This is a genomic window from Collinsella aerofaciens, from assembly GCF_028209885.1.
Lineage (GTDB): Bacteria > Actinomycetota > Coriobacteriia > Coriobacteriales > Coriobacteriaceae > Collinsella > Collinsella aerofaciens_BA.
The window spans coordinates 1-86,241 of record NZ_JAQLEM010000007.1 but is presented as its reverse complement, the minus strand read 5'-3'; the positions used below and the strand labels follow the sequence as shown (position 1 = coordinate 86,241).

At 60.0% G+C, this 86,241-nt stretch carries 68 protein-coding genes and 1 tRNA gene; 18 read left to right on the top strand and 51 right to left on the bottom strand.

Going from position 1 to position 86,241, the window contains the following annotated elements; translation table 11 throughout:
- Positions 1-483: 483 nt before the first annotated feature.
- From PMX21_RS03095 to trhA, 8 genes are all read right to left on the bottom strand, one after another.
- Positions 484-1,680, bottom strand: a complete 1,197-nt coding sequence (locus PMX21_RS03095; RefSeq protein WP_099432833.1) for an Nramp family divalent metal transporter — start codon at positions 1,678-1,680, stop codon at positions 484-486.
- Between the two features lie 74 nt (positions 1,681-1,754).
- Positions 1,755-3,581, bottom strand: a complete 1,827-nt coding sequence (locus PMX21_RS03090) for a magnesium transporter (RefSeq protein ID WP_465038253.1) — start codon at positions 3,579-3,581, stop codon at positions 1,755-1,757.
- Between the two features lie 346 nt (positions 3,582-3,927).
- Positions 3,928-5,334, bottom strand: coding sequence for a polysaccharide deacetylase family protein (locus tag PMX21_RS03085; protein ID WP_271757987.1), 1,407 nt, complete (start codon positions 5,332-5,334; stop codon positions 3,928-3,930).
- A 72-nt stretch (positions 5,335-5,406) separates the two neighbouring features.
- The gene (locus tag PMX21_RS03080; RefSeq protein WP_006235736.1) at positions 5,407-6,162 is read right to left on the bottom strand and encodes a PRC-barrel domain-containing protein; all 756 of its coding nucleotides are present in this window, start codon (positions 6,160-6,162) and stop codon (positions 5,407-5,409) included.
- Positions 6,162-6,551 (bottom strand): YtxH domain-containing protein, encoded by a 390-nt coding sequence (locus PMX21_RS03075; RefSeq protein WP_035136593.1) that lies wholly within the window; start codon positions 6,549-6,551, stop codon positions 6,162-6,164. The genes PMX21_RS03080 and PMX21_RS03075 overlap by 1 nt, the downstream gene beginning before the upstream one ends.
- Before the next feature lie 136 nt (positions 6,552-6,687).
- A complete protein-coding gene (locus PMX21_RS03070) occupies positions 6,688-7,521 on the bottom strand; it encodes a cyanophycin synthetase family protein (protein ID WP_233504106.1) in 834 nt (277 codons plus the stop codon).
- Between the two features lie 24 nt (positions 7,522-7,545).
- The gene (locus PMX21_RS03065) at positions 7,546-8,919 is read right to left on the bottom strand and encodes a hemolysin family protein (RefSeq protein WP_271757985.1); all 1,374 of its coding nucleotides are present in this window, start codon (positions 8,917-8,919) and stop codon (positions 7,546-7,548) included.
- A gap of 107 nt (positions 8,920-9,026) precedes the next feature.
- A complete protein-coding gene (gene trhA / locus PMX21_RS03060; protein WP_271757983.1) occupies positions 9,027-9,710 on the bottom strand; it encodes a PAQR family membrane homeostasis protein TrhA in 684 nt (227 codons plus the stop codon).
- Between the two features lie 186 nt (positions 9,711-9,896).
- Between trhA and PMX21_RS03055 the strand changes: the two genes are divergently transcribed.
- Positions 9,897-10,862: an alpha/beta hydrolase gene (locus PMX21_RS03055; protein ID WP_271757982.1), complete on the top strand. Its 966-nt coding sequence runs from the start codon at positions 9,897-9,899 to the stop codon at positions 10,860-10,862.
- 251 nt (positions 10,863-11,113) lie between these two features.
- Here the strand turns inward: PMX21_RS03055 and PMX21_RS03050 are convergent, their stop codons facing one another.
- From PMX21_RS03050 to PMX21_RS03025, 6 genes are all read right to left on the bottom strand, one after another.
- Complete coding sequence (locus tag PMX21_RS03050) at positions 11,114-12,319, bottom strand: DUF362 domain-containing protein (RefSeq protein ID WP_271757980.1); 1,206 nt, start codon at positions 12,317-12,319, stop codon at positions 11,114-11,116.
- Positions 12,320-12,428: 109 nt separating this feature from the next.
- Positions 12,429-15,095: an ABC transporter permease gene (locus PMX21_RS03045; RefSeq protein ID WP_271757979.1), complete on the bottom strand. Its 2,667-nt coding sequence runs from the start codon at positions 15,093-15,095 to the stop codon at positions 12,429-12,431.
- Between the two features lie 8 nt (positions 15,096-15,103).
- Positions 15,104-15,817 carry an ABC transporter ATP-binding protein gene (locus PMX21_RS03040; protein ID WP_271757977.1) on the bottom strand — a complete coding sequence of 238 codons (714 nt, stop codon included), beginning with the start codon at positions 15,815-15,817 and terminating at the stop codon, positions 15,104-15,106.
- A 337-nt stretch (positions 15,818-16,154) separates the two neighbouring features.
- A complete protein-coding gene (locus PMX21_RS03035; protein WP_271757975.1) occupies positions 16,155-17,360 on the bottom strand; it encodes an ABC transporter permease in 1,206 nt (401 codons plus the stop codon).
- Complete coding sequence (locus PMX21_RS03030; RefSeq protein ID WP_271757974.1) at positions 17,347-18,534, bottom strand: ABC transporter permease; 1,188 nt, start codon at positions 18,532-18,534, stop codon at positions 17,347-17,349. The genes PMX21_RS03035 and PMX21_RS03030 overlap by 14 nt, the downstream gene beginning before the upstream one ends.
- A 9-nt stretch (positions 18,535-18,543) precedes the next feature.
- Complete coding sequence (locus tag PMX21_RS03025; protein ID WP_271757973.1) at positions 18,544-19,482, bottom strand: ABC transporter ATP-binding protein; 939 nt, start codon at positions 19,480-19,482, stop codon at positions 18,544-18,546.
- 264 nt (positions 19,483-19,746) lie between these two features.
- Between PMX21_RS03025 and PMX21_RS03020 the strand changes: the two genes are divergently transcribed.
- Together PMX21_RS03020 and PMX21_RS03015 are read left to right on the top strand one after the other, a co-directional pair.
- Complete coding sequence (locus PMX21_RS03020; RefSeq protein WP_271757972.1) at positions 19,747-20,826, top strand: sensor histidine kinase; 1,080 nt, start codon at positions 19,747-19,749, stop codon at positions 20,824-20,826.
- Positions 20,823-21,452 carry a response regulator gene (locus PMX21_RS03015; RefSeq protein WP_271757971.1) on the top strand — a complete coding sequence of 210 codons (630 nt, stop codon included), beginning with the start codon at positions 20,823-20,825 and terminating at the stop codon, positions 21,450-21,452. The genes PMX21_RS03020 and PMX21_RS03015 overlap by 4 nt, the downstream gene beginning before the upstream one ends.
- 837 nt (positions 21,453-22,289) lie before the next feature.
- On the opposite strand, the gene PMX21_RS03010 is transcribed toward PMX21_RS03015, so the two are convergent.
- From PMX21_RS03010 to bilR, 8 genes are all read right to left on the bottom strand, one after another.
- The gene (locus tag PMX21_RS03010) at positions 22,290-28,565 is read right to left on the bottom strand and encodes a Spy0128 family protein (protein WP_271757970.1); all 6,276 of its coding nucleotides are present in this window, start codon (positions 28,563-28,565) and stop codon (positions 22,290-22,292) included.
- Between the two features lie 708 nt (positions 28,566-29,273).
- The gene (locus PMX21_RS03005; protein WP_195246425.1) at positions 29,274-29,615 is read right to left on the bottom strand and encodes a 4Fe-4S dicluster domain-containing protein; all 342 of its coding nucleotides are present in this window, start codon (positions 29,613-29,615) and stop codon (positions 29,274-29,276) included.
- Between the two features lie 7 nt (positions 29,616-29,622).
- Positions 29,623-30,711 carry a hydrogenase large subunit gene (locus tag PMX21_RS03000; protein ID WP_271757967.1) on the bottom strand — a complete coding sequence of 363 codons (1,089 nt, stop codon included), beginning with the start codon at positions 30,709-30,711 and terminating at the stop codon, positions 29,623-29,625.
- Positions 30,712-30,716: 5 nt separating this feature from the next.
- Positions 30,717-31,436: an NADH-quinone oxidoreductase subunit C gene (locus tag PMX21_RS02995; protein WP_271757966.1), complete on the bottom strand. Its 720-nt coding sequence runs from the start codon at positions 31,434-31,436 to the stop codon at positions 30,717-30,719.
- Positions 31,436-32,056, bottom strand: a complete 621-nt coding sequence (locus PMX21_RS02990) for an NADH-quinone oxidoreductase subunit B family protein (protein ID WP_138113714.1) — start codon at positions 32,054-32,056, stop codon at positions 31,436-31,438. Before PMX21_RS02990 ends, PMX21_RS02995 begins: the two co-directional genes overlap by 1 nt.
- 12 nt (positions 32,057-32,068) lie before the next feature.
- Complete coding sequence (locus PMX21_RS02985; protein WP_271757964.1) at positions 32,069-34,951, bottom strand: proton-conducting transporter transmembrane domain-containing protein; 2,883 nt, start codon at positions 34,949-34,951, stop codon at positions 32,069-32,071.
- Between the two features lie 286 nt (positions 34,952-35,237).
- On the bottom strand, positions 35,238-35,633 hold the full coding sequence (locus tag PMX21_RS02980; RefSeq protein ID WP_006235758.1) for a helix-turn-helix domain-containing protein: 396 nt from the start codon (positions 35,631-35,633) through the stop codon (positions 35,238-35,240).
- Between the two features lie 449 nt (positions 35,634-36,082).
- Positions 36,083-38,113, bottom strand: coding sequence for a bilirubin reductase, long form (bilR, locus tag PMX21_RS02975; RefSeq protein ID WP_271757963.1), 2,031 nt, complete (start codon positions 38,111-38,113; stop codon positions 36,083-36,085).
- Between the two features lie 668 nt (positions 38,114-38,781).
- Between bilR and PMX21_RS02970 the strand changes: the two genes are divergently transcribed.
- Positions 38,782-40,449 carry an RNA-binding domain-containing protein gene (locus tag PMX21_RS02970; protein WP_055285361.1) on the top strand — a complete coding sequence of 556 codons (1,668 nt, stop codon included), beginning with the start codon at positions 38,782-38,784 and terminating at the stop codon, positions 40,447-40,449.
- Positions 40,450-41,089: 640 nt separating this feature from the next.
- Here PMX21_RS02970 and PMX21_RS02965 read toward each other — a convergent pair.
- Positions 41,090-41,425, bottom strand: coding sequence for a hypothetical protein (locus PMX21_RS02965; RefSeq protein WP_055285362.1), 336 nt, complete (start codon positions 41,423-41,425; stop codon positions 41,090-41,092).
- 124 nt (positions 41,426-41,549) lie between these two features.
- Here PMX21_RS02965 and PMX21_RS02960 point away from each other — a divergent pair, with 124 nt between their 5' ends.
- Positions 41,550-42,428, top strand: a complete 879-nt coding sequence (locus tag PMX21_RS02960) for a hypothetical protein (RefSeq protein WP_055285363.1) — start codon at positions 41,550-41,552, stop codon at positions 42,426-42,428.
- Here the strand turns inward: PMX21_RS02960 and PMX21_RS02955 are convergent.
- Positions 42,409-42,921, bottom strand: a complete 513-nt coding sequence (locus tag PMX21_RS02955; RefSeq protein WP_055285364.1) for a hypothetical protein — start codon at positions 42,919-42,921, stop codon at positions 42,409-42,411. The two genes, PMX21_RS02960 and PMX21_RS02955, sit on opposite strands and share 20 nt — an antisense overlap.
- Positions 42,922-43,815: 894 nt before the next feature.
- Between PMX21_RS02955 and PMX21_RS02950 the strand changes: the two genes are divergently transcribed.
- From PMX21_RS02950 to PMX21_RS02940, 3 genes are read left to right on the top strand one after another with little or no spacing between them, the layout of a single operon-like run.
- On the top strand, positions 43,816-45,378 hold the full coding sequence (locus tag PMX21_RS02950) for a PTS transporter subunit EIIC (protein WP_271757961.1): 1,563 nt from the start codon (positions 43,816-43,818) through the stop codon (positions 45,376-45,378).
- A 45-nt stretch (positions 45,379-45,423) separates the two neighbouring features.
- Positions 45,424-45,693 (top strand): hypothetical protein, encoded by a 270-nt coding sequence (locus PMX21_RS02945; protein ID WP_055285366.1) that lies wholly within the window; start codon positions 45,424-45,426, stop codon positions 45,691-45,693.
- A 19-nt stretch (positions 45,694-45,712) separates the two neighbouring features.
- Positions 45,713-47,041 carry a 6-phospho-alpha-glucosidase gene (locus PMX21_RS02940; RefSeq protein ID WP_271757959.1) on the top strand — a complete coding sequence of 443 codons (1,329 nt, stop codon included), beginning with the start codon at positions 45,713-45,715 and terminating at the stop codon, positions 47,039-47,041.
- A gap of 73 nt (positions 47,042-47,114) precedes the next feature.
- On the opposite strand, the gene PMX21_RS02935 is transcribed toward PMX21_RS02940, so the two are convergent.
- Complete coding sequence (locus PMX21_RS02935; RefSeq protein WP_006235773.1) at positions 47,115-47,972, bottom strand: MurR/RpiR family transcriptional regulator; 858 nt, start codon at positions 47,970-47,972, stop codon at positions 47,115-47,117.
- A gap of 588 nt (positions 47,973-48,560) precedes the next feature.
- Positions 48,561-48,637, bottom strand: a tRNA-Met gene (locus PMX21_RS02930).
- 197 nt (positions 48,638-48,834) lie between these two features.
- On the opposite strand from PMX21_RS02930, the gene PMX21_RS02925 reads away from it, so the two are divergent.
- A complete protein-coding gene (locus PMX21_RS02925) occupies positions 48,835-49,608 on the top strand; it encodes a type III pantothenate kinase (protein WP_271757957.1) in 774 nt (257 codons plus the stop codon).
- A gap of 105 nt (positions 49,609-49,713) precedes the next feature.
- Here the strand turns inward: PMX21_RS02925 and PMX21_RS02920 are convergent, their stop codons facing one another.
- The 4 genes from PMX21_RS02920 to PMX21_RS02905 all read right to left on the bottom strand — a co-directional run bounded on the left by PMX21_RS02920 (position 49,714) and on the right by PMX21_RS02905 (position 54,455).
- Complete coding sequence (locus PMX21_RS02920; RefSeq protein ID WP_271757955.1) at positions 49,714-50,910, bottom strand: ATP-binding protein; 1,197 nt, start codon at positions 50,908-50,910, stop codon at positions 49,714-49,716.
- Positions 50,911-51,162: 252 nt separating this feature from the next.
- Positions 51,163-51,864, bottom strand: a complete 702-nt coding sequence (locus PMX21_RS02915) for a hypothetical protein (protein ID WP_271757953.1) — start codon at positions 51,862-51,864, stop codon at positions 51,163-51,165.
- A complete protein-coding gene (folP, locus tag PMX21_RS02910; RefSeq protein ID WP_271757951.1) occupies positions 51,865-53,607 on the bottom strand; it encodes a dihydropteroate synthase in 1,743 nt (580 codons plus the stop codon). It abuts the gene before it with no gap.
- 95 nt (positions 53,608-53,702) lie between these two features.
- The gene (locus PMX21_RS02905; protein WP_271757949.1) at positions 53,703-54,455 is read right to left on the bottom strand and encodes an NAD-dependent protein deacylase; all 753 of its coding nucleotides are present in this window, start codon (positions 54,453-54,455) and stop codon (positions 53,703-53,705) included.
- Between the two features lie 113 nt (positions 54,456-54,568).
- On the opposite strand from PMX21_RS02905, the gene PMX21_RS02900 reads away from it, so the two are divergent.
- Entirely contained in the window at positions 54,569-55,387 is an 819-nt protein-coding gene (locus PMX21_RS02900; protein WP_271757947.1) for an exodeoxyribonuclease III, read from the top strand.
- 148 nt (positions 55,388-55,535) lie between these two features.
- Here the strand turns inward: PMX21_RS02900 and PMX21_RS02895 are convergent, their stop codons facing one another.
- The 3 genes from PMX21_RS02895 to PMX21_RS02885 are packed head-to-tail and all read right to left on the bottom strand — an operon-like array spanning position 55,536 to position 58,775.
- Positions 55,536-56,249 (bottom strand): DUF6580 family putative transport protein, encoded by a 714-nt coding sequence (locus tag PMX21_RS02895; RefSeq protein ID WP_271757944.1) that lies wholly within the window; start codon positions 56,247-56,249, stop codon positions 55,536-55,538.
- 4 nt (positions 56,250-56,253) lie between these two features.
- Positions 56,254-57,897 (bottom strand): ABC transporter ATP-binding protein, encoded by a 1,644-nt coding sequence (locus PMX21_RS02890; protein ID WP_271757943.1) that lies wholly within the window; start codon positions 57,895-57,897, stop codon positions 56,254-56,256.
- On the bottom strand, positions 57,897-58,775 hold the full coding sequence (locus PMX21_RS02885; protein WP_271757991.1) for an energy-coupling factor transporter transmembrane component T: 879 nt from the start codon (positions 58,773-58,775) through the stop codon (positions 57,897-57,899). Before PMX21_RS02885 ends, PMX21_RS02890 begins: the two co-directional genes overlap by 1 nt.
- Positions 58,776-58,981: 206 nt before the next feature.
- Here PMX21_RS02885 and glmU point away from each other — a divergent pair, with 206 nt between their 5' ends.
- From glmU to gltA, 6 genes are all read left to right on the top strand, one after another.
- The gene (glmU, locus tag PMX21_RS02880) at positions 58,982-60,394 is read left to right on the top strand and encodes a bifunctional UDP-N-acetylglucosamine diphosphorylase/glucosamine-1-phosphate N-acetyltransferase GlmU (protein ID WP_271757941.1); all 1,413 of its coding nucleotides are present in this window, start codon (positions 58,982-58,984) and stop codon (positions 60,392-60,394) included.
- A gap of 193 nt (positions 60,395-60,587) precedes the next feature.
- Positions 60,588-61,574 carry a ribose-phosphate diphosphokinase gene (locus PMX21_RS02875; RefSeq protein WP_022094252.1) on the top strand — a complete coding sequence of 329 codons (987 nt, stop codon included), beginning with the start codon at positions 60,588-60,590 and terminating at the stop codon, positions 61,572-61,574.
- Positions 61,575-62,122: 548 nt separating this feature from the next.
- Positions 62,123-63,139, top strand: coding sequence for a PDDEXK family nuclease (locus PMX21_RS02870; RefSeq protein WP_271757939.1), 1,017 nt, complete (start codon positions 62,123-62,125; stop codon positions 63,137-63,139).
- 351 nt (positions 63,140-63,490) lie between these two features.
- A complete protein-coding gene (gene pth / locus PMX21_RS02865) occupies positions 63,491-64,120 on the top strand; it encodes an aminoacyl-tRNA hydrolase (RefSeq protein WP_271757937.1) in 630 nt (209 codons plus the stop codon).
- 372 nt (positions 64,121-64,492) lie between these two features.
- Entirely contained in the window at positions 64,493-65,332 is an 840-nt protein-coding gene (locus PMX21_RS02860) for a sulfide/dihydroorotate dehydrogenase-like FAD/NAD-binding protein (protein WP_006235793.1), read from the top strand.
- Positions 65,323-66,732 (top strand): NADPH-dependent glutamate synthase, encoded by a 1,410-nt coding sequence (gene gltA / locus PMX21_RS02855; RefSeq protein WP_006235794.1) that lies wholly within the window; start codon positions 65,323-65,325, stop codon positions 66,730-66,732. The genes PMX21_RS02860 and gltA overlap by 10 nt, the downstream gene beginning before the upstream one ends.
- Positions 66,733-67,124: 392 nt before the next feature.
- Here gltA and PMX21_RS02850 read toward each other — a convergent pair whose 3' ends face one another.
- Entirely contained in the window at positions 67,125-68,321 is a 1,197-nt protein-coding gene (locus tag PMX21_RS02850) for an LPXTG cell wall anchor domain-containing protein (RefSeq protein WP_271757935.1), read from the bottom strand.
- 205 nt (positions 68,322-68,526) lie between these two features.
- Entirely contained in the window at positions 68,527-70,074 is a 1,548-nt protein-coding gene (locus tag PMX21_RS02845; RefSeq protein ID WP_271757933.1) for an LPXTG cell wall anchor domain-containing protein, read from the bottom strand.
- A 216-nt stretch (positions 70,075-70,290) separates the two neighbouring features.
- Here PMX21_RS02845 and PMX21_RS02840 point away from each other — a divergent pair, with 216 nt between their 5' ends.
- Entirely contained in the window at positions 70,291-71,373 is a 1,083-nt protein-coding gene (locus tag PMX21_RS02840) for a helix-turn-helix transcriptional regulator (protein ID WP_271757931.1), read from the top strand.
- Between the two features lie 52 nt (positions 71,374-71,425).
- Here the strand turns inward: PMX21_RS02840 and PMX21_RS02835 are convergent, their stop codons facing one another.
- The 13 genes from PMX21_RS02835 to PMX21_RS02775 form a co-directional block, all read right to left on the bottom strand.
- Positions 71,426-72,049, bottom strand: coding sequence for a cytidylate kinase-like family protein (locus tag PMX21_RS02835; RefSeq protein ID WP_055285378.1), 624 nt, complete (start codon positions 72,047-72,049; stop codon positions 71,426-71,428).
- Positions 72,050-72,097: 48 nt separating this feature from the next.
- Positions 72,098-72,736 (bottom strand): amino acid ABC transporter permease, encoded by a 639-nt coding sequence (locus PMX21_RS02830; RefSeq protein ID WP_271757929.1) that lies wholly within the window; start codon positions 72,734-72,736, stop codon positions 72,098-72,100.
- A 3-nt stretch (positions 72,737-72,739) separates the two neighbouring features.
- Entirely contained in the window at positions 72,740-73,486 is a 747-nt protein-coding gene (locus PMX21_RS02825; protein ID WP_035136546.1) for an amino acid ABC transporter permease, read from the bottom strand.
- A 25-nt stretch (positions 73,487-73,511) separates the two neighbouring features.
- Positions 73,512-74,387 (bottom strand): transporter substrate-binding domain-containing protein, encoded by an 876-nt coding sequence (locus PMX21_RS02820; protein ID WP_117848438.1) that lies wholly within the window; start codon positions 74,385-74,387, stop codon positions 73,512-73,514.
- A gap of 8 nt (positions 74,388-74,395) precedes the next feature.
- Entirely contained in the window at positions 74,396-75,127 is a 732-nt protein-coding gene (locus PMX21_RS02815) for an amino acid ABC transporter ATP-binding protein (protein WP_022094215.1), read from the bottom strand.
- 245 nt (positions 75,128-75,372) lie between these two features.
- A complete protein-coding gene (locus PMX21_RS02810; protein WP_117862823.1) occupies positions 75,373-75,816 on the bottom strand; it encodes a GatB/YqeY domain-containing protein in 444 nt (147 codons plus the stop codon).
- A 54-nt stretch (positions 75,817-75,870) separates the two neighbouring features.
- The gene (locus PMX21_RS02805; RefSeq protein WP_271757927.1) at positions 75,871-77,091 is read right to left on the bottom strand and encodes a peptidylprolyl isomerase; all 1,221 of its coding nucleotides are present in this window, start codon (positions 77,089-77,091) and stop codon (positions 75,871-75,873) included.
- A gap of 187 nt (positions 77,092-77,278) precedes the next feature.
- A complete protein-coding gene (locus PMX21_RS02800) occupies positions 77,279-77,746 on the bottom strand; it encodes a PTS sugar transporter subunit IIA (protein ID WP_271757925.1) in 468 nt (155 codons plus the stop codon).
- Positions 77,747-77,811: 65 nt separating this feature from the next.
- Positions 77,812-78,279, bottom strand: a complete 468-nt coding sequence (locus tag PMX21_RS02795) for a PIN domain-containing protein (RefSeq protein ID WP_271757923.1) — start codon at positions 78,277-78,279, stop codon at positions 77,812-77,814.
- The gene (locus tag PMX21_RS02790; RefSeq protein ID WP_271757921.1) at positions 78,276-78,620 is read right to left on the bottom strand and encodes a type II toxin-antitoxin system RelB/DinJ family antitoxin; all 345 of its coding nucleotides are present in this window, start codon (positions 78,618-78,620) and stop codon (positions 78,276-78,278) included. Before PMX21_RS02790 ends, PMX21_RS02795 begins: the two co-directional genes overlap by 4 nt.
- Positions 78,621-78,855: 235 nt before the next feature.
- On the bottom strand, positions 78,856-79,563 hold the full coding sequence (gene purN, locus PMX21_RS02785) for a phosphoribosylglycinamide formyltransferase (protein ID WP_271757919.1): 708 nt from the start codon (positions 79,561-79,563) through the stop codon (positions 78,856-78,858).
- Complete coding sequence (gene purM / locus PMX21_RS02780; RefSeq protein WP_271757917.1) at positions 79,553-80,656, bottom strand: phosphoribosylformylglycinamidine cyclo-ligase; 1,104 nt, start codon at positions 80,654-80,656, stop codon at positions 79,553-79,555. Before purM ends, purN begins: the two co-directional genes overlap by 11 nt.
- Before the next feature lie 156 nt (positions 80,657-80,812).
- A complete protein-coding gene (locus PMX21_RS02775) occupies positions 80,813-82,429 on the bottom strand; it encodes an amidophosphoribosyltransferase (RefSeq protein WP_416378166.1) in 1,617 nt (538 codons plus the stop codon).
- A gap of 337 nt (positions 82,430-82,766) precedes the next feature.
- Between PMX21_RS02775 and PMX21_RS02770 the strand changes: the two genes are divergently transcribed.
- The gene (locus PMX21_RS02770) at positions 82,767-83,996 is read left to right on the top strand and encodes a putative ABC transporter permease (protein WP_117634672.1); all 1,230 of its coding nucleotides are present in this window, start codon (positions 82,767-82,769) and stop codon (positions 83,994-83,996) included.
- 89 nt (positions 83,997-84,085) lie between these two features.
- Here the strand turns inward: PMX21_RS02770 and PMX21_RS02765 are convergent, their stop codons facing one another.
- The 3 genes from PMX21_RS02765 to purE all read right to left on the bottom strand — a co-directional run bounded on the left by PMX21_RS02765 (position 84,086) and on the right by purE (position 86,070).
- Positions 84,086-84,502, bottom strand: coding sequence for a molybdenum cofactor biosynthesis protein MoaE (locus PMX21_RS02765; RefSeq protein WP_271757912.1), 417 nt, complete (start codon positions 84,500-84,502; stop codon positions 84,086-84,088).
- A gap of 66 nt (positions 84,503-84,568) precedes the next feature.
- Positions 84,569-85,570 (bottom strand): class B sortase, encoded by a 1,002-nt coding sequence (locus PMX21_RS02760; RefSeq protein WP_271757911.1) that lies wholly within the window; start codon positions 85,568-85,570, stop codon positions 84,569-84,571.
- A 35-nt stretch (positions 85,571-85,605) separates the two neighbouring features.
- Positions 85,606-86,070 carry a 5-(carboxyamino)imidazole ribonucleotide mutase gene (gene purE, locus PMX21_RS02755; RefSeq protein WP_006235810.1) on the bottom strand — a complete coding sequence of 155 codons (465 nt, stop codon included), beginning with the start codon at positions 86,068-86,070 and terminating at the stop codon, positions 85,606-85,608.
- Between the last annotated feature and the right edge of the window lie 171 nt (positions 86,071-86,241).

The window sequence follows — 86,241 nt, the reverse complement described above, 5'->3', positions numbered from 1 at the left end:
TGTCTGCCACGGCAGACACCCCCTCCGGCAGTTAGGGACACTCCTGGCGCAGCCAATGAAGACCTCTACGGATGAATTCCAGGCCGCTCCGTCGCTCCAGACATCGTTTCCGCGCCTCGCGCCTGCCCCAAACAATCAAAACAAGCCCTTTTCGCCGCACCCTCAAAGGTCTGTGGGCAAAAAAGGGCAAATATGAGTACTGCTACCATTTTAGTAGCAGGCAAAACCACCCAAAATGACGTCCGAGCGAACCCTACAACCCCCTAAAGCAGCCAACCTGACTGGTTTAAGGCGTATTGGAGCCAATTTTAATGAACATACTATAGGTTATGTTTATTATCTTCTTGAATGTAAATGCTATTCACTTAGCAACAGTACTCATATTTGGCATTTTTTGCCCACTGCCATATAACTAACACCCTATAGCAGACAAAAACAGGCCGCAGCCCATCGCTGCGGCCTGTTCGGAAGCAAAAGTGGGCGTTAAGCGCTGTAGCCCATCGCTTGCAGCACAAACATGACGACTGTCAGCACCGTAATCACGGCGATAGTCGCCCAAGTGAGCACGTTCCACACGCGACCATTGCGGTTGGCACCCATGATGTGACGGTCGGCGGCGATAACCACCTGGAACACCAGAACCACGGGCAGTAGCACGCCATTGATGACCTGCGAGGTCATCATAATCTGGAACAGATCGACGCCGGGCATAAGCACCAGCACGGCAGAGATACCGATGATGGCCGTAATGATGCCGCGGTAAACCGGGGCCTCGTCCCAGCTGCGGTCGGCACCGCGCTCCCAGCCAAATGCCTCGCAGATAGCGCTCGACGTAACGCCCGGCAGCACGCAGGCGGCCAAGAAGCTCGCCGCGACCAGGCCCGAGGCAAACAGTACCGTGGACCACTGGCCCGCGATGGGCTCCAGTGCGCGGGCGGCATCGGCGGCATCGCTAATCTGAATGCCCGCCGGGAACAACACCGTACCGGTCGTGATGATAATAAAGCCGGCAATGACATCGGCGGCAAGCGAGCCGCTCACGGTATCAATACGCTGCAACACGATGTCGTCCTCGCCCGCATTCTTATCGACCACGTTGTTCTGAGCCAAGAAGATCATCCACGGTGCGATGGTGGTACCGATCGTTGCGACCACGAGCGACACGTAGCTGGGGTCATTTTGAATGTTGGGCACGACCAGGTCGACCGCGACCTCGCCCCAGTTGGGGCCGGCCATAAACGCGGCGACGATGTAGGTCACGAACACGCAGCTTACCAGCAGCAGAATCTTCTCGATGCGCTGGAAACTGCCCGACATGGTAAGCATCCACACCAGCAGCGCCACGAGCGGCACCGAGATGCTCGCCGGCACGCCAAAGAGAGCAAGGCCGCTGGCGATGCCCGCAAACTCCGAAATGGTCACAGCCGTGTTGGCGATCAACAGCGCCGCCATAGCAAGTACACTCTTGCGCACGCCAAAGCGCTCGCGGATGAGCGATGCCAGGCCCTTGCCCGTGACGCAGCCGCAGCGCGCCGCGGTCTCCTGCGTCACGATGAGCAGCACGGTCATGACGGGAAGCATCCAGAGCATCTTGTAGCCATAGCTGGCGCCCGCACTGGAATACGTTGCAATGCCGCCGGCGTCATTGCCCGAAAGCGCCGCCAGCAGACCGGGACCCATAGCGCCAAAGATGGCCGCGATGGTCAACTTTTGCTTGATGCCCGACTTTTGCTTGGTATTTTGCACGCGACCACCTAACCCATGACCGACATGGTGAGCAGCACCGCAGCGGCGCAGTACGCTACGCACGAGATCATGACGGCAATAACGTTCATGGCGGTGCCCGACGTGTTGAGGTCATGCTCGTCACGCCAGAACAGCACCATCAGGTAAATCACGGCACTCATGTTGCCAACCAGGCAAATGATAGCAGCGATATTAAAACACCCGGTAAAGAGTTGCTCCTCAAACATGGACGCATCGGGGAATGCGGCGGTGCGCACCAGCTGCGCGCACAGGTAGGTCACGAGCGAAAGGATCAGGCCCATACCCGTGCTCTGGAAGAAGAATCCCAGGTACGGTTTGGGCTCGTCGTCGTGGCCGTCGTACTCGAGGAAGTAGTTCTTGACGAACGACACCATGCGCGAGGCAGCAAGCAGCACGAGCGGCATGGCGCACATGGGGAACACCACCAGATGCGCGGAGCCGAGCGCCGTTCCCAGCACGGTCGCCATGATGCACGACGCGATGCCCCATACAACAACCCAGTACTGGCGATGCACGAACCAGCTGAGCACGTTCGTCGAGTCGTCCGACGCGCTATCGCCCGAGCCGACACCGGCGATCTGCAGGTCCTCCTGATGCTCCTCGGCGATAACGTCCATGGCGTCGTCGAAGGTCACGATACCCAGGATATGACGGTTCTCGTCGCAGACAGGGATGGCAACCAGGTCGTACTTGGTCATCTCGTCCGTCACGTCTTCCTGGTCCTCGTCGGGCGACACATAGACCAGGTCGCGATAGGCCAGCTGACCCAGCGTGGCGTCGCGGTCGGCTACGATCAGCGTGCGCAGCGAAAGCACGCCGGTCAGCATGCCGCTCGGATCCTCGGTATAGACGTAGTAAACGCTCTCGAAGTCCTCGTCGAGCTCGCGAATCGCCTCGATGGCATCGCCGACCGTTGCCGTGGCGGGCAGGGAAACAAACTCCGAGGTCATGATGCGGCCGGCGGTGTTGTCCTCATACCCCAGCAGGTTACGAATCGCCTTCTCCTCCTTGACGCCCATCAGGCGCAGGAGCTTCTCGGCCTTCTCGTAATCGAGCTCGTCGATCAGGTCAGCTGCATCGTCCGGGTCCATCATGGCCAGCATCGACGATGCGTCCGTGTCGGACAGGCCCTCGAGCATCTCGGTCATAAGCTCGTCGTCATCGAACTCCGAGATGGCCTCGGCGGCCTGGGCAGTATCGAGCTGCGCAAACACCTGCGCACGTAGGCGCGGGTCGAGCTGCTCGATAATGTCGGCGATGTCGGCAGGGTGCAGCTCACCGAGCGTCTTGTGCGACACCGAGAGTTGAATGTTCTTGGTCGAGCGGTCGAGCAGGTCCATGTAGGACCAAGCGATGATGTCCTCACTGAGCGGCTTGCCCAGGTGCTTCATAAAGCCTTCGACGATATGCTCGAGCGCGGGGCTGATGGCGCGTAGCAGACCGCGAGCACCGACCTCGGCGCCCAGCAGGCGCAGCTGGTTTTCGCCCGACATGGAAAACTTGATGTCGTTGACGCGCACGACCTTCATGCCCTGCGTGTCGACAATCTGCTTGTTGAGCACGTCACGGGCAAGCAAGAGTTCGGTCGGTTGCAGGTACGAAAAGCGAATTTCGGTAGCCGACGTCTTAAGGTGTACGCCCGTCTCGTCGATACGGTCGACCCATTTGCGCCAGCTGATCATAAACGGCGTCTTGCCGGGTCCGCGGAACGCGAGCGACGTCACGTGCGGAAAAACTTCGCCGGTAGCAATACCAAAATCGTTGACCACGCCGAGCTTTTCGCCGTCGACGTCCAAGACCGGCAATTTGAGCATCTCACTCAGATAATTCAATGGTGCTCCCCATCATTATTCCTCCGAACGCGGCCGCGCGTGCGACGTCCGGGGGCTTCTGGATATGTATACGCATGCGCGGGCGGCACGCCGCTCGACGCTTACACCCCGTGCATGCGCAAAAAGCACCTGCATGGGGTCATCGACTGTATGGTCGAGGTTTGGATTTCACCTGTAACCTTTCTCTTGACCCTCATTAACCGCAGTAACTATAGCATCAGCATCGCCCTGCGGCATCGAATTTATGCGCTGCACATTGCAGGCATACCAAACGCTGACGCATCCGTGACATAGCCATTGGGGACGTTCTTAAACGACCACCCAATGACTACTCTGTGGTGTCGTCGTCCTCGGCAAGTTGGGGGAACACGGCATCCTTGGGCATGGTGACCTTCGTCAGCGAGGTGAGCTTTTTGCTCAGCGACGTGTCCGTCTTGACCAGGTCGCTGAGCGTCACGATCTTGTAGCCGTCGGCAATGAGACCGTCGATAATCTGCGGCAGCGCCTCGAGCGTCTGCTCGGCGCATTCATCTCTGTCGGTGAGCAGCACGATATTGCCCGGCGTCACCGAATCGAGCACCATCGAGACCTGCTCGTCGGCACCGTTGAGCAGCCAGTCGCCCGAGTCAATATTCCACGAGACCACGGCGGAGACCAGGTCCATCGCATCAATCCAGTTCTGCTCGTCAAAGGCAGCGTAGGGAGCACGCAGCAGCATCGTCTTCACGCCGGTCGCCGACTTAATCGCATCGGTGCCTTTCGTAATCTGTTCGCGTACCGCCTCACGGTCCCGACCCTTGAGCGAATCGTCGCTGTAGCTGTTGGATCCGATCTCGCACCCGGCATCGACAATCGCCTTGGCCGTGGCAGGCGAGGCCTCGACCGCATCGCCCGAAAGGAAGAACGTCGCGGTGACGCCCTTTTCCTTGAGCACCTGCAAGATCTGTTTGGTGGCGCCACTCGGACCCTCGTCAAACGTCAGCGCCACGTACTTTTTGTTGCCCTTGGGCGCCACGCTGGCGCACGCAACGACGCAATCGGTGGCGGGCACAACCTCGCCGCGGTCTTGCGTCTTGCCCGACTGCTCACCAACCCACACCTCGGAGCGGCCCTGGACACCCCACGTCTGCACATACTCGATAGCGCCCGTACCCTCGACCTTGAGCTTGGGCTCGATAACCGTAGCCTGAACCTCGTGCTTCTCGTAGGTGTTACGGCCATCCTTGACCGTCACCTTCTCGCCGCCCTCAAGCTCGCGGCTGTCCCATTTGCCCTGCTTCACGCGCTTGCCGTCGACCTTCACCGACAGCTTTTCGCCCCCATGGCGCTTGAGCACGCTGTCATCGACGGCCAGCAGGTCGCCTGCGTCGAAAGCGTCAGTCAACTCCTGGTCGTCGATGAGATTCTGCAGCGTAGAGCCCACACGCACCGCGGTCTTCTGGCCGTTGAGCTCCACGTCCACACTGCGGTTGACGTAGCCCACGACGGCAGCGATAAACAGCACGAGCGCGCAACCCACGGCGATGAGCGCATAGGGCAGGCGAGACGAACGACGGGGTGTGCGGCTGTTGCCGATGCGCGCGCTGCGATCGCTAAAGCCGCGGCTATGGTTGAGATACATCGCGCCGGGCTTACGGTGACGCTTGCGCTGACCGCTGGGCAGCTGCCCCAGGTCGCGGCGCGCCGTCGGACGCGCGCCCGAACGCCCGTTTAAGTTGGATCCGTTTTGGCGCATGTGCCCTCCCCCATAAACACAGCAAGCCGGAGCAACAGGTCTCCGGCTTGCCTCCCATCATTTGGTACGTCGCTATTTTGTAGCTTTTGACGAGCCTCCGCTCGCCTTTTGGTATTCGTCCTTAAAGGCCTTGAACATGCCGCGCGTCTTGCCGAGCTGCTTGCCCAGTGCGCGACTGCCCTTGTCCACGGCAACCGATCCCTTGTCGTCGAGCACCTTGGCGCCCTTTTTGACCTTGTCGCCCACCACGACGCTGGCCTCGGCGGCCTTGGCAGCCGCACCGCCCGAATACCCGAGCGACTTGACCTCGTCCGAAACAATCATCGCGCCGTCCGCATAGCCGCGCAGCATCGTCGGCGGCACCTGCGTGTCACCAACCAAAACACTCGAAGCAGCACCGGCGGTCACATAGAATGCCTGCACGATGCCCGAGCGTGGCTTGAACTCAACGTCCGAGCAATAGCCCACGACGTCGCCCGATTCCGTGCGCACGTCCATACCGACCCAGATGATGCAATCGTCCAGGTTGATGTCGAGGCGCTTGGCAGCGGCGGCATCGTACGTGTCCTTGACGTCATCGACCGCAATGGCGCCCTCGTAGACACCAATGGCGTCGAGCGCTACAAATCGGTCGGGACGCTCGATCATGCCCGCGATATCGGACTGGCGGACCATAAAGCCGACCACGCGCGTACCACCCGGGGTAAAGACCGGAAAGTGAATCTTTCCGAGCTTTTTAGGGCTGCGCGGCGTGCCGTCCTTTTTGGTGCGCTTGTCCTCGGTAGGCTTGCGATAGATCTTGGCGCCGACAAAATCCCCGGCGCGCATTATGCCTCGGTCGAGGGCTCCGCAGCCTCGGTATCAGCCTCGACGGCGTTCTCGACCACGACGTCGGCGGCAGGCGTCACGTTGCCGCCCGAAATGGCGTCGTTGAGCTGCTCGCGCAGCTGGTCCATGCGCTCGCGGGCCAGATCGACCTTGGCGCGCAGGTCATCGGTCTTGGCGTCGACCATCGGGCCAAAGTCATTCACCGCAGCACGGGCCTCCTCGGCGCTGTGCTCGTAGGTGTCGCGCATATTGTCCCAGGCGTCGTTGGCGATATCGGCAGCCATGGCGCGGGTCTCGGCGCCCGAGCGCGGGGCCAGAGCAACGCCGACAATAGCGCCGGCAGCGGCACCAAAAAGTGCGCCGGAGACAAAGCTGAAAGTCTTACCCATGATCATTCCTCTCCTGCGGGCACGTCGGTGCCCACCGTTTGAATGCTGTCCATTATACCCGCAGCGCATCACTTGCCGCTCCGCTCATCTGCGTACGGCAAAGGCGCAGGTACGTGATGGTGATAAACGCGTAGGCCTACTCCTGGGGCATAGCCGGCATGGCCACCGTGGCACCCGGGTCCTCGCCGGCGCCGTCCACGAGCGGCAGGCCGCCCTCATGCGCAGGTCCTGCCGGAACCGTCGCCGCACCGCCAAAGACGGCAGCGGAGGCCTCGTGGTTCTCGGCAACCGCACCCTCGGTATCAATCGCCACCTGGGGCTCGTCGTCAAAGTTGGGGACGCCCTGGGGCTCGGTGGGAACGGGCTCGGCGGTCGCATCGGCAACGGGCTCGGCGTCGACCGGCACATCGCCCTCGTCAGCGCCCTCGTCCTCGGCAGCATCTTCGCCGTTCGCAGCGGCGACGGCCTCGTGAGGATCCTTGCCCTCGGCCTCGGCGCGCATGCCCAGCACCAGGTTGCGCAGGCCCGCGACCGTGCCCTCCACGTCGGGGGCAGGCTGGTCGGCGTGCAGGTACGCCCAGTCCATCATAAAGGTGGCCGAAGACAGCGCACCGATGGCCAGCGCGTCGTCGGGACACGAAAGCTCAACCTCAAAAACGCGCTCGTCGTGCTCGCTTACGCGCGTGCGGCCGCACGAGATGCTACCGGCAAGACCGGTCTCGTTCATGAGCTCGACCGTCACATGCTCAAGCAGATGGCAAAGCTCGGTCTGGCCCATGCAGTCCTGGAACTCGCGGCCGGAATCACCCAGGCACAGGTGCTTGGCAATCGCCGGCACCAGGTAATACACGCGCGCCGTAGCCTCGATATCCTCCGAGGTCATGAGCGGCATGCCGGGGTTCACCAGCACGTGCGCGCAGATCTTGTCCTCGCTGACGGTGACCTTAAGGATGTTGAACAGGCCTGCCATAACTCTCCCCTACTCTTCCTTGTCCTACTCGTCGCCGTCGTGCGGATTCGCGGAACCCGCACCCGACGTCGTCGGCTCGTCTACCGAAGACTCGGAATCCTTCTTATCGGTTTCGGCCGGAGCGATCACGCGAATGAGCGAGATGCGCTGGCCACGCATCGACTGCACTTTAAACTTGTACCCCGCAACCTCAAACACCTCTCCGATGTCGGGCACCGAGTCGCAAAGCTCCAAAATCCAGCCGGCGATGGTCTCATAATCATCGCTTTCCTCAAGCGGCCAACCAAGCTCAATCGCGTCATCGCACGAAAAACGCCCATCAACGAGCCACTCGCGGCGCGAAAGGCGCGTGAGATACTTGTTGTCGGGGTCGAACTCGTCCTCGATCTCGCCGACGATCTCCTCGACGATGTCCTCGATGGTGATGATGCCGGCCGTGCCGCCGTACTCGTCCACGACGACCACGATCTGGTCGTGCGAGGTCTGCATCTCGGACAGCAGCGGCAGGATGTCCTTGGTATCGGGCACAAAGGTGGCGTCGCGCAAAAAGTCGGCGATGGGCTGGTCGCCCTTGCCGTCGAGCGCGGGCTGGATCAGGTCCTTGATGTGCGCAATGCCCGCGACATTGTCGGGGTCCTCGTGATAGACGGGGATGCGGCTGAAGCCGGTCTGGCGCATGGTGGACAGCACGTCGGCGACCGTCTCGTCGTCCTCGCACATGGTGGTGTCCACGCGCGGCACCATGACCTCGCGAGCCACGGTGTCACCCAGGTCGAAGATCTCGTGGATCATGCGCTTTTCCTCGTCGAGCAGGTCATCCTGCTCCGAGACCATGTACTTGATTTCTTCCTCCGAGACATTCTGGCGGTCATCGGCGCTCTTGATGCGCAGGATGCGGGCCAGGCCGTCGGAGCAGGCACCGGTCAGCCACACGAGCGGGCGGGCGATCTTTTGGAACACGGAAAGCGGTCCCACGACCTGCTTGGATACGCCCTCGGCGTTAGCGAGGCCGATGCGCTTGGGTACGAGCTCGCCGATCACGATGGACACAAAGGCGACGGCGACGGTGATGATGACCGGCGCCAGGCCGCGCGCGATGGCGGAAAGCGGCGCGATGCCAAAGCTCATGAGCCACGTGGCAAGCGGGTCGGACAGGCTTGTCGAGGCGACGGCGGACGAGGCGAAGCCCACGAGCGTGATGGCGACCTGGATGGTGGCCAACAGCTGATCGGAGTCGGCGGCGAGCTGGACGGCGCGCTCGGCGCGCTTATCGCCCTCCTCGGCATCGTGCTCCAACACGGCGCGCTTAGCCGTGGTGAGGGCCATCTCGGACATGGAGAAGTAGCCGTTGATAAGCGTCAGGACGAGCGTGGTAATAAGGGAGATGGTTATATCCATCGGGAGTTTCTCGAACCTCCAAGATTCGGGACGTTAAGGTAAAACGTTGATGGCGGATACGGCAATTGCGCCGGTCGCCCGCGCGAGCGGGGCCGTGGGCGCGGTCGCTAGATTACGAAGAGGATCACCGCCATGAACTGGAAGATGCTGCCGGCGAGCACCCACAAGTGGAAAACACTGTGCAGATAGCGCACGTTTTTGGCGATATAGAACGGCACGCCCACGGTATAGCACACGCCGCCGACGGCGAGCAGGGCAAGCGCGACGGGGTTCAGCAGCGCCACGAGCTCGGGCAGCTTAAAGACGACAAGCCAGCCCATCAGCAGGTAGACCAAGCCGCTTACCCAGTGCGGCTGACGCTCGCGCAAAAAGCACTCGAGCGCGATGCCGATGATGGCGATGGCCCACACGGCAAAGAACAGCATAGGGCCGCCGTCGTTTGCGAGCGTGATGAGGCAAAACGGCGTATAGCTGCCGGCTATGAGCAAGTAGATGCAGCTGTGGTCGATAATGCGGAACACGCGCTTGGCGCCCGCGGGCTGAATCGCGTGGTAGAGCGTGGAGGCCAGATATTCAAGAATAATGCTGACACCATAGACAATCGCCGCGGCCATGTGGGCCGGGCCTCCTCCGCGCAGGGCAGCGAATACGATCAGGAGCACCAAGCCCGCGATACCCAGCAGGCAGCCGACACCATGGGTGACGGAGTTCATGATCTCCTCGCCCACCGTGTAGTGTGGAACGGCCGCGGTCTTGGGTCGCAGCTTAGAACTGTCGCTCGAATCGGACATGCCGGTTACATCCTCCAACGTAAAGAGTTCTCAACACTATATCAAAGCGTCTGGGTGCGTGCGAAATTTGCACCTTACGTGACCCTTTGTTTACCCATTCTTTGTTTGTTGACGCATCAACGGTGAACGTCCATAATGCGCTTGCATTAAATGTTGATGTATTAACATCTTTAAGGAGAACCATAAATGCCCCAAAGCGCACACCCCCATCGAAAGCTCAAGATAGCCGGCATCGTTGCACTGGTGGTTGTCGTTGCGTTGCTCGGATTTGCCGGCAACTTTTTGTTTGACTTTGCCCTGAACCCCCAAGCGCCGTACACCATGAAGATGATGCAGGATAGCAAGAACGACAAAGAAGGTGAGCAGCCGGATGCCGAGGACACCGAGGCGCGGGCGTGGTTTAAGGAGAACCGCAAGAGCAGCAGCCTCACCGCAGATGACGGAACCGAGCTTGCCGCTTGGTATTTTGCTGCGTCGGAGAGCACGCACGACTACGCCGTCTGCCTGCATGGATATACCAACGAGCCCATCGGTATGGCCCGATACGTCAAGCGATTCCACGACCGCGGCATGAACGTACTCGCACCCGCCGCCCGCGCCCACGAGCGCTCCGGCGGCGACTATATCGGCATGGGCTGGCCCGAGCGCCTCGACATCGTCGCATGGATCGAGCGAATCGTTCAGGCTGACCCCGAGGCGTGCATCCTGGTCTTTGGCGAGTCGATGGGTGCGGCAACCGCCATGAACGTCGCGGGGGAATCTCTGCCCGCAAACGTGAAATGCATTATCGAGGACTGCGGCTATACGAGTGTTTGGGACGAGTTTTCTCTGCAGCTCAAGGACGTGTTCGGCCTGCCCAGCTTTCCCTTGCTCGATGTAGCAAACTTGGTGTGCAACGTGCGCGCGGGCTATGACTTTCATAAGGCGAGCAGTGTGGAGCAACTCAAACACGCGACGGTTCCCATGTTGTTTATCCACGGCGACCAGGACACCTTTGTGCCGTACGACATGCTCGACCAAAACTACGAGGCGTGCGCCAGCAAGGTCAAGCAAAAGCTCACCATCCATGGCGCCACCCACGCCAAGAGCGCGCAAATTGACCCCGAGCTCTACTGGAGCACAGTCAACAACTTCCTCGACGAGTATTTTTAGGCAAATAGTACGGTTTACTGGTCTATCTGACCCCCTGTTTTCGGAAGTGCGGGGAAAATCGCGGGAAGCCCAACCAGACCACAGTTTTACCAACAATTTATCAGGGGTTTTGTTGCCAAAAAACGGTTTGTGGTCGGCGGTATTCGATTTTTCACCGCACTTCCGAAAAGCCGCCCGTGGGCGCTGTACTCACGGGCGGCATTTGCTAACGTTGCGCTACAAAAGCGCTTGATATGTCCAATAGCTAGGCGCTATTTAACCTCGATGAGCTCGTACTCGCTCGTGCCCAGGCCGATTTTTTCGGCGTGCGCGATGCACGCGCGCCAGTCGGTGTCGGGATGCGTGATGCAGAAGGGATCGCGCGCCTGCTCGCCCTCCAGATGCTCGTGATTGTGCTCCATCTTGGCCGCGCTATCGGTGAGCTCGGTGTTGGGCAGCGGCTCGGATGCCATGACGGCATCGGCGCAGGCCTGGTCGATGGCGACCGGGTCGAAGCTCGCGAACATGCCGATGTCGTTGACGATAGGCGTGTCGTTTTCGGGATGGCAATCGCAGTTGGGGCTGATATCCATGGCAAGCGAGATATGGAAGTTCGGGCGGCCGTCGACGACGGCCTTGGTGTACTCGGCGATCTTGCAGTTGAGCACGTCGGCCGCGGCTTCATAGCCGGGCTTGATGGCGTCCTGGTTGCACACGCCGATGCAGCGGCCGCAGCCCACGCAGCGATCGTGGTCGATGGCAGCCACGTGCACCGTGCGAGTAGCGCCGTTGGCAAGCTCGCGCTCGCGGGTGTCGTCGAACGAGATAGCGTTGTGCGCGCAGATTTTCTCGCAGGCATGGCAGCCAACGCAGTGCTCGGTCGCGACGTTCGGCTTGCCGGCGGCATGCTGCTCCATCTTGCCGGCACGGCTGCCGCCGCCCATGCCCAGGTTCTTCATGGCGCCGCCAAAGCCGGCCTGCTCATGGCCTTTAAAGTGGGTGAGGCTGATCACAATATCGGCGTCCATGAGTGCCTGGCCGACCTTGGCCTCGTGCACGTACTCGCCGCCCTCGACCGGGACGAGCGCCTCGTCGGTGCCCTTGAGGCCGTCGGCGATGATGATCTGGCAACCCGTGGCATATGGGGTAAAACCGTTCTGGTAGGCGGTGTCGATGTGCTCGAGCGCGTTTTTGCGGCTACCCACATAGAGCGTGTTGCAGTCGGTGAGGAAGGGCTTGCCGCCCAGCTCCTTGACGACATCCGCGACGGCGCGGGCGTAGTTGGGGCGCAAAAAGCTCAGATTGCCCAGCTCGCCAAAGTGAATCTTGATAGCGACGAACTTGTTCTCAAAGTCGATCTGCTCAATTCCGGCGTGACGGATGAGGCGCTTGAGTTTGTCGAGCTGGCTCTCGCGAGCATGCGTGCGCAGGTTGGTGAAGTACACCTTAGCGGGTGCTGCGGGTGCAGTTGCGGTCATAGATCTATCCCCTCGGTCTATATGGCGTTACAGACATAAGAGGATGGTACCAGTTAAAGCAGAGTTAAAGTCAAGCGCGACACCTTGTCATTGGGGACGTTCTTAACGACTACTCTTGGACTTTGAGGGCTTCGGCCAGACTGACGCGCTTGATAGAGCGCGTGTGTAGCAGCGCCACGACCAGGTAGGTCGCAAAGCCAATGCCCACGCACGCCGCCATGGACCAAGCGGGCACGTAGATCTCGATATTGCCGTTATAGGCGAGCAGCATCGAACGGAAGATGGCCGTGAGCGAGCCAATAATGACCGGCAGGCTCAGCACGAGTGACGCCGCCACGCACAGCGTGATCGAGCGGATGTACAGATGCGAAATCTCGCCATCGCGATAGCCAAAGACTTTCATGTAGCTGATCGAACGGGCGCTGTGGTCGATCACGGCCTTGGTCAGCAGGTACATAAACAGCAAGAAGATGAACACCGCAAGCCCAACCATCATGCCGATCATTTTGCTCATCATGCCAATGAACTGGTCGCCCACGGCGCGCATGTCGTCGGGCGTGGTATCGCCGGCAAAGTAGCGCGCGTCGAGGTCGAGCTTCTCGTCGCTCACATAGCCGTTAAAGTAGGCAGCGTCGTTGTCGAACAGCTCGTTAAAGTCGTCGATGCTCATATAGACATTCATATCCGACTTAGAACCCCAGGCACAGTCCTTGCCCGCGTACTCAAGGGAATAATGCTTGCCCTCGTACTTGTCGCTGAGCGTGACCTTCTGGCCCTCGCTCCAGCCAAACTTATCGAGCAGACCGCCGCCAAAGACGACACGCCCATCGCCGACGTTGAGGTCTTTCCAATAGCGCGAATCGGATGAAATGCCGTAGACGGAAATCGTCTCCTCGCCATTTCCGTCGCCACGATCGTATTGCAGCTGGTAAACGGCATATTTCTCGGCCTGTGCGATTGCGCCCGTGCCGTTGTCGGTCGTATTGACCGGGTGGATATCGTCGTTGTCAGTGTCAATCTTGGAGGCCTGGTCGATCAGGTCGATGGCCTCGTCGCGGTTGCAGCCGAGGGCATCGGCAAGGTCATCGAGGCGCGCATAAAGCGCATCCTTCTTGTCCTGGACCTTGGCGAGCGCGTCCTGCGCTGCAGTCAGGCTTGCGGCTGACGGGGCGTCGGTCGCGGCATCGGTCGCCGCCTGCGCCGCATCGGCCGCGTCGTCGAGCTCATCATCGGCATCCTGGGCGACGGAAAGCAGCGCGCCGTCAACCGACTGCAAGCGCTCGAGTGCTGACCACTGCTCACGCTCCTCGGCAGTGCCTTCGAGCTCAAGCGGCGCCTTGAGCGTGTACTGGTGCTCGGCGACCAAGCTTGTCTCGAGGTTGTCCGCATAGTGCGTCATCGTGGGCAAAATCGCCAGGCCAAAGAGCAGCAGCAGCGAGGCGAACGCAATGCCCACGAAGAGCGTGGCAAAGTTGCCCAGGTTGCGCAGGAAGATACGCAGGCGGAAGCGAGAAACAAAACCCATGCGCTCCGGCAGTTGCACACCACGCTTGGTACCCGACTTGCCGCTCGCCTCGTGACGAAGAAACTGCAACGGTGTCTTGCCCATTTTGCGAAGCAGACCCACCAGCGTGATGAGGATGAGCGCGACGGCCGGAACCACGGCGCACTTCACAAAGATCTCCCAGCTCCAGTACACCTGGAAGGGCGGCAAGCTATAGGAGCCGTAATACAGGCTGCGCATGGGCTCGGTAAAGAACACAACGCCGAGTACTGTGCCCAGAAGCGCCGCAACCACGCCCACGATGGCGGGAAGTGCCAGGTAGTGCAGCACGATCTCGCGTCGACGATAGCCGCTAGCGAGCAGCGTGCCGATGATGGCGCTCTCCTCCTCGATGGTGGCGTCGGTAAGGACCACAAAGACGAACGCCATGATCACGATGATGATATCGAGCAGCGTCATCCACATCATGGAGTCGCCGTCTACGTCGTCGCGCGCATAGCCAATGCCCTGGTTGGAATCGGCATCGATGAGGTCATCCACGCGTGCATCGGCATCGGTCAGTGCCTCGACCATATCCTGCTCGGCGTCGATGCGGTCCGCGGGGGAGAGGTCGCGATCGGCAAAGGTGAAGGAATAGGTGTAGGCGGGTGCGCCGCCAGCGTCCTCGAGCGCGGCAAAGCCGGCGCCGGTCACTTCAGCCACGCCATAGGTGATGGTATTCACCGTAAAGTCCGAATTGTTGAGGAAAAGCGCCTGGCTGTCGGGCTGGGTCATGATGCCGCAGATGGTGTAGGTGCGGCCCTCGAGCTCGACCTTATCGCCCACGGCGAGGTCGTTGTTGGTGGCAAAGACACGGTCGATGGCCACCTCGTCATCCGTCTCGGGCTGCCTGCCCTCACAGTAGGACGCAATGTCCACCTTGGTGCGGTGCGCATAGGTGCGCAGCGTGCGCTTGGTGCCGTCGTCGCCGGACGCCTTTTTGATGATGGCGTCGATGGAGAAATTCTTGTAGAGCGTGACGCCGCCGACGTCGTCGGCCGCGTCCTCGGCGGCCTTGAGTTGATCGTCGGTAGCCTCGAAGGAAGTGGTCACGCGGCCGTCCTCAATCGTGTACGCATCGCGCATGTCGTCGATAAGGCAACCGATGGAATGCGCCGCGAGCAAAAAGCCCGAGGTGAGAGCGATGCTTCCGCACATAAGCAAAAAGATGCCCAGGTACTTACCGATATTGCGGCGCAGCTCGCGCGGGAGACGTTTTGCGAGAGGTGTCATGGCGCCGCCTACCAATCGAGCTCGGCGGCGGACACGGGCGACTCGTTGAGCTCGTCAGCGACGATGCGCCCGTCGCGCAGGCGCAGCACGCGGTTGGCCATGCGAGCGATGGCGGCGTTGTGCGTGACAATAATGATGGTGCAGCCGTAGGTGCGGTTGACATCCTCCATGAGCTGCAGGATTTCCTTGGACGTCTTATAGTCGAGCGCGCCCGTGGGCTCGTCGCACAGCAGCAGGCCCGGGTTTTTGACGAGCGCGCGGCCGATGGCACAGCGCTGCTGCTGGCCGCCCGAGACCTGGCGCGGGAACTTGTTGCGGTGCTCGTAGAGACCCAGCGAACGCAACAGGTCGTCGACATTGAGCGGGTTTTTGGACAGGTGCGCCGTGACCTCGATGTTCTCCTTGACGGTGAGATCGGGCACCAGGTTGTAGAACTGGAAGACAAAGCCCAGCTCACGACGGCGATACTCGCCCAGGTCGGCAGGCTTGAGCACCGTGAGGTCGCAGCCGTCCACCAGAATAGAGCCGGCGTCGGCATCCTCCAGGCCGCCGATCAGGTTGAGAAAGGTCGACTTACCCGAGCCCGAGGGCCCCAGCATGACGCAGATCTCTCCGCGGTTGATGGACGTGTCGATGCCGTCGAGCACCGTCAGGCGCGCGTCACCGTCGCCGTAATGCTTTTTGAGATCCTTAACCTGGACGTAGGCTTGCTTTGTCGCCATGCTATCCCCCATTGTTAGCCTGTTGCTACTTTTATAGGGTAATAGTAAACCCAGGTGAACTATTTTTGGGCGAGAGTAGGGGTTTGTTTCAAGACTAGTCGTTGGGGACGTTCTTAAACGACTAGCTGTTGGGGACACTCTTTCGCCGCCCGGCAGTTAGGGACGTTCCTTTCCTGCCGGCAGTTGGGGACAGTCCTTGGCAACCCGGCCGGCAAGCCGGCGGTTCGGCAAAGACTGTCCCCAATGACTAGCCGTTTAAGTCTGTCCCCAATGACCACTCTTGGTCGTTTAAGTCTGTCCCCAATGAATACCCAATGAGTGCCCAATGACTAGGTGGCTAGGCACGGGATTTGGTGCGCGATAGGGCTAGGCCTGCGGCGGCGCTGGCCACGGCGAAGAGTGCCGTGACGCCCAGGTCGCAGGCGATGTCCCCCAGCACGGCGGACGTCAAATCCGAGGCAAGCGCCTTGCCGATCGCATCGTTCACCCAATATGTCGGCACAAAGTGCGCCACCGTCTGCACGGCCGAACCCATCAGCGACAGCGGCATCCAGGCGCCGCCCAAAAACGTCATGAGCATGCCGAGCAGGTTGCCTACACCGTTGAGCAGCTCCTCGCGCGCGCCCAGGCTCGAAAGGGCAAAGCCAACGGCCAGCGGCGTACACGCCAGGGCAAACGTCGCCGCCAGCGCCAGGCTTACACGGCCCACGCCGACCTCGGCGACCGCGCCGGCAAAGCCCACGGCACCCATCATGCTCGACACAAACCAGATGCAGACGGTGATCACGGCGGCGGCCGCAAACACGGCAAACGAACGCCGGCGCTCGGAGATTGGGCCGGCATCCATACGACGCACGCGCTCGGGCTCGTTCATGCCCGAGAACACCAACCCCACCGATACGATGACCGACGAGATAATCGCGTAAGCGCCAAAGTTGAAGTACGACTCGAGCGTGGCAGCGGCCGTCGAGTCGACCTTGACCTGCTCGATCTGGACCTCCGCGCGCTTGGCGGCGGCATGCTCGGCGGCCTTGGCGACGCTGCCATTAGAGGCGGCGGGCTCAAGTGCGGCCGCAGCACCCGCGAGCGAGATCCAGCGCGAGGCCTCGGCAGACGAAAGCGCCGCCGCCATGGTGCCGGCGCCGTAGGTCACATCGAACTTGGGCAGGGACTTCCCCGCACGGGCGGCTGCAACGAGGTCGCCCTCAAACCCCTCCGGGATAAAGAACACGCAGTCGGCGCTGCCCTTGGCGCTGGTGCTCTTGGAGAGCGCGTCCGCAAGGTCGTAGGTGTCGTCGCCGACGCCCGTAACCAGCTCAAAGCGCGAACCCAGATGCTTGGTAAGCGCACGCGAAAGGTCGCTGTCGTCGCGGTCGACCACGATCACGTTGGCATCGTAGGGCTTGTACTCGGTGAGCTGCGACGAGTTCCAGCTCACCGATGCCGCGATAAACACGCCCATGAGCGAGATAAACACCGTATAGATGAGCAGGTAGAACGGGTGCGCAAGCGCCATGCGAAGCGCGGTCTTAAAGGTGCTCATAGCGGCTCCTTCCAAAGATCAGCGTGGCGGCGGCAACGAACACCAGTGTCATGAGGACAAGCGCGCCGGCGCGGACGGCAAAGGGGCCCAGGTCCTCAAAGAAATACAGGCGGTTGAACATGTCGCAGATGAGCTTGACGGGGTTGAACCAGCACTCGGCCGGGCACGCGCGGGCAACGTCGTCGGCAAGCGCCATCGCCGGCTCGCCGTAGAGGCCGGCGAACAGGGCGCACGTGGTGGCAAAGCCCGTGAGGATTCCGGACTTGAACGCCTTGCCGCCCTTAACGGGAAGCGTGCCCACAAAGAGCCCCAAGCCCGTGGCGGCAAGCGCGGAAGCGGCGCCGCCTACCAGACACAGTCCCTCGCGCCCGCCAAAGTCGACGCCCACGACCAGGCGCACGTAGCCGATCGCAATCGTCATCGAGGCAAAAGAAACCAGCCACGAGCCCACAAAGATGCCGGCCAGCGACGCCGTCTTGGAAAGACCGCCCACGCAGCGACGCGCGCCAAGGCCGGACAGATTGGGCTGCAAATCGACGACGCTCAAAGCGGCAAACTCGGCAGACATCATCGCGACCAGGCCAAAGAGCGCGTAATAGTAGATGACCGTGTCATCGGGCGTGGTGCGCGTCAGGCTCACGCGGCGGGTTCCGCCCTCGAGCGACAGGGCGCGCGCAACCGCCTCCGGGTCGGCGAGCGCCGCCGGGTTGTCCTGGGCAATCTGGGACATGAGCTCGGCATTTTGTGTATACGAGCTTGCCACCGTCTCCAGGATGCTGCGGTCGGTGAGCACCGACGACGCACGTGAGCTGTCGTAGCTCGATAGCAGCGTGAGTTTGGGCGCGCCCGCGTCGTCGACCGTATAGATGCCCGCGACCTCGCCGGCCTTGAGTGCACGGTTCGCATCGGCTGCGTCGTCACACTCGTGGATCTCGAGCAGCCGGTCGTCGCCTTCCTTGGCAAGCGACGTCGCCACGTCCTTAAAGGTCGAGGCGTCCCAGGCCTCGTCCGACACGACGGCCACCGGCACCGGGTCGACCGTGCCGTCGGAGCTCAGATTCGCAAACATAAACATGAACATCGTGGAAAGCGCGATGGGGAAGACCGCGCCCCAGACCCACGTACTCGGCCGGCGCAGCAGCGTCTTGAGCGTGGTGATGATGGTGTTGAACATGGCTGCCCCCTAGTCGCGCAGCTCGCGGCCGGTGATCTCGAGGAACACGTCGTTGAGGGTCGGTGGCTCGCTCCACACGCGGCCGAGTGCCACGTCAGCAGCGCGCAGCGTGTCGAGGATGTCGACCAGGTTGTGCGGACTCGCCTCGCAGGTGCAGACGAGCTCGCCGCCGGAAAGCTCAACCGAAAGCACGTGCTCGAGGGCGCGCAGTCGCTCGACCGTGGCGGGCTCGACGGCGCCCACCTCGACGGTCACGCGCTCGCCCATCTGAATCATGCGTTTGAGCTCGTCGTTGGTGCCCTGCGCCAGCACGTGGCCGCCGTCCATGATCATGATGCGGCTGCAGATCTGCTCGACTTCCTCCATGTAATGGCTGGTATACACCACCGTGGCGCCCTCGTCGCGCAGGCGGCAGATGCCCTCCAGGATGGCGTTGCGGCTCTGCGGGTCGACCGCCACCGTGGGCTCGTCAAAGAAGATGAGCTCGGGCTTGTGCGCGATGCCGCAGGCAATGTTGAGCCGGCGCGCCAGGCCGCCCGAGAGCTTGCCGGGGCGGAACTTGGCAAAGTCGCCCAGCCCGACAAAGTCGATTGCCTCGTCTACCAGCGCACGGCGGCGCTTGCGGTCGCTGACGTAAAGGCTGCAGAAATAGTCGATGTTCTCGCGCACCGTGAGCTCGTCGAACACCGCAACTTGCTGCGGGACCACGCCGATGCGGCGCTTGAGGTCGTAGCGAGCGGGCGTCATGGGTTCGCCGAACAGCTCAATGGCGCCTTTGTCGTAGGCGAGCAGCTGCAGAATGCAGTTGATGGACGTGGTCTTGCCCGAGCCGTTGGGGCCCAGCAGGCCGAAGATCTCGCCGGGGGCGATACTCAGATTAAAGTGGTCGAGCGCGATAAGATCGTCGTAGCGCTTGACGAGGTTTTCGACGTGGACGATGTCTGTCATGAGGCGGCCCTTCTGTTGCTTGCGGCCCGGTACGATTGCATCATCGCAGGAGCCGCCGGCGCGCACCAGTGAGCTTTGTCACGAGTGCAGGGTCCTGGTCGTGCGGCCTGCCGACGCCCCCGCTTTGCCGCGCGGGAGGAATGTCACGGTTGCGCGGGCGGCCCCTCCACCATGCGCGGCTTCGCGTACAATACCCGTATGAACAGGCTTTTCGACAAATCGATTGTTTTGGCGTGCTGCGTTGCGGCCGCCATGGGTCTTACTGTGGACGTTCGCTTGGTCGCGGCGTTTTGCCTTGGCGTTATTGCCACCTCGCTGGCCGAAGTCGCACAGGGAAACCGCGCCCGCCGTGCGAGCGAGGCCGTGAGCCACGCTTACATCATCGCAGCCGTCTTCGTACCGCCGTTTGTGCCGTTTGCGCCCCTCGCCTTCTATGACATCGCGCGGCGCGTGCGCCGTGAGCACGCCTGGGTCGCGCTGGGCATTGGCTCCGTTTTTGCCTTTGCGCTCGTCGCGAACCTTCGCGCCGATGCGCTCGCCGCCCGAACGCTTCTGCTAACCGTCATCCTTTCGGTTGCCGCCGCCTTGTTATCGCTACGTACCGCCCAGTTAGAGCGCGAGCAGAAGCGCATGCGCCGTACCCGTGACGAGCTGCAGGAGCGAGCCCTCGCGCTCGAGGCGCGCAACCGCGATCTTGCTGACCGTCAGGACTACGAAGTCGAGCTCGCGACACTCGCCGAGCGCGCCCGTATCGCGCGCGAGATCCACGATAACGTCGGTCACCAGCTCACGCGCGCCTCGCTGCAAGCCGAAGCCCTGCGCGTGGTCCACGCCGACGAGCCCGGCGTCGCCGCCGATTTCGCCGACGTCAAACACACGGTTGACGAGGCGCTCCAGCTTGTACGCACCAGCGTCCATGCGCTCAACGACAACGCCGTTGACCTTTCCGTGCAGCTCGAACGCATTGTTGAAGGCGCGCGCTCGGACGGCGGCCCGCAGATTGAGCTTGAAGTTATGGCCGAACATGCGCCCGCAAATGTCGCCAACTGCTTTGCGGCGGTCCTGCGCGAGGCGCTCTCCAACACCATGCGCCATGCTTGCGCCCGCGCTGTCACTGTACGATGCATGGAGCATCCGTCGTTTTACCAGCTCATTGTTACCGACGATGGCGCGGTCGGGGTTCAAGTAAACGGCCGCGGCGCCGCAGAAGGCATGGGGCTCAGCTCCATGCGCGAGCGCATCGAGGCGCTTGGCGGCACCTTCACCGCCGGCCCGCGTGCCGGCGCCGGTGGCTGGCGCGTGTTTGCCACCGTTCCCAAACAGCAAGGAGATGAGGGCCGATGAGGCTCATCGTTGTCGACGACGACCGCTTGGTGGTCGATTCGCTCAAGATTATCCTGGGTGCCCAGCCGCAGATCGAGGTGGTGGGTACCGGCGCCAACGGCAACGACGCGGTCGCGCTCTACGCCCAGCACGCGCCCGACATCGCGCTGCTCGACATTCAGATGCCGGGACGTGACGGCCTATCGGCGGCACGCGAAATCCTTGAGCGCAACCCTGCAGCGCGCGTGGTGTTTCTGACGACATTTTCGGATGACGAGTACATTGTGTCGGCGCTTAAACTGGGCGCCCGCGGCTATCTAATCAAAACCGATGTCGCCGCCATTCCGCCGGCGTTGACGCAGGTCATGGACGGCAAACGCGTGCTCGAGGGTAAGGCGATCGAGGATATCAACTTTGATGGGGCGGGAGCCGAGGCCGGCACGACCCGCCGGCCCGCGGCCTTTGTCAGCCTGACCGACCGCGAGTTCGAAGTCGCCGAGCTCATCGCCCGCGGCCTCGACAACAAGGAGATTGCCGCCACCGCCTATATGGGCGAAGGCACCGTGCGCAACCACATCAGCTCAATCCTTGCCAAAATGGGCCTGCGCAACCGCACGCAGATCGCCATCGCCTACCTGCGAGGGTAGTTGCCCAAAGACCGAGCCCCCCGGCATAGCAAAATGGCTGCTACCGATTTAACGCCATTTCAAAACTATGCCGAATTACGGGGCTAAAGTCGGGGCCCTCATCCATACCCACGTTTTCTGCAAAATGACGGCTCGTCTACCTGCGGTTTTATTCTTGCAACTATCGACATGGTTGGGGGTTCGCGATTCAGCCCCGTAAACCGACATATTTTTGGAACAGTGGGGTCACATACCGATGCCCCGCAAGCCGTACAGAGCCAAAAATGATCCGTTTTCCTCCGTCCCCAACGGATCAACTCAAAGCTATGCCGGTTTACTACGATGAATCGCCCACCTTCGACCACGGTAAATTGCGCGCTTGCAAAACCGCAGGTAGAACGCTAGCAATATTTGGAAAAATGCAGTCATGGTCGGGAATGTCGAATTCGTCGTAGTAAACCGGCATGGTTTTGTTCGGGCGACCCCGCACGAGTGCCTCTGCAAGCCTCGCGGGACCAAAATGATCCGTTTTCCTCCGTCCCCAAGGAATCAGCCGGAACCGCTCGCCACGAAATCGGCCCATCTACTACGTTTGACTCGATACCCTTGACCATACCTTCGTTTTGAACAAAACCGCAGGCGTTCTACCTGCGGTTTTGTTTTCGCGTTTTTTGACATGGTTAGGAGTAAGGGGCTAAACGTAGTAGATGGGCCGGTTTCGTGGCGCCCCCGGCGCACAAAAGCGCCGCCACGGAGGAGGGAGATGCCTCCGTGGCGGCTGGGGGTGGGGTGGGGGCTACATTTCTGGCTCCCCGCCGGCCGCCCGGGGCCTTTTGGCCCCGGGCGCTACCAGCGTGCCTAACGCTTACGGATACCCCAGACCAGGGCACCGACACCGGCCATGGCGATGACAAATGCCATAAGCAGAGCGGCAGCCTGCTGGTCGCCTGTGGTGGGCAGGAAACCCTTGACCGTCTTGACGATGTTCGTCACGGTCTTGGGCGTGCCGGGATCGGGCGTCGGCACGGGCGTCTCGGGCTTCTTGTACGTGTTGTTGAACACGATACCCTCGACGCTCTTATCGCCCTTGGCAAAGGCGACATTCGCCTTGAGGTTACCCTCGCCGTCATCGGCCACGTTGACGGTCGCGGTAAAGACGGACTTGTCGTAGGTCATACCGGCCTCGTCGCCCTTGACCTCGCTGATGGTGTAGACGTACGTACCAGGCTCGTCGTACTCGAACTTGTCGAAGTTGATCTTGCCGTCGGCATCGTTGGTGACGGTGGACTCGATGTCCTCGCCAACGAGCTTAAAGCTAAACTCGTCCTTCTTGAGCTCGCGTCCCTCGAGCACCTTGACCGCGCCGATGGAAACCTGCGTAGGCATGGCGTGATACTTGTTGGTAAAGCCAGCCGACTCGGTGGTTCCCTCGAGCTTGTGCGTCGCGGTCAGCGTGCCGTCACCATTGTCGGAGACGGTGGTCACGACGGTGTAGGTCGCGCTGTCATAGGTGACGCCCTTGTACAGGCCGAGCGCGTTGGGGCAAGCCTCGCGCAGCGTGTACGTGTGCGTGCCGGGTGCCTCGTAGCGGATCGGGCTCAGCGTAACGGTGCCGTTGGCGTCGTTGGTGCCGCTAGCGACAACCACGCCGTCCTCGAGCAGATCAAACGTGAACTCGCCAGCCGCAAGGTCGCGGCCGGTCAGACGCTTGACCGTCTTGACCTGATCGGTCACGGACGAATCGGTAGGCGCCACGCCGTAGGTGTTGGTAAACGTGAAGGCCGCACCGTCGTCGCCTTCGTGCACGACGCTCAGATGTCCGGCGCCGTCGTCAGTCACGGTATAGGAAACCTTGCGCGTGGCGTTGGCATCGTTGGTCACGCCAGGGGCGCTGCCGGTCTCGGTCACCGTATAGGCAAAGGTGTGCGAGCGCGGAGCGGTGGGGGCCGCAGGCTCGGACTCGTCGACATTGGCGTCAGCGGCGGGGTCGGCCTCTTCAGCCTCTGCCTCGTCGGCCTCGGCCTCGTCAGCTTCGTCCGCCTCGGCCTTATCGGTCGCATCGTCCGTCACGCCCAGAGCGCGGTTGAGGTCCTCGAGCGTAAAGTGGATCTTGCCAAAGTCCACGTTACCGGCTGCGTCGTTGGTTACGGTCGTGCGCTCGGGCATCGGGGCACCTGCCTCGTCGGCGGTCACGGTAAAGGTGAACTTACCCGTGATGTCGGCCGGGGTCAGGCCCTCGGCAACCTGGAGCTTCTTAGTACCGGTGAGCGCGGCATCCACGGCGTCGGCGCCGTAGACGTTCTCGAACAAGGGCTCGACGCCGCCGTAGTCGACCGTCGCCGTCAGGGTACCGTCACCGTTGTCGACGACGATAACCTTAAAGCCAAAGCTCCACGTTGTAGCGGAAACGCCATTCGGCAGCCCGAATAAATCTTCGTAGGCCGTGTAGTTAATGGTCCAAGCGAGCTTACCGTCCTTGTCGGTACGATGGGCAAGCCCAGCAGCCTCAAGATTAGCAAGCATCTTAGTGTCGTAGTGCAGCGTATCAAAGCTCACGTGCCCGCCGATATTGGGCTTGAGGTTTTCGTATGCCACAAGCTCACCCTGATAGGCGATGCCGAACCAGAACTCGCCGTCGGCCATCGGGCGGCCGGTCAGAGTCTTGGTGGCAACGACCTGAGCGGCGGTGCCGCCAGGCGTGTTGGTCGTAGCGCTGTAACTGTTGTGGAACGGCACCAGGGCCTTCTCGACCTTGTTCTCGCCACTCTTGTGGACCGTCTCATGCGTGCCCTCGGGACCGCCGGAAACGGTCGTCGTAGCAGTGAGCGTGCCGGCGGTGTCGTCGGCGATGGCGATCGTCACCGTGCGCACGGCGTCGTCGTAGGTGTAACCGGGCTGGCCGTCGTTCTTCTCGGCCACGGTGTACGTAAAGGTCTTGCCGGCGTCAGCCTGCGTAAATATAACCTCATGACCAGCCAGAATGTCAATCAGTCCGACCGTTGCCTCTGCCGCTGCGGGGGACTTGAAGCTATTAGCCCCGGGCAGCAGACCGAGCGCGCGAGCCGAAGCGTCGTCAGCAGGTGTCACGGTAAAGGTGAACTGACCCTCGGTCATGGGGCGGCCGTCCAGATACTTGCTGAGCCACAGACCGCCGGCAGCGGTGTAGTTAAGCCCAGTGCGGTACGCGTTGGTAAAGCGTCCGTTTTCCTTCTTGGTGACGTTGGCGGTCAGGCTGCCATCGCCGTTCTCGGTCACGGTCACTTCGGCGGTTGCGACATGCGCGTCATACGTCATGCCGACCGTGCTGCCCGCGTTCTCGCGGATCTCGTACTTGTAGGTTCCGGTGGCCGTGTAGCGAATCTTGCCGAACTTGATGGCGGCAATGCCATCCTTCACATCGTGCTTGTTCACGGTCACGGTTGCAGGATCGGGCAGCGGGGTGCCCTCGGCGGCGGTGATGGTAAAGCTGAACTTGTCGGAGTCCGTCCAGTCGCGACCGTCGATAGCCTTGCTCAGATCAAAGTCGAGCTCTGCGTCGAGCGGGGTCACGCTGTAGGTGTTCTTGAAGGTCGCAGCCGTGGCGTCCTTCAGGACATGCTCAGCCTTGAGCGTGCCATCGCCCTTGTCGGTAATGGTGGTCTCGATGGTGTACTTGGCGTCGCCGTACGTGATGCCCTTGCTGATGGTTCCGCCGTTGACCTCGCGCAGCGTGTAGGTGTGCTCGCCGGCCTCGGTGTACTTCACGGCGCTCATCGTGATGTTGCCCTCGGCGTCGTTGATGCCGGTGGCAACGACCTTGTTGCCCTCGACGAGCTCGAAGGAGAACTCGCCTTCCTTGAGGTCGCGGCCGATCAGAACCTTGTTCGCGGTAATCTGGTCGGTGACGCTCGTCTCGACAGGCGTCACGTTATAGGTATTGGTGAACGTAAATGCCACATCGCCGTCCGGCTTGTGGGATACGCTCAGATTGCCCTTGCCGTCATCAATCACGGTGAAGGAAACCTCGCGCGACAGCTTGGCGTCGTTGGTCACGCCAGCGACCTCGCCGGACTCGGTCACGGTGTAGGTGAAGGTGTGCTCGCGCTTCTCGGGCTTCTCGCCCACAGCCTTGTTAAGGTCGTCGAGCGTAAAGGTAATCTTGCCAAAGTCGACCTTGCCCTTGGCATCATTGGTCACGCTCGAGTTCGCGGGCATGGGTGCACCCTCTTCACCGGTCACGGTAAAGGTGAACTTGCCGGCAATGTCAGCCGGGGTCAAGCCGTCGGCGACCTGCAGGTTCTTCTTGCCCACAAGTGATACCTCGGCAGCATTCGTGGTGTAGGCGTTCTTGAACTCGATGCTCTTGACGTCCCTGGCGTCCTTCAGCTCGTGCGTGGCAACCAGCTGGCCCTTGCCGTTATCGGCGATAGTCGTCACGATGATGTAGACCGCGTCATCGTAGGTGATGCCGCCGGCGTCGCCCTTGACCTCGCGCAGCATGTAGGTGTGCTGGCCGATCTCGGTGTACTTGATGGCACTGAACGTCACCTTGCCGTTGGCGGCGTTCTCAACGGTCTCGACAGGCTTAACTTCCTTGTCAATGATTTCGAGCAGCTCAAAGCTGAACTCGTCGGCCGTAAGGTCACGCCCGGTCAGAGACTTGGTCACGGTAATCTGGTCGGTGACGCTGGACTCAACAGGATTCGTGGCGTAAACGTTCTTGAACTCGGTCTCGCCCGAGGTCACCTTCACGCCAGCGCTCAGCTCGCCCTTCTTGTCGGGCGTTACCGTCACGGTGATCTCCGCGACGTTCTTGCTGTAGGCGATGCCGTCAATCGTGGTCCCGGCATGCTTTTCACTGACCTTGTAGACGTACGTGCCAGGTTCGGTGTATTCGATCGTGCCGAAGTCGATGGCAGCCTTGCCCTGGTCCAGGTCAGCCTTGCGCACGGTCGCAGTCCTAGCCGCAGGCATCGGGGCGCCGCTCTCGGATGTCAGGCCAAACTCAAACGCGTCAGCATTCGTCCAGTCGCGACCCTCGAGCACCTTGGTCAGGCCAAAGCTAGCCTTGGTGTCCACCGTTGCCGGCGTCACGTTAAAGCCGATCTTGCCGTTGTTGCCCAGGTAGGAATTGACATGCGTCGCGGTCGCCTTGGCGGACACGTTGTTCCACTTGGGGTTGAGAACGTCGGTCGCGGTACCAGTGTTGTTGCCGCCCACGCTCTTCTTGGTGGTATGGAGTTCGTCGATAAAGGCCAGACGCGCGGTTCCCACGCTAAACGAAAGGTTGCCGTCCTCGTCGGCAACAATAGCGCCGTCAAACTTCGCAGCGTCGCCGCCGATAAACTCGATGACGGCAGAGGCGGGCTTGGCCTCGCCGTTTTCGCCCTGCTCCTCAAACTCATCCTTGTAGTAATAGGTGCCGGTTTCTGCCAGTGAATTCTTTGCAGGCTGTGTGCAGTCCTTGTCCGTGTAAATGGGAGTCTGCTTCTGGAAGTAGTAGTAGCGGTTGGTGTCGGCCGGCTCAAAGGTCGCAACCGTATTGCCCAGATCGCCGGCAGCCCACTTGTTCGCGTAGAAACTCACGGTCTTGGCGCCGTTGGCAACGGTCGTATTGTTCTCGATGTAATCCTTGAGCCCCGTTACCTTCTCGGGCGTAAACAGGTTGTCGAGCGCAGTGCTCTTCACGCTCGAGGTGTACTTCACTCGGATAGGCTGAGCGCTGTCGACCGAAAGCTTGCCGTCTACGGTCTTAAAGTGGCTCAGCGGAATCAACGACGCAGGAATGCTGACCGTTACGACATCGCCCTTCTGGGGATTGTCATCACCAGCACGCTGCACGGTAATGAGCAGGTCTTTTGCCTTGCCGGTGAACTCGTAGGTGTCGGTATTGGTTTCTTTATTGACCGTTTTGTCCGTCTTGGTAAACGACGTGCCGTTGATGACGACCTCGGTGAAGCTGTCGACCTGCATAAAGTCGCCCAGCTCATCGGTAAACGTGATGTAACCGGACTTGGTCGCGTCGTAGCCCTTATCAATTTCGGTCGGATAAGGCGCCTCCGACGTAATGGCCTGTGAGATGTCGTCGAAGACCTTCTTGAGCTCTTCGGCATTGGTCGCCGACTTGTAGTAGTCGAAGTTTTCCGCGCGTGCACCATGAGCATCCCATGCCGTGGCATTGGGGTAGTTGCTCGAAACGGCCTGCATGAACTTGTTCTCTTGGCTTGTCTTCGAATCCTGGATACCAGCACTGGGGTTCGCGCCATCAAAGATGCCGATGGTATAAACGGTGGCCTTGCCGTCCTTCATATTCTTAGCAGCTGTCACGGCAGCGTTGGCGACACCCTCATCGAATTTATTTTGCTTTGTTGGCGTACCGTCGGTAAAGAACACAATAATCTTCTTGGCGTCTTTGCGACCATAAGTGGTAGTGATTTTCTCGGCCAGCTCTAGGCCATAGTCGGCGCGCGTGGCGCCGGCAGGCTGAATTTTATTAATTGTATTCTTCTTGAGATCATCCGCATTGCTGCCGGAACAGTAGGTCAATTCTTTCATAACCTGGGTGTAATTGTAGGAGTACCCTCCGTCGCGATACATATTGTTGCCGATATCGTTGGACTTCTTGCCCGCAAACTTAACAATGGCAACCCTATGCTGCCTATCGACGCCCTCGATGCTCTCATTTTGTTTTGCGATGGTATCGATAAAGCTGTTCGCAGCGTTCTTCAGTGCATCGATACGCTTGGTGCGATCTCCGCCACCCATAGGATCATCCATCGAGCCAGATGCATCCAGCACCATCACGATGTCGAGCGGCGTAGTAACCGTCACGGTTGAATTAGACGTCGAGGACATGGCCGAAAGCGTGGTCAGAAAATCCGACTCTTCGTTTTCCTCAGTTGCCTCGACCGTCTTGTCGGTCCAGATTCGGCCGACGTTTTGAGTCGTTACTTTATTACCGTTGTGACCGGCCGCCCAGATTTCCCAGCGTCCGCTGGTGTCGGGATCGACGACGACCTTTCCGCTCATTGTCGGTCCGTCCATTCCGGTGCTGGACCTGGCGTTGGCCTCAGGCAGCATGGCAAATGCTGCAGCCGGCAACACAAGCACTACGGCAAGTATCACCGCCAAGAGGCCCCTCGTGTACTTACTCATCGCGTCTCCCTTCTCGCGGTCTCAGACCTTGCATCAGCCTAAAGTTACGGAATGAAACACACTTAGGACAGGTGACACATGTTCCAGATTCGGTTTTGGGCGTGAGACAAATGTCTCACCAAAGTTGAGACACGGCGTTTTCGCAGGAAAATAGGTGCGACTCAAGATGGACGGGGCGAAAGGGCCCGTTTTCCTCCGTCCCCGGGGGATCAATTGGTGGCGCTCGCCACGAAACTGGCCCATCTACTACGTTTAGTCCGGTACCCCCGACCATAACCGCGTTTCATGAAAAACCGCAGACGCGCTACCTGCGGTTTTGTTTTTGCGTAATTCGCCATGGTTGAGGGTAGCGGCTTAAACGTAGTAGATGGGCCCATTTCGTGGCAGACGGGTCACGCGGCAGCCCTCGCAAGGCCAAATTGATCCGTTTTCCTCCGTCCTTGGGGAGATCAAGGGCTGTTACGAATATGGTGTCATTTCAAAACTATGCCGGTTTACTACGATAAAAACGAGATTCCCGACCACGCGTGACTTTTTCGCAAAAATGCAAGCCGTCTATCTGCGGTTTTTGTTTTGCCGAATGCGGTGTGGTTGGGGGTAGGCGACTTATCGTAGTAAACCGGCATAGTTTTGTTCGTGGCGGCCCAACCGCGCGTTTAAGCGCGGGGCCGGTGGGGCATTTTTGCCCCACCGGCCCCTATTCCAGCGCTATTCCGGCTTGGTTTCTACTGTGGGAGTCTTGTCCGCTGCGACTGGGGTACGGGCGGTGTCCATAGTCAGGCAGTGCTTGGGGCAGCTCTCGATGCACTCACCGCACACCACGCAGGCATACGGGTCGATCGACCAGGTACCACCCTTGCGATCGACCGCGAGCGCGCCCGCCGGGCAACGGCGCGCGCACATGCCGCAGCAGATGCACACGTCCATGTCGTTGACGATGTGCCCGCGCAGGCGCTTGGGCGCCGCGAGCTTCTCCTGCGGATAGCACACCGTGACCGGCTGCTTGACCATGGAACCCAAGGCCGTCTTGGCAAATGTCAGCAAACTCATGCCGTGCCTACCTTTCCGCGCAGCTAATGCAGGGGTCGATGGTCAGGATAATCATGGGCACGTTGGCAAGGAGCACGCCCTGCAGCGCATGCGTCAGACCCGCCAGGTTCTGCGACGTCGGCGTGCGCACGCGAAAACGGTCCAGGTTCTTGGTGCCGTTGCCGCGCACATAGTAATACGCCTCGCCGCGCGGCTGTTCAATCACAACCTCGCCGCGGGCACCGTCGGCCGGCGTGAGCTTGGTGCGCCCGCCGATACCGTCGTGCGGAATCTTGCCCACAAGCTCCTTGATAATGTCCATGGCCTGCGTGACCTCGGCACAACGCACCTGGCAGCGGGCATAGCAGTCGCCGTCGGTGGCAACAATGGGCTCAAACGCGGCCAGGTCCGCATAGGCGCCGTCGCCAAACATGCGCACGTCGTAATCCACGCCCGAGGCGCGCCCAAACGGGCCGACCATCGACAGATCCAGCGCATCTTTCTTGCTGATCACACCCACGCCATGCAAGCGCTCGCCGCAGCTGTCATCGTCCAAAAACGTATGCACCAGGGCCTCGTAGTCGGGACGCATGGCATCGAGCGTCTGGACAATTCCGGCCAGCTCGGAGTCCTCGATATCGTGCTTAAGGCCGCCGATCTCGTTAATCGACAGAATCACGCGGCCACCGCACGTGCTCTCGAAGATCTTGAGAATCTGCTCGCGCAGGGTCCACGAACGATAGAACAGTGCCTCGAAGCCAAAGGCGTCGGCGAGCAGACCCAGCCACAGCAGGTGCGAATGAATACGCGAAAGCTCGTGCAAAATGGTGCGGATATACTGCACGCGGCCGGGCGCCTCGATGTCGAGCATGCGCTCGCAGGCGCTGGCATAACCGTAGCTGTGGCCCACGGCGCAGATGCCACAGATGCGCTCGGCGATGTAGCCAAACTGGTGCATGTCGCGCTTTTCGGTGAGCTTCTCGAGCCCGCGGTGCACAAAGCCGATCTGCGGAATTGCCTCGATGACGCGGTCGTCCTCGATTACCAGGTCCAGATGAAGCGGCTCGGGCAGCACCGGGTGCTGCGGGCCAAACGGAATAACGGAGCGATGTGCCATGGACCTTACGCCTCCTTTTTCTGCTTGTCGCGGGCGGCCTTGGCGGCAAGCGCCGCGCGGACCTTGGCCGCTTTCTCGGGATCCATGGCGGCGAGCTTTGCCTCCATCTCGGCAGCCTTGAGCGCGGCCTTCGCAGCAGCTTCATCGTGCTGAGCATCGGAGCCGGCAGCCGCAGCGGGCTGGGCGGCAGCAGCGCTCGCAGCATCGCCGGCGCCCGCGGCGCCCTCCCCCGCAGCGGCCGCGGCAGCGACGGCCTTCTCGGCCGCGGCTTTGCGCGCCTTGGCCTCGACGGCGGCACGGACCTTCATGGCCTTCTCGCGTGCGGCCTTCACCTCGGGCGTGATTACACTCATGGGCTCGACGGTCGAGACCTGGTAGAAAAAGCCGTTAAAGTCAACCTGCATGTCGGTGATGGCAAGACCAAATAGGTCGTGGGCCTCGTTTTCAAACGGAAATACCGCCGGATAGTACGAGCTGATGGACGGAATCTCCTGGTACTGATCAATTCCCTCAACCACCAGGTTCTCGATCGCATAGCTGCCGTCCTGCGCAATATGCTCCTGAGCAGCACGAACGTTGATAAACGTATAGACCAGGCGATACGATCCGTCGTCCACACAGCGCTCGGCGTGCATTTGCACAAAGCGCGCGCCGACGCCCTTGAGCGCCTGCACATGCGGCAGGAGCTCGTCGAGCCCGACGGTGGTATAGATAGCCTTTTGCATTACTCGGCCTCCTTTGCAGCGACGGGTGTCTCAGCAGGTGCGTCACCAGCGGCAGGCGCTGCGGGTTTCTCGGCAGGCGCGTCACCGGCACCGTCAGCCCCGGCCCCAGCTGCAGCCACGAACCCGTCCTCGCCCAACTCGACGCCGCCATCCCAGGTAGCAGCGCCGCCCACGGTAAGCGGGTCACCGCCGGCGCGCATCACGGCCTCCTTCTGATCAAGGATGCCGCACGCCTCCACGATGGCATCGATCACGGTCTCGGGACGAATGGCGCACCCGGGCGCATACACGTCCACGGGAATCGCGCGGTCCACGCCGCCGATCACGTTATAGGCATCGCGGAATACGCCGCCCGAACACGCGCAAATGCCGCACGCCACCACGCACTTGGGCTCGAGCATCTGGCTGTAGATCTGGCGCACGACGGGCAGGTTCTGGGCATTGACCGACCCCGTCACCAAAAAGATATCCGCATGCTTGGGGTTGCCGGTGTTGACCACGCCAAAGCGCTCCGCATCGAACAGCGGCGTGAGCGAGGCCAGCACCTCGATATCGCATCCGTTGCAGCTCGAGCCGTCGTAATGAATGACCCACGGCGAGCGCGACATTTTATGATCCATGGATGCCGCCTCCTAAATAAACACGTCGACGAGGATGGGCATAAGGTTGAGCAGGCCAAACACCAGCGCCACGCCCCATCCGAGCCTAAAGCAGCTGCGCCAGGTGCTGCGTGCAAAGGTGTTGTCGATCAGGACCTCGACAAAATACGTCGCGGCCATCACGACCAGGGCTACAACCCAGCTCACGGGGTTGTCCCAGACAAAGAACATGCCCACCCACATCAAAAACAGCACGGTCTCGCACCAGTGCATAAGGGTCATCTTGGCCAGCGTGCCGCCGCTCATCTCGGTGGCGACGCCCTGGACGATCTCCTGATGCGCATGATGCGAGTACGAAAGGTCAAACGGCGACTTGCGCAGCTTGATGGTAAGCACCGCGAGCAGCGCCAGGAAAATGGGCGCACTGTACACGATGATGGGGGCCGACTGCCCCGTCACAGCGATGGAATCAAAGCTGTCGGTGGCAAGATACAGACCCACGCTCATCAGCAGAACGGCGGGCTCGTAACTCATGACCTGCAGCAGCTCACGATCGGCGCCAACCTGGGCAAACGGGCTTTGCGTCGAGGCGGACGCCAGCACCACAAAGATCGCGGCGAGCGTCACCATAAAGGCGCACAGTAGCGTGTTAGAGCCCGACACAAAGATGCCGCCGCCCACGACGGTAAAGATGAGCGCGCACGCCATATAGGTATCGTCCATGGTGTTTACGCTGGCAGGGGCTTTGCGCAGCAGCTTGGCAACGTCGTAGAAAGGCTGGAGCAGGCGCGGGCCCACGCGGCCCTGCATACGGGCCGAAAGTTTGCGGTCAACGCCGTCGATCAGGCCACCAACCAAAGGCGCCAGCAGGGCAAACACCAAGGTACCAATAAAGATGCCCACGACACCCGAACCTTCGAAATACTTGCCGCGCAGCACCGAGGGCGCGCTCATGGCAAGCCGCTCGGGCCCAATCCACGCGCAACACAGCAGCGCAAACAAGATAATGCTACAGCACACGACGCTGCCCGCGGGGCCAATACGCTTCTCGCCAAGGGCGTCCTCCGAGTACCAATTGCGCTTTTCGGCCTTCACCTCGTGCCCCATCGAGCCGCGGAAATGGCGATATTTATCGGTCCCCACACCCGAAAGGTACACGTTGACGTGCGGCTTATTGCTCACGCGGAATGACGTCAGCAGCACCACGGCGATAAACGCCACGATAACCACCATCAGATACATGGCGTCCTTGCCGATAACGTACGGCACGCGGCCAAACACCATGGCGAGGTAAGGCGACACCAGACCGCTCGAGATGAGCGGGAAGGCCACGCAGCACAGAATCAGCAGCGCGGCGATGGTGTTGAGGGCCATCCATTCGGTCTTATGAACATTGACCTCAACGTTTTGAGCCGTGGGGTCGACGCCCGAAAGCTTGGCAAGCCACTTGCCCCAGAAGAAGAACGTCGCGGCCGAGCCAAAGGCCAGCACCATGATCATGAGCACATTGCCGGTCTGCGCAAACGCCACCAGGGCGCCCCACTTGGACACGAGCATGCCAAACGGCGCGACAAACATGCCCATGATGCCCAGCATCATCAGACGCGTCAGGTGCGGCATGCGGCTGAACATACCGTCCATGTCCTCGATATTGCGGCTGCCGATATGATGCTCGGCCGTGCCCACGCACAGGAACAGCAGCGACTTGGCCACCGTGTGGAACAGGATCAGGAAGATGGCCGCCCATACGGCCTCGGGCGCGCCGACACCCAGGCAGGCACTGATGAGGCCCAAGTTGGAAATGGTGGAGTACGCGAGCACGCGTTTGGCGTTGCTCTGCGAGATGGCCATGAGGGCAGCGAGCAAAAACGTGATGGCACCCACACTCGTGACCATAAAGCCAGTCACGGGATAGATGGCATAGAGCGGGCTCAGCTTGACCATCAGGAACACGCCGGCTTTGACCATAGTTGACGAGTGCAGCAGGGCGCTCGTGGGCGTGGGGGCAACCATGGCGCCCAACAGCCACGTGTGGAACGGCATCTGTGCGGCCTTGGTGAACGCGGCGAGCGACAACAGGATGACCGGCATCACCAGCAGCGCGGATTGCGCGGTTCCGGCGCCGGAAAGCTCGATCATGCCCGAGATGGTCAGCGGCATGCCGTTAACGTGCAGGAACATGAGTCCGGCCAAAAACGCGATGCCGCCCAGCATGTTGAGGATGATCTGGGTGAAGGCGTTCTTGATGGCCTCGGGCGTGCGCGTGTAGCCAATCATAAGGAACGAGCACACGGTGGTGATTTCCCAGCCGCAGAACAGCCACTCAAGGTTATCGCTCGTCACGATGACGAACATGGCCGAGAGGAACAGGAACATAAGCGCCAGGAACTGCGGGCGTCGGTCGGGCGCGGTCTGCCCGCGCAGCGCGGCCTCGTGCTCGTCGTGCGCTTGGAAGTCCTTCATATAACCCAGGGCATACACGCAGATGAGGCTGCCGACGATGCCGACGGCGAGGACCATGATCACGCTCATGTAGTCCAGGTAGAGCGGCGTCGCCGTGACAGCTTCGGCCGCAGGCAGCGTCATGGCAGCAAAGGCAAGCGAGCCCACCAGCTGGACTATGCCAAGCACCGTGGTGAGCGCGTTCCTATATTTGAACGCGTTGTACAGGATGACGGCGCACAGAATGACATCGATGACAGAGCTGATGATCGAGAGCACATGCGAGGTGCCGGGGGCAACCTCAAAGCTCTGCGGACCCGTGCCAAAAAACATGACGGCGACTACAACTGTCACCGCCATAATAATGCCGGAACCTACAAGCCCCACCGCATCGCGAGCGCGGTCACCGCGCGCGAGCAGCATGCCCAGCGCCGGTACCAGCGGAAACAGGGTAAGGAAATACAGTAGCGTCATACCATCACTCCCCCATGCAAAAACGCTGCAATTGTTTAACGTTATAGCTCAATTGAGGAGTAGCGGCGGCAGGTTTTCGGTCAACTGGGGAGTTTTAGGCGTACAGGGCAAGGGCGCGTCCGCTTTGGAGCAGAGAGGCGACGCTCCCCCTATCGCAGCGACAGGCGCGCGGGCCACTGCGCGCGGTTTATTGGCCACTTTGGAGGATGTCCCGACAGGCTCGCGCCGGTCCAAAAAGTTGGCGCGGCAAGAAAAATGCGCCCCTATGAGCGCACCATCCCGTTTGCTATTCCGCCTTTTTAACGCGCGGCTTGCGGCCGCGCGGCTTATCGACCAGTGCGGACTCACCGCTCTCGCGGTACTGACGGCACCAAGCCTTGACCGAAGACTCGCTGGGAATCTTGTGCTTGATCATGGCCTCGCGAACCGTCAAGCCGTTTTCCAGACGGTCCTTAACCACAGCGAGCTTTACGTCGTACGAATAGGTATGATGATGCGAACCGGCATTGAGAACGGCGTCGGCACCGCCCACGGCATACGCGCGGGCCCACTGACGAGCCGTGGCCTGGGGAATGCCAAGCTCCGCGGCGAGAGCGCGATGACCGACCCCCTCTTGAAGGATCTCGACGGCGCGCTGCCTAACCTCGGGCGCATGCGTGCGAGTCCTAGTTGCTTCCGACATACCTGCCACTTCTTAGCCTTAACCGTTAATCTGCTTTCTTACGTGCAAGTTAGATAGTAGCATTTTACCGTTTGCTCAAAGCAGTTAATTAAAATAGACGCGGCGTTATCTGGGCATTTGGCACCAAATTACGACATTTCTTTATCGATTATTTACGCTGGTAGCTGACTCGCAGCTAATCGTCATTCGCTTGTCAACAAAATTGGCATCTCTTTATGTCCTTTGGTATAGAGGATATAGTTATTAACCCCTCCCCCAATATTTTTGAGTGATCTGCAAGGCAGTAGACGTCCTCACTCCTCATGATTACCGCGCATTGCCATTCATCGGAGCAAAACAAAAAGGGCGGGACCTGCTGCGCTTGCAGGCCCCGCACCGGTTGACACCCGACGGGACACAGCCGGGCGAGACGGATCCGTGCTACCGCCCCGCCTAGCCGCGATGTTCAACTACAGCTCGTTGGCCGCGTGATACGCCGTGCGGATGGCGCTCGCAATGTCGGCGGTGCGCTCACCCGAGCAGTCGCCCACGCAGGTCACGGGCACCGTCACGCCATCCAGGTCAAACGCGTTGGCCTTGGAGCCCACGGCCATCACCACGTAATCGCAGGCGATCTTCACCGGCTCCTCGGCGCCGTCCTCGGTGGTGCGAACAGCCTCCACGCCTTCGTCGGTAATGGCGGTCAGGCGGGTCTTAACATGCTGCTCCACGTTGTGCTCTGCAAAGTCGCTCATAATCAGCGGCAGAATGGTCTCGGACTCGCCCGCGGCAATCTTGTCGAGCATCTCGACAATCGCCACCTCGCAGCCGTGCTGCAGCAGATACTCGGCAGTCTCGGTGCCCACCAGGCCACCGCCAATGACGGCGACGCGGCCGTTGAGCTCCACCTTGCCGGCCAGCACGTCCCAGCTCGAAACGACCTTGTCCGAGTCGGCACCCGGAACGGGGATGACCACGTCGTGCGCGCCCACAGCCACAATCGCGGCGTCGGCGGCGTTGAGGTCCTCAGCGGTAGCGGCATGGCTGAGCTCAACCTTCACGCCCAGGCCAGGCAGAATCTTCTCGTAGTACTCGACCGAGCGCATGATCTCGTCCTTGCGCGGAGGCGCAGCCGCCAGCACAATCTGGCCGCCCAGATGATCGCTCGCCTCGTAGATGGTCACGTCGTAGCCGCGCTTGGCCGCCACGCGTGCGGCCTCCAGGCCGGCGATGCCGCCGCCCACCACGGCGATCTTCTTGTCGCCCTCGCCCGGCTTGATGGCGATGGTCGCCTCGTCGCCGTTCTCGGCATTGAGCACGCACGAGATGTACTTGCGGTTTTGAATCGCGTCGACGCAGCCCTTGTTGCAGTTGAGGCACTCGCGGATGGGCTCACCCGTGTCGGCCTTCAGCGCAATGTCGGGGTCGCACATGAGCGAGCGGCCATAGGCGATGATGTCGGCGGCGCCGTCTTCCAGAATCTTCTCGCCGGCCTCGACCGAAACCACGCGGCCCACGGTTGCCACCGGCACGGAGACCAGGGCCTTGACGCGCTCGGCCACGGGCAGCGTCCAGTTGTAGGGCATGGCACCCATGGGCGGAATGGTGTCGCCCATGTTGCCGGTGTGGTTGGCCTGTGCAACCTGGATCATATCGATGCCCGCGCCCTCGAGCAGCTTGGCGAACTCGCAGGCCTCGTCGGGCTGCAGGCCACCCTTGCCGCGCGGCGTGCCGTCGGGGTTCTCCATGATCACGGGGAGCTTGTACTCCACCATCAGCTGCGGCGCGGCCTCCTTAATGGCGGCGACGACCTCCAGCGCGTAGCGAACGCGGTTCTCGAACGAACCACCGTACTCGTCGGTGCGCTGGTTGAGGATGGCCGAGCACAGCGAACCCACCAAGCGGTCGCCGTGGACCTCGATGGCGTCGATGCCGGCCTGCTGTGCGCGAGCGGCCGAGGCAGCGATGGCCTCCTTAATCTGGGTGAGCTGCTCTACGCTCGCCTCGTTCACAAAGTGCTGCATGTCGTGATGCAGCTTGGCGTAGGCCTGGTTGCGGATCTCGTTGGACTCGGCCATCTTGGCGGCAAAGGTCTCCTCGTCGCCGGCGGCCTTGGCCTCCTGCGCGGCCTTGGCGGCAGCCATGGATCCCATGACCATGCGGCCGACACCGGGCACGTCGTACTCGGGGTGGAACAGCTGCAGCGCGACCTTGGCGCCGTGTTTGTGGACGGCGTCGGCCAGGGCCTTAAACGTGGGGATCTGAGCGTCGGTCGCCAGCTTGGGCGTGGGGCTTGCGGTCATGACGGGAGCGACGTCGCCGATGACGATGTAGCTCACGCCGCCACGAGCCAGACGCTCGTAAAAAGCCAGGCTGCGCTCGCCAATGGAACCGTCGCGCTCCTCGTAGCCGGTGGTCAGCGGCGGGAACATAATGCGGTTTTTGAGCTCAAGGGGGCCAACCGTAATGGGCTGGAGCAGCTTGGGTGCAGGTGCGGTCATGGACATTCCTCTCTTGTAGGCGCGGCGGCGATGATGCCGCGTAGTTGTCTAGAGGATATGGCATGGGAATACAGCAGCGCAACGGAAATCGGCGGACAGCAGGTAGCGGCAGGTGGATGGGGATGGGCGGCCCGTCGGTTTGTCTCAATCTGTAACAGTTACGCGGCAAAACTGGGTCTTACTGTTACAGATCGAGACAAACCAAACCCGCCTGCTAGAAAATCTCAATCTATAACAACAACTCGGCAAAATCCGTCCCTCGTGTTACAGATTTAGACAAACACGACCCAACCCACCGGTATATCTCGATCTGTAACACCTAGCCGCCCAAATCGGGTCTAGATGTTACAGATCGAGATTTTGTTTGAGAGGCCGAGAATTGGACCGAAAACACGGTCCCGAAATAACAAAAAAGCTCGCCGGCTAGGCCGACGAGCTGCAAGTTCTTGGTCGCGGGGGCAGGATTTGAACCTACGACCTCCGGGTTATGGATATGGCGGGCCGTCAAACAGCGATTGGACTAAAGCCGTGCCTTCCACAGTATTTAGTCCTATAAACAGTCCAACATCTTTATTTCTAGTCGTTAGATTGGACTAAAATGACTTTAATTTCGATATTTAGTCGTATCTTACGACTAAATATCAGCCACGAGACCGTTAGGAGCGATCTTGTACTACAGCGATCACGACGTCCTTGAACTCATCGCCCGTATCGAGAAGCCCTATGAGAGCGAGGTTATCGAGCTCAAGGAAGCGAAAAACGACTTCAGTTTCAAGAACCTCGGGAAGTACTTCTCCGCCCTGAGTAACGAAGCGGTCCTGCGCGGGAAACAAGACGCCTGGCTCATCTTCGGTATGGACAACGACAAGGTCGCATGCGGAACCGCTTACCGAGAAGGAAATCCGGCCAACCTTCGATCCCTTAAAAAGGAGATTGCGGACCGCGCGAACAACCACCTCACCCTGAGAGAGATCCATGAACTCAGGATTGACGGCAAACGCGTCCTCGCGTTTCAAATCCCCGCCGCAACGCCAGGCATGCCGACGGCGTTCAACAATGCGGCATGGGCGCGCGAGGGCGAATCACTCGGGCCACTCCCCATCGATAAGTACGAGCAGATACGCCAAATGCGGAGGCCGGACTGGAGTGCCCTCGAAATCGAAGAAGCAACCTTCGAGGACCTCGACCCCAAAGCCGTGAAGAAAGCGGTGGAGCTCTTTCTCTCCAAGCACCGGCGGCATTCCGGGGCGTTCGCGGACATGGATGACCGCACGATTCTCGACATGGCAAACCTAACCAGAAACGGCAAGATCACCCCGACGACACTCATCCTGCTCGGAAGGCCAGAATCCACCCGTCTGCTCGATGGGATGAGCCCGCGCATCACCTGGACTCTCTATGCCTCCAATGGATCGGTAACCTCTTACGAGCACTTCAAACCACCCTTCCTTCTCGCGATTGACCAGGTACTCGGGAAAATCCGCAACGAGAAGTACCGGTTCAACGCAAATGGCGCGAGTCTGTTTCCCTTTGAGGCTGACCAGTACGAACCCGAGATCATCAGAGAGCTCCTGAACAACTGTATCGCCCATCAGGACTATTCCATGCAGGGGCGAATCAATGTCGAGGAATTCGAGGATCACCTCGTGTTCCTAAACGAAGGGTCCTTCATTCCGGAGACAATCGAAAATGCGATGCGGCCGGGTTTTAAGCCAAGCTACTACCGCAACCCCTTCCTTTCCGAGGCGATGGTGCAGATGGACATGATTGACACCATCGCCATGGGAATCCCCAAAGTATTCCAGATGCAGAGAAAGCGATACTTCCCCCTACCCACCTACGACCTTTCGGATCCAACCCGCGTGCGCGTAAGCGTCTACGGTAAGACCATCAATGAGAGCTACAGCAGGCTACTCTATGCTAAACCGGACCTTCCGATGGACGTCGTCTACCTTTTGGACAAGGTTCAAAAAGGCGAGGAAATCACGAACGAGGAGGCCGCAGAGCTGCATCGACTCAAGCTTATCGAAGGCAGGTACCCCCATATCTCCATCACGAACGCCCTTGCCTCGAAGACGGGGCAGGAGGTGTCTTACACGCGCAGCAAAGGCCTCAATGAAGAGGCCTGCAAGGCGTTTGTCATTCAGATGCTCTCAGAAACGGGGCCCGCACCACGTGCGAAAATCACCGCCCTCATCAACGATCTTCTCCCCTCGGGCCTTACCGACGCGCAAAAGGCCAAGAAGGTGTCGAACCTGTTAGCGAAGATGAAGAAGGTAGACAAGACCATCGATAGCGACGGAACGGGAAAGACCGCAAGATGGCATGCCCTGTAACATCGTGATGGATCTCACCGTCAGACGCACGGCTTCCAACAGACCGACCGCGATGCGTCTGGGTACCTTACCGGGCGCATCATCTAATATTGGACTCTCTACTTGCATTGGACTCTCTACTTGCGGCATCCATCCCTACCCGACTCTGGATACCGCAAGTGTCCTTTTCGATGGCATCCCCGCGTTTTGTAGTCGGAAAACAGTCGACTCATAGTTGAAAGCTACAAAAAGTGTGTCCTATAAGCCAGTAAATTGCCGAAGCGTTTTTAAAACCCGATCTCCGCAACGATCTTTTTCATCTCGATAGCCCATCCAAGCCGCCCCTCGATGTACCGCAGCCATGCGTCCTGATGGCTCTTAATTGGGTGGCCGGCCTTATAGAAACGCAGGCCCGATGCCTTTTAGCATCAAAGGGCGCCGCCGTCAGCTCGAAGCGTTTTTCGAAGATCCTTGTCCAGTACGCTAGCTTGACCATTCGGACCACTTTTAAGTAAACATCAGCAAGGGCGGCCCGACGTATCGGGAGCTCAAGACCGCCCAGTGTAATCAATCCGCAACGAAAGCGAGCCCTCGGCGCTGTGCCGGGGGCTCGACCCTTCTAGGTTTATATCGTTGAATTGGCTAGCAATATTGCTCGTCGTTAAACGGCGGCTTCGACACCTAGTCCTTCATCCCGAATACTCTGCTCGTCTTCATCGGCTGCGCCCGTGGCCCCCTCCGCTTGGATGGCATCGTAGGCTTCGATGTTCGACTCAAGGATTTCGGCGCTCTCGTTGGCAAGCGCCAGCTTCTTCTGGTGCCTGTTATACAGGCACAAACCCATACTCCCTATGGCAAGCGTTACAGCAGATCCAACAATGCAACCCTGCCACCTTCCTGTGGCAATTCCCCCATTTCTGATGTTTGCGATAAGCGCCCTTGGTCCGCCCGACTCCTTTGCAATATGTGACAGCTGCGCGTAGTCCCAATCCGTCATCGTGTCCTCCTAACTCGACCGCCCGCTGGCTACTTGATTACTTGGGTCAATAATGCAACTGCACAAGTAAACAGTAAATGTCTAAGATATGTCTGCTGCGCTATTTAGAAAGGGTATTCAGACAATGTATGTCCGCCGTTATAAGCCAGAAGATGTGCTTCCAGAACGACTTGCAAGCTTAATGCGGAGTTTCGTCAATACGGACGGTAGAGTTGGCCTCTCGCAAATCGAGCTCGCGAGGCTCATGTACGAAAGGCGTTACGGAGGAGAAAACCAATCGAGCATCGATGCTCAATGCGTAAAGAAGACGGACCAGGCGTGCAAGGCCATAGCGCGAAGGATTAGCCACTTCCTCAAGGGAGACCATTTCCCGAATTGGACTGATTTGGTCGAACTTGCCGATTTCTTCGGAAAACCAATCGGCTATCTAATCGGCGAAACGGACTGCGATTCGTACGAGCTCCAAGATGTCGCCGACATCGTTGGATTGGAGAGCGGGGCAGTCACCGCACTTAAAAGCATCACGGGGAAGGCAAGCGTAGAGTGGCCGCTTGGAAAGACCACGCTGGAGAATGAGAAGCCATCTGCAGGGAGTGCCTTCATTGCCCAGGATATGGTCGAAAAAGCCAACGCAGAACTTAATGCTTGCAGGGCAGCTCTAAATCGCATGCTCACTGCCAGAACTTTCAAAGACTTGCTGATCAGCCTCTCAAATGTTGGTGAGAGTGAATACGAGTTATTGATGACGCGCCTTGATGCGGAGGTGGCGAAACTGCAGAGAGGTGATGATTCCAAAGGCGGTGACGAACCAGTCATGCAGCAGATGGCAAGAAAAGCGCAAGCGAGAGATGCTGGGCTGCGTTTGAGGGAAGCCGAAGGCGCTCTGAAAGCATCTCGCTACGAAGCCTACGAGTTCTACGTTCGGCTCGTCGACGAAATGTTCTCAGATATGGCCAATACCGATATAGTGGCCAAGGCCAAACTCATTGCTGAGAAGCCATGATGTACCCAAGCGTACCAGCCACCTCGGCGCACAGGTACGAGCAGGCCGTCTTACTACTTGCCCACACGGTCCCGTTGCCGCCGACGAGCGACGTGGAGCAGGAATAGAACCACTGCGAACCCGTGATGCCGCTCGTTGGCAGTGCCCATGTCGCGTCCGCGTAAATCATCGTCAGGTATGAATACCCCAAGAACGTGCAGAACAGATTCGTGAGCCTGGACGGGTCGATGCCCCGGAAGTCGATGGTTGCGAAGGTGCACGACGAGAACGCGTAGCCCATCGACCGCACGCCCAAGAGGTTCCCTAGGCCGGAAATGCCTGCAAGGTTCGTGCACGAGTAGGGCAGGTAGTTCGGGTTTAAATACGAGAACGTGACCATGTCCGCCGCAAAGCTCGCGCTCGGCGGGCGCGACTTCCACGCGCAGTAGCCCGAAGACGTCCTGCCGTTGCGCTTGGTCCGACCGCCGCAGTAGGGGCAATAAACGGCCTTCATGGGTACCTCTTCCGAAAGGGTTTTACGGTTCCGGAAAAGGTTATCTACCCGCGAGAACGATAGGCAACCGGACACACATTCTGTCCGAGCGGTAAAAAGCGGGCGCGGATTTTAAACGGCTGAAAAAGGGGCATCGACCTGCGCCGATGCCCCCAAAGCGGACACACTTTTTGTCCTATAAGCCGAAGCCGTTAAGCTTCCTGGCTACAAAAGTCTTGGTCGCGGGGGCAGGATCTGAACCTACGACCTTCGGGTCATGAGAACAGAATATCGATGTTTATCGACACCTTTTGAAGCTCTTTGATACCGTTATATGCGCAGGTAGATTAACATATTTTGATAAAATGCTTGAATCAATGCCATGCCAATTTCGACCAAAATTCGACCAACGATTGCTTGACTTCAACAGTTGCATCGCAAGCGATGCAATATCAGTCCCGCGGTCGCAGGGAGCCGAAAGGCAGCCCCTGCGCCTCGATGAAGCGAAAAAGCTGCTTGAAACCCTGCTGTCACAGGAAATGGACGCGCACAGGATCGGAATGCTTCTTCCGCTCCTCCTCCTTTCTTCCGGGACGCCCGGGCGGCAAGAGCCTATTAAAAAGAGATGGATGGATTTCAAACTTGGCAAATCAAGGCGTAGCTAGTCACTCGCGTCCAAAGCCATTTGCCTAAAAATGAATACCGCTGACCGAAATGGAAAGATGGTAACAACGAAATAGATTAGTCGCACTTGTTTTTAAGAACCGTTTGTTCCAGCCCGCCCTGTTTGCAAACACCCCAACTATCATGAAATCCGTAAACAGAGGCGACATCAACACCTGACGCCGGCAAGTATGCGAGTGTCGTCTCTGCCTAAGGGGCAAGCCCCCGAGATTAGTTAGGAGAGGGGAAGAGATGGATAAAGTCAAAACGGCCTTCCAGAACTTTGGCCGCGTTATCGTCGACCCTATTTTGTACCTTTCGGTAACGGGCATCATTTTGGCCATCGCCACGGTATGCTCGCTCGGCAGCGGAGTTGTCGCAGATCTGGGCACGCTGCTCTCCGCGGCAACCAACTCCGCGGTGATCGGCAACCTGCCGGTGATTTTCGCAGTCGGCCTAACGGCAGGCTTCGCAAAGAAGCAAAAATCCAACGCGGCAGTGTTTGGACTTATTAGTTACCTCATGTTCCTGTATGTCAACAACGCCTACCTGACGCTCACCGATCAGCTGGCAAAAGCTGGCGCGATGGGTCTGTATGGCACTGGCCAGGCAACGGTACTGGGTCTTCAAGTTACCGATGTCAACGTCTTCGGCGGCGTACTCATCGGATGCTTCTGCGGTTGGCTCTATAACAAACTGATCGACGTAAAGGTATCGGAGTATATCCGGATTTACGGCGGACCCCGCCTGGCCCTTCTGGCGATGGTTCCGCTGAGCATTGTCTTCGGCATCGGAGCGACTATCGTGTGGCCCCCTATCGCCAACGCCATCAGCAACGCTTCTTCATTCATCGCAGCCTCGGGTGGTCTGGGCGTTTTCATTTACGGCTTCCTGAACCGCGTCCTCGTACCTCTCGGCATGCACCACTTTATGTGGATGCCGTTTGACTACTCCGCGATTGGCGGCACGGCGGTCGTCGCCGACCAGAGTGTTTCCGGCGCAGCAAACATCTTCTATGCCGAGCTTCCCCATATCGCCGACGGATCCCTCACCACAGTCGACCCCTCTGTCCGCTTTGCCATGTTCGGCTTTGGCAAGGAATTCGTAACCCTCGGCACCGTGCTCGCAATGATTGCGACTTCCCGTCCGGAGAATCGAAAAGCTGTCGCAGCCATGCTGGTGCCCATTTACATCACCGCCATGCTCTCCGGCATCACTGAGCCGCTCGACTTCATGATCCTGTTCGCGTCTCCGATTCTCTGGGTTGCCTACAGCCTGTTCTACGGACTGGGCGAGATGCTCCTGTTTGTCCTGGGAGTCCGCTTGCTTAACATGTACGGTGGCATCGAGCTGCTCACGCTCGGCCTGCCTTTGCCAATGGGCGTCACCAAGTTCCCGATTTACATCGTCTTGGGCATCGTGTTTGCCGCCGTTTCGTTCATCGTTCTGGCGATGGTGATCAAGAAACTCAACCTCATGACGCCCGGCCGTTCCGCAGAGTGGTCTGCAGAGGTCTCCGGAGGCAACAATGCTCTCGAGTCCTCCGGAACTCCGGAAGTCGACGCAAAACAGCAGGAAATGGTGCAGAACATCATCAACGGCCTTGGCGGCAAGGACAATATCAACACCATGGGCTGCTGCATGACTCGTCTCCGTGTCGAAGTCAAAGATCCCGACAAGGTCAACGAAGAGACCATCAAGAAGGCTATCGACAAGGGCCTGTTTAAGAACGGCACCAATGTCCAAATTGTCGTGGGAACCAACGTGCACTCCGTCTACGACCTGCTGCGTCCCATCCTTAATCTGGAAGATTAACAGTCGCGTAATCGATAAGCGATAAGCGATAAGCGAGGAGACCTCATGTTGACCAAAACGTTTCATTCAATCCGAGGCATGTTCGAACGCCTGCTCAACATGTACAAAGAAAAGTCGACAAGGGGTCTTCTCGTACTTATGGCTGCATTCGCATGTGGTTTTATCTGGCCGCTCCTGGGTCTACTCGCTGCGGTTTGGACCCGGCGTTCAGGAAGGCACGCGGACGCAGGCAGCATTGCAGGCATGGCGGCGGTCATCAACATCGCTACCTACTTCGTGCAGATAGTAACCAAGATTGTCTGCAGCTCAATTTGATTTGAAAGGCATGAACAACATGAACGGATACAAGATTGTCATCTGCGGCGGCGGCAGCACCTATACCGCCGGTATCGTCAAAGACCTGATTGATCAAAAGGACGAACTGGGGATTCGTGAGCTTTGGCTCTATGACATCGACAAGGAACGCCAGGACACGGTCGCTGTGGTGGTTAAGGCAGTTATCGATGACCTTGCCCCCGAGATCCCCTTGCATGTAACCGTCGACCCCAAAGAGGCGTTTACAGATGCGAACTTTGTTATGGCGCAGATGCGCGTGGGCGGGCTCAAGATGCGTATCCAGGATGAGCAGATCAGCCTGCGCCATGGCGTAGTCGGCCAAGAGACCTGCGGAGCAGGTGGCATGGCCTATGGCATGAGGACCATCTTCCCCATGTGCGAGCTTGTCGATTTCTGCGAGGAGTACGCCTGCAAGGACTACTGGATCGTCAACTACTCTAACCCCGCTGCCATCGTAGCCAAGGCAATGCACAAGCTGCGTCCAAACGCTCGCATTCTCGACATCTGCGATATGCCGGTAGAGATTGAAGCCCGCATGGCGGAGATTTTGGGCTGCGAACTCGACGACATTGAAGTCGACTACTTTGGCCTCAATCACTTTGGGTGGTATACCAGCGTACGCTGCAAGGGCGTCGACGTTACGGACAAGCTCAAAGAGCACGTGCGTAAGTACGGTTACATTTCCGAGGCAAGCCTCAATGACGCATTGGTAAAGGACCCAGACTGGGCCCACACCTTCAAGAATGCGGCAATGATTTCTACGCTATTCCAGGATTACCTCCCCAACACCTATTACCAGTATTACCTGTTGCCCGATGCCTGCGTGGAGTACATGGACATCAATAACACGCGTGGCATGCAGGTCGTAAACGGCCGCGAAAAGCGTATCTTCGACGCATCTGCGGCGCTTAAGCGCGGTGAAAAGGTCGATCTCACGCAGTTCTACGTAGGCGTCCACGGCAGGTTCATTGTCGATGTCGTCAAGTCCCTGGCGAAGGATTTGCGCCATCGCCAGCTGGTGATTGTGCCCAATAATGGCGCAATCGAGAATCTCTCGGACGACGCGACCGTCGAGATTCCGGCGTACATCACCGATCGAGGAGCCGAACCGGTCCGCGTCGGGAAGATTCCCCGCTTCTACAAGGGCCTTATCGAGCAGCAGGATGCCTGCGAGGGCCTTGTGGTCGAGGCCGTTATCGAGGGCTCCTACCAGAAGGCACTCGAGGCCTTCACCCTCAATCGCACGATTCCCTCAGCGCGCGTGGCTAAGGAAGTCTTGGACGACATGATCGAGGCGAACAAGGGCTATTGGCCTGAGCTGAAGTAGAGAAGCCATCCAGATAGCAAAAGCACAAAAGGTGGCCTCAAGGCAAAATGCTTTGGGGTCACCTTTTGTATGACTAAATCTCCGCAAAACTCGTAAAGATGAACGAATCGGCCTCGTGTTTTACACGATAGTTCTCTTGATAATCCTGATTGAATATAAGCGAATAAATAACCTGAAGCGTATACGTGAGCGAGATCATGGAAGAGTAATTGGCAACCTTTCCAATCACGCGCTCTGATTTTGGAATGAGCAAGACAGTGTCGCATTGCCTGGCGAGCGCCGAATCAGAAAACGCCGTGATTAAACACGGCTTGATTCCGCGCTCGGAAAGAGCGGCGGCGTATTTGGAATAATCATAGTGAATGCCGCTGTAGCTTAGGAATAAAAACAGGTCGCCGGGCCTACCGTTCTTAACGTGCAGTGTCTGCAGGCCACCGTCGTCCGCCATGGTGACATGACGATCGAGCTTGAGAAGATTGTTGCGAAAGATACATCCCGCCAGATAGCTTTCCCCTTTAGCAAAGATGTAAATTCGCGGGGCGCTAAGAACTGCCTTGGCGATTATGCTCAATTTGGCGCTATCGAGCTCGATTTTCGTTTGATCTATGACGCCCTTCAGGAGATTTGCAAGGTTGCCCTCGATGGCCTCAATTGAATCGGTACTGCCAAAAGGACGATTGTGATCGACAGTGGCAGCCAGAAGATAGTCTCCGCTTATCTCCTGGATGAGCTGCATGATCAACTCTCGATAGCCGCTTAGGCCCAATTTCTTACAAAAGCGGATGATTGTCGCGTTCGAGGTGTAAGTCTCCTGTGCGAGCTTTGCCATAGTGAGGGTCTTAAGGTCGCCGGTATGATTGAGCAGATAGGTAGCAATGGCTCGGTCGGTTTCATTAAAAGACGCGCTGTTACGCAGGCTGTCAAGAATCATGGTCGCTCCGATCGCTTTAGTTTGCCACTTAATTATGTCATTATCAAAACGACGGGCAGCTCTTCATGCGCTGACTCATGTCCTGCAATCTCTCTTCTGATATTCCGCATGCTTCGGCAACATTATTTGTGCGGAGCGCATCGCTCAAGTCGCAGCGAACAGATACGAAGAAGTTCCATTGCCAGAATTCATTGCCCGCCTTGAGACGCAGAGACGGCCTCCGAACAAGCTACATGCGGACTTGAGACAGCATAGCGCTCGCCCGTCGGCATCCTACAACCCGTATCCCCCACTCCCCTGTTTCCGTGTTGAGAGCAATAGACGGGGTTCCAAGGGGACTCGTCCCTTTGGCGCGCAAGGTCCGGGGATGGCGCGGTCCATCCCCGGCACTATTATTAGCTAAGGACCGCCGAAACTCCTCCCAATTGGAGTTTATCGGTCGATAAGTCAAGCCGACCGGCCCGCGATTATCAATGGTTTATTTGCTTCACATAATAAATTGACTCAGGATTCACCCGCAATTCACCCGCAAAGTAAACCGATAAAGAAAAAGCTCGGAAGCAATTTTGCTTCCGAGCTGCAAGTTCTTGGTCGCGGGGGCAGGATTTGAACCTACGACCTCCGGGTTATGAGCCCGGCGAGCTACCAGACTGCTCCACCCCGCAATGTCTGGGCGCCTCATGTGCGCAAAAAAGAATATTACGCGGGAGTTCGGTAAACGGCAAGGAAAATCTCGTAGAGCATAATTCCTTCATATTTAAAACCCCTCAGCCCCTATCACTGTAAACGAATCGCGGCCGAGCGCCGTCGACGGCGCGTATACAATGGTGCGCGTCCTTTTATGCCAACACCGGGAGTAGACATGCTGCTCGCTATCGATATGGGAAACACGCAGACGGCCATGGGCCTGTTTGACGGAGACGAGCTGGTGCAGTCGTGGCGCATGCCCACCGACCGCTCCTATACCGCCGACGAGATCCATGTGCGCCTGATGGGCTTCTTTAAGATGTACGGCCTCTCGCTCGACGCGGTCGACGCGGTCGCCTTCGCCGGCGTGGTGCCGCAGCTCTCGCGCGAGTGGCACACTGTGGCCGACCGCATTGCCGCGGACGCCATCGTTATCGGGCCGCAGACGGCCGCGGTGACCAAGCTGCGCGCGGCGCGTCCCCAGGCCGTAGGCGCCGATCGCGTCGCTAACGCCGTTGCGGCCGAGACCTTCTACGGCGCGCCGGCAATCGTGGTGGACTTTGGCACCGCGACCAATATCGACGTCATCGATGAGGACGGTTATTACATTGGCGGAGCGATCGCGCCGGGCATTCGCATCTCCATGGACGCGCTTGCCGCCCGTGCCGCCAAGCTCGCCAGCGTGCCGCTCGAGGCGCCCGAGCACGCCATCGGCCGCGATACCGAGGAGTGCATCAAGGTCGGCGCCGTGATGGGCGCCGCGGCCATGGCCGAGGGCCTGGTCGCGCGCATGAAGCGCGAGCTGGGCCGCGAGGATGCCACCGTTATCGCCACGGGCGGTCTCGCCAGTATCGTCGCCGATTCGACCGATGCCTTCGACGTGGTCGACGGACAGCTCACCATCAAGGGTATCTGCGAAATCTACCGCCGCATGCAGGAGCTGGGATAGAGCAGGGGCTTAAGTCGAGCACGAACGCGAGCGGCGAACTAGGCAACGCATCGGTCCTATTCCTCAAAATCGAAAATTTATCAGTTTTGAGGAATAGGCTTTCTGCTACGCCTCGCCGCATAGCCACCTCGCCAGGTCCACGATCTGCACCCCATTGCGGTCCGTGGCCTCGTGATGCGTTCGGGCGAGAATCATCTTGGGGTACGCGTCGCCAATGCTCAGCAGTGGCGAAATCTCGCGTTCAAATGTCTTATCCGAGCTGATGTCGTCGCTCACCTGAATGTAGAGCTTCTCGCTTCGCTTGATTGCTATAAAGTCAATTTCCTTTTTATAGAGCACACCGACGTATACCTCGTATCCGCGGCGCAGCAGCTCGATGGCCACCATGTTCTCGTATACGCGTCCCCAATCCATATCACGTGTACCGAGCAGTGCGTATTTGAACGCGTGGTCTGCCAGGTAATATTTCTCGCCGCTCTTAAGGTATTTTTTGCCGCGAATGTCGTACCGACGAACTTTATAGAAGGCAAACGCATCGCACAGGTACCCCATGTACGTGCCGACCGTCTTGTTCGTAATCTTTAGCCCATCCGCATTTAATGCATCAGTAATGTTGCGTGCCGACGTAATGTTGGAAACGTTGTCCATCATGTAATCGGCAATGCGCAGCAGCGCCGATTCGTTTCTCACGTTATACCGCTGCACGATATCCCTCACGATGAGCGTTTTGAAGACATTGGAGAGATATTGATAGCGCTGCTCCTGCAGTGGATAAGGGTAAGAGCCGGACATACCGCCGGTTCTCGCGTACTCATCGAAGTCGCGGTCGACATCGCCCTCGTCGCCATAGAGACGATACTCCTCAAACGAGAATGGGAAAACCTCGATCTCGAACGTACGCCCCGTAAAGAGCGTCGACAGATCGCTCGACAGCAAAAAGGCGTTCGATCCGGTAATGAAAATGTCGTACTGCTCGGATGCATGGAGGCTGTTGATCGCGCGTTCAAAGCCGTCGCACATCTGAACCTCATCGATAAGCAGGAAGTTTTGCTTGTCGGACGCTCGATGCTCTTTTACATAGGCGAGCAGGGCATGATATTCGAGCAGGTCCTCGAACTCGTCGAGGTTGTAATTGATATGGATGACATTCGAATTGGACAGATTTGCCTCCACGTAATCGCGGAGGGCCTCGAGCAATTTTGACTTACCGCCACGGCGAATGCCCGTTATGACCTTGATGTCCGGCACGCCAATAAGGCTCGTCAACATGTCCATGTATGACGTTCTATTGATGAGTTTCATTGGCGCCTCCCTGCGGTCTTTTATCGCTATTCCTCAAAAACGAAAATTTTTCAGTTTCGAGGAATAGGCTCTGCAACGAATATACCTCGCAAAAGCCCGAGCTGGCTTAATTCTATTCCTCAAAATCGAAAAATTTTCAGTTTTGAGGAATAGGGCGCTGGCAACCCATTCCCCAGATAGGCGAAACCCTCCCCGGCACAGGCCGAGGAGGGTCTTGTTGCCATCGTTGTCTTTGAGCGCTGGCGCCTCGCGCTACAGCCCGCGAATCCGTACGGCCTCGGGCGGAAACTCCTGCTCGCCGGCATCGGTCTTGATGGTCGCGCGGCCCCAGATGTCCAGGCCCGCAAACACACCGACCGCAAGCGGCAAGCCGTTGGGCGACACCGCCGCAACTTGGCGACCGAGCAGCGGCACCATGTCGAAGTACTCGCCCAGCACGGGGGCCAGCGGACCGGCAGCACCCTGTGGTGTGTTGGCGACAACCGCCCAGGCATCCACGCGGGTCAACACGGCGGCGGCCAGCGCCTCGACCAGCGCTTCGTCAGCCATATCCACGCCAAGCTCGCTCAGTGCCGAACGCTCAATATCCACCGTCACGGCACCGAACATGCCCGCGGCACCGGCACCGCCGTTGGCGGCGACGCGCGCGAGCGACGTCTCAAACGCGGGCGCGCCGCACACGATGTCACTCGGCCACTGGATGCCCACTTTGCCGGCAAGCCCCAGACCCGGCGTTGCGGCCGTGCCCGCGAGCGCGTCCATCATACCCATTGCGGCCACAAACGGCAGGCCGTGGAAGGCGTGCATGTTCACATCGGGGCGCACGACCAGCGAAAACATCAGCGATGCATCGCCCGCGCTCCACGCGCACCAGCCCGCGGACATGCCCTCGCGGCCCGCGTCGCGCGCCGCGTCGAGCTCGGTGCCAGCGGCAACAGCATTCATCTCGATCATCTACATACGCCCCAATTCGCCCACGATATGGCCCACGCGGTCCTCGGGCTCCTTGACCTCGACGCCGTTGTAGCGGAAGAACCGAGCCGGGTCGTGCATCAGGTCCTCGAGCGGCACCAGCACAAAATCGCGTTCGCCGATCAGCGGATGCGGCAGGCGCAGCTTTTTGCCGCCGTGGGTCTCGCCGTCCATCCACAGCAGGTCCAGGTCGATGGTGCGCGGACCGTTGGCCTTGGCCTTTTTGGAGCGGTCGCGCCCCAGCTCGGCCTCGATCTTCATGAGCTCGTCGAGCAGCACCAGCGGCGCAAGCTCGGTCTTGATCTCGATGACGGCGTTGGCAAACGCGTCCTGGCGCGTCTCGTAGGCAGGCTCGCTCTCGTAAATCTTGGAGGAGTTAGACACGCAGGTGAGTGGAATCTCGGCGATCATCTCGCGTGCGGCGCGGAGGTTGTCGCAGCGATGCCCCAGGTTGGAGCCCACGGCCACAAACGCGCGGCGCGGCTGTGGCTTGGCAACCGCCCAGTAGCCGTTTAGGAACTGCGCAAAACCCGCGGCGTCGTGCACGCGCACGATGTTGGCACCGGCCTGGATGGCGCCCAGGCACACGCCAAACGTAGCGGCATCGCGCTCGGCGGCCTCGGTCACGCCCGAGACGGCGCCCACAAAGCGCTTGCGCGACACGGCGCACATGAGCGGATAGCCCAGTGACGCCATCTTGGCAGTCTCGCGCTGGATGACGATGTCCTCGTTAGCCGACTTACCAAAGCCCGGGCCAGGATCGATGCAGATGCGGTCGCGCGACACGCCGGCATGGATGAGCGTGCGGGCCTGGTCGGACAGAAAGCCCATAACGCGGCGCATGATGGGCGCCGAATCGGGCAGGGTAAAGCGGCGGAGCTGCGAGGTGGGCACGTAGGCTTCCTCGCGGCGGGCGCTGCGGCGCATCATGGCGGCCAGGCGGTCATTGGACTCCGATGCGGCCTCGGTGGCTGCGGACGCGGCCTCGGGCGCGGGCGCAACGGTCTCGGCGGCAGCAGTCTGCTCGGCGGCCGGCGTCTCCTGCTCGCTTGCAGGCTCGGACGTGGACTCCGGTTCGCCAAACGGCAACGAGGGCTGCACCACGCCGCCCGGAAGCTTGGCCTCCGGCTTAGGATCGCCCAGCAACTTGCCGCGACGGCGACGGGCCGGCTTCTCGGCCTCGCGCGCGGCCTCGGCAGCCGCTTCGCGTGCCTTCTCGGCAACAAACGCCGCAGCCGAGGTATCGAGCTGCACCGTTGCGTGCGTGCGGGCGGGCGCGGCGACCTCGCCGGCATGCATCACGATGACGCCGCAGGTACTCGTCTTAACAAACTCGACCATCTTGGGATCGGTGAAGCCGGTCACGTCGTTGACGATCGAGGCGCCGCAGCGCACGGCCGCCTTGGCAACCGCCACATGACGCGTGTCGATCGAGACGATGGCGCCCTCCTTGGCCAGCGCGCGCACTACGGGCAGCACGCGGCGAGCCTCCTCGTCGGGGTTGACCGGAGTAAAACCAGGGCGCGTGGACTCGCCGCCCACGTCGATGATGTCGGCGCCGGCGTCGAGCATCGCCAGGCCGTACTCGATGGCGGCATCGGGGTCGAAGTGCTCCCCGCCATCGCTAAACGAATCGGGCGTCACGTTGAGGACGCCCATGATGCGCGGACGGTCAAAGCTGAGCTCGTACTTTCCGCACCGCCATGTCTTGCTGTCGTTCGCCATGAACATCCTCCTAAAATGCCCACGCCGCCGAGCTTGGGGAGCTGGCGGCGGGGTCGCTTTGCACTCAGTCTTTCTATTGTATCCGCGCGCGCGGGCTAGAACGCAAACGCGGCCGCGATGTCGCAAGAAATCAGCAGGTCGGCATTTGCATCCTGATCGGTGGGAGCAAGATTGCAAATGGCCAGCGTATCGCCGGTAAAGTAACGCGTAAGGCCCGCCGCCGGATACACCACGAGCGAGGTCCCGCCCACGATGAGGGCATCGGCCGCGGCGATGGCGGCAACGGCACCGGTCAACACATGCTCGTCGAGCGGCTCCTCGTAGAGCACCACATCGGGCTTAATGCGCCCGCCGCACGCGGGGCACACGGGCACGCCCGCGGCGTCCTCGTGCTCGCGCGAGCAAATCCACTCGGCGCTATAGACCGCGCCGCACGACTGGCAAATGTTGCGATGGACCGATCCGTGCAGCTCGAACACGCGCTGTGAGCCGGCCATCTGATGCAGGCCGTCAATGTTTTGCGTCACCACGGCATTTAGCTTGCCGGCGCGCTCCAGCTCGGCCAGCTTGGTGTGGCAGCGGTTGGGCTTGGCGCCAAGCGCGATCATCTTGGTGCGGTAGAAGTCGAAGAACTCGGCCGGGTGCACCTCGTAAAAGCTATGCGAGAGCATGGTCTCGGGCGGGTAGGCAAACTGTTGGTGATATAGGCCGTCCACGCTGCGGAAATCGGGGATGCCACTCGCCGTGGAAACGCCCGCGCCGCCAAAGAAGACCACGCACTTGTGGGTGCCGAACAGCTCCGCCAGCGCGGCGGAGGCCTGTTTGGAGTCCGTTATCGCCTGCGTCATATATGTCCTCCGTCCGTGTCTCCGGGACGGCGGCGTTCGCACTATCACTCGCGGACTCCGCCCCGCTCTTGTTGCGTTAATCTTAAGCCTGCCAACCCCGTCGAAAGGACACCATGCCTCAGACTTACACTTTCGCCTCGTGGAACGTCAACGGCCTGCGCGCCGTGCTCAAAAAGGACCCGAGCTTTATCCAGATCGCGCAAGAACTCGACGTCGATATCCTGGCGCTGCAAGAGACCAAGCTGCAGGAGGGCCAGGTCGATATCGACCTGCCCGGCTATCACCAAACCTGGAGCTACGCCGAGCGCAAGGGCTACTCGGGCACCGCGGTCTTTAGCCGCCAGGAACCGCTGCGCGTACTGCGCGCCGATGCGCTGCTGCCCTACGCCGGCGAGGGCGAGGCGGCCGAGCTCGTCGCCCAAGCCGCGACCGAGGGCCGCGTCTGCGCGCTGGAGTTCGACAAGTTCTGGTTTGTGGATGTCTACACTCCCAACGCGCAAAACGAACTCGCCCGCATCGACGTGCGCATGGCCTGGGACGATGCCTACCGCGGCTTTTTGAGCGCGCTTGAGCGCGAGACCGGCAAGCCCGTGGTGACCTGTGGCGACTTTAACGTGGCGCACGAGGAGATCGACCTTAAGAACCCCAAGTCCAACCGCGGCAACGCCGGCTTTTCGGACGAGGAACGCGGCAAGTTTACCGAGCTGCTCAACGCCGGCTTCACCGATACCTGGCGCGCGGCAAACCCCGACGTCGAGGGCATCTACAGCTGGTGGAGCTACCGCTTTAATGCCCGCAAGAACAACGCCGGCTGGCGCATCGACTACTTCCTGGTAAGTGATTCAATCGCCGCCAACGTTCGCGACACCGGTATCCGTGGCGATATCTTCGGCAGCGACCACTGCCCCGTCACCCTCACGCTAAAGCTCTAGCCCCAAGTAATTCCTGGGGGACAGAGGAAAACAGATCATGTGACCCCTCTCCCCCTATAAGTTGCGGTGGAATAGTTCCTGTTTGGGCAGCAAATAGCCAAAAACGAGAACTATTCCACCGCAAGTTCGTGAGGGAACGCGAAATGCCTTACAGCCCGTATTTCACGACGACACGGTTAATGCGACGGCACCAGGGCTTGTACAAGGCGGCCAAAAACACGCATGTCGCGAGTCCGTGCGTAATATCGAACGGCACTGCCGTGGCAAGACGTGCCACGGCACCCGCCCAAGTAAGCGGCTGTACAAACCCAATGATGTCATACGCGTTGATCACGACGCCATAGAGCAGGCCCGACGCAAAGCCGTACGCCAGCAGCGCCGGCATGCGCACGGTGCCGTCGGCGCGGTCGAACGCGCCCGCATACGCCAGCGCACCGCCAACGTATCCCACGAGCCCCCAGGCATACATCTGCCACGGCGTCCACATGCCCTGTCCAAAAAAGAAATTGCTGGTCAGCGCCGCCAGCGCGCCAACCATAAAACCATTGCGGCGACCAAGCGTCGCCCCCGCGATAATGGCGATGGCGCTCACCGGTTTAAAGTCGGGAATGGGCCCAAACAGGATGCGCCCCGCCGCCGCCAGCGCCGCCAGCACCAGCGTGGGCATAATCTGGCGCAAACCCGGACGAGATGCCTCGTAACCCGCAAAGAACAGCGCAAGCACCAACGCCACCACAACCAGCATGGCCAACGCTGCCTGCTCAACACCCGCCAGCAACGCGGCGGCCATCACCGCCGGCACCGCCAACAACAGCGGGATCTCCAGTTTTGCAAGCAAACGCGAGAAACGACAGTCCGTCATCCCATCACGCCCTATAGAACACGTTGTCGGCAAAGAAGTCGGCCGGCGGCTCCATGCAGGCAATCTCGCCGTCAAACATCATGGCGACGTCGTCGGCTACCTGCTCGGCAAAGTCCAAATCGTGCGTAGCCATGATGACGGTGCCGCCAGCCTTCGCATGGTCACGCAGGGCGCGGGCGATGATGCGGCGGCTGAACAGGTCTAGACCCTTGGTGGGCTCATCGAGCAATAGCAGTTCGGGGCCGATTAGCAGCAGTTTTGCCAATGCAAGCAGTTGACGCTGCCCGCCCGAAAGATCGTACGGATGGCGTCCATCCAGACCCGACAACCCCAAGCTCGCCGCACGCTCCCGCGCCAAGTTCTCGTCATATCCGCAGGTTGAGGCCCATTCCATCAGCTCATCGCGAACCGTCTCGGCAACCAGCAATGCTTTGGGATTCTGAGGCAGCAGCGCCGCCGAGGCCGCTCCGCGCACCATGCGGCCGCGCTGCAGCTTGGCGGTCTTCGCCAGCACCGAAAGCATCGTCGACTTACCGCATCCGTTGCCGCCCACGATCGCATGCACCGCACCGGCCGAAAACGACGCATCGAGCCCGCGCAGCACCCAGCCGGACGCTCGATCGTAGCGAAACCAGCCTTCCGACAGGGTGGTAGCCGACCCGCCGTGCATTTTTTGGAGTATTCTGCTTCCATCCGTGCGCGAGAAGGCTTCCAAGCCGTTCTCGAGCGACGTTTGCGCCACAAATTCGGACGATTTGTCCAATTCCAAACTTTTTTTCGCGCTCGATACGTCCCCGGGCGGCTCCAGAGAGCCCAAATTGTCCTCACGCCTGCTGAATACTCCGTTTTTTGCACATCGGATGGCACCCCACCCCAACGTGTCATCGGAAAACAGCGATTCTCGGCATACCAAAGAAGCCATATCCGCCGCCTCGTGCACGCGGCCATCCTCAATCCGGTACGCACACGTCGCGTATTCGAGCATTGGGCGCGGCTGATGCGTCGCCACAACAACCGTGCAGCCCAGCTCGCGATTCACACGAAACAGCGCGTGCAGGAAATTCTTCTCGGCAACGGGATCGAGCTGAGACGTGGGCTCGTCGAGCAGCAGCACGCGCGGGCGCAGCGCCAGGACGGCGGCAAGCGACAGCAGCTGCTTGCGGCCACCCGAAAGCGTATCGGTATCACGATGAAGCCAGTCCTCCAGACCAAAGAAATAGCTGGTCTCGGCAACACGGCGGCGCATCTCGTCGCGCGACACACCCAGATTCTCTAGGCCAAACGCCATCTCGTGCCACACGGTTTCGCACACGATCTGGTTCTCGGGATCCTGGAACACATAGCCCACGCGCTCCGCCGATGCCCGCACGTCCATGTCGGCAACGTTCTCGCCCAGCACGCTCAGTTCGCCAGTGCGCTCGCCCGCCGGAGCGATCTCGGGCTTGAGCAGCGACAGCAGCGTCGACTTACCCGATCCGGTACCGCCAACAAGCAGCGCAAATGCACCTTGGGGAACAGACCAGTCGAGCCCCTCGAGCACCGCAGCATCAGCATCGGGGTAGGCAAAGCTCAGGCTCCGCACCTCAATCGCCGGCGCGGCCGAGCCATATGCCACACCCGCCGCCGAGCTCCTATCCAACCGAGCCATCAGCCAAACCTCTTCTCATCAATCGCGTGCGACGCGCAAGGCAGCATCATCCAGGCAGCGTACACGACATAGCCCAGCCACGGCGCCGGCACCGAGAGCTGCGGATAAAACGAATACCGTGTCGTCGCGGTCGCCGCCACGGCCACCGCGGCAGCACCAAACAGCGCGAGCCCGACCAGCGCGGCAGCGTCGCCGCGCCCTAGCCGATACCGCGCGTACGTCGTGCGACGCGTCGCGGCGCCCCACCCGCGCGAGCGCATGGCGTCGGCGCGCTCAAGCGAATCTTCCATGCCCCAGCCCATCAGTACGCTCGATGCCCGCAGGCGCGATCGCACGGGATCGGTGGGCGCACGCCCCGGCACATCGATCGCGTCCTGTACCGCCAGCACCGTGCGGCCGCGGCGCAAAAACTGTGGGATAAGCCGCATGCACATCGAGATCATGAGCGCGATCACCGGCGCGGCGTTGCCCAACAGTGCGAGCACCTTGTCGTATTCGAGCATCGACGCCGCGGCCTCAAACCACAGCACGCTCGCCACAAACAGCCCGCCCATGCACAGGCCGTAAACCATGCTCTCCAGATACACCGCGCGCATGCCAATACGAAACACCTCCGTCGAGCCCGAGGCGCTAAACAGCGGATTGAGCACCGCGATGATCAAAATCACCGGCAGCTGCCAGCGAAGCGCCCCCAACGTGCGCGCAGCACCGCGCGTCGCAAACCCGTACGCCAACCCGCCCGCAAGCGACAGCGCGATCAGCACCGGCTGCATCGAGAACATGGTGAGCCCCAGCGTCAACACAATATAGAGTGCCGGCACCGCCGGATGCGACATCGAAAATGCCGCGACGGGTCCGTTGCCCGATTCCTCTCGCATGATATCCACGGGCACCCCCATCCCCTCGCTCAAAACGTCAACGCCGCAGCGCCGCCGCCATACACAACCAGCGCAAACACTGCGTCAGCGTCACCGACATCGGCCGTCGCGCATCAATCGTTACGCGCTCATCATATGCCTGCGGTATCATATTGCGCCGTGTATCGTTTCCAAACACACGTCTCTATAACGTAACAGGAGATCACATGGACGCAACCGCAATTATCCTCGCTGCCGGCGAGGGCACCCGCATGAAGTCGAACCACTGCAAGGTTTCGCACAAGATCCTGGGCAAGCCCATGGTCCAGTGGATCGTCGACGCCACCATCAAGGCCGGCTGCAGCCGCGTCGTGGTCGTCATCGGCAGCCACGCCGACGAGATGCGCGCCCTCATCGACGGCGCCTACGCCAGCAGCGCCACCAAGGTCGAGTGCGTCGAGCAGACCGAGCGCCTGGGCACCGGTCACGCCGTGAAGGTCGCGCTCGAGGCCTGCGGCATCACGCAAGGCCCCGTCGTCGTGCTCAACGGCGACCTGCCGCTCATCACCGCCGACACCGTCGCCAAGTTCGCGCAGACCGTCGCCACCGGCGAGCTCGCCTGCACCGTCATGACCATGACCCCGCCCGACCCCTTCGGCTACGGCCGCATCAAGCTGGGCGCCGACGGCCAGATCGAGCGCATCATCGAGCAGAAGGACTGCACGCCCGAGCAGGCCGCCACGCTGCTGGAGTGCAACGCCGGCTGCTACGCCTTCGACGGCGCGCAGCTCGCCGCCCACATCAACGAGATCGGCAACGACAACGCGCAGTCCGAGTACTATCTGCCCGACATGCTCGAGATCCTCAAAGGCCACGGCCAGGCAGTCTCCATCTTCCACTGCGATGACTACCGCGACGGCCTGGGCGTCAACAGCCGCATCCAGCTCGCACAGCTCACCGCCATCGCGCGCGACCGCATCAACGAGCACTGGATGGCCGAGGGCGTCACGTTCATCGATCCCACGCAGGCCTGGATCGGCCCCGACGCCGTTATCGGCCGTGACACCGTCGTGTGGCCGCAGACGCACCTGATCGGCCACGTCACCGTGGGCGAGGAGTGCCAGCTTGGCCCCAACAGCCGCCTCACCGACACCACCGTCGGCAGCGGCTGCGTCATCGATGAGACTATCGCCATCGAGGCCGTCATCGAGAACGGCGTCGACTGCGGCCCGCGCGCCTACCTGCGCCCGGGCACCCACATGCTCGACGGCTCCAAGGCCGGCACGCACGTGGAGATCAAGAAGTCCACGATCGGCGAGGGCTCCAAGGTGCCGCACCTGTCCTACATCGGCGACACCACCATGGGCTCCGGCGTCAACGTGGGCGCGGGCTCTATCACCTGCAACTACGACGGCGTTCACAAGCACAAGACCGTCATCGGCAAGGACGCCTTCATCGGTTCCGACACCATGATGGTCGCGCCCGCCCAGATTGGCGACGGTGCACTCGTGGCCGCCGGCTCCGTCATCACCGAGCCGGTCCCGGCCGACGCACTCGGTCTGGGCCGCGCCCGTCAGGTAAATATCGAGGGCTGGGCCGCCGATTATCGCCGCCGCCTGCACGAGGACGACGAAGCATAACGTTTTACCAAGCATCTAAGGAGCTGTTCCCATGGGGGCGGCTCCTTTTTCTATCGTGACCTGCGCAACCGGATGAGTGGTCGGTTCGTGTCCGTTGACGGTAAAGACGTTATCAAGACTCGATAAACCCCGCCGCGCGGTTACAATGCAAAAAGGCATCTATATGGCATTCGATGTATAAAGGAGAAGGGTAATGCCGATTAATGATCCCGAGAAGTCGGAGAATATGCGCAAGTCCATCCGCGTGTATTCCGGTTCCTCCAACCGTCCCCTCGCTCAGAAGATTGCTGAGTACCTTGGGGTCGAGCTTTCGGGCCTTACGCTAAAGCAGTTCGCCAATGGTGAGATTTACGCCCGCTACGACGAGACCGTCCGCGGCGCCGACGTCTTCCTGATTCAGTCCGTGGCCGGCGGCAACGTCAACGACATGCTCATGGAGCTGCTCATCGCCACCGACGCTGCCAAGCGCGCATCCGCCCGCTCCATCACCGCCGTTATCACCCACTACGGCTATGCCCGCCAGGACCGCAAGGCCGGCCCGCGCGAGCCCATCACCGCCCGCCTCGTCGCCAACCTGCTCGAGCGCGCCGGCGTCAATCGCATCATCACCCTCGACCTGCACCAGGGCCAGATCCAGGGCTTCTTTGATATCCCGGTTAACCACCTGTCCGCGCTGCCGCTGTTTGGCCAGTACTACAACGACATGCACTTCGACACCGACAACCTGGTTGTCGTCTCCCCCGACGTGGGTCGCGCCAAGGCCGCCAAGAAGCTGTCCGACATGCTCGGCTGCGACCTGGCCATCGCCCACAAGGGCCGTCCGCGCCACAACGCCGCCGAGGTCATGGGCATCATCGGTGACATCAAGGGCAAGACCTGCATCATCAACGACGACATGATCGACACCGCTGGCACCCTGTGCGCCAACGTCAAAGAGCTCAAGGCTATGGGCGCTGGCGACATCTACGTCTGCGCCACCCACGGCATCTTCTCCGGTCCGGCCATCGAGCGTCTGAACGACGCCCCGATCGTCGAGTGCCTCGTCACCGACGCCATTCCCGTCGAGGTCGGCGGCAAGATCAAGACCATCTCGGTCGCCGAGGAGTTCGCTCAGGCCATCTCCGCCGTTTACCACGAGGAGCCCGTCTCCACGCTCGTCGGCGGCGATTTCGCGCTGTAGCCTGCCGCGCATCATCTTTGATGCTTTTAAAGGGTCGGAAGCGAGCTTCCGACCCTTTTTCTATCCCTCGCCAACCTTCCCTGGACAATTAGTTCAGATACGTATTTTTTTAAAGCTCCAAAGGACCGTTCGGAGCCTTCTGAGCTCCCCAGCGGATGCCATGCCGTCCAAATCTCATCGTTCTCGAGTACAACCGCTGCATATTTACCCTCAAATCGCCCTCAAGGGCCTTAGGCACGCCTCGAACGCCCGCCGCCTTATACGTATCTGAATTAACCGTCCAGTAGCTATCGTCAACCTTCGCGGCAGAGCTCAATTTCCTGCAATCCCCCCAACCGATTTCATAACACCCAGCCGTTCATGGCGCGCAGCGCCCCGCTGAGCGAAAAGAACGGTATGGGGGTCGCATTCTGCCGCCAACTTAGTACGTTATAGCTATGACGACCGTGATTTCACATTTCTCCGCCCTCCGCGCAATTCGTCGCGCACGACGGGCGTACTCTGCCCTACCCTGGGACTCCGTTGATAGTGAACAGCAAGCACAGGCCTTGGCTAGCTGCATTCCCAATAATGACGCGATAGACTTTGGCGCACTTTCGATACTCGATGCCTGGAATGAAGATGATTCCGAACTACTCGATCTTCTCGTTTCAGACGAAGACAACAGACGCCCCGACAAGCGGCTTCTTCAGCATATTCTCACCGCTCCGCTTCCTGAAGGTGCAATTATGCACGTCGAGGACGACATCTACGCAACGTCTCCTGCCGTGACAGCCATGCTTTGTTCCAAAAATGAATCAGTCGCCAAAACCTTGATGCTTCTCATGGAACTGCTCGGAACCTACTCCCTTCCTCCCGGGGCAACATACCCCATTGCCCATGACGACATCTGGCCCAAGGGCGATGGCTGCGCAGCGACGGGCGATCTTGATTGCTTGGGCAACCAGTCGGTGGTCGAGCAACAGAACGAAACCCGCTATGAACAGGCACACTACAAATGCGAGCCCGCCACAACTATCGAAGAGCTTGAGGCGGTTGCACGCTTCGCCAAAAGTAGCTCATACACATCGTTTCGCACGGCAGTCAAACTTGCCCGACCCGGATCTGCATCCCCAGCCGAATCCCTAATGTTTGCCGTTCTCGGAGCGCCCATGCGCTTTGGAGGATTCGGATGTTGCAGTCTGCCCATGGGAGGCCTGCTACTCAACTATCGAATCGACTTCGACACTCTTGCGGTCAACATGTCCTCGGGCATCCCCTATGCCATCTGCGACCTATATTGCCCGGCAGCCGGAGTCGACAACGAATACAACGGAATTGGGCATGAGCTTCAAAACGCTCGCATCCACGATGGCAATCGAAATAATGGCCTCAAGGCAATGGGCATCCACGTCCTGGTTATCAATCGCGACCAAATGAAAGACCTTGTTGCACTCGAAGCCTTCGCCCAAACGATGCATCGACTCGCGGGAGTCCGATTCCGATACCGTATCAAGGGCTATCGCAAGCGTCAGGCCGCTTGGCTCAACGCTCTGCGGGCCGGAATCGGCCTTGCGCCGGTCTAAACGGCGAATCACCCGCGCGCCGCCGAACAGGACTGGACAGTTAGTTCAGATACGTATAGATGGACACATTGAATTAGGCTGTTTTGCAGCTATCTCTATACCATTCGCCCTATTTGAAGGCAGGGTAGACTTCAAAACAGCGCCATATGGACTAACTAAAGCTCCGAAACAACGTATCGGCATTGAATTGAGCACTTCGAGTCCTCAGAACTTATACGTATCTGAACTAACTGTCCACCTCTGATTTCGACGGCCGTCCAAACGCCCCTAAACGCCCTCAATTACCCTCCATTTGACAGCGGCAACAGGGTCGCTCACCATAGCAGGCGACAAATCAACGAAAGGATGAACATGGCAGCTGCACAGCCGCTTAAGATTCGCATGGTTGCCGGACTTGGCAACCCTGGCGAGGAATATGCCGAGACCCGTCACAACGCTGGTTTCAAAGCAATCGACGAGCTGGCCCGTCAGGCCGGCGTCACGTACTGGAAAAACCAAGCAGGCGCCGAGGTCGCGCTCATCAACATCAACGATCCCGAGGAAGAGGGCGGTAAGCGCCAGATCGTGCTGGTCAAGCCGCAGTCGTACATGAACACCTCGGGCGGGCCCATCTCCAAGCTCTGCCGCGAGTACAAGATCAAGGCCGAGGAGCTGCTCGTGATTCACGACGAGCTCGATATTCCCGCCGGCGACGTGCGTGTTAAGGTGGGCGGCGGCCACGCCGGTCACAACGGCCTGCGCTCCATCATCGACAAGATGGGCAGCCGCGACTTCAGCCGCATCCGCACCGGCATCGGCAACCCTCCCGGCAAGATGACCGTCGCCGACTACGTTCTTAAGCAGCTGCGCGCCCGCGAGGCCGAGGATTTCCAGGACACCTGTGCCCGCGCCGTCGACGCCGCCGGCCTGGCGATCGTGCACGGCGTGATTTATGCCCGCGACCATGTCAACGGCGCCGCTTCCGCCAACGGCAAGCACTAAAACCTACCATTTAGGGATGTTTATTTTGGCAGGTTTTATATGCGGAAACGCCGCAGTCGGCACATCGCAATAAACACGCTGCCACCATACATGCATAACGCCCCAAAGGGGGCCGGCCTCATCACAACCCGAGGCCGGCCCCCTTTGCCGTTTTGCCTGATAAAACCGACCAAAATAAACCTGTCCCTTTTTGGTAGGCCGAAGTGGATAAACCCTGCTCCCAACCGCCGAAGACACACGTAAGTGACATGTCCATGAGGGTATAATTTGTACCGTATGTCTGCACAACGCCTGTGCGCGTACGGTTTTACTCGGGCTACCGTCCATTTCCGTGGAGGCACGGTTCGGCGGCCCTAACAAGAGAGGGGTTCTATGTATAAGATCCTGGAGAAGACGCAGTTCTCGGAGAAGGTGTTCAAGTTCCGCATCGAGGCACCCGCAATCGCCAAGCATGCGCACGCTGGACAGTTCCTCATGGTTCGCGCCAACGAGACGGGCGAGCGTGTCCCGTTTACCCTAGCTGGCTGGAACGGTGACGAGGGCTGGGTCGAGTTCATCTTCATGGTGATCGGCAAGACCACCGAGATGCTTTCCACCTACGAGGCCGGCGAGTCGCTGCGCGACGTCGTGGGCCCGCTGGGCGTTCCCACCGAGATGGCTGAGGGCCCCTGCGCCGTCATTGGCGGCGGCGTCGGCCTGGCAATTGCCTTCCCGGTCGCCAAGCACCTGGTCGAGACCGGCCACGAGGTGCACGCCATCATGGGCGCCCGCACCAAGGACCTCCTGCTCATGGAGGACCAGTTCCGCGAGCTCCTCGACGAGGACCACATCCACATCACCACTGACGACGGTTCCTACGGCGAGCAGGGCGTTGTCACCGCTCCGCTGGAGCGCCTGCTGCAGGACAAGGCCGTGAGCCAGGTCTTCTGCGTCGGCCCCGTTCCGATGATGAAGTTCTCGACCCTCACCGCCCAGAAGTACGACACCCCCATCACCGCGTCTCTCAACCCCATCATGGTTGACGGCACCGGCATGTGCGGCTGCTGCCGCGTCGAGGTGGGCGGCGTGACCAAGTTCGCTTGCGTCGACGGCCCCGACTTCGATGCCACCCTGGTCGACTGGGATGACCTTCGTGCCCGCCAGGCCGCTTACCGTTCCGAAGAGGGCGAGTCCCTCAAGGCCTATGAGGAAAAGAGCTGCGCATGCCACTAGTTAACGGTCGTTTCGTTGCCGATATGAAGTCGCCCCGCACCCCCGATAACGAGGAGCCGGCTGCCGAGCGCGCCTGCGACTTCCGCCCCGTCGACAAGGGCTTCACCGAGGAGATGGCGCTGGCCGAGGCCGAGCGCTGTCTCAACTGCAAGAAGCCGTTCTGTGTTGAGGGCTGCCCCGTCAACATCAACATCCCCCGCTTTATCGAGCAGATCCGCGAGAAGGACTTCGGCGGCGCCCTCGATACCATCCGCGAGGACTCCATGCTTCCCGCCATCTGCGGCCGCGTCTGCCCGCAGGAGAACCAGTGCGAGGGCAAGTGCATCCGCGGTAAGAAGTCCGAGCCCGTGGCCATCGGCCAGCTCGAGCGCTTCCTGGGTGACCGCCCCGAGCTCGCCTCCACGCCCAAGATGGCCCCCAAGAACGGCAAGAAGGTCGCCGTCGTCGGCTCCGGCCCGTCCGGCATCACCTGCGCCGGCGAGCTCGCCCGCAACGGCTTTGACGTCACCGTCTTTGAGGCCTTCTTCACCGGCGGCGGCGTGCTGGTCTACGGCATCCCCGAGTTCCGTCTGCCCAAGGCAGTCGTCAAGCGCGAGATTGACGGCCTGGAGGATATGGGCGTCAAGTTTGAGTACAACTCCGTCGTGGGCAACATGGCCACGGCCGAGGAGCTGTTCGAGCAGGGCTTCGACGCCATCTACGTGGCGACCGGCGCTGGCCTGCCCAAGTTCCTCAACGTCCCCGGCGAGAACCTGCCCAACGTCTTCTTCGCTAACGAGTACCTCACCCGCGTGAACCTGATGAAGGCCAACAAGTTCCCCGAGTACGACACCCCCACCAAGCACGGCAAGAACGTCGTCGTCTTTGGTGGCGGCAACGTGGCTATGGACGCCGTCCGTACCGCCAAGCGTCTGGGCGCCGAGCACGCCATCATCGCCTACCGTCGTACCGAGGACGAGATGCCCTGCCGTCGCGCCGAGCTGCACCATGCTAAGGCCGAGGGCGTCGAGGTTCTGCCGCTCGTCTCCCCGCTCGAGTTTGTCGCTGGCGAGGACGGCTCCGTGTGCGCCGTCAAGGTCCAGAAGATGGAGCTCGGCGAGCCCGACGAGTCCGGCCGTCGTCGTCCGGTGCCCATCGAGGGCGCCATCGAGGAAATCCCCTGCGACGTCGCAATCTCGGCTATCGGCACCAACGCCAACCCCTTCGCAAAGAAGATCGGCGGCAAGATGGAGCTCAACAAGTGGGGCTACATCGTTGCCGACGAGGAGACCGGCCAAACCACCGATCCCCGCATCTGGGCCGGCGGCGACATCGTCACCGGTGCCGCTACGGTCATTCTGGCGATGGGCGCCGGCAAGAAGGCCGCCGCTTCCATCACCAAGAGCCTGCTGGGCGAGTAATCACCCTCAGCGCTAGCCATTAAACGGCAAAGTCCCCGTCGAGCACGCGCCCGGCGGGGACTTTTTTATACCGGCCGCCCGACCACCACGATGGGGACAGGCGCCTTTGTGGTGCTTTGGAGCCTGGCTGGTCGGTGTGTCTCGATCTGTAACAGGTAGGCCACGTTGAGTCCCGTAGTTGTTACAGATTGAGACATTGTGCGAACATCCGCCTGTTCATCTCAATCTGTAACAGTAAGAGGCAAAATTCCTTGCTACGTGTTACAGATCGAGACATTGCGCCGGCGGTCAGACGATTCATCTAAACCTGTAACATCTAGGGCCGTTTTGGCTGACTAGGTGTTACAGATTGAGATTTTGCTGAAGCCGAGGATGGACACTGTCACCAAAACCTAACGCTTGCGGCGCTTGGTCGCGGCGAGGCCGGCGGCGGCTACGGTTGCGCCGGCGATACCCAGGGCGGCGACCGTCATCGCGGTGGCATCGCCCGTGGCAGCCAGGACGGCGTGGGACTTCTTGGCCGGCGTGGTTTTCTCAACCGTCTTGGTCACCGTGGTGGTTGCGGCAGGCTTGGTCTCCGGCTTGATCTCCGGTTTCTGCTCGAGCTTGGTATCGGGCTTCACCTCGGGCTTCACCTCGGGCTTAGCCTCGGGCTTAGCCTCGGGCTGCGGCGCCGGCATCTCCGGGTCGACCGGGACCGGCTTAGCCTCGGGCGTAAACGTCAGGTCGGTGATTAGCCATAGCGTACGGAACAAGCCGGGAACAGGCGCATGCTCGCTTGCCTTATCCACCCGATAACTGCACTCCACGCCATTGACCATCAGTTTAATGTTAGGCGTAAAGAAGAAATCCCACGCCGGCTTAAAGTACAGGCCATAGCGATAGGTCACCCCAGATTTAAAAGCGTCGATGTGGTTGGTGATTTGCCGATCCCAGAATATATCGGAGTTCACTTCACTGCCATCGCTGCCCGTCCAGAACTCACACTGAAGAATGGAGTTCGAGCCCGCCGGAGTGTCTGCCGTAAAGTCCGGTTTATCGCCCGCCCTAAAGATGGTGGTGGCGTCGTCAATCTCGATAACGTCGATAGTTTGCCAATCATCAACCGGCTGCTCGCACAGCATATTGGCCGCATTGGGCGCAAACACGCCATCGACGGTCTTATCTGTCACGTCGGTCACACCATGCGACGTAATGGCGTCGTTTGCCGGCGCGGCGGCGTTGTCGCTGGGAATGTTTTGTTCAGCGGGTGCCGCATTGTTAGACTCATCGGCGGCGTCAGCCGGAGTCGTCTGCTGAGGTTCGGCGACAGTTTGTGCCGCCGGAGCAGCGTCGGTTGCAGGCGTGGTCGCCGGAGCCGCATCCTCCGCAACTGCCGGCGTCACCAGAGCCGCGGCAACCTCGCCCGTCGCGGCGGCGGAATCCGCGCACTCGGTCGCGAGCGCCACGCTCGGCAGCAGCAGCTGGCCGATCATGAGTGCGCACGCACCGACGCTGGCAATCTTCACGCCCACGCAACGCCAAGTACCGTGAACCAGCGAGCAAGCGCGCTCGCGCTGGGTTTGATTATCAAAGTGGCTTCCGTTCATAACGGCCTCCCTAATCGAAGGATTAACGCCACTACAAAGGCGCTTGTCCCTTTGCGGTGGTCCTGTACAACCAAGATGCGCCAAATGGCCCTGTACGCCTAGGTTCGTACATGCGAGCCCAGGCTGCTACCTACGGAAATACAAAAAGCTGCCGCGAAGACACTTATGCCCACACAGCGGCTGAAAATGGCTGTGAAAGCTACTGCTAGCGGCTGCGACGCTTGGACGCGACGAAGCCGGCGCCGATGACGGACGCACCGGCGATTCCGAGGGCGGCCGCCGCCGTCGCGGCGTTGTCACCCGTGGCGGCAAGAGCGCCCGCGGACTTCTGGACCGCGGCGACCTGCGCAGCCGGCTTGGGGGCAGCGGCCGTGGAGCTCGCCTGGGTCGACGTCACGGACGGCACGTCGGTCCCGCTGCCGCCGCCCGGCTGCGGCGTGGGAGCCGGGGTGGGTTCAGGCTGCGGGGCGGGCTCGGGTTCGGCCGCATCTCCAGAGCTGATTACCACGTTACGGGCGACCTCGTCGGAAGTTCTAATGTCCTGGATGACAGACGACCCGGGAACGCCGATGACACGCCCACTTCCAACGGTGTCGCGCACGGTACCTCCGTCGGGAATCGCAATCTTTAACCCTCCCTCAAGTTTGATATAGGGGGCCCTGAAGGACCCCATATTGACGGCATAGACTGCCGCCGTCGAGCCCGACGCCACAACATTTGATTGAAAGAAGCTAATTCGAGGGGTAGCCGACGGGGAGCCAGACTGTGAAAAAATTCCATAGACATCTTTGCGATTTGCCCCTACAAGCTCATCAGCCCCGGCATCACCTTGAGCCGTGAGGTTCGAGCGATTGACGCGTATCCATGACGCCCCGTCTTGCACGCGTATCCAAACACCAGCCGAGATTTTTCCCGCGCTCCCTGTCGCGAGCGAAACATCCGCCCCGTTGGCAATCTTCAAATATGTTTCCGTCTTAATACCAAACGAATACAGAGCGACCGACATGCCCCCTGCATTACCCGCCGTCGCATTTAATTTAGCGTTGTCCACCATGATACAGCCACCATGTTTGGCGCTGTAGTCCGCCTCTTCGGCCTGTGCACCCTCGATGGCAGAATGCCTGGGAGGAACATTTTCGGCAAGGACTGCAAAGACATCGGCGTTCGACTTTGCCTCGACATGGACGTCAGTACCATTCTTTATGGCTATGTCGCCCGCTGCCGCATGGATACCAATGGATTCATATGCTCCGCCCGTGGCTGTCACGTTAACGTCAGCGCCATCAATGGTCACATCGCCACCGGCATTGCCGTCGCCTATCGCCGTAATCACATCGGTCTGGGCCGTCGCATTCAGGGTGCCGTCGCCGGTAATGGCAAGGTTACCGTTCTTAACAGCAATGGCGCTCTGCCCGGCATCGGCCGTTACGGTGTTGATGCCCGTCACGCCGATGGTGAGGTTGCCCTTGGCGCCGATGGAGCCTCCGTCGTAGCCGTTGAGCTTCATGTCGTTAGCGCCATCCCAGGACCAGGTTCCCGCCTCGTCGCCGGCAGCGGTGCCCGCGTCGTACTGCGTGCCGCCGACGTTGACCCACTCGGCGGCGAGCGCCACGCTCGGCAGCAGCAGCTGGCCGACCATGAGCACACAGGCCCCCGCGCAAGCAGGTTTTGCCCCCACGCGGCGCCACGTTCCGTGAGAGAGCGAGCACGCGCGGTCGTGGTCGATTGGGTTGTCATGGATTTGCTTTCGCATGTGAGCCTCCTTGTCGTAAGGGGTGCTTCTGTAACACCATGTTACGGGAAGATAGCCGGATCCCGGGGCACAAATTCTCAAGTGGCGCATCTGCCAGCGCAAAAGGCGACAAGCGCGCAATCGCCGAGGGGGGGTCTTCGCTTTCCAAAGGCCCGCACATACCATCCTGGTCTACAACCGAGGAAACGGTTATTCCGTCCACCCAAAGGACCGTTCTTGAACCTGAGTAAGACTAAAATCAACGCGCTTCTGGCACTCGCACTGTTTACCTTCGCCTTCCTTGCTGCCGAGTTTCGCTTCGATATCAATATCGGGCTACTCGCCGGCGCCGAGCGCGTTGTGCTCGCACAGGGCTTTATTCTGGGTGCGAGCGTGCTCGGCTTTATCGGATACGCGCCGCTGCTCGGGCTCGCACAGCGCAAAGGCCACTCACTGGCAGCCGTCAACGCCGCCGCCGTCCCTATCGTCATCCCGGGATTGGCCCAGATCCAGTTCCCCACGGGTCCGCTTACCCTCGAGATTCTGGGCCGCATCGCATTCTTTGGGCTCGGACTGTTAGGCGCCGCAACGCACCACGCCTTTTCGTTGGCATTCCAAGATGGCCCCAAACTCGCCACTGGAGCGGGAGCAACCTATGCCGCCGGCGTCGTCTTTGATCTCGCCGAGCGTCGCTACATGGGACTTGTCATGCTCGGCATCGCCGTGCTCTCGACCATTTCCATCCTGGCCGTGGAGGCCGGCGCCGATCCCAACCTGGGCCTTGTCGTCTTTTACCTGAGCTCGGGCTTTTTTGTCACGTTCTTTACCGCCACCTTTACACAGCTGGCACCGCGTATGCACGCGCCCGCTCTTTGGGCCGGCATGGGACGCGCCGCCAACAATGCATGCGCATTCACTACATCGGGCATCTCGCTTGCCCTTGTGACCTCGGGCAACGTTGCCCTCATTATGATTGGTGCGCTCGTTTTGCTCGTCGCCGCCTGCGCGGCATTCGTGGCAGCCGGCCTGTTCCGCCTACCCCAAACCGAGCAGGAGCGCAAACATCAACAGCTTGCCGAGGAGGCACTCGCCGCCCCCACCATCGAGGAGCAGCGCCAGGCCTTCATCACCGATCACGCTCTCACCCCGCGCGAAGTCGACGTGCTCGTGGCCGTAACCCAGGACGAACGCCCGCTCAAGCAGATCGCCGAGGAGCTCGGCATCTCGATGCGCATGGTACAGCGCCACCTGAGCTCTATCTACCAAAAGACCGACATACAGACGCGCGCCGGTCTCACCAAGGCCCTCCCCTCCGCCTAAAACAAAAACCACCACAAAGGTGCCTGTCCCCTTTGTGGTGATTTTTGGTCGGTTAGTCTTCGAGCTGCGCTACTTTGTAGCGGTAGGCTGCGGCAATAACGTCTTTGCAACCCTCGCGGCCCAGCTTGGCGCGGTTGACGACGATGTCTTTACCGCTCGTCATCTTCCACTTTCCGGCACTGTAGCGCTTATAGAACGCCTCGCGCGCCTTCTGCTGCTGCTTGACCAGCTTGGCGCCCTTCTTTTTGTTGAGGCCACGCTTCTTGCGCACGATCTCGACGCGGTCCTCAAAGGGCGCAGTCACCAGCACGGCGATGTGGTTGGGGTTGTTGCGCAGCAGATAATCGGACAGACGGCCTTCGATAATGCAGCTCTCGGTCTCACCCAGATCCAAAATCACCTGGCTCATCTTTTGGAACAGCTTGTCCGAGTACGAACGCGCATCGTAGCGGTCGGGCAGAAACGCCATGTTCTCCACGGCCAGGCGCTCGTCGTAGGCAGCCATCTTGTCGAGCGACTCGCCCGCGCGCAGCGACGCACGCACCAGCAGCTCGTTATCGTACAGCGGAATCCCCAACTCGTCGGCAAGCATGCGACCAATCTCGTGGCCCTCGGCGCCAAAGTCGCGCGCGATGGTAATGACCACAGGATTCTTCTTATTCTCCAGATCGCTCATCGCGATTCCTTTCTCTATGTGACAAAGGGACAGTCCCTTTGTCACATTCTACGCTGCCACGATACGACGTTGATACGCTCGGACCAGCAGCGAGATACCAAAGTTGAGCACAAAGTACATCGCAAACACCAGGCCGTAGAGCATAAGAACCTGCGACAGGTCGATCGCGTGGGCCATCACGACGTTTGCCGTGTACATGAGCTCGGCCACGTTAATGCCCGAAAGATACGAGCTGTCCTTAATGACGGTCGTGCACTGGCTAAACAGCGCCGGAATGATCGTCTTAAACGTCTGCGGCAGAATGATGTAGCGCATGGTGGCAAAGAAGCCGAAGCCCTGGCTCTGCGCTGCCTCAAACTGGCCACGCGGAATCGAGTTGAGGCCGCCGCGCACAATCTCGGCCAAAACAGCGCTGGTAAACAGCGTAAAGGCGATGGTCGAAATCACAATGTCCAAACCCTGCACCGTAAAGTAGATAAACAGGATCCACAGCAGGTTCGGCGTGCAACGGAACAGCTCGATATAGGCGCTCACCAAAATACGGAACGGGCGGGGCGCATAGCTCTTAACGAGCGCCAGCACCGTGCCAAAGATGAGCGAGAAAAAGATCGACAGCGCCGAGATCTCGATCGTCTTAACAAAGCCGCCCCAAATGTAGAGCAGGTTGGTCGCGTTGAAGATTTCCATGCGCTAGGCCTCCTCTACGTTGTCGAGCCCCAGCTCGGCCAGGCTCACGCCGCGCGGACGCTCCTTGGAGCGGCGCTCGAGCCACTGCACCAGCATGGCGAGCGGAAAGCAGATGATGAAGTACATAAGGCAGCAGACGATGTATCCCTGCAGGTAACCGTACAGACTCACAAAGTTGTCGGAACGGTACATAAGGTCACCGCCGGCCACAAGCGCCAGCACCGACGTGTTCTTGACCAGGTTGAGCGCCTGGTTACACAGCGGCGGCAGAATGATCTTGAATGTCTGGGGCAGCACGATGTACCAGTACGCCTGCGCACGGGTGAAGCCCTGGCTCTGGGCCGCCTCCATCTGACCGCGCGGAACTGCCTCGATACCGGTGCGGATGACCTCCGAAATGTAGGCCGCATGATACAGACCCACGCCCAAGAAGCCCAGCACGAACGGCGCGATACGCACCGGCTGGTCGGCACCGGTTATGGCCTGCAAAAACTGCGGACCGGCCATGTACATAAAGAGCACCTGCACGGGCAACGGGGTGTTCTGGTAAAACTCCACGTACACGCGGCTTATGGCGCGCAGCACGCGCGAGCGAGTGGTAGAGAACACGCCCAGCAGCGTGCCCAGCACCAGCGACAGCAGCAGACCGGCAACGACCACCTGCAGCGTCACGCCAAAGCCCTCCCAAAAGGGCCCCATGTTTTGAAATGTCGTCGACCAGCGGTCGGCGTCAAACAATCCTTCGAGCATTTGATTCCTTCCTTGGACGATGCGCCTATACAAGACCCCAGGTCTTGACCTCTTGGTCGAGCCAGCCATCGGCCAGGCGATCGCAAACCACCTGATCGACCACAGCCGAAAGGTCGCAGCCCTTCTTGGTCGCCACGCCGTAGCCCTGCTCGCCAAACTTGACCTCGGGCTGCAGCAGCTCAACGGTCTCGTTCATGTAACCGGCCAGCGTGGAGCGGTCCATGGCAAAGACGTCGATATTGCCGGCGTCGAGCGAACTCTTGATGATGGGGTAGCCGCTAAAGGCCCTAAACTCGGGCTTGCAGCTAAAGCCGTTGTCCTTGATCATCTGCTCGATCAGGCCCTGCGTGGTGGCACCCTGGCTCACGCCAATAACCTTGCCGTCCAGGTCCTCAATCGAGGTAAAACCCGAGCGCTTCTTGACCATGAGTCCCACGTAGTCGGTGCGGTACGGCGTCGAGAAATCCCAGCTCTTTTTGCGCTCGTCGGTGATGGTGTAGGTCGCCGCGACCACGTCAAGTTGGCCGTTATCGATCAGCGGACCGCGCGTCTTGGGCGTTACGTCGGTAAACTCGACAAGTTCCTGGGCACGGGCCTCCTTGTAGCTCACGCCAAAGACGGCAGCGGCGATCTGGTAGCACAAATCGACTTCCATGCCCTCAAAGCGACCCTTGGCAGTGTCGTAATAGCCATAGCCGGGAACGTCCTTCTTAACGCCGGCATTCAGATGGCCACGCGACTTGATAGCCGCAAGCTTAGACCCCTTGTCGGAGCCCTCGCCGCTGGTGGAGTTGCCGCAACCGGTAAGCGCGGTCCCCGTCAGCGCAAGCATGCCGGCGCCAGCCAGCTGCAAAAAGTGGCGGCGCGACACGGCCGCCCTCGTCATATCCGTCATGTCCATCACCGCGCCTAGTGCAGAATCTTGGACAGGAACTCGCGGCAGCGCGGGTTCTCGGGGTTATCGAAGAAGTGCTCGGGCGTGCCCTCCTCCAGGATGCGGCCGTCCTCCATAAAGATGACGCGGTCGGCCACCTGGCGCGCAAAACCCATCTCGTGCGTCACGCAGATCATGGTGATGTCCTCCTGCGCAAGCTCAATCATAACGTCCAGAACCTCCTGGACCATCTCGGGGTCGAGCGCCGAGGTCGGCTCGTCAAACAGGATGATGGGCTGCTTGGTGCACAGGGCACGGGCGATGGCGATGCGCTGCTGCTGACCGCCCGAGAGGTTCTGCGGATACTCGCCGGCCTTATGCGCCATGCCAACGCGCTTGAGCGCGGCGATGGCGATCTCGGTCGCCTCCTCCTTGCTCTTCTTTTGCAGTTTGATGGGCGCGAGCGTTAGGTTGCCCAGCACCGTCATGTTGGGATACAGGTTGAACTGCTGAAACACCATGGAACTATACTTGCGAGCCATCTCCAGGTGGTTCTTTTTGGTGAGCGGCGTACCGTCGATGACGACCTCGCCCGACGTGGGTTCCTCCAGATAATCGACGCAACGGATGAGCGTCGACTTACCCGAGCCGGAAGGCCCGATCATTACGAGCTTCTCGCCGCGCTTGACGGTGAGATTGATATCTTTGAGCACATGCAGGTCGCCAAAGTACTTGTTGAGATGCTTGATCTCGATCATGTCTGCCATGGATGTCCCTTCCCTGCGTTTACACGAGTTGAACTATTGTACGGAAAGAACCACGTTTCCGCAGCCCACACTACATTCCCGTAAAGAACCCGCAACCTTTAACCCACTCATTGGGGACAGGCTTAAATGAGTACCCGCTCATTGGGCACTCATTTAAGCCTGTCCCCAATGAGCACCGCCCAGCAAAAAGGGGCGCGACCGCAATGGCCACGCCCCCTCAACATCGGCTATGTGTCGGCCGGCACTTACGCCAATTTTGCTCCGACGATCTTTGCCGCGGCAGGCTTATCGAAGTTGCCGCCGGTGGCCTTGCCGAGTGCACCCATGACCTGGCCCATCTGCTTCTTGGACGTGGCGCCCAGCTCGGCGATGACCTGCTCGATCAGAGCCTCGAGCTCCTCGCCCGAAACCTGTGCGGGCAGCAGGCTCTCCAGGATCTTGACCTGCTCGGTCAGGTTGTCGGTACGGTCCTGGTCGGTACCGGCCTTGATGGACATCTCCAGCGTCTCGCTCGTCTGCTTAATCAGACGCTTGATCATGCTGTTGACGTCTTCCTCGGTCACGTCGCGGCGCTCATTAACCTCGATATTCTTCACTTCGGCCTTGACCTGGCGAATGATAGACAGGCGAACCTTGTCCTTGGCCTTCATGGCGGCGATCATTTCCTGCTGCAGCTCTTCGTTGGTCATCTGCAAATCCTCCTCAATAGTGTGGGCGGCACTCACGCGGGCACCGCCCCATGATTACTTAGTCGTCGACGAATCGTCGGTCGAACTCTTGGTGACGCCCTTCAGGCTGACGTTGTACGGCACGTCCTTGGGCATGGGGTTGACGGTAATGTCGGCGTCCTTCTTGTACTGCTCCAGCCACTCGCTGTATGCAGTACTGGCCGCCTGCGTCTTCACCACGTTGGAGACATACTTCTTAATGTCCTTGGGCACCTGCTTGATGTCATCGACCTGGTTATCGACATGGAAGTAGTCGGTGCACTTGATGACGTGGTAACCGTACGTCGACTCGATCACGTCGCTCACATCGCCCTTGTTGAGCCCCTCGAGCGCCGTCTGGTAGCTGTCGACGAAGGTGGTGAGCTTATCCCAACCCACATCGCCCTTCTTCTCCTTGGAGCCGGTATCGTCGGAGTACTGCTCCACGGCGTCCTCAAAGCTCAGCTCGCCGGAGTTAATCTTGTCCAGGCACTCCTGTGCTTTGGCCTTGGCGGCGGCCTTGTCCTCGTCGGATGCGTCGGAATCAACCTTGATCAGGATATTCGACGAGCGGCGGGCATCGTTGTAGTTAGACAGGTTCTCGTTGATGTAATCGACGATCTCGCTGTCCTTGGGCTTGCTGGTGGGCGCCACGGCATCCTTAAGCTTTTGCTGTGCCAGGCTCTCCTTGAGCGAGTCCTTGTAGGTGTCCTCGGTATAGCCGTAGGTCTTAAGGGTCTTCTTAAAGGCCTTGGCACCGCCCGCGCTCTTGCACGCGTCCTTCCATGCCTTCTCGACCTCCTCGTCCGACACCGTCACGCCGTTTTCCTTCTGCGCCTGCTGAAGCAGAATCTGCTGCGTGTAGGAATCGATGAGCTGTTTGCGGTACTTCTTGGGCGTCAGGTCGTTGTCGACCAGATACTGCGCCCAGTCCTTGTCCTTGGTGTAACCGTAGGACGTGCGCATGCTCATGATCTGCTTGGTTACGGTGTCCTCGGTGAGGTTGGTGCCGTTGATGGTGGCGGCGACACCGCCGGTAAGCTTGTAGCTCGAGGTATCCTCTGCCTGCGACATGAGACCGGAGCATGCCATGGCCGAGACGGAAAGCAGCATTGCCAGCACGCCGATAACCACCAGGACGATCTTGACGGTCTTAGACACGTACGTCTTGCGCTGCTTCTTACGAGAGCTGGAGGCAGTGCGAGCCTGCTGCTCGGGCGTCGGCACGGCCTCGGAGTTCTTTTTCTTGTTTGCCATAGTTGGCCTTTCGCATCACGAATCGAACAAACGCCATTGTGTCACAACGCGGACCCCGCGACACACCTGGTGCATGGGGGACAGGTTAATCTGCACCATTTTGGTGCAAAGGGGGCTGTTCTGGCTGTCGGCAGTTAGGGACATTCCTTTTCTGCCGGCAGTTAGGAACAGTCCCCAAGTGCCAGCCCTAAAAGTGGCGACGGATGGCGTCGACCATGCCCTGGCATGTGGTCTGGCCGAGCACATCGGCTGCGGCGTCGGCATCCATAAAGATATTCATAAGCGATTGCAGGGCCTCGACCTGGCCGCCCGGCTCGGCGATGCCCAGATTGATGATGATCTGCGCCGGCACGGGGGCACCCATGCCCGCCATTGCGCTGAACACCACGGGCGCCGCGGGCTTCACCACCGCGATATAGGGCTTAGCCACGAACCCCGGATCGGTGTGCGGGATGGCGATGTTGGCCGCCGGCATGGCAAGACCCGTGGGATAGGCATCCTCGCGCGTGCGGACGGCATCGAGCCAACCGGGCGCAATGTAGCCGCGAGGCGCAAGCTCGTCCTCGAGCCGCGCAAACACCTCATCCGGCGTCGCGCACTCCCAATCAAAAAACACCAGCTCGGGCGAGAATAGCATCTCGGCGTTATCCGCCATACCGTCCTCCAAAGTTGCATGAGGTTCACAATGCCCCATATGATAACGAAACGAGGCAGGCAAGGTTAGTCGAGGATTCCAGTCCTACCGAGTGCGCGGGCAGGCGTCAGGCAAACTTCGGGCATCGCCTCCAGCATGCGCCGGTCACTCGTGACCACGTAGTCAACATCTGCCGTCTCGCCCGAAGCGATGATGAGGTTGTCTTCAAGATCCGGCATGCGCTTGCCAAGCATGCGTGCCATCTCGCACTCTGCCAACGAAAGCGGAGAGGCGGTTGCCACCTGCATCATGTGCTCAATGCAGGCCCACGACGCCGAGGCAAACGACACGTTAATCCCATTCACATTCCGCCGGGCTAGTCGCCGAGGCAAGATATAGAACACGTCTTTTGCCGTCGTTGGCGCATACAGAAGGTCGATCTTTCCCGCCTCGGCCAGTTCAACCAATCTTTTCGCTTCGTCGAACGCCCCCTCTTGCAGGTAATAATCGAGCCAAACGTTCGTATCTACCAAGAGATGCTTTGCCTCAATCATCGGCAATTCGCCTCAATGTCAGCAATCATCGCCTCATACATATCATCTCGTACGGCATCCCAGTCTTCCGCAGATGATCCAGCTGGCGCAAAATCCGAAGCACGTAGCCCCAACGAAGAAAAAGCTAGGCCACACCCCCGCTCGGCCAGACTCTCCGCACGGGGCGCCTCGCGCTTATCCGCCACCATAAATCCCGGCAACGCTTGATGCTCGACAAGATAGACCCAAAGCGCGCGAATGGCATCGCTCGGCCCCAATCCATTGCGAGTTAGAACCGCATCGCCACCAGCTTTGAGCATGGGATCGATTCGTGTGTTGAGCTGCACCGTTGCTGTACCCATAGCGGCTCCTCTCTATTTGCTAGCAGTATAGCAAACATAAAAAGCCACGCAAAAGGACCCCGCCCGCACACGGACGAGGCCCTATCGGATTTCTTGGGATGGAAATGACACACGTCACGTTATCCAGAGTCCAAAATCAAAGAGGTAATAAAAGCTGATTGGGGCACATGTGATTCCATATGCCCCAATCAGCTTTTTGATAGTTTACGTTGTAAGGAAAACCGAGCGAATCCTTTTACGCACAATGGCGGGGTGCATCAATTGCCACTTTGCCGCTCTCCAGCACGTGGACGCGGCCGTCGGCGAGCATTTGCACGACCTCGGGATACAGCACGTGCTCAATCGCGTGGATGTGCTCCTCGAGCGTATCGACATCCCAGCCCTCCTCGACAGCCAGCGCGCGCTGGGCGATGATGGGGCCGTTGTCGTAGATCTCGTTGGCAAAATGCACGGTCACGCCAGTTACCTTGACGCCGCGCGCAAACGCGTCGTCGATCGCATGGGCACCGGTAAAGCTCGGCAGCAGCGCCGGATGCAGATTGACCACGCGGTTGGGAAACGCCGCCAGCAGCGGCGTGTGCACCATGCGCATGTAGCCGGCCATGACCGCATACTCGCAGCCGCGCTCGAGCAGCTCGTGCGCGATGATCTCGTCAGCGGCGATGGGGTCGGCGTAGACATCCTTGGACAGCGTGAGCGTCTGGATGCCCGCGCGCTCAGCGCGCTGCAAACCCTTAGCCGAAGGACGGCTCGACACCACAAGTTCAATCGAAACGTTGAGCTTGCCGGCGGCGATCAGATCGATCAGCGCTTGCAGGTTGGTACCCGAACCGCTGATGAGCACACCGATCTTGAGCGGCTCGGCCGTATCGGTGCCGGTCGGACGGGTGTAGGGCACAAAGCCCAGGCTCTCGGCAGCAGCCATCTGCTCGTTAGCGCTCATCGGAGTACACGACCTTACCGGAGCCCTCGACGCACTCGCCCACGCGGAACGGCTTCTCGCCCAGCGCGACCAGGGCCTCGGTCACCGCGGCCTCGTCCTCGGGAGCGACGATCAGGCACAGGCCGACGCCCATGTTGAAGGTCTTGCACGCCTCGTTGGGCGCGAGCTCGGCCTGGCGCGACACGTAGGTGATGACGGGCGGAACGTCCCAACCCATCTCGGCACCGTTGCGGGTGACCACGGCGTCGACGTCGTCGGCGAGCGCGCGGTTGAGGTTCTCGGTAATACCGCCGCCAGTGATGTGGGCGATGGCGTGCACGTTGGCGCCGCCACGCAGCAGCTCCAGAATCGGCTTGACGTAAATGCGCGTAGGAGCCAACAGGGCGTCTGCCAGCGATGCACCGCCGAGCTCCTCGAGCGGACGGCTCAGCTCCTCGGCCTTAGCGGCGGCCTCGGGCGTGCCCGGCTTGATGCCGTCGACGCCGATGACCTTGCGAACGAGCGAGTAGCCGTTGGAGTGCACGCCGGTGGAAGGCAGGCCCAGGATCACATCGCCGGGGCGAACGTTCGCGGGGTCGAGCATCTTGGGACGGTCGACGACGCCCACGGTAAAGCCAGCGAGGTCGTAGTCGGCCGGAGCCATGACGCCCGGGTGCTCGGCCATCTCGCCACCCACGAGCGCGCAGCCCGCGAGCTTGCAGCCGTCGGCAACGCCCTTGATGATCTTTGCCATATGCTCGGCCTCGATGTGGCCGATGGCAACATAGTCCAAGAAGAACAGCGGCTCGGCGCCCGAAGCCAAAATGTCATTGACGCACATGGCGACCAGGTCCTGGCCCACCGTCTCGTGACGGTCCATGATCTGGGCGAGCACGAGCTTGGTGCCCACGCCGTCGGTACCGCTGATCAGGATCGGGTCTTCCATATCCCTAAGCGCAGCGGCCGAGAACAGGCCGCCAAAGCCACCGATGCCGCCGATAACCTCGGGGCGGTTAGTGTCCTTGACCATCTGCTTAATAGCGTCGACGGCGCGGCCGCCCTCGGCGGTATCGACGCCGGCGTCCTCGTACGTCACATGCTTGCTGTCGCTCATCTGAGCCTTCCTCTCCCACTACCGTCCGCCGTCCAAGCGTCAAACGGTGCTCATAGTTGCGTTCATTTCGGCACGCGCCATAACAGCACGCGCCGCTATATCAACAAAACGGCAGATAAAACCTGCCAAAATAAACCTGTCCCTACATGGCAGGTTTTAGGCCTCGCCGTGCTTCTCTTCCCAGCTGCGATCGTCGTATTTCTCGACCACGGCGTCGTCGTCAAAGTGCAGCGGCTTATCCAGGTTGCGGGGCTTAAAGCCCTCCATAAACTTGTCGCGGCCAAAGCTCTCGGGAATCGCCACGGGGTAGCGGCCGGTAAAGCACGCATCGCAGTAGCCGCCCTTGGGCATGACCTTCAGCAGGCCCTCGACCGAAAGGAAGGCCAGCGAATCGGCGCCAATGTACTCGCAGATCTCATCGACCGTCTTGTTAGCGCTAATAAGCTGCGACTGCACATCGGTATCGATGCCATAGAAGCACGGCCAGATGACCTCGGGCGAGTTGATGCGGATGTGAATCTCCTTGGCGCCGGCGTTGCGCAGCATCTTGACGAGCTGCACCATGGTAGTGCCGCGCACGATGGAGTCGTCGATCACGACCAGGCGCTTGCCCTCGATGTTGTCGCGCAGCGGGTTGAGCTTCATGCGTACGCCCATGGCGCGCAACTCCTGCGTGGGCTCAATAAACGTGCGGCCCACGTAACGGTTCTTGATGAGGCCCTCGCCAAAGGGAATGCCACTCTCGTGCGAATAGCCCTCCGCAGGCGGCAGACCGGAGTCGGGCACGCCGATGACCAGGTCGGCCTCGACGGGCTCCTCGTGCGCCAGCTGACGGCCCATGTCGTAGCGGCAGGCATAGACGCTCTTGCCGTTCATGATGGAGTCGGGACGGGCAAAGTAAACCTGCTCAAAGATGCAGTTAGCGGGCTCTTCGGCAGCAGGCACGCCCTGCTCGGATACCAGGCCCTCGGCGCTGATACGCAAGATCTCGCCGGGACGGACGTCACGAACATACTCGGCGCCCACAATGTCGAGCGCGCACGTCTCGGAAGCAACGACCCAGCCGCCGGCGCGGGTGACATGGGTGGTGGCGTCGACCGTCGCGGCGCCGTCCTGCGACGGCAGCTGCGAAACGGATGCGGCATCGGCTTGGTCCAGACCCTCGTCCACCAGCTTGCCCAGCACGAGCGGGCGAATGCCGTGCGGATCGCGGAATGCGTAGAGCGCCTGCTCGTTGATGAGCGTCATGGCGTAGCCGCCGCGCACGAGCTCCATGGTCTTGCGAATGCCCTCGCGCAGATGGCCTGTACGCTGAGTAAAGTAGCCGATAAGCTTGGTCGCGACCTCGGAATCCGAATTGGAGAGGAACGGCACGCCCAGCTCGATCAGCTGGCGGCGCAGCTCGTCGGTGTTGACCAGAGTACCGTTGTGCGCGAGCGCGATAATGACGCTATTGATGGTAGAGAGGTGCGGCTGCGAGGCTTCCCAGCTCTTGGCGCCGGCGGTGCCATAGCGCACGTGGCCCACGGCCAGCTGGCCGGAGAGCGTCGACAGGTCGGCGTTGGAGAACACGCGATCGAGCAGGCCCAGATCCTTGCGGACCATAACCGTGCCGCCATCACCCACGGCGATTCCCGCCGATTCCTGGCCGCGATGCTGCAGCGCGCGCAGACCAAAGTACGTCAGTCGAGCCACATCGCGATCGGGTGCCCACACACCAAAAATGCCGCATTCCTCATGCAGCTGGTCGGAGTCCGGATCATACGTCGACATGGTCTTCACCTGTCCCGCGGCACGCTCGACCGCGCGGATGGTTTCTTGAGACATGGCATCCCCTCAGAGCCTCGTTATTTGGCGTTACCTGCCCTATTATACGCACGGCAAGACAAGCACTCCTGCGCATGAACAGCGCTTTTTAAAAGCCCACCGAGCTTATAATCCGTTTTGCAGCCAAACATTTTATCGGTCTGTCCAGTGTAAGCGCCCACGCCCCAGATGGCCGCCGCGTCCGCCGTTGGGGATTACAAAGTTGCAATTGGGTCGTTTGTCCTGTCTTTTAGCAGGTCGGCGGCGTATCCTTGTACCTACAGCAAAACGAGAAAGGTTATGTATGGATCGAAACGAACTCGACCCCAGCGTCCCCAGCGCCACGGAGGTCAAGAAGATCCCCCTCATCATTAAGGTGTACGCCGTCCTGTGCATCCTGTCCGGCGTGGGCACGCTCCCTTCGGTCGGCGCCTTTATGTGGCAGGTCATCACCGCGCTCATCAACGGCAACGCCGCCGCCAAGCTCGGCGACAACACGCTCGTCGCGGTCGGCCTTATCGTCGCCGGCATCATGCTCTCTGCGGCAAGCGCCGTCATCCTGATCATCTTTGGCCTGGACCTTATCAAAAACCAGCGCCGCAACGCCGCTCGCCTGTCCTACATCCTTATTGCATTCACCGTCGTCGAGCTTTTGGTTGACGTGATGCTCCAGGGCATCGGGCCCTTCTTACTTCGCCCTGCCATCCAGCTCGGCATCCTCGTCGCGCTTTCGGCCACCGTCGACCCCACGCTGCGCCAAGAGCGCGAGCTGCAGCGCCGCCTGCAGGAGATGCTCGATCGCGACGCCGCAGCCGAGGGCATGCTCGGGCGCGATGAAACCGGCGAAGGCTACATCAAGCTCAACTACTTCAACCTGTTCTGGGTATTCTTTGTCTGCTGCATACTCGGCCTGATCGCCGAGGACATCTGGCACATGACGGTCGACGACCCGGGCGTCTACCAGAACCGCGCCGGCATGCTGTTTGGCCCCTTCAGCCCCATCTACGGATTTGGCGCCGTACTCATGACCATGGTGCTCAACCGCTTCTATAAAAAGAACCCCATCATTATCTTTTTGGTGAGCGCACTGCTCGGTGCAAGCTTTGAGGTGTTCGTGGGCTGGTTTATGCAGACCTCGTTTGGCGTGGTCTCGTGGAGCTACTCGCATATGAAGCTCTTTGGCATGCCCGATCCGCTCGCCGTCCTTACCGGCGGACGCACCTGCACGGGCTTCGCCTGCCTGTGGGGCCTGGGTGGCCTCATCTGGATCAAGCTGCTGCTGCCGAGGCTGCTCAAGCTCATCAACATGATTCCGTGGAAGAGCCGCTACTCGGCTACCGTCATCTTCACCATCATTATGCTGGTCGATGGCGTTATGACGCTGCAGTCGCTCGATTATTGGTATCAGCGCGTCAACGGCACGGAACCGGATATTCCCGTTGCGCAGTTCTACGGCAAGTACTTCGATAATGACTTTATGGAGAATCGCTTCCAGAGCATGACCATGAGCCCCAAGGATGCGACGCGCGTGTAGCGCCAACCGCGCCCAAAACGCAAAATGCCCGCCGGTATCACACGTACCGGCGGGCATTTTTATAAGCCGCCTTCTATCGACGCAAGCCTCTACGCCTCGCGCTCGACCTCACTCACGCATTCATTCTTGATGGTGCCGACGAGCGCCTGCAGCGCATCGACCACGTGCGGGCGAATGTCCCCGCCGATGAGCACGAGCATGATGTCGTCACCTACGGCAAGCTCGCCGCTTGCCAACCACACGCGCACATAGCCGATACCTGGCATCGCGCGCGTGGCCTCGATAGCAGCCTGCACCTTGCTGGCGTCGTAGCCGAACACCATGCCGCCCACCTTGTGGCCCGGCGCCACACCATCGGTCTCGACTCCGCGTACCTCGGCCTTGGGCGTCGCACGCACCACGCCGTTGTGTGTCAGGTACATGCCGCAGCCAGCCGCCGAAGAATCGGCCTTAGCCTCGCGAAGCCACGTATCGACCGAAGGCATCGATTTGCCACTTTCAAGCATCATTTCTCCCTTACCGTCGTCGAGCAGCCAATTTGGGACGGGGCTTTTTAGCTACTCTCGAACAATTTATTCCTCAACCGGCGTGAGCACCATGACGGCACGTGTGTTGCTCAGCGATAACGAACGACAGGTCACAAGCGTTACGACCTTGGTTGCCGAAGCGGCACGATCGGTGGCATCGCTCGCCACGGCAGAAGCACCGTCGAGCATCTCGGACAGGTAGTTCTTGAGCCCGTCGTCGCCCTCAAAATTGGGCGTGCGCGCCTTGGCATACGTGTCCTCGACAACTTTGGTCGCCAGTGGTCGCAGTTTATACGTAGCATCCCGTGTGATGTAGTACACAAACTCGATGCTATCAAACGTCGCCTGATCAGTGGTGTCCGAAATCACGTTGAACATCGACCCGTCGTTCATGTGGTGACCATAGATCGTAGTCTGCTGATCCACCATGCCGGGCGCAGTGTCCTCGTAATCCAAGAAGATGGCACCCGATGCATTGGACGTGCCATCGAACAGTGTGTTGAGGTACTTGGAGTTATTGTCCTTGCACTGCACCACGGGATAGTTAATATTAGTACCCCGTGCGTAAATCCAGCCAACAACCTCAGGATTTGTCTGGGCAAGCGCATCAAAGTCGATAACCGGCACGCCGCTGGCGTCCTTAGCGGGCGCATATTGCTTTTCGATCTTTTGGTACGACTCGCTCGCCTGCTTGTAGCCAATCTGTGCATTGATAAAGATGGCGGCGGCGGCCACGATCAGACCGATACCGATAATGATGAGCAGAATGGGAATGACGGAACGGCGCTTTTTACGCGGCGGTTCGGTGTAATCCGACGGCGCGGCATGCGATGAAGACCGAGACGGCTTCTTAGCGGTGCTATAAGATGAAGGTCGATATGCGGCCGGCGCGTCCTGCCGACGATGCGTCGCCGGTGTCACGGGGCGCGGCGCGCGCGGCTGCTGAGGAGAGGATGTCCGACCCTGCTGCGCCGCATGGGCAGCACCCGGCTTCGACGGATCGGGGATCTGAGAAGCCTTGAATCGTTTTCCCTGATAGTCAGACATGGCTCTCCTTATACTGCGGCGAAACGGCGGAACGCCTAGGCGTCGGCCATCTCCTGCTTCATCTTCTCGATAACCTTGCGGTACTCGGGGTCGCATGCGCCCAAGATCTGCGTGGCATAGATGGCGGCATTCTTGGCGCCGTTGATGGCAACGCAGGCCACGGGCACGCCCGAAGGCATCTGCACCATCGACAGCAGCGAGTCCATACCACCCAGATCGCTCGTCTTCATAGGCACGCCGATGACCGGCAGCGGCGTAAACGCAGCCACGACGCCGCCCAGGTGAGCAGCCTTGCCGGCAGCAGCGATAATCACCTTGATGCCGCGGTCGGCAGCAGTCGAGGCCCACTCATGGACCTTCGCCGGCGTGCGGTGCGCGCTCGCAATCACGAGCTCATAGGGCACGCCCAGTGCCTCGAGCTCGGCGGTGCAACCTTCCATAACGCCCAGATCGGACTTGGAGCCCATGATGATCCCGACAACCGGCTTCTGATCTGCCATAAACAAAGACCTCCTGTTGAGAGCGGTGACGCGGCGAATCCGCGACCCTTAACTACTGAGAGTAGTATAGCTGCTCCCGTCCCTGCGGTCTGCGGGTGCCCCGCGGCGGTCTGGTGTTTTCATCTTCACTCCGGTTGCTTCGCAAAGTCGTTCAGATGAAAACACCAGACC

What these genes read in the sequence shown, in the direction of transcription:
- PMX21_RS03095 (WP_099432833.1), bottom strand. Translation starts at nt 1,680, where the DNA reads ATGGGTCCCGGTCTGCTGGCGGCGCTTTCGGGCAATGACGCCGGCGGC.
- PMX21_RS03090 (WP_465038253.1), bottom strand. Translation starts at nt 3,581, where the DNA reads ATGCTCAAATTGCCGGTCTTGGACGTCGACGGCGAAAAGCTCGGCGTG.
- PMX21_RS03085 (WP_271757987.1), bottom strand. Translation starts at nt 5,334, where the DNA reads ATGCGCCAAAACGGATCCAACTTAAACGGGCGTTCGGGCGCGCGTCCG.
- PMX21_RS03080 (WP_006235736.1), bottom strand. Translation starts at nt 6,162, where the DNA reads ATGCGCGCCGGGGATTTTGTCGGCGCCAAGATCTATCGCAAGCCTACC.
- PMX21_RS03075 (WP_035136593.1), bottom strand. Translation starts at nt 6,551, where the DNA reads ATGGGTAAGACTTTCAGCTTTGTCTCCGGCGCACTTTTTGGTGCCGCT.
- PMX21_RS03070 (WP_233504106.1), bottom strand. Translation starts at nt 7,521, where the DNA reads ATGGCAGGCCTGTTCAACATCCTTAAGGTCACCGTCAGCGAGGACAAG.
- PMX21_RS03065 (WP_271757985.1), bottom strand. Translation starts at nt 8,919, where the DNA reads ATGGATATAACCATCTCCCTTATTACCACGCTCGTCCTGACGCTTATC.
- trhA (WP_271757983.1), bottom strand. Translation starts at nt 9,710, where the DNA reads ATGTCCGATTCGAGCGACAGTTCTAAGCTGCGACCCAAGACCGCGGCC.
- PMX21_RS03055 (WP_271757982.1), top strand. Translation starts at nt 9,897, where the DNA reads ATGCCCCAAAGCGCACACCCCCATCGAAAGCTCAAGATAGCCGGCATC.
- PMX21_RS03050 (WP_271757980.1), bottom strand. Translation starts at nt 12,319, where the DNA reads ATGACCGCAACTGCACCCGCAGCACCCGCTAAGGTGTACTTCACCAAC.
- PMX21_RS03045 (WP_271757979.1), bottom strand. Translation starts at nt 15,095, where the DNA reads ATGACACCTCTCGCAAAACGTCTCCCGCGCGAGCTGCGCCGCAATATC.
- PMX21_RS03040 (WP_271757977.1), bottom strand. Translation starts at nt 15,817, where the DNA reads ATGGCGACAAAGCAAGCCTACGTCCAGGTTAAGGATCTCAAAAAGCAT.
- PMX21_RS03035 (WP_271757975.1), bottom strand. Translation starts at nt 17,360, where the DNA reads ATGAGCACCTTTAAGACCGCGCTTCGCATGGCGCTTGCGCACCCGTTC.
- PMX21_RS03030 (WP_271757974.1), bottom strand. Translation starts at nt 18,534, where the DNA reads ATGTTCAACACCATCATCACCACGCTCAAGACGCTGCTGCGCCGGCCG.
- PMX21_RS03025 (WP_271757973.1), bottom strand. Translation starts at nt 19,482, where the DNA reads ATGACAGACATCGTCCACGTCGAAAACCTCGTCAAGCGCTACGACGAT.
- PMX21_RS03015 (WP_271757971.1), top strand. Translation starts at nt 20,823, where the DNA reads ATGAGGCTCATCGTTGTCGACGACGACCGCTTGGTGGTCGATTCGCTC.
- PMX21_RS03010 (WP_271757970.1), bottom strand. Translation starts at nt 28,565, where the DNA reads ATGAGTAAGTACACGAGGGGCCTCTTGGCGGTGATACTTGCCGTAGTG.
- PMX21_RS03005 (WP_195246425.1), bottom strand. Translation starts at nt 29,615, where the DNA reads ATGAGTTTGCTGACATTTGCCAAGACGGCCTTGGGTTCCATGGTCAAG.
- PMX21_RS03000 (WP_271757967.1), bottom strand. Translation starts at nt 30,711, where the DNA reads ATGGCACATCGCTCCGTTATTCCGTTTGGCCCGCAGCACCCGGTGCTG.
- PMX21_RS02995 (WP_271757966.1), bottom strand. Translation starts at nt 31,436, where the DNA reads ATGCAAAAGGCTATCTATACCACCGTCGGGCTCGACGAGCTCCTGCCG.
- PMX21_RS02990 (WP_138113714.1), bottom strand. Translation starts at nt 32,056, where the DNA reads ATGGATCATAAAATGTCGCGCTCGCCGTGGGTCATTCATTACGACGGC.
- PMX21_RS02985 (WP_271757964.1), bottom strand. Translation starts at nt 34,951, where the DNA reads ATGACGCTACTGTATTTCCTTACCCTGTTTCCGCTGGTACCGGCGCTG.
- PMX21_RS02980 (WP_006235758.1), bottom strand. Translation starts at nt 35,633, where the DNA reads ATGTCGGAAGCAACTAGGACTCGCACGCATGCGCCCGAGGTTAGGCAG.
- bilR (WP_271757963.1), bottom strand. Translation starts at nt 38,113, where the DNA reads ATGACCGCACCTGCACCCAAGCTGCTCCAGCCCATTACGGTTGGCCCC.
- PMX21_RS02965 (WP_055285362.1), bottom strand. Translation starts at nt 41,425, where the DNA reads ATGACGGATTGGGACTACGCGCAGCTGTCACATATTGCAAAGGAGTCG.
- PMX21_RS02960 (WP_055285363.1), top strand. Translation starts at nt 41,550, where the DNA reads ATGTATGTCCGCCGTTATAAGCCAGAAGATGTGCTTCCAGAACGACTT.
- PMX21_RS02955 (WP_055285364.1), bottom strand. Translation starts at nt 42,921, where the DNA reads ATGAAGGCCGTTTATTGCCCCTACTGCGGCGGTCGGACCAAGCGCAAC.
- PMX21_RS02950 (WP_271757961.1), top strand. Translation starts at nt 43,816, where the DNA reads ATGGATAAAGTCAAAACGGCCTTCCAGAACTTTGGCCGCGTTATCGTC.
- PMX21_RS02945 (WP_055285366.1), top strand. Translation starts at nt 45,424, where the DNA reads ATGTTGACCAAAACGTTTCATTCAATCCGAGGCATGTTCGAACGCCTG.
- PMX21_RS02940 (WP_271757959.1), top strand. Translation starts at nt 45,713, where the DNA reads ATGAACGGATACAAGATTGTCATCTGCGGCGGCGGCAGCACCTATACC.
- PMX21_RS02935 (WP_006235773.1), bottom strand. Translation starts at nt 47,972, where the DNA reads ATGATTCTTGACAGCCTGCGTAACAGCGCGTCTTTTAATGAAACCGAC.
- PMX21_RS02925 (WP_271757957.1), top strand. Translation starts at nt 48,835, where the DNA reads ATGCTGCTCGCTATCGATATGGGAAACACGCAGACGGCCATGGGCCTG.
- PMX21_RS02920 (WP_271757955.1), bottom strand. Translation starts at nt 50,910, where the DNA reads ATGAAACTCATCAATAGAACGTCATACATGGACATGTTGACGAGCCTT.
- PMX21_RS02915 (WP_271757953.1), bottom strand. Translation starts at nt 51,864, where the DNA reads ATGATCGAGATGAATGCTGTTGCCGCTGGCACCGAGCTCGACGCGGCG.
- folP (WP_271757951.1), bottom strand. Translation starts at nt 53,607, where the DNA reads ATGGCGAACGACAGCAAGACATGGCGGTGCGGAAAGTACGAGCTCAGC.
- PMX21_RS02905 (WP_271757949.1), bottom strand. Translation starts at nt 54,455, where the DNA reads ATGACGCAGGCGATAACGGACTCCAAACAGGCCTCCGCCGCGCTGGCG.
- PMX21_RS02900 (WP_271757947.1), top strand. Translation starts at nt 54,569, where the DNA reads ATGCCTCAGACTTACACTTTCGCCTCGTGGAACGTCAACGGCCTGCGC.
- PMX21_RS02895 (WP_271757944.1), bottom strand. Translation starts at nt 56,249, where the DNA reads ATGACGGACTGTCGTTTCTCGCGTTTGCTTGCAAAACTGGAGATCCCG.
- PMX21_RS02890 (WP_271757943.1), bottom strand. Translation starts at nt 57,897, where the DNA reads ATGGCTCGGTTGGATAGGAGCTCGGCGGCGGGTGTGGCATATGGCTCG.
- PMX21_RS02885 (WP_271757991.1), bottom strand. Translation starts at nt 58,775, where the DNA reads ATGCGAGAGGAATCGGGCAACGGACCCGTCGCGGCATTTTCGATGTCG.
- glmU (WP_271757941.1), top strand. Translation starts at nt 58,982, where the DNA reads ATGGACGCAACCGCAATTATCCTCGCTGCCGGCGAGGGCACCCGCATG.
- PMX21_RS02875 (WP_022094252.1), top strand. Translation starts at nt 60,588, where the DNA reads ATGCCGATTAATGATCCCGAGAAGTCGGAGAATATGCGCAAGTCCATC.
- pth (WP_271757937.1), top strand. Translation starts at nt 63,491, where the DNA reads ATGGCAGCTGCACAGCCGCTTAAGATTCGCATGGTTGCCGGACTTGGC.
- PMX21_RS02860 (WP_006235793.1), top strand. Translation starts at nt 64,493, where the DNA reads ATGTATAAGATCCTGGAGAAGACGCAGTTCTCGGAGAAGGTGTTCAAG.
- gltA (WP_006235794.1), top strand. Translation starts at nt 65,323, where the DNA reads ATGCCACTAGTTAACGGTCGTTTCGTTGCCGATATGAAGTCGCCCCGC.
- PMX21_RS02850 (WP_271757935.1), bottom strand. Translation starts at nt 68,321, where the DNA reads ATGAACGGAAGCCACTTTGATAATCAAACCCAGCGCGAGCGCGCTTGC.
- PMX21_RS02845 (WP_271757933.1), bottom strand. Translation starts at nt 70,074, where the DNA reads ATGCGAAAGCAAATCCATGACAACCCAATCGACCACGACCGCGCGTGC.
- PMX21_RS02835 (WP_055285378.1), bottom strand. Translation starts at nt 72,049, where the DNA reads ATGAGCGATCTGGAGAATAAGAAGAATCCTGTGGTCATTACCATCGCG.
- PMX21_RS02830 (WP_271757929.1), bottom strand. Translation starts at nt 72,736, where the DNA reads ATGGAAATCTTCAACGCGACCAACCTGCTCTACATTTGGGGCGGCTTT.
- PMX21_RS02825 (WP_035136546.1), bottom strand. Translation starts at nt 73,486, where the DNA reads ATGCTCGAAGGATTGTTTGACGCCGACCGCTGGTCGACGACATTTCAA.
- PMX21_RS02820 (WP_117848438.1), bottom strand. Translation starts at nt 74,387, where the DNA reads ATGGACATGACGGATATGACGAGGGCGGCCGTGTCGCGCCGCCACTTT.
- PMX21_RS02815 (WP_022094215.1), bottom strand. Translation starts at nt 75,127, where the DNA reads ATGGCAGACATGATCGAGATCAAGCATCTCAACAAGTACTTTGGCGAC.
- PMX21_RS02810 (WP_117862823.1), bottom strand. Translation starts at nt 75,816, where the DNA reads ATGACCAACGAAGAGCTGCAGCAGGAAATGATCGCCGCCATGAAGGCC.
- PMX21_RS02805 (WP_271757927.1), bottom strand. Translation starts at nt 77,091, where the DNA reads ATGGCAAACAAGAAAAAGAACTCCGAGGCCGTGCCGACGCCCGAGCAG.
- PMX21_RS02800 (WP_271757925.1), bottom strand. Translation starts at nt 77,746, where the DNA reads ATGGCGGATAACGCCGAGATGCTATTCTCGCCCGAGCTGGTGTTTTTT.
- PMX21_RS02795 (WP_271757923.1), bottom strand. Translation starts at nt 78,279, where the DNA reads ATGATTGAGGCAAAGCATCTCTTGGTAGATACGAACGTTTGGCTCGAT.
- PMX21_RS02790 (WP_271757921.1), bottom strand. Translation starts at nt 78,620, where the DNA reads ATGGGTACAGCAACGGTGCAGCTCAACACACGAATCGATCCCATGCTC.
- purN (WP_271757919.1), bottom strand. Translation starts at nt 79,563, where the DNA reads ATGAGCGCTAACGAGCAGATGGCTGCTGCCGAGAGCCTGGGCTTTGTG.
- purM (WP_271757917.1), bottom strand. Translation starts at nt 80,656, where the DNA reads ATGAGCGACAGCAAGCATGTGACGTACGAGGACGCCGGCGTCGATACC.
- PMX21_RS02775 (WP_416378166.1), bottom strand. Translation starts at nt 82,429, where the DNA reads ATGTCGACGTATGATCCGGACTCCGACCAGCTGCATGAGGAATGCGGC.
- PMX21_RS02770 (WP_117634672.1), top strand. Translation starts at nt 82,767, where the DNA reads ATGGATCGAAACGAACTCGACCCCAGCGTCCCCAGCGCCACGGAGGTC.
- PMX21_RS02765 (WP_271757912.1), bottom strand. Translation starts at nt 84,502, where the DNA reads ATGCTTGAAAGTGGCAAATCGATGCCTTCGGTCGATACGTGGCTTCGC.
- PMX21_RS02760 (WP_271757911.1), bottom strand. Translation starts at nt 85,570, where the DNA reads ATGTCTGACTATCAGGGAAAACGATTCAAGGCTTCTCAGATCCCCGAT.
- purE (WP_006235810.1), bottom strand. Translation starts at nt 86,070, where the DNA reads ATGGCAGATCAGAAGCCGGTTGTCGGGATCATCATGGGCTCCAAGTCC.